104 protein-coding genes and 1 pseudogene (2 of these 105 only partly in view) are annotated in these 115,343 nt (G+C 64.8%); 64 read left to right on the plus strand and 41 right to left on the minus strand.

Features of this window, described 5'->3' with window-relative positions; translation table 11 throughout:
- From ATJ78_RS05855 to ATJ78_RS05885, 7 genes are all read right to left on the minus strand, one after another.
- Positions 1-580, minus strand: partial view of an ABC transporter ATP-binding protein gene (locus ATJ78_RS05855; RefSeq protein WP_098406741.1) — the 5' portion only. 272 nt of this gene lie to the left of the window's left edge; 580 of the gene's 852 nt are visible here — the first part of the coding sequence; it begins with the start codon at positions 578-580; its stop codon lies beyond the left edge, outside the window.
- A 182-nt stretch (positions 581-762) separates the two neighbouring features.
- The gene (locus ATJ78_RS05860; RefSeq protein ID WP_098406742.1) at positions 763-2,214 is read right to left on the minus strand and encodes a phytoene desaturase family protein; all 1,452 of its coding nucleotides are present in this window, start codon (positions 2,212-2,214) and stop codon (positions 763-765) included.
- A gap of 90 nt (positions 2,215-2,304) precedes the next feature.
- Positions 2,305-3,126, minus strand: coding sequence for a serine protein kinase RIO (locus ATJ78_RS05865; protein WP_169923397.1), 822 nt, complete (start codon positions 3,124-3,126; stop codon positions 2,305-2,307).
- A gap of 160 nt (positions 3,127-3,286) precedes the next feature.
- Entirely contained in the window at positions 3,287-4,717 is a 1,431-nt protein-coding gene (locus ATJ78_RS05870) for an MFS transporter (protein WP_098406744.1), read from the minus strand.
- Between the two features lie 85 nt (positions 4,718-4,802).
- Positions 4,803-5,420 carry a TM2 domain-containing protein gene (locus ATJ78_RS05875; RefSeq protein ID WP_169923398.1) on the minus strand — a complete coding sequence of 206 codons (618 nt, stop codon included), beginning with the start codon at positions 5,418-5,420 and terminating at the stop codon, positions 4,803-4,805.
- A 57-nt stretch (positions 5,421-5,477) separates the two neighbouring features.
- A complete protein-coding gene (locus ATJ78_RS05880) occupies positions 5,478-6,143 on the minus strand; it encodes a LuxR C-terminal-related transcriptional regulator (protein ID WP_098406746.1) in 666 nt (221 codons plus the stop codon).
- Entirely contained in the window at positions 6,140-7,351 is a 1,212-nt protein-coding gene (locus ATJ78_RS05885) for an ATP-binding protein (RefSeq protein ID WP_098406747.1), read from the minus strand. Before ATJ78_RS05885 ends, ATJ78_RS05880 begins: the two co-directional genes overlap by 4 nt.
- A gap of 113 nt (positions 7,352-7,464) precedes the next feature.
- Here ATJ78_RS05885 and ATJ78_RS05890 point away from each other — a divergent pair, with 113 nt between their 5' ends.
- Together ATJ78_RS05890 and ATJ78_RS05895 are read left to right on the plus strand one after the other, a co-directional pair.
- A complete protein-coding gene (locus tag ATJ78_RS05890) occupies positions 7,465-8,988 on the plus strand; it encodes a PspC domain-containing protein (protein WP_169923399.1) in 1,524 nt (507 codons plus the stop codon).
- A complete protein-coding gene (locus tag ATJ78_RS05895) occupies positions 8,985-9,353 on the plus strand; it encodes a hypothetical protein (RefSeq protein WP_098406749.1) in 369 nt (122 codons plus the stop codon). The genes ATJ78_RS05890 and ATJ78_RS05895 overlap by 4 nt, the downstream gene beginning before the upstream one ends.
- Here the strand turns inward: ATJ78_RS05895 and ATJ78_RS05900 are convergent, their stop codons facing one another.
- The 3 genes from ATJ78_RS05900 to ATJ78_RS05910 all read right to left on the minus strand — a co-directional run bounded on the left by ATJ78_RS05900 (position 9,354) and on the right by ATJ78_RS05910 (position 12,643).
- The gene (locus ATJ78_RS05900; RefSeq protein WP_245836222.1) at positions 9,354-10,799 is read right to left on the minus strand and encodes a sodium:proton antiporter; all 1,446 of its coding nucleotides are present in this window, start codon (positions 10,797-10,799) and stop codon (positions 9,354-9,356) included.
- Positions 10,800-10,895: 96 nt separating this feature from the next.
- The gene (locus ATJ78_RS05905; protein WP_098406751.1) at positions 10,896-12,068 is read right to left on the minus strand and encodes an FAD-dependent monooxygenase; all 1,173 of its coding nucleotides are present in this window, start codon (positions 12,066-12,068) and stop codon (positions 10,896-10,898) included.
- Positions 12,065-12,643 (minus strand): TetR/AcrR family transcriptional regulator, encoded by a 579-nt coding sequence (locus ATJ78_RS05910; RefSeq protein WP_169923400.1) that lies wholly within the window; start codon positions 12,641-12,643, stop codon positions 12,065-12,067. Before ATJ78_RS05910 ends, ATJ78_RS05905 begins: the two co-directional genes overlap by 4 nt.
- Positions 12,644-12,911: 268 nt before the next feature.
- Here ATJ78_RS05910 and dnaK point away from each other — a divergent pair, with 268 nt between their 5' ends.
- The 9 genes from dnaK to ATJ78_RS05955 all read left to right on the plus strand — a co-directional run bounded on the left by dnaK (position 12,912) and on the right by ATJ78_RS05955 (position 20,969).
- The gene (gene dnaK / locus ATJ78_RS05915; RefSeq protein WP_098406753.1) at positions 12,912-14,771 is read left to right on the plus strand and encodes a molecular chaperone DnaK; all 1,860 of its coding nucleotides are present in this window, start codon (positions 12,912-12,914) and stop codon (positions 14,769-14,771) included.
- 2 nt (positions 14,772-14,773) lie between these two features.
- Positions 14,774-15,436, plus strand: coding sequence for a nucleotide exchange factor GrpE (locus ATJ78_RS05920; protein WP_098406754.1), 663 nt, complete (start codon positions 14,774-14,776; stop codon positions 15,434-15,436).
- 5 nt (positions 15,437-15,441) lie between these two features.
- Entirely contained in the window at positions 15,442-16,416 is a 975-nt protein-coding gene (locus ATJ78_RS05925; RefSeq protein ID WP_098406755.1) for a DnaJ C-terminal domain-containing protein, read from the plus strand.
- A gap of 2 nt (positions 16,417-16,418) precedes the next feature.
- Entirely contained in the window at positions 16,419-16,841 is a 423-nt protein-coding gene (locus tag ATJ78_RS05930) for a heat shock protein transcriptional repressor HspR (RefSeq protein ID WP_098406756.1), read from the plus strand.
- 128 nt (positions 16,842-16,969) lie between these two features.
- Positions 16,970-17,683: a hypothetical protein gene (locus ATJ78_RS05935; RefSeq protein ID WP_141898289.1), complete on the plus strand. Its 714-nt coding sequence runs from the start codon at positions 16,970-16,972 to the stop codon at positions 17,681-17,683.
- 160 nt (positions 17,684-17,843) lie between these two features.
- Entirely contained in the window at positions 17,844-18,521 is a 678-nt protein-coding gene (locus ATJ78_RS05940; RefSeq protein ID WP_143741377.1) for a hypothetical protein, read from the plus strand.
- A 3-nt stretch (positions 18,522-18,524) separates the two neighbouring features.
- Positions 18,525-19,658 (plus strand): class I SAM-dependent methyltransferase, encoded by a 1,134-nt coding sequence (locus ATJ78_RS05945; protein ID WP_098406759.1) that lies wholly within the window; start codon positions 18,525-18,527, stop codon positions 19,656-19,658.
- 52 nt (positions 19,659-19,710) lie between these two features.
- Complete coding sequence (locus ATJ78_RS05950) at positions 19,711-20,505, plus strand: thymidylate synthase (RefSeq protein ID WP_098406760.1); 795 nt, start codon at positions 19,711-19,713, stop codon at positions 20,503-20,505.
- Positions 20,502-20,969, plus strand: coding sequence for a dihydrofolate reductase (locus tag ATJ78_RS05955; protein ID WP_098406761.1), 468 nt, complete (start codon positions 20,502-20,504; stop codon positions 20,967-20,969). The genes ATJ78_RS05950 and ATJ78_RS05955 overlap by 4 nt, the downstream gene beginning before the upstream one ends.
- Before the next feature lie 50 nt (positions 20,970-21,019).
- On the opposite strand, the pseudogene ATJ78_RS05960 reads toward ATJ78_RS05955, so the two are convergent.
- Positions 21,020-21,436 (minus strand): annotated as a pseudogene (locus ATJ78_RS05960) (DUF1016 N-terminal domain-containing protein); the annotation flags it as partial.
- A gap of 15 nt (positions 21,437-21,451) precedes the next feature.
- A complete protein-coding gene (locus ATJ78_RS16005; protein ID WP_211288435.1) occupies positions 21,452-21,601 on the minus strand; it encodes a DUF1016 N-terminal domain-containing protein in 150 nt (49 codons plus the stop codon).
- Positions 21,602-21,687: 86 nt separating this feature from the next.
- On the opposite strand from ATJ78_RS16005, the gene ATJ78_RS05965 reads away from it, so the two are divergent.
- The 4 genes from ATJ78_RS05965 to ATJ78_RS05980 all read left to right on the plus strand — a co-directional run bounded on the left by ATJ78_RS05965 (position 21,688) and on the right by ATJ78_RS05980 (position 24,547).
- Entirely contained in the window at positions 21,688-22,632 is a 945-nt protein-coding gene (locus ATJ78_RS05965; protein WP_281253368.1) for a Gfo/Idh/MocA family protein, read from the plus strand.
- Positions 22,633-22,696: 64 nt separating this feature from the next.
- Positions 22,697-22,981: an ATP-dependent Clp protease adapter ClpS gene (gene clpS / locus ATJ78_RS05970; RefSeq protein ID WP_098406763.1), complete on the plus strand. Its 285-nt coding sequence runs from the start codon at positions 22,697-22,699 to the stop codon at positions 22,979-22,981.
- Positions 22,981-23,502, plus strand: coding sequence for a DUF2017 family protein (locus ATJ78_RS05975; protein WP_098406764.1), 522 nt, complete (start codon positions 22,981-22,983; stop codon positions 23,500-23,502). The genes clpS and ATJ78_RS05975 overlap by 1 nt, the downstream gene beginning before the upstream one ends.
- A gap of 19 nt (positions 23,503-23,521) precedes the next feature.
- Positions 23,522-24,547, plus strand: a complete 1,026-nt coding sequence (locus ATJ78_RS05980; protein WP_098406765.1) for a glutathione S-transferase family protein — start codon at positions 23,522-23,524, stop codon at positions 24,545-24,547.
- A gap of 33 nt (positions 24,548-24,580) precedes the next feature.
- On the opposite strand, the gene ATJ78_RS05985 is transcribed toward ATJ78_RS05980, so the two are convergent.
- Positions 24,581-25,141: a DUF6434 domain-containing protein gene (locus tag ATJ78_RS05985; RefSeq protein ID WP_098406766.1), complete on the minus strand. Its 561-nt coding sequence runs from the start codon at positions 25,139-25,141 to the stop codon at positions 24,581-24,583.
- 83 nt (positions 25,142-25,224) lie between these two features.
- Between ATJ78_RS05985 and ATJ78_RS05990 the strand changes: the two genes are divergently transcribed.
- The 7 genes from ATJ78_RS05990 (at position 25,225) to ATJ78_RS06020 (ending at position 33,668) form a co-directional block, all read left to right on the plus strand.
- On the plus strand, positions 25,225-26,397 hold the full coding sequence (locus tag ATJ78_RS05990) for a glycosyltransferase (RefSeq protein ID WP_342744780.1): 1,173 nt from the start codon (positions 25,225-25,227) through the stop codon (positions 26,395-26,397).
- A gap of 118 nt (positions 26,398-26,515) precedes the next feature.
- A complete protein-coding gene (locus ATJ78_RS05995) occupies positions 26,516-27,904 on the plus strand; it encodes an LLM class flavin-dependent oxidoreductase (protein ID WP_098406768.1) in 1,389 nt (462 codons plus the stop codon).
- Positions 27,905-28,025: 121 nt separating this feature from the next.
- Positions 28,026-29,672, plus strand: coding sequence for a DHA2 family efflux MFS transporter permease subunit (locus tag ATJ78_RS06000; RefSeq protein WP_211288436.1), 1,647 nt, complete (start codon positions 28,026-28,028; stop codon positions 29,670-29,672).
- A gap of 162 nt (positions 29,673-29,834) precedes the next feature.
- Positions 29,835-31,190 (plus strand): DUF222 domain-containing protein, encoded by a 1,356-nt coding sequence (locus ATJ78_RS06005; RefSeq protein ID WP_169923401.1) that lies wholly within the window; start codon positions 29,835-29,837, stop codon positions 31,188-31,190.
- Positions 31,191-31,445: 255 nt separating this feature from the next.
- Entirely contained in the window at positions 31,446-31,901 is a 456-nt protein-coding gene (locus ATJ78_RS06010; RefSeq protein ID WP_211288437.1) for a DUF6069 family protein, read from the plus strand.
- Between the two features lie 22 nt (positions 31,902-31,923).
- Positions 31,924-33,066 (plus strand): sensor histidine kinase, encoded by a 1,143-nt coding sequence (locus ATJ78_RS06015; RefSeq protein WP_169923402.1) that lies wholly within the window; start codon positions 31,924-31,926, stop codon positions 33,064-33,066.
- Entirely contained in the window at positions 33,063-33,668 is a 606-nt protein-coding gene (locus tag ATJ78_RS06020; protein ID WP_098406772.1) for a response regulator transcription factor, read from the plus strand. Before ATJ78_RS06015 ends, ATJ78_RS06020 begins: the two co-directional genes overlap by 4 nt.
- Before the next feature lie 3 nt (positions 33,669-33,671).
- Here ATJ78_RS06020 and ATJ78_RS06025 read toward each other — a convergent pair whose 3' ends face one another.
- Complete coding sequence (locus tag ATJ78_RS06025) at positions 33,672-34,169, minus strand: mycothiol transferase (RefSeq protein WP_098406773.1); 498 nt, start codon at positions 34,167-34,169, stop codon at positions 33,672-33,674.
- A 152-nt stretch (positions 34,170-34,321) separates the two neighbouring features.
- Here ATJ78_RS06025 and ATJ78_RS06030 point away from each other — a divergent pair, with 152 nt between their 5' ends.
- The 4 genes from ATJ78_RS06030 to ATJ78_RS06045 all read left to right on the plus strand — a co-directional run bounded on the left by ATJ78_RS06030 (position 34,322) and on the right by ATJ78_RS06045 (position 39,507).
- A complete protein-coding gene (locus ATJ78_RS06030) occupies positions 34,322-36,472 on the plus strand; it encodes an ATP-dependent Clp protease ATP-binding subunit (protein ID WP_211288438.1) in 2,151 nt (716 codons plus the stop codon).
- A gap of 68 nt (positions 36,473-36,540) precedes the next feature.
- Complete coding sequence (locus ATJ78_RS06035) at positions 36,541-37,788, plus strand: sensor histidine kinase (protein WP_169923403.1); 1,248 nt, start codon at positions 36,541-36,543, stop codon at positions 37,786-37,788.
- The gene (locus tag ATJ78_RS06040; RefSeq protein ID WP_098406775.1) at positions 37,785-38,444 is read left to right on the plus strand and encodes a response regulator; all 660 of its coding nucleotides are present in this window, start codon (positions 37,785-37,787) and stop codon (positions 38,442-38,444) included. The genes ATJ78_RS06035 and ATJ78_RS06040 overlap by 4 nt, the downstream gene beginning before the upstream one ends.
- Positions 38,445-38,517: 73 nt before the next feature.
- Positions 38,518-39,507 (plus strand): hypothetical protein, encoded by a 990-nt coding sequence (locus ATJ78_RS06045; RefSeq protein WP_143741378.1) that lies wholly within the window; start codon positions 38,518-38,520, stop codon positions 39,505-39,507.
- A gap of 167 nt (positions 39,508-39,674) precedes the next feature.
- Here the strand turns inward: ATJ78_RS06045 and ATJ78_RS06050 are convergent, their stop codons facing one another.
- The 7 genes from ATJ78_RS06050 to ATJ78_RS06080 all read right to left on the minus strand — a co-directional run bounded on the left by ATJ78_RS06050 (position 39,675) and on the right by ATJ78_RS06080 (position 46,645).
- Entirely contained in the window at positions 39,675-40,259 is a 585-nt protein-coding gene (locus ATJ78_RS06050; RefSeq protein ID WP_098406777.1) for a nitroreductase family protein, read from the minus strand.
- A gap of 67 nt (positions 40,260-40,326) precedes the next feature.
- The gene (acs, locus tag ATJ78_RS06055; RefSeq protein ID WP_098406778.1) at positions 40,327-42,330 is read right to left on the minus strand and encodes an acetate--CoA ligase; all 2,004 of its coding nucleotides are present in this window, start codon (positions 42,328-42,330) and stop codon (positions 40,327-40,329) included.
- A gap of 77 nt (positions 42,331-42,407) precedes the next feature.
- The gene (locus ATJ78_RS06060) at positions 42,408-42,779 is read right to left on the minus strand and encodes a hypothetical protein (protein ID WP_143741379.1); all 372 of its coding nucleotides are present in this window, start codon (positions 42,777-42,779) and stop codon (positions 42,408-42,410) included.
- A gap of 124 nt (positions 42,780-42,903) precedes the next feature.
- Positions 42,904-43,971, minus strand: coding sequence for a threonine aldolase family protein (locus ATJ78_RS06065; protein ID WP_245836223.1), 1,068 nt, complete (start codon positions 43,969-43,971; stop codon positions 42,904-42,906).
- 77 nt (positions 43,972-44,048) lie between these two features.
- Entirely contained in the window at positions 44,049-44,579 is a 531-nt protein-coding gene (locus ATJ78_RS06070) for an SRPBCC domain-containing protein (protein WP_098406781.1), read from the minus strand.
- Between the two features lie 93 nt (positions 44,580-44,672).
- Complete coding sequence (locus ATJ78_RS06075) at positions 44,673-45,764, minus strand: ABC transporter permease (protein ID WP_098406782.1); 1,092 nt, start codon at positions 45,762-45,764, stop codon at positions 44,673-44,675.
- Entirely contained in the window at positions 45,761-46,645 is an 885-nt protein-coding gene (locus ATJ78_RS06080) for an ABC transporter ATP-binding protein (protein ID WP_098406783.1), read from the minus strand. Before ATJ78_RS06080 ends, ATJ78_RS06075 begins: the two co-directional genes overlap by 4 nt.
- A 173-nt stretch (positions 46,646-46,818) precedes the next feature.
- Here ATJ78_RS06080 and ATJ78_RS06085 point away from each other — a divergent pair, with 173 nt between their 5' ends.
- From ATJ78_RS06085 to ATJ78_RS06095, 3 genes are read left to right on the plus strand one after another with little or no spacing between them, the layout of a single operon-like run.
- Positions 46,819-47,589 carry an SDR family NAD(P)-dependent oxidoreductase gene (locus ATJ78_RS06085; protein WP_098406784.1) on the plus strand — a complete coding sequence of 257 codons (771 nt, stop codon included), beginning with the start codon at positions 46,819-46,821 and terminating at the stop codon, positions 47,587-47,589.
- 23 nt (positions 47,590-47,612) lie between these two features.
- Entirely contained in the window at positions 47,613-48,455 is an 843-nt protein-coding gene (locus tag ATJ78_RS06090) for a helix-turn-helix transcriptional regulator (protein WP_098406785.1), read from the plus strand.
- 29 nt (positions 48,456-48,484) lie between these two features.
- Positions 48,485-48,838: a hypothetical protein gene (locus tag ATJ78_RS06095; RefSeq protein WP_098406786.1), complete on the plus strand. Its 354-nt coding sequence runs from the start codon at positions 48,485-48,487 to the stop codon at positions 48,836-48,838.
- On the opposite strand, the gene ATJ78_RS06100 is transcribed toward ATJ78_RS06095, so the two are convergent.
- The 5 genes from ATJ78_RS06100 to ATJ78_RS06120 all read right to left on the minus strand — a co-directional run bounded on the left by ATJ78_RS06100 (position 48,805) and on the right by ATJ78_RS06120 (position 54,481).
- A complete protein-coding gene (locus ATJ78_RS06100) occupies positions 48,805-49,470 on the minus strand; it encodes a response regulator (RefSeq protein WP_098406787.1) in 666 nt (221 codons plus the stop codon). The genes ATJ78_RS06095 and ATJ78_RS06100 overlap by 34 nt on opposite strands.
- Positions 49,467-50,774, minus strand: coding sequence for a sensor histidine kinase (locus ATJ78_RS06105; protein ID WP_098406788.1), 1,308 nt, complete (start codon positions 50,772-50,774; stop codon positions 49,467-49,469). Before ATJ78_RS06105 ends, ATJ78_RS06100 begins: the two co-directional genes overlap by 4 nt.
- Positions 50,775-50,838: 64 nt before the next feature.
- Positions 50,839-52,254 carry a DUF6421 family protein gene (locus ATJ78_RS06110; RefSeq protein ID WP_098409236.1) on the minus strand — a complete coding sequence of 472 codons (1,416 nt, stop codon included), beginning with the start codon at positions 52,252-52,254 and terminating at the stop codon, positions 50,839-50,841.
- A 198-nt stretch (positions 52,255-52,452) separates the two neighbouring features.
- Positions 52,453-53,559 carry a Glu/Leu/Phe/Val dehydrogenase family protein gene (locus ATJ78_RS06115; protein ID WP_098406789.1) on the minus strand — a complete coding sequence of 369 codons (1,107 nt, stop codon included), beginning with the start codon at positions 53,557-53,559 and terminating at the stop codon, positions 52,453-52,455.
- Positions 53,560-53,674: 115 nt separating this feature from the next.
- On the minus strand, positions 53,675-54,481 hold the full coding sequence (locus ATJ78_RS06120; RefSeq protein WP_169923404.1) for an alpha/beta fold hydrolase: 807 nt from the start codon (positions 54,479-54,481) through the stop codon (positions 53,675-53,677).
- A gap of 111 nt (positions 54,482-54,592) precedes the next feature.
- Between ATJ78_RS06120 and ATJ78_RS06125 the strand changes: the two genes are divergently transcribed.
- Positions 54,593-55,513, plus strand: coding sequence for an AEC family transporter (locus ATJ78_RS06125; RefSeq protein ID WP_098406791.1), 921 nt, complete (start codon positions 54,593-54,595; stop codon positions 55,511-55,513).
- Here ATJ78_RS06125 and ATJ78_RS06130 read toward each other — a convergent pair whose 3' ends face one another.
- Complete coding sequence (locus ATJ78_RS06130; RefSeq protein ID WP_098406792.1) at positions 55,514-55,876, minus strand: hypothetical protein; 363 nt, start codon at positions 55,874-55,876, stop codon at positions 55,514-55,516. It lies immediately after the preceding gene.
- Positions 55,877-55,888: 12 nt separating this feature from the next.
- Positions 55,889-56,743, minus strand: a complete 855-nt coding sequence (locus tag ATJ78_RS06135) for an exodeoxyribonuclease III (RefSeq protein ID WP_098406793.1) — start codon at positions 56,741-56,743, stop codon at positions 55,889-55,891.
- A gap of 109 nt (positions 56,744-56,852) precedes the next feature.
- Here ATJ78_RS06135 and ATJ78_RS06140 point away from each other — a divergent pair, with 109 nt between their 5' ends.
- The 3 genes from ATJ78_RS06140 to ATJ78_RS06150 are packed head-to-tail and all read left to right on the plus strand — an operon-like array spanning position 56,853 to position 61,407.
- Positions 56,853-59,036 carry an MMPL family transporter gene (locus ATJ78_RS06140; RefSeq protein ID WP_245836224.1) on the plus strand — a complete coding sequence of 728 codons (2,184 nt, stop codon included), beginning with the start codon at positions 56,853-56,855 and terminating at the stop codon, positions 59,034-59,036.
- A gap of 5 nt (positions 59,037-59,041) precedes the next feature.
- The gene (pyrE, locus tag ATJ78_RS06145) at positions 59,042-59,590 is read left to right on the plus strand and encodes an orotate phosphoribosyltransferase (RefSeq protein WP_098406795.1); all 549 of its coding nucleotides are present in this window, start codon (positions 59,042-59,044) and stop codon (positions 59,588-59,590) included.
- Complete coding sequence (locus ATJ78_RS06150) at positions 59,590-61,407, plus strand: septum formation family protein (RefSeq protein ID WP_098406796.1); 1,818 nt, start codon at positions 59,590-59,592, stop codon at positions 61,405-61,407. The genes pyrE and ATJ78_RS06150 overlap by 1 nt, the downstream gene beginning before the upstream one ends.
- A 15-nt stretch (positions 61,408-61,422) precedes the next feature.
- On the opposite strand, the gene ATJ78_RS06155 is transcribed toward ATJ78_RS06150, so the two are convergent.
- On the minus strand, positions 61,423-62,223 hold the full coding sequence (locus ATJ78_RS06155; RefSeq protein WP_098406797.1) for an HAD-IIA family hydrolase: 801 nt from the start codon (positions 62,221-62,223) through the stop codon (positions 61,423-61,425).
- A 95-nt stretch (positions 62,224-62,318) separates the two neighbouring features.
- Between ATJ78_RS06155 and fdhD the strand changes: the two genes are divergently transcribed.
- Entirely contained in the window at positions 62,319-63,185 is an 867-nt protein-coding gene (gene fdhD / locus ATJ78_RS06160; protein WP_098406798.1) for a formate dehydrogenase accessory sulfurtransferase FdhD, read from the plus strand.
- Complete coding sequence (locus ATJ78_RS06165) at positions 63,182-65,443, plus strand: FdhF/YdeP family oxidoreductase (protein WP_245836225.1); 2,262 nt, start codon at positions 63,182-63,184, stop codon at positions 65,441-65,443. The genes fdhD and ATJ78_RS06165 overlap by 4 nt, the downstream gene beginning before the upstream one ends.
- A 185-nt stretch (positions 65,444-65,628) precedes the next feature.
- Here ATJ78_RS06165 and ATJ78_RS06170 read toward each other — a convergent pair whose 3' ends face one another.
- Together ATJ78_RS06170 and ATJ78_RS06175 are read right to left on the minus strand one after the other, a co-directional pair.
- Positions 65,629-66,276, minus strand: coding sequence for a metal-dependent transcriptional regulator (locus tag ATJ78_RS06170; protein WP_098406799.1), 648 nt, complete (start codon positions 66,274-66,276; stop codon positions 65,629-65,631).
- A 22-nt stretch (positions 66,277-66,298) separates the two neighbouring features.
- Positions 66,299-67,561 (minus strand): Nramp family divalent metal transporter, encoded by a 1,263-nt coding sequence (locus ATJ78_RS06175; protein WP_098406800.1) that lies wholly within the window; start codon positions 67,559-67,561, stop codon positions 66,299-66,301.
- 84 nt (positions 67,562-67,645) lie between these two features.
- Between ATJ78_RS06175 and ATJ78_RS06180 the strand changes: the two genes are divergently transcribed.
- The 5 genes from ATJ78_RS06180 to ATJ78_RS06200 all read left to right on the plus strand — a co-directional run bounded on the left by ATJ78_RS06180 (position 67,646) and on the right by ATJ78_RS06200 (position 71,554).
- Positions 67,646-68,284 (plus strand): TrmH family RNA methyltransferase, encoded by a 639-nt coding sequence (locus ATJ78_RS06180; RefSeq protein ID WP_098406801.1) that lies wholly within the window; start codon positions 67,646-67,648, stop codon positions 68,282-68,284.
- A 78-nt stretch (positions 68,285-68,362) separates the two neighbouring features.
- Complete coding sequence (locus ATJ78_RS06185; RefSeq protein ID WP_098406802.1) at positions 68,363-69,193, plus strand: ABC transporter ATP-binding protein; 831 nt, start codon at positions 68,363-68,365, stop codon at positions 69,191-69,193.
- The gene (locus tag ATJ78_RS06190; RefSeq protein WP_098406803.1) at positions 69,190-69,873 is read left to right on the plus strand and encodes an ABC transporter permease; all 684 of its coding nucleotides are present in this window, start codon (positions 69,190-69,192) and stop codon (positions 69,871-69,873) included. The genes ATJ78_RS06185 and ATJ78_RS06190 overlap by 4 nt, the downstream gene beginning before the upstream one ends.
- A complete protein-coding gene (locus ATJ78_RS06195; RefSeq protein WP_098406804.1) occupies positions 69,870-70,595 on the plus strand; it encodes an ABC transporter permease in 726 nt (241 codons plus the stop codon). Before ATJ78_RS06190 ends, ATJ78_RS06195 begins: the two co-directional genes overlap by 4 nt.
- A gap of 23 nt (positions 70,596-70,618) precedes the next feature.
- Positions 70,619-71,554, plus strand: a complete 936-nt coding sequence (locus tag ATJ78_RS06200) for an ABC transporter substrate-binding protein (RefSeq protein WP_098409238.1) — start codon at positions 70,619-70,621, stop codon at positions 71,552-71,554.
- A 91-nt stretch (positions 71,555-71,645) separates the two neighbouring features.
- Here ATJ78_RS06200 and ATJ78_RS06205 read toward each other — a convergent pair whose 3' ends face one another.
- Entirely contained in the window at positions 71,646-71,936 is a 291-nt protein-coding gene (locus tag ATJ78_RS06205) for a DUF4287 domain-containing protein (protein WP_098406805.1), read from the minus strand.
- A gap of 116 nt (positions 71,937-72,052) precedes the next feature.
- On the opposite strand from ATJ78_RS06205, the gene ATJ78_RS06210 reads away from it, so the two are divergent.
- The gene (locus tag ATJ78_RS06210) at positions 72,053-72,670 is read left to right on the plus strand and encodes a TetR/AcrR family transcriptional regulator (RefSeq protein ID WP_098406806.1); all 618 of its coding nucleotides are present in this window, start codon (positions 72,053-72,055) and stop codon (positions 72,668-72,670) included.
- Positions 72,671-72,730: 60 nt separating this feature from the next.
- Here the strand turns inward: ATJ78_RS06210 and argG are convergent, their stop codons facing one another.
- Positions 72,731-74,146 (minus strand): argininosuccinate synthase, encoded by a 1,416-nt coding sequence (gene argG, locus ATJ78_RS06215; RefSeq protein WP_098406807.1) that lies wholly within the window; start codon positions 74,144-74,146, stop codon positions 72,731-72,733.
- Positions 74,147-74,257: 111 nt separating this feature from the next.
- Between argG and ATJ78_RS06220 the strand changes: the two genes are divergently transcribed.
- A complete protein-coding gene (locus ATJ78_RS06220; RefSeq protein ID WP_098406808.1) occupies positions 74,258-74,737 on the plus strand; it encodes a DUF3151 domain-containing protein in 480 nt (159 codons plus the stop codon).
- Between the two features lie 45 nt (positions 74,738-74,782).
- Positions 74,783-76,069 carry an adenylosuccinate synthase gene (locus tag ATJ78_RS06225; RefSeq protein WP_098406809.1) on the plus strand — a complete coding sequence of 429 codons (1,287 nt, stop codon included), beginning with the start codon at positions 74,783-74,785 and terminating at the stop codon, positions 76,067-76,069.
- A 6-nt stretch (positions 76,070-76,075) separates the two neighbouring features.
- Here the strand turns inward: ATJ78_RS06225 and ATJ78_RS06230 are convergent, their stop codons facing one another.
- On the minus strand, positions 76,076-76,915 hold the full coding sequence (locus ATJ78_RS06230) for a TrmH family RNA methyltransferase (protein WP_098406810.1): 840 nt from the start codon (positions 76,913-76,915) through the stop codon (positions 76,076-76,078).
- 148 nt (positions 76,916-77,063) lie between these two features.
- Between ATJ78_RS06230 and ATJ78_RS06235 the strand changes: the two genes are divergently transcribed.
- Positions 77,064-79,091: a glycoside hydrolase family 15 protein gene (locus ATJ78_RS06235; protein WP_098409239.1), complete on the plus strand. Its 2,028-nt coding sequence runs from the start codon at positions 77,064-77,066 to the stop codon at positions 79,089-79,091.
- Here ATJ78_RS06235 and ATJ78_RS06240 read toward each other — a convergent pair.
- Positions 79,071-79,679: a maleylpyruvate isomerase N-terminal domain-containing protein gene (locus ATJ78_RS06240; RefSeq protein ID WP_098406811.1), complete on the minus strand. Its 609-nt coding sequence runs from the start codon at positions 79,677-79,679 to the stop codon at positions 79,071-79,073. The genes ATJ78_RS06235 and ATJ78_RS06240 overlap by 21 nt on opposite strands.
- 38 nt (positions 79,680-79,717) lie before the next feature.
- Here ATJ78_RS06240 and ATJ78_RS06245 point away from each other — a divergent pair, with 38 nt between their 5' ends.
- The 16 genes from ATJ78_RS06245 to ATJ78_RS06320 all read left to right on the plus strand — a co-directional run bounded on the left by ATJ78_RS06245 (position 79,718) and on the right by ATJ78_RS06320 (position 95,962).
- The gene (locus tag ATJ78_RS06245) at positions 79,718-80,752 is read left to right on the plus strand and encodes a lactonase family protein (RefSeq protein WP_098406812.1); all 1,035 of its coding nucleotides are present in this window, start codon (positions 79,718-79,720) and stop codon (positions 80,750-80,752) included.
- A gap of 8 nt (positions 80,753-80,760) precedes the next feature.
- Entirely contained in the window at positions 80,761-81,381 is a 621-nt protein-coding gene (locus ATJ78_RS06250; RefSeq protein ID WP_342744781.1) for a GNAT family N-acetyltransferase, read from the plus strand.
- Positions 81,382-81,459: 78 nt separating this feature from the next.
- Complete coding sequence (locus tag ATJ78_RS06255; protein WP_098409241.1) at positions 81,460-82,230, plus strand: ABC transporter ATP-binding protein; 771 nt, start codon at positions 81,460-81,462, stop codon at positions 82,228-82,230.
- Positions 82,227-83,612, plus strand: coding sequence for an FtsX-like permease family protein (locus ATJ78_RS06260; protein WP_245836226.1), 1,386 nt, complete (start codon positions 82,227-82,229; stop codon positions 83,610-83,612). Before ATJ78_RS06255 ends, ATJ78_RS06260 begins: the two co-directional genes overlap by 4 nt.
- A 16-nt stretch (positions 83,613-83,628) precedes the next feature.
- Entirely contained in the window at positions 83,629-83,925 is a 297-nt protein-coding gene (locus ATJ78_RS06265; RefSeq protein ID WP_098406813.1) for a chorismate mutase, read from the plus strand.
- A 5-nt stretch (positions 83,926-83,930) separates the two neighbouring features.
- Positions 83,931-84,836: an SDR family NAD(P)-dependent oxidoreductase gene (locus tag ATJ78_RS06270; protein ID WP_211288440.1), complete on the plus strand. Its 906-nt coding sequence runs from the start codon at positions 83,931-83,933 to the stop codon at positions 84,834-84,836.
- A gap of 103 nt (positions 84,837-84,939) precedes the next feature.
- Positions 84,940-86,247, plus strand: a complete 1,308-nt coding sequence (locus tag ATJ78_RS06275) for an RDD family protein (RefSeq protein WP_098406815.1) — start codon at positions 84,940-84,942, stop codon at positions 86,245-86,247.
- Entirely contained in the window at positions 86,244-90,734 is a 4,491-nt protein-coding gene (locus ATJ78_RS06280; RefSeq protein ID WP_098406816.1) for a type VII secretion EssC family protein, read from the plus strand. The genes ATJ78_RS06275 and ATJ78_RS06280 overlap by 4 nt, the downstream gene beginning before the upstream one ends.
- Before the next feature lie 65 nt (positions 90,735-90,799).
- Positions 90,800-91,120, plus strand: a complete 321-nt coding sequence (locus ATJ78_RS06285) for a WXG100 family type VII secretion target (protein WP_143741380.1) — start codon at positions 90,800-90,802, stop codon at positions 91,118-91,120.
- Positions 91,121-91,127: 7 nt separating this feature from the next.
- Positions 91,128-91,472 carry a hypothetical protein gene (locus ATJ78_RS06290; protein ID WP_098406818.1) on the plus strand — a complete coding sequence of 115 codons (345 nt, stop codon included), beginning with the start codon at positions 91,128-91,130 and terminating at the stop codon, positions 91,470-91,472.
- Between the two features lie 28 nt (positions 91,473-91,500).
- A complete protein-coding gene (locus ATJ78_RS06295) occupies positions 91,501-92,724 on the plus strand; it encodes a hypothetical protein (RefSeq protein WP_098406819.1) in 1,224 nt (407 codons plus the stop codon).
- Between the two features lie 30 nt (positions 92,725-92,754).
- The gene (locus tag ATJ78_RS06300; protein ID WP_098406820.1) at positions 92,755-93,381 is read left to right on the plus strand and encodes a hypothetical protein; all 627 of its coding nucleotides are present in this window, start codon (positions 92,755-92,757) and stop codon (positions 93,379-93,381) included.
- Positions 93,378-93,950: a hypothetical protein gene (locus ATJ78_RS06305; RefSeq protein WP_098406821.1), complete on the plus strand. Its 573-nt coding sequence runs from the start codon at positions 93,378-93,380 to the stop codon at positions 93,948-93,950. Before ATJ78_RS06300 ends, ATJ78_RS06305 begins: the two co-directional genes overlap by 4 nt.
- 9 nt (positions 93,951-93,959) lie before the next feature.
- Entirely contained in the window at positions 93,960-94,814 is an 855-nt protein-coding gene (locus ATJ78_RS06310; RefSeq protein WP_098406822.1) for a hypothetical protein, read from the plus strand.
- 92 nt (positions 94,815-94,906) lie between these two features.
- The gene (locus ATJ78_RS06315; RefSeq protein WP_098406823.1) at positions 94,907-95,185 is read left to right on the plus strand and encodes a WXG100 family type VII secretion target; all 279 of its coding nucleotides are present in this window, start codon (positions 94,907-94,909) and stop codon (positions 95,183-95,185) included.
- Positions 95,186-95,428: 243 nt separating this feature from the next.
- Positions 95,429-95,962, plus strand: a complete 534-nt coding sequence (locus ATJ78_RS06320; protein WP_245836227.1) for a mycothiol transferase — start codon at positions 95,429-95,431, stop codon at positions 95,960-95,962.
- A gap of 94 nt (positions 95,963-96,056) precedes the next feature.
- Here ATJ78_RS06320 and ATJ78_RS06325 read toward each other — a convergent pair whose 3' ends face one another.
- Both ATJ78_RS06325 and ATJ78_RS06330 read right to left on the minus strand, forming a co-directional pair.
- Positions 96,057-98,171 (minus strand): YhgE/Pip domain-containing protein, encoded by a 2,115-nt coding sequence (locus ATJ78_RS06325; RefSeq protein ID WP_098406824.1) that lies wholly within the window; start codon positions 98,169-98,171, stop codon positions 96,057-96,059.
- A complete protein-coding gene (locus ATJ78_RS06330; RefSeq protein ID WP_098406825.1) occupies positions 98,168-100,885 on the minus strand; it encodes an MMPL family transporter in 2,718 nt (905 codons plus the stop codon). Before ATJ78_RS06330 ends, ATJ78_RS06325 begins: the two co-directional genes overlap by 4 nt.
- A gap of 93 nt (positions 100,886-100,978) precedes the next feature.
- On the opposite strand from ATJ78_RS06330, the gene ATJ78_RS06335 reads away from it, so the two are divergent.
- Positions 100,979-101,647, plus strand: a complete 669-nt coding sequence (locus ATJ78_RS06335) for a TetR/AcrR family transcriptional regulator (RefSeq protein WP_141898359.1) — start codon at positions 100,979-100,981, stop codon at positions 101,645-101,647.
- 9 nt (positions 101,648-101,656) lie between these two features.
- Here the strand turns inward: ATJ78_RS06335 and ATJ78_RS06340 are convergent, their stop codons facing one another.
- Positions 101,657-103,126: a sugar porter family MFS transporter gene (locus tag ATJ78_RS06340; protein ID WP_098406827.1), complete on the minus strand. Its 1,470-nt coding sequence runs from the start codon at positions 103,124-103,126 to the stop codon at positions 101,657-101,659.
- 134 nt (positions 103,127-103,260) lie between these two features.
- On the opposite strand from ATJ78_RS06340, the gene ATJ78_RS06345 reads away from it, so the two are divergent.
- On the plus strand, positions 103,261-103,824 hold the full coding sequence (locus ATJ78_RS06345) for a dihydrofolate reductase family protein (protein WP_098406828.1): 564 nt from the start codon (positions 103,261-103,263) through the stop codon (positions 103,822-103,824).
- 12 nt (positions 103,825-103,836) lie between these two features.
- Here the strand turns inward: ATJ78_RS06345 and purL are convergent, their stop codons facing one another.
- Both purL and ATJ78_RS06355 read right to left on the minus strand, forming a co-directional pair.
- Entirely contained in the window at positions 103,837-106,137 is a 2,301-nt protein-coding gene (gene purL / locus ATJ78_RS06350; RefSeq protein ID WP_098406829.1) for a phosphoribosylformylglycinamidine synthase subunit PurL, read from the minus strand.
- Between the two features lie 86 nt (positions 106,138-106,223).
- Positions 106,224-108,857 carry a LuxR C-terminal-related transcriptional regulator gene (locus tag ATJ78_RS06355; protein ID WP_098406830.1) on the minus strand — a complete coding sequence of 878 codons (2,634 nt, stop codon included), beginning with the start codon at positions 108,855-108,857 and terminating at the stop codon, positions 106,224-106,226.
- Between the two features lie 456 nt (positions 108,858-109,313).
- Here ATJ78_RS06355 and ATJ78_RS06360 point away from each other — a divergent pair, with 456 nt between their 5' ends.
- A complete protein-coding gene (locus ATJ78_RS06360; RefSeq protein ID WP_211288441.1) occupies positions 109,314-113,336 on the plus strand; it encodes a DUF7927 domain-containing protein in 4,023 nt (1,340 codons plus the stop codon).
- A gap of 55 nt (positions 113,337-113,391) precedes the next feature.
- Here ATJ78_RS06360 and ATJ78_RS06365 read toward each other — a convergent pair whose 3' ends face one another.
- Positions 113,392-113,955, minus strand: coding sequence for a hypothetical protein (locus ATJ78_RS06365; protein WP_143741381.1), 564 nt, complete (start codon positions 113,953-113,955; stop codon positions 113,392-113,394).
- Between the two features lie 154 nt (positions 113,956-114,109).
- Between ATJ78_RS06365 and ATJ78_RS06370 the strand changes: the two genes are divergently transcribed.
- Positions 114,110-115,343, plus strand: the 5' portion of a protein-coding gene (locus ATJ78_RS06370; protein ID WP_098406833.1) for an amidohydrolase. The gene runs 20 nt beyond the window's last position; the window shows 1,234 of its 1,254 coding nt (coding positions 1-1,234); its start codon is at positions 114,110-114,112; its stop codon lies off the right edge, out of view.

Below are 115,343 nucleotides of genomic sequence, written 5' to 3' on the forward strand. Positions count from 1 at the left end.
GCTCGTCGAGAACGAGCAGACGCGGCGCGTGAACCAGGGCGCACGCGAGGACGATCTTCTTGGTCATTCCAGCCGAGTAGTCGACGACGAGCGTGCCACCGGCATCCTGCAGGTCGAGCATCGTGAGAAGGTCGCGCGTGCGCTCGAGTGCGCTGTTGCGGTCGAGTCCGCACAGCATCCCCGCATACGTGACGAGTTGCTCGCCCGTGAGCCGGTCGAACAGGGCGACACCGTCAGAGAGCACACCGACGAGCCGCTTGGCCTCGACGAGATTCTGCCACACGTCAACACCATGGATGCTGATGGAGCCGGCGTCTGGCCGCAGAAGACCCGTCGCCATCGACAGCGTCGTCGTCTTGCCCGCGCCATTCGGGCCGACAAGACCGTAGAACGAACCGGCCGGAACATCGAGGTCGATGCCGGCGACGGCAGCCTTCGCCCCGAAGGTCTTGACCAGTCCGCGAATCGAGAGCGCGGCTACCGCGGACGGCGCGCTGGGCTGCGCCGGGTCGGCGTTGTGCCCGTCATCTGCTCCCGGCGGTGTCGCACCGTGTGCTGGGCTGCTGTCGTATGGCTGCACGGTTCCCCTTTCGTTACCGTCGTTCACATTACGCAACGGACGGTCCCGAGCGCGTCATCCGCGCGACGGATTTTGCTCGGGCGTTCACGTAGTCAGAGAACTCGATCGCTGCACGGCGTGTTCGAGCGCGGAAGACGGTGTGGCGGCGCGCTTCTCCGACTGTCTGATCGGGGGAGTCGGACTCAGCACCGTGAGGGCGAGAGATCCGGCTCGCGGCGAATGCCGAACTCGTTTCGCAGCGCAGAGAGAGCCGCGCGCCAGCCGCCGAGCCCGTGGACTCCGGGACCGGGCGGTGTTGCTGCCGAGCAGAGGTAGATGCCCCGCGCGGCGGTGCGCCACGGGTCTGGTGAGAGGACGGGGCGGGCGATGAGCTGCCGAAGCGAGACATCGCCGGTCGCGATATCACCGCCGATGTAGTTGGGGTTGTAATTGTTCAGATCGGCAGCCGTGTGCGATGACGACGAGATGATGAGATCGCGAAAGCCGGGAGCAAAGCGTTCGATCTGGCGAGTGACTGCTTCGGTTTGGTCGATGGTCGAGCCGCGGGGAACGTGCGTGTATGTCCACACGGCATGCTTTCCCGCGGGCGCGCGCGTGGGGTCGAACAGGCTTGGCTGCGAGAGCAACACATAGGGTGAGTCGGCGTGGTTGCCGCGCGCCACCTGGTTTTCGGCGCGCGCCATGTCGGCGCGCGTTCCGCAGACATGAAGCGTCGGCGTGCGCGCCAGCTCGGGGTTCGTCCAGGGGATCGGCCCGGAGAGCGCGAAGTCCACCTTCGCCGCTGCGTTGCCCGGACGATACCGCTCGAGAGCACGTGCGTAGCCTCGCGGCATCCGATCGCCGGCGATCTTTCGCAGCCCGGCGACGCTCGTGTCGAAGATCACGGCGCGCGCAGAGGGCAGGTTGTCCATTGAGTCGACCTGGTGCTCGGTGACGAACTCGACGCCGTGGGAGACGGCATCGGCCACCAGCGCGTCGGTGATCATCTGACTGCCGCCGACCGGAATGGGCCAACCGCCGGCGTGCGCGTAGACAGCCAGAACGAGTCCGGCTGCCGTCGGGGCAATGCTTGGCAGCGGACGGATCGAGTGCGAGATCACGCCGGTGAGCAGCGCGGGAGCCTCGTCGCCTTGCCACGCAAGATTCCACAGCGGGCTGCCTTGTTCGAGTGCGCGGGCCGCGAAGCGCGCGAGCGGAATGGGCTGGCGCGGAACGCGAAGCAGCGAGTGCGACACCGCGTCTGACACGGCATCGAGGTTGTTCAGCAGCGGGCGCATGAGGGCGCGCCATGAACCCGCGTCGCGCCCGAGACCTTCTGCTGTTCGCTCAAGGTCTCGCCACGCCAGCGCTGCGTGGCTCGGGGAGAGCGGATTGGCGTAAGAAACCTCTGGGGTGATGAACTCGAGACGCTCGGTAAGGCCGAAACGCTGAAAGAACTCCGACGCGTAGGCCATGGGGTGAACGGCCGAGCAGATGTCGTGATGAAAGCCGGGCTCGGTGAGCTCGGCAGTGCGAGACCCTCCGCCGAGGTGTTCTGAGCGTTCGTATACGCGGACACTCAGACCAGCGCGGGCAAGAGTGACGGCCGCAGCGAGACCGTTCGGCCCCGAGCCTACGACGATCGCGTCAAGCATGACCGCACCCCCTCGTTGCACTTCGCGCCTCTCCTCACGTTATCGTGCATCGGCGTCGCATGACCATCAGGGCTGGATCGGGTCGTGTGGTCAATAGACCTCCGCGATCAGCTCGGCGAACAGCGATTCCGCATCAACAGCGAGGCCACGCCGCGTGAACCACGTCGCGACGTTGACGCAGTCTCGGTGCAGCAGATCGAGGCCGCTCGGGTTTGCCGCGAGGTCGACGATCTGCGGCACATCGATCACCACGATGCGCCCGTCATGAACGAGGATGTTGTACGGCGAGAGGTCGCCGTGGGCGAAGCCAGACCGCACGAAGACCCGCATTGCGTCGGTGACTTGGTCGTACAACGGAGCAAGGTCGTTGGCGCGGGCACGTGACTGGGCAAGCCGCGGAGCGGCGGTGATGCCATCTCCGATGAACTGCATGAGGATCTCATCATCGTGGATCTGCACGGGATAGGGCACGGGCGCTCCGGCTTCGGTGAGCCGACGCAGCGCCTCGAACTCGGCAAAAGCCCAGTTCGTCGCCGCGAGCTCTCGGCCGTACAACGACTTCTTTCCGAGAGCACGCTCATCGCGCTGACTCCTCGTGCGCCGGCCCTCGACGTACAACGTGCTGCGCGTGAAATCCCGGTGGGCTGAGGCGCGATAGCGCTTCGCCGCGAGCAGACAGGATCGTGTCGGGTTGCCGGGGACGGCTCGCTCGATGAGGTGAAGCTCTGCTTCTTTGCCGGTCTTGACGACGCCGAGCTCGGTGTCAAGTGCAGCCGCCTCGGTGACGAGCCAGTCAGGATGCGGCAGCGGACCGCGTTCGGTCGGCGAAGTATCGGGCCAGGTTGACCAGCGTTGGTCTTCGCCCGGTTCGACGAGGTCAGAAGAAGGTACAGAAAAAGCGTCGAATGTCACGGTGGAAACTCCAGAACAGGAGGCCACACGCGAGACTCAGATGTGGGCGGTGACCTCGGGGAAAACGTGCATTGAAGGCATACTGATGGCAGTCATGGCATTTCCCCCTTTCATCTGGAACGTACAAACAGTAGCACTCGCCGTGCGAAAGCACAGCGTTCTAGGCAATCGTTGCCTGCTTCGCCTTCACCGGGAGCATTAGCACGAGCCCCGCGAGAAGCACGATGACAATACCGAGGATGCCGAAGCGAGTGTCACCCGTGAGACCGACGAACATCGTGAACAGGCCCGGTGCGAGAAAGCTCACGGCACGCCCCGTCGTGGCGTAGAGGCCGAAGATCTCGCCCTCACGGCCGGGCGGTGTGATGCGCGAGAGGAAGCTGCGGCTCGCCGACTGCACGGGGCCGACGAACAGACACAGGAACAAACCGCAGATCCAGAAGCCGAGCTGTGCGTCGCCGACGAAGAGCACGGCGGCTCCGAAGATCACGAGGCCGACGAGCGACGACATGATGATCTTCTTGGGGCCGATGCGATCGTCGAGCCAGCCGCCCGCGAACGTGCCCATACCCGCGACGAGGTTCGCGGCAACAGCGAAATAGAGCACCTCGGAGCTTGAGAAGTGGAACACCTGCGCGGCGATGATGGCGCCGAACGTGAAGACGCCAGCGAGTCCGTCTCGGAAGACGGCGCTCGCGAGAAGAAAGACCAGCACTTGCGGGCTGTTCTTCGCGAGACGCCTGATGGTGCGGAAAAGCGTTGCATACGAGTGAATGAACGACACGCGGTTGCGGCGCGTGATGCGAGGGATCTCTGGAACCTTGACCATGAGAGGAACGGCGAAAATCGCGAACCAGACGGCCGAGAACAAGATCGCAAGACGAATATTGAGCCCGTTGTCCGTCGTGACGCCGAGAACCCCCGCCTCGCCGTCGGTTCCGAAATTCTGGATGAAGAGAAGAAGCAGCAGGGCAAGCAGCACGATGCCGCCGACGTAGCCCAGACCCCAGCCCATTCCCGAGACCTTGCCCACGTTGCGGCGATTAGACACCTGCACGAGCATGGCGTTGTAGTTGACGCCCGCGAACTCGAAGAAGAGGTTTCCGGCCGAGATCAGCACGACGCCGAGCACGAGGAACGCAGGAGAGCCCTCGACGAAGAACATGGCGGCCATCGCGAGCACGACGAGGAGCGTGTTGACGCCGAGCCAGAACTTGCGCTTGCCCGAACCGTCGGAGCGCTGACCCATGACGGGCGCGAGAAGCGCGACGAGGATGCCGGCGATGAGAAGTCCGGTGCTGAGTTGGGTGGCATTCTCGGCGAGTGCGAGCGTGAGCGCCGGATCGTTATCGTCGCCGCCAGCAGCGTCGACAATCGCTGGATCGACAAAGAGCGAGCTGGCAAGGTACGTGCTGAACACGAACGTCGTGACGACGGCGTTGAACGACGCCGAACCCCAGTCCCAGAGCGCCCAGGAGATGACCCGGGAGCGCGGAATCTGCGCATTGTCGGTCAACCCTGCGATCGGCCCCGTCGTGCGGTTCTCCCCGGTGGGCGGACGGCCCTCCGTCTCCGACGCATCTTTGCTCATGCGGACAGGGTATCGGGAACTCGTTAACTTCTGACGCCCCGTCACCGGCGAGCCGATGGCGGGGCGTCACAAGCAGGAGAGAGCGCTAATCGCGCAAGGGGCGGCCTTCAGCATCCGTCTGGAACGACTGAGCGCGCGCCAGAACCATGATGCCCTCGATGAAGCCCCACAGAGCGCCGACTCCGAACGTCACCAGGGTGACAATGATCTGCGCGATTCCGATTCCCGCGTAGCCGAGGTAGAAGCGGTGGATGCCCCACCCGCCGAGGAAGATTCCGAGCAGACCGGCGGCGAGACGACTCTTTGCATACGGGTCATAAGCGCCGGGCTGTCCGGGCTGACCATACGGCTGCTGCGGGTAGGGCTGCTGGCCGTAGCCAGGCTGCGTGTATCCGGGTGCCGGCTGACCATAGCCTTGCTGTCCGTAGCCCGGTGAGGGCTGACCGTAGCCGGGCTGCGGGTATCCCTGCGCACCCGGAGCTCCGGGAGGAGCTGGAGGAGATTGCGGGGCCTGCTGCCCGGACGGAGCCTGCGGGGCCTGCTGGGGCTGACCCTGCGGGGCGTGCTCGGGCGCAGGAGGCGCTTGCTGTGGCTGTGCCTGCGGACTCTGCTGCGGCTCGGGCCGTGCGTCGTTCTGATCGTTCGCGGTCGCGGACGAATCGTCGTGAGGCTCCGGGGCCGCTGGCACGTTTTTGTCGGTCATGGTGTCAAACCTATCTTTCTTCGTCATCTTTTCGGAGGGGAGTTCTGCCCGCTGGCGCTACAGAAGCTTGCGTTCCAGCGCCCAGGCCGTGAGTTCGTGTCGTGACGACAACTGCAGCTTGCGCAGAACGCTCGACACGTGGGTTTCGACGGTCTTGATCGAGATATAGAGGTCGGCCGCGACCTCTTTGTAGGCGTAGCCGCGCGCGATGAGCCGCATGACCTCTTGCTCGCGCTTCGAGAGGCGGTCGAGCTCGTGATCGGCCTGCGCCGTCTCGCCGCTGATTGCTCCGAAGGCGTCGAGAACGAATCCGGCCAGCCGGGGCGAGAACACGGCGTCGCCGTCTGCGACGCGACGTGCGGCGTCAGACACGTCGGCACCGGACGAGCTCTTCGTGATGTAGCCTCGGGCGCCGGCTCTGATCACCCGAACGACGTCATCGGCAGCATCCGACACGCTCAACGCCAGAAACAGCGTCTCGGGCGATGCAGGAGCGGCGCGCATGACGACCTCCGCGCCGCCGCCTCCCGACCCGCCGGGAAGATGCACATCAAGCAAGACGACTCGAGGCTTCAGCTGCGTCACCAGGGTGATCGCCTCATCGACGCTCGCGGCCTCGCCGACGACCTGAATGTCGCGTGCGAGGTCGGCGCGGAGCCCCGATCGGAAGATCGAGTGATCGTCGACGATGAGCGTCGTGAGGCTTGTCGTTTCGTCGGTCACATCTCCTCCTTGGTCGGCTGCGCGTGCGACATGCTCAGCAGCACTTCGGTGCCGGTTCCGCCCGGTCCTCGCCGAATCGTCGCGTCACCGCCGATGCGCTTCATGCGCCCGACGATCGACTCACGTACGCCGAAGTGATTGTCGGGGATCGCGTCGACGTCGAAACCCGGCCCTCTGTCCGAGATCGAGATCTCGATGGTCGATGGCGACGACTCCGAGTACACGGTCACTGTACCGCCCGCGTGCTGGGCGGCATTGAGCATGGCCTCACGGGCTGCGGCGAGAAGACCCTCTGGTGCTTCGGGCACCGCGATCCCCGTCGTAATCACTTCGATGCGCGCCGAGAAGTCGTTTTCGAGAGCGGATGCTGCGCGCCGCAGCTCTGCTGAAAGATCGAGCGGCCCTCCGACGGTCTCGGCGAAGAGCCACTGCCGCAGCTCCCGCTCTTGCGCGCGTGCCAGACGCGACGCGTCAGAACCGGGATCGGCCTTCTGCTGAATGAGCGCAAGGGTCTGCAGCACGGAGTCGTGCAGGTGCGCAGCCACCTCCGCGCGCTCGACGTCACGTGCACGCGCGGCACGCTCGTCGGCGAGGTCGCGCGCGAGCCGAATGACCCACGGGGCGACGACGACGGCGACGCCGAGAAGCACGGCAGACGCGGCGAAGAAGACCGTCCAGATGTTGGGTTCATCGCCCGTGACGAAGAACAGCAGAATACCCAGAACGACCAGCACGAGGGCGCCCATCGCGCGGACGACGAGGGCCGACCGTCCCGCGACGCGTCCTCGCCGCAGTTCGTCGAACTGCCGCCACGCGAGGCCCGCGCCCGCGAGAACGACGACAGCCGGAATGATGAAGGCAAGGGGAATGTTTGCGCCGAGCCGTGAAGCGATCATGGCCCCGCCCGCGAGCAGGAGAGCAATGCCGAGAAGAATCTCGGTGATGGGAGCGCGCTCTGGCACAGCATCCGTCGTCTCTTCTGCCGTGGTGGGGCGCGTCAGCACTGACTTCACAGAGTCGCTGCCCTCGCTGACCGGTGTTGTCGCCCACAACCAGGCGTAGAGCAGCAGGCCCGCACCGCCGCACACGGTGAGAATCGCCGTGACAAGGCGCACAATGCTGACCGGAACGCCGATGTGACCGGCGACCCCCGCGCACACCCCACCGATCACGCGCAAGCGCGGGCGGACGATTGTGGCGGTGTGCATGGGACAATCCAAGCATCTCTCGACCGCAAAACGCGTGCTTCGGGGTGCGAATCAGGGTCACGTCAGGGGCAACCCCCATGGTGCGCTGGTGCGGGGACGGGCAGGCTGTAACCATGACATACGACAACGGGCAATCGCACAGCACCGGCGCGAACCCCAACGGGTGGTCTGCACCTGGCGGCTTCTTCGACTGGATTCGGGGCATCGGCATGCGGCGCACCGACGACCGCTGGGTTGCAGGAGTCTGCGGCGCCGTCGCCGAGCGCACGGGGCTCGACCCGATGCTGGTTCGCGGTATCGCGATCGTCGTGGCGCTTCTCGGCGGCCCGATCTTCTTGGCATACGCTGCAGGCTGGGCACTGCTTCCGGATACCACGGGACGAATTCACCTTCAGCGGATGCTGCAGGGAATCTTCGATCCCGCGCTCATCGCCATTGGCGTGCTGCTCGTCTTGACGTTCGTACCCTTCGCGCAGGGCCTGTGGTGGCAGGATGCGCCAGGGTGGTGGGGCATGCCCGGCTGGCTTGAAGCCATGCTGCGCACCGGGTGGATCATCGTGCTGGTCGCCGGAATCATCTGGCTGATCGTCGTGATCGCCCGGAAGACGCCTCGTCATGACCCCAACGACCCGAATGGCCCTCGCAGTCATAAGGACTACTGGACCACGCCCGGTGCATCGGAGTACCCGACGACCGCGAGCTTCGCGGCAGGTGCGGATGGGGCAACTGAACCCACCGCCACGAGCCACGCGGCTCCCGCTGCGGATGCCGAGGGGGCCACGAGCGGCGCCGCGCCATACGGCGCACCTCCGCAGTCGGATGCGTACGCTGGCAGCGCCGCTCCCTCACAGGGGTACAGCTGGCCGCCGACGCAGAACGCTCACTTTCAGACAGCGCAACAGCGTCAAGCAGAGGCAAGAGCGCAGCACGAGGCGCGCATGCGCGAGCACGCGCAGCGTCGAGCAGAGCAGGCTGCCCGGTGGCGCGAGCGCCAGCCCAGCGCAGGATACGTTGCGACCAGTCTCGGCCTCGCCGTCGTTGGCGGCGCCCTCGCCTCGCTCGGAGCTCTCGCCCTCGGATGGCCACAGAGCGTCGTCGTGTTCGGCGTCGCCGGCGCGCTCGCCGTGCTCGCCATCGCAACGATCGTCGCGGGCATTCGCGGCCGCGAGAACGGCGGCCTCGGATTCTTTTCAACGATTGCCGTGATCGCTCTCGTGTTCGTGGGGATCGTTCCTCAGGGTGCCCATTTCTCCGCCCTCGGCAACACGACATGGCGGGTCGCGGAGGTCGACACGGCGCAGACGCAGAGCTACATCGCGAGCTTCGGCACGGTAACGCTTGACTTGCGCGAACTTGAGCCGGGGGCCGAAGGCGGAGATGTCGACCTCTGGCTGGGCTTTGGGACAGCCGAGGTGGTTGTTCCCGATGACCTTCCCGTGAAGGTGCGCTTCAATGGTGCGGCGGCAACCATCGACACTCAGGGCGACGCCGAGGTCGATGGCACGGCGCGAGGACTCTTCCCCTCCGCTGTCGTGCAGAACGATGCGGCCGAAAGCGCCACCGAGTCCGAGATCACAACAGTGCACGTGCGTGCCATGTTCGGCACGGCAGACGTCACCATGAGGAGTGAACAATGAGCACCGAATCGTCATCGTTCAAAAGAAACAACGACGGAGACCCGGCAGACGCGACGTCAGAGACAGCGTCGACGGAGAGGCTTGAACCGACAGCATCCTGGTCGACGGAGGCACCGCACGAGCCGTCTGCAGCGGGCGGAAGGCCGGAAGCGAGTGCATCGGCTCACCGGCCGCGGCGGTCGCCGATCTTCGGCACCATCTTCTGGGGCGTCGTGCTGCTTGTCTTCGCCGTGGTCATGGCCGTGCTCGCGATTCCCACCATCACGGTCGACGTCGTGGCCCTGACCATTGCCGCTCTCGTCGTGCTCGGAGCGCTGTTGGTCGTCGCCGGCGTCGCCGCCTCTGTGCGCAATCGCCGCAACTGATCAGGAGGTGCTGCTGCGCGTCTGTGACGACGGTTGGCGCGCTGGCTTCACGATGAGCCAGACGGCGCGGGCGACGAGCGCGAGTGTCAGCACGGCACCGAGCAGCTTCCACCAGAGATCATCGGTCAGGAAGAGCAGGACCATCGATGCGAGCACGGGCGCCAGGTATGTGAGCGACCAGCGGATGTAACCGCCGAAGCTCGGCATTGTCACTCCCGCAGCATCCGCGACGGACTTGGTCATGAAGTTGGGCCCGTTGCCGATATACGTCATCGCCCCGCCGAGGACCGAGCCGAGAGAGATCGCGATGAGCAGCGCCTCGGGGACACCCGCCACGAGGTTCGCGCCGTCGACGTGCGAGGCCATCTCAAAGAACGTGGCGTACGTCGGAGCGTTGTCGAGCACAGATGAGAGCCCGCCCGAGAAGATGAACAGGGTGATGTTTGTCAGCGGCAGGTTCGGCGCGACCTGCCCGAGGTACTCGAGCGCCGGCATCATCGTGAGGAAGATGCCGATGAACAGCGCGGCAACCTCGAGAATGGGCGCCCAGGTGAAGCCGTTGTCGTCGAAGCGGGCCGAGCGACTGCCGACGACAAGCGAACCGGCCGCGGCAGCGATCATGACGATTTCACGCCACGGGATGCTGTCGGCAAGGCCAGCGGTTCCCGCCTCGATCGCGTGCGCATCGACCGAGGGAACGAACGCGACAGCGACGATGATCACGGCGAGGAACAGCAGCCCGCTGCCCCCGCGCAGCCCCAGTTTGGTCTGCGATGCTGTGTCACGTTGAATCGCCTCGGAGGGCTCTGCCGCGTAGGCTCGCTTGTCGATCGCATAGAACGTCAGCAGCAGCAGAGCATTGACGAAGAGCCAGTAGGGCCACAGGCCGAGCGTCCATTCGAACGGCACTCCCCGCAGCATCCCGAGGAACAGGGGAGGGTCGCCGAGCGGAGTGAGCAGGCCGCCGCAGTTGGCGACGATGAAGATCGTGAACACCACCGTGTGAACGCGGTGGGTGCGTTCTTGATTGGTGTTGAGGATCGGGCGGATGAGCAGCATCGCGGCACCCGTCGTGCCGATGAACGAAGCGAGAACGCCGCCGACGGCCAGAAAGATCGTGTTGTTGCGTGGGGTCGCACTGATGTCGCCCGAGAGAAAGATGCCGCCCGATGCGACGAACAGGGAACCGAGCAGCACGATGAATTGGGTGTACTCGATGAGGGCGCCGATGACGATTCCCTGGTGCCCGGCGATAACGAACCACAGGGTGATCGGTATACCGAGCACGAGGGCGACCACAAGCTTGACGAGATTGCGGTCCCAGGCCTTCTCTGTCGCGGGAATGAGCGGAAGAACCGCGATGCAGAGCAGCAAGGCGACGAAGGGAAGGATGCTCCACCACTCGACGTGCATAGCGGCATCCTCTCGTCGTGCAGTGCCCCTCACCGGGACACGGTCAAGAGTAGTGCGAACGGCAGGCTCCGTCGACGTCGCCCGAAGGCGCGGTGGTTGTTGCCGACTGGTGACGCTGACGCCAGCCGGTCAGACGGCCTCGCTGAGCTCTGTAACGGAGCGGTGGCCTTTCGGCAGCAGCGACCCGGTCATCAGGCGGCTGAGCCCGGGCACACGCATGGCGCGGAATCCCCAGCGCCGTAGTAGCAGCGTGCTCGTGGACCGCGGCAGGAACCACTCGATGACGCGGTCGCGAGCGGCAGCCTGCACAGCGACCGTCTCGGGTCGCCACCGCCGCTCGTATTCGGAGATAGCGTCTGGAATGGTGCGTCCCTGGGAGAGCAGCTCCCCCAGAACATAGGCTCCGGCAACGCCAAGAGAGGCGCCTTGTCCGGCGACGAGAGACACAGCGGAGGCCGCGTCGCCAATCAGTGCGACGCGCCCGCTCGTCCACTGCGGCATTTCGATCTGCGCCACCCGGTCGTCGTAGATCTCAGCCGGTGGCGGGCACTGGGCGAGAGCGCGATCGACGAGTTCGCCCATGCCTGAGAGCTGTTTGCGCAGCTCGCCTCGGGCGTCGCTGTTCCCGCCACGCTCCGTGGCGCGGTAGACGGAGAACGTGGCAATGCGCCCGTCGCCGAGGCCATAGAATCCCATCTGGCGATTCAGCGTTTCGGTGAGCACAAACTGGCCATCAACTGCGTCGTAGATTTCGCGGTCGCGAAACACGAACGCGTTCGTGTGCATGCCGAGATCACGAATGTACTTCTGCTCCGCGCCGAAGACGAGAGTGCGAATGCGTGAGTGGATGCCGTCAGCACCGACGATGAGATCCGGCTCCAGCTCGGTCCCGTCAGAGAGCGTGGCCGACGACTCGGAGATGGCATCGACGGTAACGCCGTAGCGAACTTTCACCGAATCTCTGAGGGACTCGCGGAGCACGCGTTCCAGCGCCGGTCTCATGATGCTGACGATCTCGCCCCGGAGGGCCGTGACGAACCGGCTGTACTCGACGCTCACCGTCGTGCGGCCCGTCCGGTCGACGTACCGGAACGTGCCGACACGGCTCGCCGCGTCTCGAAGCCGCTCGCCCAACCCCATCCGGTGCATAGCTTCGAACCCGGGGCCGGAAAAGTCAATCATGTACCCCTGAGGACGTGGCCCCGGCGCCTTGTCGACGACAGTGACGTCCCAGCCGTGGTGGTCAAGGCGGGCCGCAAGAGCGAGTCCGCTGATTCCTGCGCCGCAGATCAGCACCTTCATTCTTCCCTGCCTTTCTCCGCGGTCATGACGGCGGCCTCGACGAGAGCAACGGCATCGTCTATCGGAATCTCAGGATCGAGTCCCTTGTGAAGAATGAGTCCGTCGAGAACCGCAAGCACGACCACCGCTGCAGCGTCGGGGTCGCGATGGCCTGAGCGCGCGAACGACGCGGAGACTGCGCTGCGGAAACCGGTCATGAGCTGCTGCATCTGCTGTCTCAGCACTGCATCGCGAGTGGAGGCCAAGTATGCCTCGATCACGACGCGAGAAGACGGATCGGTGCCGTCGTACTCGGCCAGCTCAGCAAGCATCGCCCCAACGGGTGACGCGTTCTCGGGGTGCTCCGAAAATTCGGCCGTCGCGTGATCACGTGCAAGCTCCATCTCTCTGATGGCGGCACGGCGAAGCACGTCGTGAAGTGAATCGAAGTGGTAGTGCACGAGGCCTGACCGCACGCCGGCGCGCTGCGCGAGAAGTCTTGTGCTCACAGCGTTCCAGCCGACCTCCCCGATGAGCTCTGAAGCAGCACGTAGAAGCTTTGCTCGTGCTGACTGCCCGCGCTCTGCGCTCGTCATAGCCTGTCGCGAGTTCTGTTGGTCGTTTGCCCTGGGCATATGTCCAAATGTAACGTTCAAGATTCGCTCGCACAAGCTATTTACGGAATATCTTCGGGCGTCTTAAAGTTGAGTTAAGTGTGCTCAAGATTTGCTGGGAGAAATTGACACTGACCCCAGGCTGAGTAAACTTGAGCCGTAGGCACTCAACTCAAGCAGTGCACCAGACTTCGACCTCGCAATAGACGCGCCACGCCAGCAGACCTGGCTGGTCAGAAGGAGAAAACACATGTCACGTGCAGTAGGAATCGACCTCGGAACCACCAACTCGGTGGTGAGCGTTCTCGAGGGTGGCGACCCCACCGTCATCGCGAACGCCGAGGGCATGCGCACCACCCCGTCGGTGGTCGCCTTCACGAAAGACAACGAGGTGCTCGTCGGCGAGACCGCCAAGCGCCAGGCCGTCACGAACGTCGACCGCACGATCGCATCGGTCAAGCGCCACATGGGCACCGACTGGTCGTTCTCGGTTGACGACAAGAAGTACACGGCACAGGAGGTATCCGCTCGTATTCTGCAGAAGCTCAAGCACGACGCAGAGCAGTACCTGGGCGACTCCGTCACCGACGCCGTGATCACGGTTCCTGCGTACTTCAACGACGCCGAGCGCCAGGCCACGAAGGAAGCCGGTGAGATCTCGGGCCTCAACGTGCTGCGCATCATCAACGAGCCGACAGCCGCTGCTCTCGCCTACGGCCTCGACAAGGGCAAAGAAGACGAGCTCATTCTGGTCTTCGACCTTGGTGGCGGTACCTTCGATGTCTCGCTGCTCGAGGTGGGCAAGGACGACGACTTCTCGACCATTCAGGTGCGTGCCACCTCCGGTGACAACCGCCTCGGTGGTGACGACTGGGACCAGCGCATCGTCGACTGGCTGATCACGAAGTTCAAGGAGTCGACCGGTGTCGACGTCTCGAACGACAAGATCGCCAAGCAGCGCCTCAAGGAGGCCGCTGAGCAGGCGAAGAAGGAGCTGTCGAGCTCGACGAGCACCAGCATCCAGCTGCCGTACCTGTCGCTGACCGAGAACGGCCCGGCGAACCTTGACGAGACGCTGTCGCGCGCACAGTTCGAGAACATGACGAGCGACCTGCTCGAGCGCACGAAGAAGCCGTTCACCGACGTCATCCGCGAAGCGGGAATCAACGTTTCCGACATTGCTCACGTCGTTCTCGTCGGTGGGTCGACGCGTATGCCGGCCGTCGCCGATCTCGTGAAGAAGGAGACCGGTAAAGACGCGAACAAGGGTGTGAACCCTGACGAGGTCGTCGCTGTCGGCGCTGCGCTGCAGGCCGGTGTTCTGAAGGGCGAGCGCAAGGACGTTCTGCTCATCGACGTCACCCCGCTGAGCCTCGGAATCGAGACCAAGGGCGGCATGATGACCAAGCTCATCGAGCGCAACACCGCAATTCCGACCAAGCGCAGCGAGACGTTCACGACCGCAGACGACAACCAGCCGTCTGTCGCCATTCAGGTGTTCCAGGGTGAGCGCGAGTTCACGCGTGACAACAAGAACCTGGGAACGTTCGAACTGACGGGAATCGCCCCGGCTCCGCGAGGCGTGCCGCAGATCGAGGTCACCTTCGACATCGACGCGAACGGCATCGTGCACGTGTCCGCAAAGGACAAGGGCACGGGCAAGGAGCAGTCGATGACCATCACGGGCGGCTCGTCGCTCTCGAAGGAAGACATCGACCGCATGGTGCGCGAGGCCGAAGAGAACGCGGCTGAAGACAAGAAGCGCCGCGAGCAGGCTGAGACCCGCAACAACGCCGAGCAGCTCGCCTTCTCGATCGAGAAGCTCATCAAGGAGAACGACGACAAGCTCCCCGAAGACGTCAAGTCCGAGGTGCAGGCTGACGTCGACTCGCTGAAGTCGGCTCTCGCCGGTGAAGACGAGGATGCTGTCAAGACAGCCTTCGATAAGCTCAACGAGAGCCAGGTCAAGCTGGGAGAGGCAATCTACTCGCAGGCTCAGGCCGAGGGTGAGCAGGCGCAGGCGGCGGGCGAGCAGCCCACTGCTGAAGAGAACTCCGACGACGATGTCGTCGACGCCGAGGTTGTCGACGATGAGGACGAGAAGAAGTAGGAATGACTGACAAGAACCAGAACCCGGACGAAGAGCCGAAGGTCAACGACAAACGTCGCATCGACCCGGAGACCGGTGAGGTTCGTCAGCCTGACGCGACCGCGGGGTCGGAGGCAGACGCCTCCGGCCCTTCGGCACAGGAGGGCGCTGCCGATGAGGCAGCGGCCGACGACGAGCTCACGGTCGACGACATCCTTGCCGCCGCGGACGACGCTGCGCCGGAGGGCGAAGCGCCCGCATCGAACGTGCGTGAGGCCGAGCTGCTGAGCGACCTCAAGCGCGTCAACGCCGAATACGCGAACTACCGCCGCCGTACAGAAGAGAACCGCGAAGTCGAGAAGCAGCGCACGACAGGCGCCGTCTTGGACGCCCTGCTTCCCGTGCTTGACGATCTCGATCGCGCCGAGAAGCACGGCGACCTCGAGGGTGACACCGCGTTCGCCCAGATCTCGTCGAAGCTCCGCCAGTCGGTGGAGCGGCTCGGTCTGGTGAAGTTCGGCACCGAAGGCGAAGCCTTCGACCACAACAAGCACGAGGCGATCTTCCAACAGCCCAGCCAGGACGTCGAGACGGAGACAATCGTCGACGTCGTTCAGACCGGATACTTCGTGGGAGACACACTGTTGCGAGCGGCCAAGGTGGTCGTCGCTGTTCCTGCCGAGTAGGTGCCATGGCCAGTCAAGATTGGTTCGACAAGGACTTCTACAAAGTCCTCGGCGTCGACAAGAATGTGAGCCAGGCTGACCTCAAGAAGACCTACCGCAAGCTGGCTCGCAAGTACCACCCGGACTCGCACCCGGGAGATACTGCGGCAGAGTCAAAGTTCAAGGAGATCTCTGAGGCGTACTCGGTGCTCTCTGACGAGGCTCAGCGCAAGGAGTACGACCAGGTTCGCGCCATGGGATCCGGCGCCCGATTCACGGCACCGGGCTCCGGCGGCGGCAACGGCGGCTTCGAGGACGTCTTCGGCGGAATGTTCGGCGGCGGAGGCGGCGGCTACCAGCAGGCTGACTTCGACGATATCCTCGGAGGCATGTTCGGAGGCGGTCGCTTCGGGCAGTCGAGCGGAGGATTCCGCGGCTTCGGAGGCCCGACGCCCGGACGTGATGTGACAGCATCCACGACCCTCGACTTCACGACTGCGACCAAGGGCGACACGATCACCCTGCAGACCTCTGACGGGCGGCCGATCAAGGTGAAGATTCCGGCAGGCGTCTCGGACGGCCAGAAGATCAAGCTGCGCGGAAAGGGCCAGCCGTCGCCCGATGGCGGACCTGCGGGCGACATCGTGCTGACTGTGCACGTTCGCAAGCACCCCGTGTTCGAACGAGAAGGGCTGAATCTGCGCGTGCGCGTGCCTGTGACCTTCGTCGAAGCCGCACTCGGCGCGACGATCGAGGTGCCGACGCTCGATGGTGCACCCGTCAAGCTCAAGGTGGCTGCCGGAACTCCGAGCGGCCGCGTGCTGCGTGTCAAGGGCCGCGGCGTCGAGACGTCGAAGGGAACCGGCGACCTGCTCGCCGAGATTCAGGTGGCGGTGCCCGCGCACCTGTCAGCTGAGGCCGAGTCCGCGCTCAAGGCGTATCACGACCTCGAGCCGAACGAGAACCCGCGCGCAGAGATCCTCGCGAGAACACGAGGCTGATCATGGATGAGAACTCACCGGTCTTCGCCATCGCGGTGGCTGCCGAGCTCGCGGGCATGCACCCGCAGACGCTGCGGCAGTACGACCGCATCGGGCTCGTGCAGCCCAAACGCACGGCCGGTCGTTCTCGTCGATACTCCATGCGCGACGTCGAGCAGCTGCGCGAGGTGCAGCGGCTCAGCGGCGAGGGAGTCAGTCTCGAAGGAATCGCCCGCATTCTGAGTCTTGAAAACGAGGTGAGTCACCTCAGAGAACGCGTGCGCGAGCTCGAGAATGCTCTTGCCGACCAGGTGCTCAAGGCTCAGGGACGCCGCGTCTTCGCCGCGGGGGAGCATGGCGACGTCATTCCCCTGCGCAGCGGAACGCGAACTCAGAGGCGCACCGAGATCGTCGTCTGGCGTCCTCGCCGCGACGACGAGCAGTAAACACGCAATGCCGGTCACCGAGTTTCGGTGGCCGGCATTTGCCATGTGTGGGCACGGGGACTTCTCTCCACAGACAACACAGTGCCGTTCTGCAACAGTGATGAGACGAGCAGAACAGGAGCGACGCCGTGATGAACAATGGGCCGGCCCCTCAGCATCCTCACCCGGGGTACGGACAGCCGATGCGCTTTGCCGCTCCCGGCTACCCTGGCGGGCAGCATCCGATTCCGTATCGCCCGGTCAGCCGCTCTCGCCCAGCGCTCACCCGATCTCAGAAGACAGCCGCGCTTTGGGCGGGCGCGATCGGCTTTCCGATCATGTCTCTGGGATTAGCTATCGTGATCACGCTGCTGGGCTGGTCAGCGGTTATCGGCCTGCTCACCGCCGTCGCATCCCAGCTCGACGACACGAGCGCAGACGCCGCCCGGATGCTGACCGAGATGGACATGATCTGGAGCGATTACTGGTGGATATTCGCCCTCGTTCTGCTTGCCGGACTTGTCGTGTGGGCCATCGGTTACGGCGCGAGCATCGGCATCGCGAAGATCGGAAACGTCAACAAGGCCGCTGGCGCAACCTGGGCGGGGTTCGGCATCGCCAGCTGCGCGGGATTCGTTCTGATGTGGCTTGGGAACATCGTGTACCTTATGGGCGCGGCCGTCGTCGCGATGCTGAGTAGTGACGGGTTCGGCGGCGCCTCCCTGATCTTCAACATTGTTTTCGTTGTACTCGGCATAGTCGTCTGGGCTGGTGCTGGCGCACTGAGCTGGTGGTGGATGGCGCATTGCCTCAGGGCACGTCACCCCGCCCAGCGCTATGCGAGCGAGCCGTACTACGTCTGATTACGCCGTATGCGATTGGGGGTGAGGATGCTGCCGCCCCTCTTCGTCGTCCACAAGCTGGCCCTCGTGCGCTGTTATTCACATATCGCCAGCACGGCGTGAGCCGGAGGCATGCAGCTTGAGAAAGTGGTCCTTCCTCGTCGAACCGGAAGGACCTCGTGTGACGAACTCTCCAGAACCGCCCCCGGTGCCTCTGCCGCAACCTCCTCAACCGGTGCCGCGACGGTATGGCGCTCCGGTACAGCCCCCGAAACCACCACCGCTGACGCGTCGCCAGCGCACGAGCGCTCTCATTGCTGGCGGAGTGTCGTTCGTGCTCATCGGCGGCAGCACGACGCTGCTGATTCTCTACGCCATGTCGGCAGCAGCGGTACTGGCCTTCGCGGGCACATGGCAGCTCGTTCTCGGCGCCGGCGAAGACTTCGGTGAGACTGTGGCGGCGCTCGTCATGCAAGGTGCCCTCTACGGCGGCATCTTTCTCGTCGCGTGCGGGATGGGCTACGGCGCGAGTTTGCTCATCTTGCGTGCAGGGAGGGTGTACAAACCGAACATCACGACGCTCCTCGGATCAGGAATCGCCTTAACAGCGTGGTCGACGTTCGCCGGCGTTTTCGTCATGGTGTACCTCGCCGCAGCTCCGCCATCGCAGCCGTGGAACCGCACGACGAACGCCGCCGACCAGTTTCTCGTCGTGTTCATCGTCGCGCTGGCGCTCATCAGCGGCATCGTCGTCGGCGCGCTCGGCTGGTGGCTTGCTGCTCACCTGCTTCGTTCGCGCCGCGCTCCCCGCACGGTGCCGTGGGCGGCGCGAGGGCACGACACGCGGCCGTACCCTTGAACCGTGGAGTTCTCGTTTGATGCCCTGCGTCGGTGGCCCGACATCGAGGCCCCCAACCTCTACGCTTTCGACGCAACAGACAGGCTGGTGCTCGACACCGCGGCACAAGAGATAGCGGATGCTGGCGAGGGCGGCGTCGTCGCGATCGGCGACCGCTACGGAGCGCTCTCGCTCGGCGCCGCGACGCTGCACAGTGCATCTGGCATACGCGTGCATCAGGACGCCCTCTCGCAAGAGCGCGCGATTGTCGCAAACGCCGACCGGTTCGACCTGAGTGACCGCATCGCGCTCCACGCGCTTGACGCAGATCTCGTGCGCGACGCGCGCGTTGTGTTGCTGCAGCTGCCGCGCTCGCTCGACGCGCTCGACGAGATCGCTCGCCTGATCGCGGGGTACGCAGCGCCGGGCGTCCGGGTTTTCGCGGGCGGAAGGGTCAAGCACATGACTCCCGCGATGAACGAGGTGCTGTCAGCATCGTTCGCGTCGGTCGAAGCCGGTCTTGCGCGACAGAAGTCGCGTGTGATCACAGCATCCGCTCCTCGCCCCGCGGGGTCGCACACGGACTCCTCGTGGCCGCGCTCGCAGCGTCATGCCGATCTCGATCTCACGGTGTGGGCGCACGGCGCGGCGTTCGCCGGTACGCGCATCGACGTCGGCACGCGGTTTCTGCTCGACTACCTCGAGAGTGTCCCCGAGACCGCGCACCGCATCGTCGACCTCGGCTGCGGTAGCGGTGTGCTGGCCACCGCCTTCGCGATTCAGCGACCGGATGCTGCCGTCACCGCTACAGATCAGTCGGCTGCTGCCACAGCATCGGCCTGTCTCACGGCTGACGCGAACGGCGTCGGCGAGCGAGTCGCCGTCGTGCGCGATGACGGAATGTCAGCTGTGCCTGACAGGTCAGTCGATGCTGTGCTGCTGAATCCGCCCTTCCACATCGGGGCATCAGTGCACGCGGGCATCGCCCTCAAGCTGTTCGCCGAGGCAGCGCGGGTGCTCAAGCCCGGCGGGACGCTGCTCTCCGTATGGAATTCGCACCTGCACTACCGCGGCCACCTTGAGCGGCTCGTCGGCCGAACCCACCAGCTCGGGCGCAATTCGAAGTTCACCGTGACGATGTCGCGCCGCTCCGAGTGACGCGGCGGTCGCGCCAGGGAGGTTCGGCGCGGGTGTCGATTACTCTGGAGACATGCGCCAATACCTTGATCTGATGCAGCGTGTTCTCGACGAGGGTGTTGAGAAGTCAGACCGCACCGGAACCGGCACTCTCAGCGTGTTCGGACACCAGATGCGCTTCGATCTGCAGGCCGGGTTTCCCGTGCTCACGACGAAGAAACTGCATCTGCGCAGCATCATCGGCGAGCTGCTGTGGTTTCTGCGCGGCGATACGAATGTGGCGTGGCTGCACGAGAACAACGTCTCGATCTGGGATGAATGGGCAGACGAGAACGGCGACCTCGGTCCTGTGTACGGTCATCAGTGGCGTTCATGGCCGACGCCGAACGGCGAGCACATCGACCAGATCGCGCGAGTTATTGAGTCCCTGACGTCGAATCCCGACTCGCGCCGTCACATCGTGAACGCGTGGAACGTCGCCGAAGTCGACGACATGGCGCTGCCGCCGTGCCACACCATGTTCCAGTTCTATGTCGCGAACGGCACGCTCTCGTGCCAGCTGTACCAGCGCTCGGCCGACATCTTTCTCGGGGTACCCTTCAACATCGCGTCATACGCACTGCTGACCATGATGGTTGCCCAGGTCACGGGCTTGAAAGCCGGAGAGTTCGTACACACGCTCGGCGATGCGCACCTGTACCTCAACCACCTCGAGCAAGCGAAGCTGCAGCTGACGCGTACTCCCGGCCCGCTGCCGACCATGCGCATCAACCCCGAACGCACCTCGATCGATGAGTTCGAAATCGCGGATTTCACTCTCGAGAATTATGAGGCCGCGCCCAGCATCAAAGCCCCGATCGCGGTATGACCATCACGCTCGTCGCGGCCATGGGCCGAAACCGGGTGATCGGCGCCGACGGCGGTATGCCGTGGCATCTGCCCGAAGACCTCAAGCACTTCAAGAAGACGACGCTCGGCACCACGATGATCATGGGACGCCGCACGTTCGACTCGATCGGGCGTCCGCTGCCGGGGCGGCGCACGATCGTGGTGACTCGGGATGCTGCATGGCAGCGTGACGGCGTCGACACTGCTCTCTCGCTCGGCTCTGCCCTCGCGTTTGCGGGCGACGGGCCCATCTCGATTGTCGGTGGCGGTCAGATCTACGCTCAAGCGATGCAGCTCGCCGATCGGATGGAGCTGACGCTCATCGATGCTGAACCCGACGGCGACACCCTCTTTCCAGAGTGGAACTCGGCGGATTGGCGCGAAGTATCGCGCGAACCGCACGACGGTTTCGAATTCGTGACGTTCGAGCGCGTGCGCCGCTAACTGCGGCGATTGTCCAACAGGTCGTTGGAAAACTGCAGGGTGCGTGGCTGTCAAGCGTCCTCGAGATCGCTGTCGACGGCAAGAAAGTCCAGTGCATACGGATCGCGGGTGAGCTGTTGCGCAAGCTCCGGATCGCGGAGGTCAAGCGCTCCGCCGAAATTCGTCGGTGCACTAGCTTCTCGTTCGTGGAGTTTCGTCGCGATTTGATGATTGAGGACCGCGCGACTCCATCCGTGGTGCGCGGCCTTCGCAGCGTACCAATCGCGCGCATGTTGCTCTGTGAGCTTCTCCAGGAGCATCACGACATGCCCCCACGGCAATTGGCCAACAGGCTGTTGGCCAATTGCATCTTCAGGCCATGCGTTCGCGAAACGGCGCATCGACTTCAGATTCGCGACGGAGAAACCCTTCATCGAAGGGAACTCTGCTCGGAGGTCATCAGCTAGATGCTTGAGGACGCCAGCTCCCCATGCTGCGTGCTTTTACCGTTCGAGGATCGTTCGCCCGATGCGCCACCACAACAGCAGAAGCTGCGTATTCGCCTTTCGTTGTGCCTGGAAGCGAGCGTTGTGGACGTGACGTTTGAGTTCTTCGAGTGTGGATGCGTAGTCGTCAGGAATGAGCGCGGACATGGCGTGACCGTAAGCTGCGCGTCTGACACAGCCGGTTCGTGACGTTCGAGCGTGCTTAGCAACGCCGTCGCTCCAGCACTGCTACGTTGGCCTCAAGCGAAGGGGCCTCAATGGCACACCACACCATCGGACTTATCGGCGCTGGATTCATGGCCGCGACACACGCTGCGGCGTGGGCGCAGCTCGGAGCAGAGATTGTTGTGTGGTCACCACGTTCTGCCCAGTCGTTCGCGTCACAGCACGGCGTAGCGGCCGCCGACTCGTTTGAAGACCTGCTGCACCGAGCGACAATCGTCGACATTGCGTCTCCAACACCGCATCACGCCGAGCAGATTCGAGCGGCGATCTCCGCCGATCTGCCCATCGTGTGCGAAAAACCGGTTGCACGCACCACCGACGTCGCGCGGGACCTCGTGCTCTCGGCCGAGGCTGCCGGCATTCCGCTCCTGCCCGCGCACGTCGTGCGGTACATGGATGCCTATGCGAGGGCGCACGCGGCCGTGGCGAGCGGCGCGCTCGGCAGAGTCTCACGAGCGACGTTCACGCGCGAGGCAGCGACGCCGGCCGGCGGAACATGGTTTGACGACGACGCAGCGTCCGGCGGCATCCTCATGGATTTTCTCATTCACGACTTCGATCAGGCCCGCTGGATGTTCGGCGAGGTGCAGCGCGTCGAGGCGACGCAGCATCCGGCGACGGAGGGCGGCATCGTTCCCGCCCTCGTCGAGGCGCGCGTCGAGCTGACACACGTCGGCGGGGCGGTCACGAACGTCGTCGGGCGGTGGGGACCACCCGAGACGGAGTTCCGGACGACGTTCCGCATCGACGGCGATGCGGGAGAGTTCGACCACGACCTCTCCGTCGAACCGCACAAGGGCGACGCCTATCGTGCACAGCTCAGTGATTTCGCCGACGCCATCACTGACGGCGCGCCCGCACGCGTGACCGCCGCAGACGGCCTCGCCGCCGTGCGCATTGCCGAGGCGGCACATCGCTCGGCAGCATCCGGAACCCCTGTCGGCCTGATCTGATCGTACGGCGAAATCTGAAAGCCTGACGGATGCTTCGCCGCCCGCGAAGTGTCAGCATAGAGATATGCCGCAGACCACGCATGACCCGCGACTCGACGAGCAGCTGACGCTCGGATCGCCGTGGGTGACGATCGTGTGGGACGACCCGGTCAACCTCATGACGTACGTGGCGTTCGTGTTCCGCAGCTATTTCGGCATGAGCAGGCAGAAGGCGGAACGGCTGATGCTGAAGGTGCATAATGACGGACGGGCTGTCGTCGCGAGCGGCACGCGCGAAGAGATGGAGCGGCACGTCAGCGCAATGCACGGTTACGGGCTCATGGCGACGCTTCAGAAGGCGGACGAGTGATGCAGGCATTTCGCAGGTCGGGCGATCACGTCGAGGCCCAATTCGAAGACATCGAAGTCTCGGTGCTGACCAACCTCACTGAGCAGCTGCGCTCGCTCATCGACGGGGTGGCGGCAGGCGCAGCCGTCGACGATGCCGCGGGGGAGCGGCTCTTTCCCGCTGCCTACACCGACGACGACGAAGCAGCCGCCGAGTTTCGGCGCTTCACGGTCGACGAGCTCGCGCAGAGCAAGAAGGCTGACGCGGATGCTGTGCTGACGACGTTTCGCGAGCATGGCGCGCTTCCCGTGCAGATGGGGCGAACGGCGGTCGTGCGCATTGACCGTGAGCTGGCGCTGCAGTGGATGCGGTCGCTCACCGATCTGCGGCTGAGTCTCGACTCGCGCATCGCGGAACCGACCGAGGAGCTCGTGGCGGAGTTGAGTGATGACGACGTCGAGTCGCTGCGGGGAATGTACGACTGGCTGACCTTCGTGCAGGGAACCTTGATTGAGGCGGTCGAGGAGCTCGACGCGCTCTGACACAGCGTATGGTCGAGACATGGCTGAATCAACGGATGCTGGTGGTCGCTACGTGGAGCCGGGGAAACCCTACGACCGCGACACCAACTACATTGAAGATCGCATTACGCGCGATGGCCGCGACGGATGGCCCGTCGAGGCAGGGCGCTATCGTCTGATCGCCGCACGCGCGTGCCCGTGGGCGAACCGCACGATCATTGTGCGGCGCCTTCTGGGACTCGAAGACGCCATCTCGCTCGGCCTCCCCGGGCCGACGCATGATCAGCGCAGCTGGACGTTCGACCTCGACCCCGGCGGCGTCGATCCCGTGCTCGGCATCGAGCGCCTGCAGCAGGCATACTTCGCGCGCTTCAGCGGCTACCCGCGTGGTATCACGGTGCCCGCCATCGTCGATATTCCAAGCGGAGCAGTCGTCACGAACAACTTCCCGCAGATCACGATCGACTTTGAAACCGAGTGGACGGAGTTCCACCGCGAGGGCGCGCCCGACTTGTACCCGAAGGCGCTGCGCGAGGAGATCGACGAAGTCAACCGGTACGTTTACCACGAGGTGAACAACGGCGTCTACAAGGCCGGGTTCGCGGGGTCACAAGAGGCGTACGAACACGCCTACACCGAGCTGTTCGACCGTCTCGACTGGCTAAGCGCGCGCCTCGAGAATCAGCGGTACCTTGTCGGCGACACGATCACCGAGGCCGACATTCGGCTGTTCACCACTCTCGCGCGGTTCGACGCCGTCTACAACGGGCACTTCAAGTGCAATCGATCGAAGCTGGCCGAGATGCCCGTGCTCTGGGCTTACGCGCGCGACCTCTTTCAGACGCCGGGATTCGGCGACACGATCGACTTCGCGCAGATCAAAGCCCACTACTACCTCGTGCACCGCGATATCAATCCGAGCGGCATTGTTCCCGTCGGTCCCGACGAGACGGTCTGGCTCACGCCGCACGGGCGCGACGAGCTGGGAGGGCGCCCATTCGGTGACGGCACGCCCCCGCCTCCGCCGCGCGAAGGCGAGGGCGTTCCCGAGCTGCGCTCCGCGTGAGGGGTGCGTGCCCTACCTGCCAGAGTGACGACCTCAGATGCGCCCACGCTCGTCGATGGGCCGGCTGCGGTATGCGCGCCAGTCAGCGAGCAGCTGCTCGCGAGTGCCCTCAGGATGCTGTGAGCGCCACGCCCGCGTAAATCTGTTGTACTCGAACTGCGCACCGATCGGCTTCGCCACAACCTCGCGGGTGGCACGCCAGTGCGCGAGTGCATCGGCGAAGGTCTGGCTGCCATCGGTCTCCGCGAAAAACTGGCGCATGGGCTCGTCGAATGTGAAACGGCTTCCGACCTGCTCCACGAACCACGCCCGGACCAGCTGACTGCAGCGCTGGCCGCGCGGAATCACGGTCGAGCGGTTGAGGGGAGCGACCAGCTGCGGCCCACCCGATCGGCGCCGAGCGGGCTCATCGAAGGCTCGGTCGCTGAGGTGCGCGGCGATCCTCGCGCTCAGTACGTCTTTGCTGCCAGACGCCGAGACACCGAGCGACCGCGCGAAGCGCTGCAATTCTTCTTTCAACCAGTACCACCGCCGGAACTCCTGCTCGGAAAGCGCCGCGCTGAGAGCGGGACGAGGCCGGGATTCGTCGATCATGCGTCAATTCTGCAGCATCCTCGATCATGCCGAGAGCCGGGACAGCAGACCCTGACCGGTAGGCTTAGTTGACCATGCACATCATGATCGCGACTGACCAGCACGCGGAGTCGCTCGGTGGTGCGCAGGTATCAATCCGGCTGCAGAAGAAGTTTCTCGAGAAGGCCGGGCACCGGGTCTCGATCGTCGCGCCCGGGATGCATCGCGATCATCCGCACGACCCCTGCTACGTGGACCTTCCCTCATTCCCCATCACGGTCGACCGCGAGTACGCGCTGACACGACCGGGGCGCCGTAGCGACCGCATCCTCGACGCCGAGATGGTGCAACGCGAACCCGTGCACGTCGTGCACATTCAGGGGGACTTCTGGGGAGCGGTCATCGGCCTGCGATACGCGCGTCGTCACGGCATTCCCGTTGTTCTGACGTTCCACAACAACATGGAGTTCGGTCTGCGCAAGACCGTGCCGTTCCCCAAGCTCGTTACCAAACTGCTGCTCAGCATCGAGGGGCGTTCGCTCGGGGGACAGATGTCGCTGCTGCGCCCGGACGCCTGGCGTTATCTCAATGAGCTTGCCCTGCGAGCGGATGCTGTCACGGCGCCCAGCAATCACTTCGCCGCGCTGCTGCGACAGAAGGGCGTTGCGCAGCAAATCGACGTGGTGCGCACCGGCACCGATGACGACGTGATCGACGACGTGCTCGCGAGCGTCGACCGCGAGAAGACATCGCGCCCGACCATCGTGTGGATGGGGCGCATGAGTCATGAAAAACGCGTTCTCGAGTTTCTGCAGGCTGTCGACGCATCGGGAGCGAACGCCGAGGTGCGCCTCTATGGGCAGGGGCTGCTGCTGTCGAGAGCCCGCGAGTTCGTGGCCAAGCACCGCATGACCGATCGCGTGATCTTCTCGGGAAAGGTGCCCTACCGCAACGCCCTCGAGGCGATCGCCCGGGCCGACGCCCTCGCGCAGACCTCGATCGGTTTTGAAACGCAGGGCATGACCGTCTTCGAAGCGGCGGCGCTCGGCACGACATCGATCGTGTGCGACCCGGCGATCGCCGCAGAGCTGCCCGAGGGCGTGTACGTCGAACCGGCGGACGACTCGGTGGCGGCGCTCGCCGAGACGATCGCGCGCGTCGTCGATTCGACAGCATCCGGTGAACTGACCCGCCCCTCACCGAACGCTGCAGAGTCACTGCGGCAAAGCGCCCAGACCGCGCGCATGATCGAGATCTACGAGCGCATCACGGCGTAAGCCCAGTGGCGGTTCGCGGACGTGCTGCTCAGCAGCATCCGAGAGTCGCCATGGTGACTGTGACGAAATGTGAAACGCCGAAGATGACGGATGCTGCGTCAGCACGCATTCTTAGTGCATGACCCGTCAGATTCGCTTCAACGCCTTCGATATGAACTGTGTCGCCCACCAGTCGTCCGGGCTGTGGCGCCACCCCGACGATAAGTCCCGCAACTACAACACGCTCGACTACTGGACGCATCTCGCGAAGGTGCTCGAGCGCGGCAAGTTTGACGGGCTGTTCATCGCCGACGTGCTCGGCACCTACGATGTTTACGGCTCGAGCAACGAGGGCGCGATCAAGCACGGTGCGCAGGTGCCCGTCAACGATCCGCTCATGCTCGTCTCGGCCATGGCGGCGGTGACCGAGAATCTCGGATTCGGCGTGACGGCGGGAACGGCGTATGAGCACCCGTACCCGTTCGCGCGGCGCCTGACGACACTCGACCACCTCACGCGCGGCCGCGTGGGCTGGAACGTCGTCACGGGATACCTGCCGAGTGCCGCGCGCAACATGGGGCACGACGACCAGATGGAGCACGACGACCGCTACGACTACGCCGACGAGTACCTCGAAGTGCTGTACAAGCTGTGGGAAGGCTCGTGGGAAGACGACGCCGTGCAATTCGACCGCGAGTCGGGAGTGTTCACCGACCCGAGCAAGGTGCACGAAATCGGGCACGAGGGCAAGAACTTCACTGTTCCCGGCATCCACATCTCTGAGCCCAGCCCGCAGCGCACCCCGGTGATCTACCAGGCCGGTGCCTCGCCGCGCGGCGTCGCATTCGCTGCCGAGAACGCGGAGGCCATCTTCATCGCGAACTCGACACGCGACGGCCTGCGCGACACGGTCACGCGCATTCGCGATGGTCTCGAGGCAGCGGGGCGCGGGCGCTACGACGCTCGCATTTACGCCCTCATCACCGTCATCACCGATTCGACGCCCGAGAAGGCTCAAGCGAAGTTCGAGGACTACCTCAGTTACGCGAGCCCCGAGGGTGCCGCGGTGTTTCTCTCCGGGTGGATGGGCGTCGATCTCTCGCAGTACTCACTTGACGAGCCGGTCGGCAACGTCAAGAGCAATGCGATTCAGTCCGCCCTCGCAAACGTGCAGCGCGGCGCCGATGACGGCACCGTGTGGACGGTCGGAGACATCGCCAAGCAGAGCGCGATCGGCGGGCTCGGCCCGTACATCGTGGGAAGCGGCGAAGAGATCGCCGACCAGCTGCAAGACATCGCCGAGCACGCGGATGTCGACGGGTTCAATCTCGCATACGCGGTGACGCCCGGCACGTTCGAAGACATCGTCGAGCACGTGATTCCTGTGCTGCAGGAGCGCGGGGCATACCAAACGGAGTACACCCCGGGAACTCTGCGCAACAAGCTGCAGGAAAAGGGCGACCGCGTTGCCCCGAGCCATCGGGCTGCGCGCTACAGCTACAAGAATCGGGTGCCGCAGCAAAGCTGACTGATTTCGGCTTGTCAGCACGTCGCAGGCCTGGCAATGCATCTTTTGGTCGATGTGACGTAAAGCCGCTCGCGCGTAGTCTCGCTGTGTGCCGGGACGTTTCCGGCAGGGAGAAGTGCCGATGACGTCGGTGAAGCACGGGTCGAAGGGCAAACGGCGCTGGATCGGCCTCGGGATGCTTGCGGCATCCTTGTCGATGATCGTGCTCGATGGAACGATCGTGGGCGTCGCGCTGCCGACGCTCATCTCTGACCTCGACCTCGACGTGAGTGAGGCGCAATGGGTGAATGGCGTCTACTCCGTCGTGTTCGCCGCCCTTCTGCTGACCTCGGGGCGTCTCGGCGACCGGTTCGGCAGGCGCCGACTTCTGATCGCGGGAATCGTGGTCTTCGTCGCGGGCAGCGTGATCGCGGCATTCGCAACGTCGGCGAGCACGCTCATCGCAGCGCGTGTTGTGCAGGGCGTCGGCGGATCGCTCATTCTCCCCACAACGTTGTCGAGCGTGAATGCGACATTTCGCGGGCGTGATCGCGCCATCGCCTTCGGCGTCTGGGGAGCCGTCATCTCGGGCATGGCCGCGCTCGGTCCGCTCGCGGGCGGGTGGATCACGACGACGCTCACCTGGCAGTGGATCTTCATCGTCAATGTTCCACTCGGCGCGATTCTGATCGTCGGTGTGCTGATGACCGTCGACGAGTCGCGTGAACGAAGCGGGGCGCACGGCGTCGACGTCGTCGGACTGCTGCTGAGCGTCGCGGGCTTCGGCCTTCTGGTCTTCGGACTGATCGAAGGACAGTCTCTCGGATGGTGGGCGCCAGCGTCACCGTTGACGATTCTCGGGTGGACATGGGGGACGGATGCCGCGGTGTCGGCCGTGCCGATCGCGCTCGTGCTCGGCGCAGCATCCCTTGTCTTTTTTGCGATGTGGGAACAGCGTCGCGCTCGACGCAACGTCTCAGCGATTCTTGATCTCAGCCTGTTTCGCGTGAGCGCGTTCCGATGGGGAAATCTCGTCGCTCTCTGTGTCGCGATCGGGGAGTTCGGCTTGCTCTTCGTCCTTCCGCTATTCATCGTCAATGCCCTGGGCGTCAGCACGTTGCACGCGGGACTCGCGCTCGCTGCCATGGGGCTCGGAGCGTTCGTCGCCGGTGCTGAGGCGCGCCATATCTCTGCGCGGTTCTCAGCACCAACAACCGTGCTGATCGGGCTCGTGCTCGAGACCGTGGCCGTCTCAGCGCTTGTGTTCGTCGTGACAGCATCCATGTCTCTGTGGCTGCTTGCGGGCGTGCTCGTCGTCTATGGGCTCGGCTTGGGGCTCGCGTCAGCGCAGCTGACGGGAACGGTGCTCGCCGATATTCCGGTGGAGCAGTCGGGGCAGGGGTCGGCGACGCAGAGCACCGTGCGACAGGTGGGGTCTGCGCTCGGAACGGCCGTGATCGGAACGGTGCTCGCGGCGTCACTTGCGGGCGTGATTCCCGTGCATCTGGATGCTGTGGAGGGGTTGCCTTCTGAGCAGGCCGCGTCGATCTCTGACGCCACCGTGAGCGCGGCGGGCGGGACGATCGAGCCGCTGCGCGAGCAGGGCACGGATAGCGCGTTCGGTTCGGCTGCTCCTGATGTCGTGGAGGCGCTCTCTGAGGGCATGGCGGATGCTACGCGAATCTCAATCGCTGCTGCGGGAGGCTTTCTGGCGCTTGGCGCTATCGGTTCGACGGGCTTGCGAGCCTCGTCTCGTCGTGCGCGTCGCGTGTTTCGTGCTGCCTCGTGATCTGATCGTCGTGCGCGTCGTTCTCACTCCTGGTCTCACCGCGGCTGATAACTCTCCGTCCACAGGCAACGTGTGTTTCAACTTGTTCACAATGCAACTCTGACCGGGTCTTCTGTCGGCGGCAATGTCAGTGGGTCCTGGAAGACTGTTGGCATGGAAAACATGGCAGCAGCACCCGGATTCGGGTCTCCGGAGGGCCCGGATGCTGTCGCTGTGCGTGCCGCTGAGAATGTACTCGCCGCAGCTGCTGACCTCACCGACATCGAACCCGCCGCGCTCTCCGCAGGCGCCCTGCTGGAGTTCACGGGTCTGCTGGGCAACATTGCTCGTCTGGTCGAGGGTCGTCAGGTCGGCAACGTCGGTGACATTGCTCGCCGTTCGGACGCGGATGCCGGGTTTGATGGTCTTGCTGCTCGTCACGGGTGCTCCTCGCCGGCAGCGTTGTTTGAGAAGGTCACGGGGGCGAAGAACTCGACGGCGTACCGGTATACGAGACTCGCCGCCCATACGACACCGAGAGTTTCCGATACGGGGCTGCCGCTTGCCCCGGTGTTCCCGCAGACCGCGGCAGCGTTGAGCGATGGTGTCATCGGTTTGGATGCTGCCGAAGCCATCACCACAACACTCGCGCCAGTGCTGCCTCGTGCGGTGCCGGAGCAGATGGACAGGGCCGAAGCGACCTTGCTGGGCAACGCGACCGGCGCGAACGGGGAGGCACCCGTGTCAGCGGATAACCTGCGCCAGCAGGCGAGAGCGTTCTGCGCGGTGCTGGACCCGGACGGTGTGGAACCGTCTGCTGAGGAACTGCACCAGGCGCGGAAGTTGGTGTTTCGGCATCAAGAGGACGGGACCCTGAAGATCACGGGAACCTTGTCGCCGGAGCAGGCGGCACAGGTGACACCCGTGTTTGACGCCTACATGTCCAAGAGAACGTCACCGACGTTTATGCATGCCGACGAGCTCGCTGACAACGAGGAAGCGCCGGAGGAGCGGTCGAAACCGCAGGAACGCGCCGACGTGTTCACGGCGATCGTCGGCGGCACCGGGAAGCAGAAGACCGCACCCAAACTCCACGGCCGCGGCCCGACCGTGCTCGTCACCGTGGACGAACGCAACCTCAACACAGGGACCGGGGCAGCGTGGTCACCGGGGACACCGGCACCGTTGCCGATGAGCTACGTGAAGCAAATGCAATGCGACGGCGACACCCGGCAGGTCGCGATCAACAGTGATGGCGAAGTGCTCAATCTCGGGACCGCCGAGAGGTTTTTCAGCACGCAGCAGCGGCTAGCGTTGATCGCCAGGGACGCACCCACCTGTGTTGCACCCGACTGTCACATCCCGCCTGGCTCTGCGAAGCCCACCACATTCACGCATGGGAGACCGTCGGCAGAACAGACCTGCCCAACGGCGTCCTCGTCTGCTGGTTTCACCACAGACTGCTCGAACGCGGAGAATGGGCCATCACCCGCGACAACAACGGCCGACCACGCGTCATACCGCCAGGCTGGTACGTGAACCGGCGGTACCTCGGGCAACGACGACCACCCTACGGCGGGCGAGATACCGGGCCGCGTTCCTGACAACGCGGCGGCCCCGACACACGATACGCACGAGCAGAACAGCTCGAAGCGCTACTCGGAGTGCCCGGAGCGCCGCCAATCTCGTAGCTCGCCAGATTCTGTGACATTTGTCCCACGGATGTCAGGACGTCACCACCTGTCTGAGCCGACCTTCTGATTCCTATCGTCGAAAGCGACGAAAGGAAACATCATGACGTCAACTCAGAAAGCCACTCGGGCTACTCAGGCATCTCAACGGACTTCCACGGGAGCGCGTGCGTTCACCAGCACCCTGACTATCGCCATCGCCACACTCGCGGCTCTGCTGATCTGGGCGATCTGCGTTCCCCTCCTCGGCATCGAGCTCGACGTACCGCAAGCCGGAATGACCGTCGGACCCATCGCTATCGCCGTGTCAGCACTCGGTGGCGGCATCGCTGCTTGGGGCCTGCAAGCGACCATGGGGCGCACTCGCCGAGGGCTGAAAGCGTGGACAGTGGTCGCTCTCGTCGTGCTCGCGCTTTCACTCGCCGGCCCCGCCCTCTCGGGGGCAATCGGTGCCGCGCTGAGCATCCTCGAGATACTGCACATCGTCGTGGGCACCATTCTGATCGTTGGGCTACGTCGAGCCGGACGCGCAGCACCCGCACGACGGTCGAACGCGTAACGTGATGTGGGGAAGGACACTGATGACCGACCAGATGACGACCACAGGCCCGCGGGCCTCAGAATGCGACGACTGGGGCGCCAACTGGTTCGCCGCGCGGCGTGGACCGTGGTTCGCACTGATCTGGCTTCCCGTTCTCATAGTCGCACCACTCGTATCGAACATCGCGAGTGGCAACGTCACCGCGACGATCACCTACGTGCTCATTGCCGCCTGGTACGTGGTGACGGTCGTGGTGCCATACAGAGGCGTGCCGCAGTGGATGAGCGAGCTGTGCGTCGCCGTGCTCACGGCCCTCGTTGTCGCGCAGTTTGTGATCTCGCACGACGGTCAAGGTTTTCTGTACCCGCTTCTCGCGATTGCAGCAGCAACCGCGATCCGGCGTCGCTACGCCCTAGGCATAGTGATGGGACTTTCGATCAGCGGATCGATCGCTGAGGGCATCGCCACCTGGTCACTCGCGAATGCCCTGCTGTTCGGGTTCGCGAGCGTTGTGGCGGGTGTGAGCACCTACCTGATCGGCGCTCTCGTCGACATCGTCGCCGAGCTGCGTTCCACTCGACGCCGCCTCGCCGGACTCGCCGTCGCTGAAGAGCGCCAGCGCTTCTCGCGAGATCTGCATGACCTTCTCGGGCACACGCTGTCGGTCATTGTCGTGAAGGCTGAGGCGATCCGTCGCTTCGCAGCATCCGACCCCGACTCTGTCGTGAACCATGCACGCGGAATCGAAGACGTGGGGCGCACAGCACTCGCTGACGTACGCCAGGCGGTCGCGGGATACCGCGAATTGCGCCTGGAGCACGAGCTGTCCGGTGCGACCGAAGCGCTCGAGGACGCCGGCGTGAGCATGGAAGCGTCGCGGCCGGTTCCCGCACTGTCGCCGCAGACCGATGCCCTGTTCGCATGGGTGGTGCGCGAGGCGACGACGAACGTCATTCGGCACTCGCACGCAACACACTGCACCGTTCGCGTCATGTCAGGCTCTGAAGGCGCGAGCATGGAGATTGCCGACAACGGTCGCGGTGCTGTCGCCGCCGAATGGGGATCGGGAATTCGCGGCATGCGCGAGCGGGCGGCGAGAGCTGGCGGAACTCTTGACGTCGCGTCTGACGCACGCGGATTCACACTGACCATCGCGGTTCCGGCCGAGGGGAGCGCCTCATGATCTCGATTGTGATCGCTGAAGACCAGACTATGATGCGCTCGGCTCTGACGAGTCTGCTCGAGCTGGAAGACGACCTGACGGTCTGCGCGGGCGTCAGTCGCGGCGATGACGTGGCGGCTGCTGTGCGCGAGCACAAGCCCGACGTCGCGCTGGTCGACATCGAGATGCCCGGAAAGAGCGGGCTTGACGCGATCGCCGACATTCGACGAGAGAGCCCCGGCACCGCAGTCGTCATCGTCACGACGTTCGGCCGCGCCGGCTATCTGCGCAGAGCGATGGATGCTGGAGCCCGCGGCTTTCTGGTCAAAGACAACCCCGTCGAAGAGCTCGCCGCTTCCATTCGCCGCGTGGTCGCAGGCGAGACCGTCATCGATCAACTGCTGGCGGCGCAGGCCCTCAGCGCGGGAGAGAATCCGTTGAGTGACCGCGAGGTCGACGTTCTCGCAGCGTCTGACGGCGGCATCCCGATCTCTGAGATCGCGCAGAAGCTGCACCTCTCCACCGCGACCGTGCGCAATTATCTCTCGGCCGCCATTGGCAAGCTCGGCGCTCGCAATCGCGCCGAGGCGCTGACTCTCGCGCGGCGCAGCGGCTGGGTGTGATCGCTACTCGAACACGAGCCACTGGCGCCCGTCGATCAGTTCACGCGCAGCGTCAAGGTGTCCGGCATGGGTCGCCGTCTCGGCAAGCACGTGCAGCACGACGTCGCGTACCGTTGCCAGCCGGTACTCGCCGAACAGATCGTCGGGCCACCACACGGGTGGGGCGTCGAAGGATGCGGCGGCGAGAATGGCGTTCGAGCGGTCGATGGCCTTCACATACAGGTCGACGGCTTGCGACCCCGTGAGACTGTCGGGAACGTCCCATCCGTCACCGCCTGATCCGACCCACTCGACGACAGCCGGGTCACCTGCGACGGTGCCCGCGAACCAGAACCGCTCGTCGTCGAGCGCCAGGTGGTGCAGCATTGCGGTCAAGGACCAGCCGCTCGGCAGCATCCGCCTGGCCATCGCCTCATCGTCGAGCCCCTCAACGGTGCCGAGCACGTGCTGCCGCTGACTATCGAGTCGCGCGAGCAGTGCCGCGTCTGCTGCCGTCGTCATGCCCACACATTACGGGTCAGCTGGCAATCCACCAAAGTTGCCTTCTGAACTGGTATTGCGGTCCGAATCGCGGTAAACTTGAGTATCAACGACTCAAGTTTTGATTGCACATTCAATCCAGACAATTGACTGCGCAGGCAGGAAGGACACACGTGGCAAACATGCAAGGTGCGCCCTCCACGCAGGAGGACGCCAAGAGCGCACTCGAGCAGTTCGGCGTAAACCTCACCGAGATCGCACGAGCAGGCAAGCTCGATCCGGTGATCGGTCGCGATGCTGAGATTCGTCGCGTCAGCCAGGTGCTGACACGGCGCACCAAGAACAACCCCGTGCTGATCGGCGAGCCCGGCGTCGGCAAGACCGCCGTTGTCGAGGGACTCGCCCAGCGCATTGTCGCTGGTGACGTGCCCGAATCGCTCAAAGACAAACAGCTCGTCTCGCTCGACATCTCGGCGCTCGTTGCCGGTGCGATGTATCGCGGCCAGTTCGAAGAGCGCCTGAAGAGCGTGCTCAAAGAGGTGAACGAGGCCGAGGGGCAGATCATCACGTTCGTCGATGAGTTGCATTTGCTCATGGGAGCCGGCGGGGGAGAGGGCTCCGTTGCAGCATCCAACATGCTCAAACCCATGCTGGCACGCGGCGAGTTGCGCCTGATCGGTGCGACCACCCTCGACGAGTACCGCGAGTACATCGAGAAGGATGCTGCGCTCGAACGCCGCTTTCAGCAGGTGTACGTGGGCGAGCCCAGCGTCGAAGACAGCATCGCGATCCTTCGCGGGCTCAAGGGGCGTTACGAAGCCCACCACGGTGTCACGATCACCGATGCCGCTCTCGTCGCCGCTGCGAGCCTGAGCAATCGCTACATCACGTCGCGGCAGCTGCCCGACAAGGCGATCGACCTGATCGACGAGGCCATGAGCCGCCTCAAGATGGAGATCGACTCTTCGCCTGTTGAGATCGACGAGCTCAAACGCCAGGTCGACCGCATGAAGATCGAAGAGCTCGCCCTCAAGAAAGAGAAGGACGACGCCTCGAAGGAGCGTCTCGCGAAGCTGCGCGAGGAGCTGGCCGACAAGGAGAGTGAGCTCGAGCAGCTGCAGGCGCGCTGGGAGCGCGAACGCACCGGCCTTAACAAGGTGGGGGACCTCAAGAAGCAGCTCGATGAGGCGCAGACCGCACGCGATAAGGCCATGCGCGAGGCGAACTACACCGAAGCATCGAAGCTCGAGTACACGACGATCAAGCAGTTGACCGAGCAACTCGAACGAGCCGAGAGCGAAAGCGAGCCCGACGAGCCGCGCATGGTCAACGAGCAGGTAACCGAAGACGACATCGCCGCGGTGATCTCTGCCTGGACCGGTATTCCCGTCGGACGTCTGCTGCAAGGCGAGACCGAGAAGCTGCTGCATCTCGAGTCGGAGCTGGGCAAGCGGCTCATTGGTCAGAAGCGCGCGGTGACGGCGGTGGCGGATGCTGTGCGACGCAGCCGCGCGGGCATCTCGGACCCGAACCGGCCCACCGGATCGTTCATGTTCCTCGGGCCGACGGGCGTGGGTAAGACCGAGCTTGCGAAGGCTCTCGCCGCGTTTCTCTTCGACGACGAGCGCGCCATGGTGCGCATCGACATGTCGGAGTACGGCGAGAAGCACACGGTGTCGCGGCTCGTTGGTGCCCCTCCCGGCTATGTCGGATACGAGCAGGGCGGTCAGCTGACCGAGGCCGTGCGTCGTCGCCCGTACTCCGTGATCTTGCTCGACGAGATCGAGAAGGCCCACCCCGAAGTGTTCGACGTTCTGCTGCAGGTGCTCGACGACGGTCGGCTGACCGACGGGCAGGGGCGCACCGTCGACTTCCGCAACACGATCCTGATTCTCACATCGAACCTCGGTTCGCAGTTCCTCGTGGACCAGAGCCTGTCGTGGGACGAGAAGGAGCAGTCGGTGCAGGATCTCGTGCGCCAGGCGTTCAAGCCCGAGTTCGTCAACCGGCTCGACGACATCGTCGTGTTCTCGGCGCTGTCGCAAGACGAGCTGGGTGAGATCGTCGAGCTGTACATCGAGCGGCTGCAGTCGCGCCTTGGCGAGCGTCGGCTGGTTCTCGCCGTCACCCCGGATGCCCGGTCCTGGCTGGCCGATCGCGGATATGACCCGATTTACGGCGCGCGTCCGCTGCGGCGTCTCATGCAGAAGGAGATCGACGACCGCCTCGCGACGGCGTTGCTCGCGGGCGAGGTTCACGACGGCGATACCGTGCGCGTGGACTTCGACGCGGCGGGCGACCATCTCATCGTCGCCTCGGTCTGAACCTGACGAACGGGCGCTTCCCCCACGCGGGGGAAGCGCCCGTTTCGATTGTCGGGCACCATGGAGTCGTGGCGGAGCACACGCAGAAAACGAGAGTTGTGGCGACGGCCTGGCGTCGCGCGCTCGTGCTGCTCATCGGCGGACTCGTTGCACTGCCATACGGCGCGATCGCCGTGTGGAGCCTTGGGCTCTGGATCACGGGCGGCCCGCTCAGCGCCCGGCTCTCGAGTCTGGTCGTGCTCGCGCTGCTGGTGGTTCCTGCGGTGCTTCCGGTGACACGGGCGCTTGAGCGCACTGTCGCGAACCAGCTTCTCGATACCGCCATTCCCGAGCCGCAGAGGCGCGCCACACTCGCGGACACGGGGCGTGGAGCGCTCTTCTTCGCCGGCCACATCGCCTCTGGCGGCATCCTGATTCTCGGCATCGCCTTCGTCTTTCCGCTGTGTGCGGTGCTCATCGGCGATGCTCTCACCTCGACCGGATCCGATGAGGGTGCGGCGTTGCTGCGCGACACCTTCTCGATCACCGAGATCGACGCGACGACTGCGCTCATTGTCGGCGGGCTTGCGGCCGTGCTCATTGTCGTCGTCACGATCGCCGCGGCGTATCTGCTGCCGTGGTACGCGACGCTGCTGCTGGGGCCGTCGCGCGATGAGCAGCGCGCGAGCGAGGCCGAGGCTGCGCGCGCCGGGCAGCGCCGTGAGGCTCTTGCTCGCGATGTGCATGACTCGGTCGGCCACGCGCTCACGGTGTCGACAATGCAGGCGCTCGTCGCGCGTGGCGCCATTGAGCGAGACCCGGATGCTGCTCGCGCGGCGCTCGACCAGATCGAACGTGTATCGCGCGCCGCCGTCGCGGAGCTCGACTACGTGCTTCGCGTGTTGCGTGATGGCGACGAGCCGCGCGATGATCGGGCTCCCGATCGCCGTACTCTCGCCGATGTCGACAGTCTTGCCCGTGAGACGCGAGCGGTCGGCTTCGAAGTCGACCTCTGCGTCGATGGGCACCCAGAGAAGCTGCCCGCGAGTCTTGGGCGCGAGGCGTATCGCGTCGTGCAGGAGGGGGTCACGAACGCCCTGCGATATGCGGCAACGCCACGTGTCACCGTAAGCATCGTCATCGACGACGAGGAGCTGAGCGTTCTCGTCGAGAACGAGACCAGTGCCGTTCGCGTGATCGATGGCCGAGGGCTCGCAGGAGTGCGTGAACGCGTCGCGGTGCTCGGCGGTGAGTCGTCGGTGGATATTGTCGCCGAGCGGTGGCGTCTGTCCGCCCGGCTTCCGGTTCGCGGCCCGCAGGGTGGGAGGGGCACGTGAGCCTTCGAATCGTGCTGGTCGACGATGAGCCGCTCGTGCGGGCGGGACTGCGTGCGATCTTCGACGCCGAGCCCGGCATCAGTGTCGTCGGAGAAGCCTCAGACGGCGACGAAGTCACGCAAGCCGTCACTGAATTCGCCCCCGCTGTCGTGGTGATGGATGTGCGTATGCCGCGCATGAGCGGAATTGAGGCGACGCGGCTGCTCATGCAGCATCCATCACGCCCTCGCGTGCTTATTCTGACGACATTCGACAGCGACGATCACGTCTATGACGCACTCAAGGCCGGTGCCGATGGCTTTGTCGTGAAGCGTGCCGAACCCGCGGAGCTCGTGCGCGCGGTGCAGATCGTCGCAGATGGTGAGTCTCTTCTCTATCCGGCGCACATCAGGCGCCTCGCGGCGAGGCACGGAACGCAGGGTGACAAGCTCGGCTCTGCGCACCTCAGCGATCGTGAGCAAGACGTGCTGCGCTGGGTCGCTCGGGGTCTGTCGAACGCGCAGATCGCGCACGAGCTCTTCGTGGGAGCGGAGACGGTCAAATCTCACGTCGCCAGCATTCTCATGAAGCTCGGCGTGCGCGACCGCACGCAGGCGGTGATCGCGGCGTACGAATCTGGGTTCATCGAGCCGGGAGCTGAACTCGGCCCCCGGTGAACTCCCCCGTGCCGGGATGACATTCCCCCGCACGGGTGGAGACGACGCCAACGTCGATCGCGACGCTGGAATCATGAATACATCACCTCACCTCACAGCGCGTGCCGCCGGGAGTCAGCAGCGGCGCAGCCGAATCACAATGTTCGCGGCCCTCGTCTGGTCAATCAGCCTTGTGGCAGCATCCGTCCTCTGGCTCACCGGGCTCGTCGATGCCCCATTCGCCGACTTCTCACCGGGCGATTTCAGTGCGCTCATCGACGCCCTTCCTGGGCCTTTCGCAGCCGTGCTTCTCGGCATTGTCGGCGTCATCGTGACCGCGGTCGCGGCGTGGGCGCTGTCGCGAGCGGAGCCTCCCATCGCAGTGCTCGCGGTCGTCGCCGGGGCGCTGACGGTCTTCTCGACAGTCATCGTCGCCGACGCGAAGGTCATGGCGGTGATCGGGTACGCTCTGAGCTTTCGGCTCGTGCCGCTCGATGGCGCCACGACGCTGCAGTTCGGGATGCTGCTTGGCTCCGCCGTCTGGATCGCCGCGGCTGTCTGCGCGCCAGCCGGCCGCCTTGTGCCGATCGAAGGCAGGCGGGCGTCGATGCTCGAATGGGCGGCGGTCGCTGTCGCGGTTGTCGTGCCGCTGCTCTACGCAGCCGTGCGATTCGCGTGGGCCGCGGGGATTCCCCTCGGTATCTCGGACGAGATGCTCGCCGACGGTCAGGAATCAGGACTCTGGACGGTCGGATTGGGTCTCGCCAGCGTCGCTACCGCTGTTGCGCTGCTGACTCTCGGGCTTGTTCAGCGCTGGGGTGAGCGGGTCCCTCACTGGGTTCCCGCACTCGGTGGCCGTCGCATTCCTGTCGCGCTCGCCGCTGTGCCCGTCACGATCGGAGGGCTGGCGATCTTCGCAGGCGGCGTGATGTTCGTGAGAGTCGCGATGTCGGGTTCGCTTCCGCTGAGCGAGAACTGGTCGACGATCGGCCCAGAGCTTCTCTGGCCGCTGTGGGCGATCGCGCTCGCCGTCGCGCTCGCCGGCTATGTGCGCCGCCGCATCCGCGTCGACAACCCGGCTTGATCGCCGATTGAAATGGCCGGTTCGAGGGGCCACCTGCCGCCAGGAGAATAAAGTGCCGAGACGAGGACTGGGAATCGAGTTCTGGTCCTCGTCTCGGCGAAACGTCCTTCTGCCGGCACGGTGAGAAGATTGCCGACTCCGCTGCCGCACCGGCATAGCGAGGTTGCTTACGCGTTGACGAGCACGATCTCCTCGAGCGACTTGCGCTCACGCGGGGCGATCTCACGCGCGCGCAGCTTTTCGTCTGGCAGCGCCTCCGGGGCCGCGAGCACGCCGAGAGCCGTCACCGAAACCACGCGCTGACGTGCCGGCAGGCCAAACGCCCCGTGCAGTCCCTCGGGGTTGAAGCCGCCCATCTGGTGCACGTGAAGACCGTCTTTGTGCGCCTGCAGCGCGAGCGTCGCAGCCGCCTGGCCGAGGTCGTACTCAGCCCAGCGCAGCTCGGTGCCGTCGTCGGTCTGCGTCTCCGCGACGTTGACGATCAGAGCCGCGGCCGTCACGGCCCACAGCTGGTTGAATCCCAGCAGGTTCTCGACAATCGCCTCGTGTTCCGGCGTTCCGCGGCGCGCGACAATGAAGCGCCACGGCTGTGTGTTCGCCGCGGATGCTGCCCAGCGCGCCGCTTCGAGAGCAGCGGTGAGCTTCGCTTCGGGCACCTCGATCGCGACGTCGAAGGAGCGCGGGCTCCACCGGCCAGCGATCACCTCCGAGATCGGTGCACTTGTCACGGCCAGTCGGTCCTGCGGTGTCATAGGTCTCCTCATTGTCGTTGCCGGGGCGCCGCGCCCCGAAACATGCAAACGCATAAGTAGCTCGTGCTTATTCCCCGATCACGGCTTCCCTCTGCCGTCGCACAGCGTTCGCGAGCTCGTCTGGCACGGTCTCGTCGTGCAGGCTCGTCGTGTCGCCGAGGGGCCTGCCCTCGACGATGCTGGTGAGAAGGCGCCGCAGAATCTTGCCCGACCGCGTCTTGGGCAGGTCGCGAACGATAAAGACGTGAGCCGGCTTGGCGATCGGCCCGATCTGGTGTGCAACGTGACCGCGAAGCGTCGCGGCCAGCTCGTCGTGGTTGACGTGTGCGTTCGCCACGACGAAAGCCGCGACAGCACTGCCCGTGACAGCATCCTGAACCCCGGCCACCCCGGCCTCGACGACGTCGGGGTGCGACACGAGCGCCGACTCGATCTCGAGCGCCGAGAGCCGGTGCCCTGATACGTTGATCACATCGTCGATGCGCCCGAGCACCCACGTATCGCCCTCGGCGTCGATGGCTGCGCCATCGCCGGACAAGAACCAGCCCTGCCGCCAGTACGCCGACCAATACGAGTCGCGGTACCGCTCCGCGTCGCCCCACACTGTGCGGGCGAGTGCAGGCCCCGGGCGATCGACGACGAGACGTCCGCCGACGCCCGCAGCAACGTCGCTTCCGTCAGCATCCACCACCCGCGTCGATACACCGGGCAGCGCGCGCGTCGCCGACCCGGGCTTGAGCGTCGATACGCCCGGCAGCGGAGCGATCGTCGCCGCGCCGGTCTCGGACTGCCACCAGGTGTCGACGATGGGGCACTCGCCGCGGCCGAGCCGCTCGTGAAACCAGTGCCAGGCCGACGGGTTGATGCCCTCTCCCACGGTGCCGAGCAGACGCAGGCTCGAGAGATCGTACGTCTCGGGCGGACCCTCGGGAAACCGCCCCATGAGCGTGCGAATGAGAGTCGGCGCCGTGTAGTACGTGGTCACTCCGTAGCGCTCGATGATCTCGAAGTGGCGCGCAGCATGCGGCGTCTCCGGCGTTCCCTCGTACATCACCTGCGTCACGCCGTTCGACAGCGGCCCGTAGAGGGAATACGTGTGCGCCGTGACCCACGCGAGGTCGGCCGTGCACCAGTGAACGTCGCCCGGCTTCGCGTCGAAGATCGCCCAGTGCGTGTAGTTTGCCTGCACGAGGTACCCGCCCGAGGTATGCACGAGGCCCTTCGGCTTTCCCGTCGTGCCCGAGGTGTACATGATGAACAGCGGCGTCTCGGCGTCGAAGTATTCGGGAATGTGAATGTCGGATGCTGTCGCCACAGCGTCGTGCCACCAGATGTCTCTGCCCGGGGTCCACGGAACAGCCGGCGTCTGATCGCCCGTGCGACGTACGACGAGCACGTGCTCGATGCTCGGCGAGTCTGCAACCGCAGCATCCGCCTGATGTTTGACGGGGACAGCCGCTCCACGACGAAACTGGCCGTCGCTGGTGATGAGTACTTTCGCACGCGTGTCGTCGACCCGAAACCGTACGGATTCGGCGCTGAATCCGCCGAAGACGAGCGAATGGATCGCACCGATTCGTGCGACGGCGAGCGTTGCGATGAGGGTCTCGGGAATGACGGGCAAGTAGATGACGACGCGGTCGCCCGCGCGCACGCCCAGCTCGGCTAGCGCGTTCGCCGCTCGCGCGACCTCGCGCTGCAGGTCGCGGTAGGTGATGGTTCGGCGATCGCCTTGCTCGCCCTCAAAGTGAACCGCGACGGTGTCGCCCCGGCCTGCGGCGACGTGCCTGTCGACGCAGTTCACGGCGACGTTGAGCGTTCCACCCGCGAACCACTCGACGCGCGGCACGGTGAGCGAACCGTCGTCGAGCTGCCGCACGGGCTCCCATGTGTGCGCCGTGTGCCACGGCGTCTGCCACTCGAGGCGCTCCGCAGCGCGCTCCCAGAACGCGACGGGATCAGCGGCAGCGCGAGCAACGTCCCGGGCGGTGACGTTCGCCGAGCGCGCGAGGGTCTGAGGAGCCGGGTAGCGGCTCGTGCTGCGTGGACGAACGTCAATCACCGAGGTCATGCTCAGACCGTAACCCGCGCAGCGCCCCGGGCGTCGTCGGCGATGAAACTCTCTGTAACGAAAGCAGCGTCTCCGGCTCAGCGAATGAACAGAGGCAGCGGCATGCCGATCGAGACGAGTGCCGATCCGAGTCCGTAGCCGACGGCGCACACGAGCAGGCCAATGATGGGCACCCAGTACGCCATGCGCCCCGTCATGATGCGACGAATAGTCCATACCGTGAAGACGATCACGGCGGCCAGCGGAACCCAGAGGGCGATGTTCGTTCCCATGCCGATCAGACCGAAATTGCAGTAGCGCCCGATCTCGATGCACGGGATCGTCGAGAGCCCCAGAAAACTGCCGACCAGAAGAGTGAGACCAACGGTCATCACCAGAAGGACCTGCAGAATCACCGACACCACGAGATCCCATTCAGGGCGTGAGGAGGCGGGCGTCCGGCCAGGCATGCGGCCAGTATGTCACTGCAAACTGGGCGCTTTCGCAGGAAATCCGGCAGGGTAACGAGCACGAAGGCTCAGAGATCGAGGGCGGATGCTGGTCAGCATCCGCCCGTCGAATTCACCGCGTCTGTCAGGCGGCGAATGCCTGGCGAATCTCAGCGACGAACGCGTCGACGTCGGCCTCTGTCGTGTCGAACGCGCACATCCACCGCACCTCGTTCTGGTCGGCATCCCAGTCGTAGAAGCGGAACTTCTCACGCACCCGGTCGGCGACGCCGTCGGGCAGCTTCGCAAAGATCGCGTTCGACTGTGTCGCCTGCGAGAAGCTGAGACCGGGAAGCTCGCCGTTCTCGATGAGCTCGTCGAGCCGACCGCGCAGCAGCGCGGCCATCGCGTTCGAATGCTGCGCCGAGCGCAGCCAGAGGTCGCCCTCGAGCAAGGCGATGAGCTGCGCCGAGATGAAGCGCAGCTTCGACGCGAGTTGCATGTTCATCTTGCGCAGGTACACGAGCCCGTCCGAGGCCTGCTGGTTGAACACCACGATCGCCTCGCCGAAGAGCAGGCCGTTCTTCGTTCCTCCGAAGCTCAGCACGTCGACGCCCGCGTCTCGCGTGATCGCCCGCAGCGGCACGTCGAGTGCGGCAGCGGCGTTCGCGATGCGCGCGCCGTCCATGTGCAGAGTCATGCCGCGCTCGTGCGCATGGTCGGCGATCGCACGCACTTCGTCCGGCGTGTAGACGGTGCCGACCTCCGTGGACTGCGTGATCGACACGACGAGCGGCTGCGCACGGTGCTCGTCGCCCCAGCCCCACGCCTCGGCGTCGATGAGCTCTGGGGTGAGCTTGCCGTCCGGCGTGTCGACGGTCAGCAGCTTCATGCCGCCGACGCGTTCGGGAGCGCCGTTCTCGTCGACATTGATATGCGCGGTGGATGCTGCAATGACGGCGCCCCAGCGGGGGAGCATCGACTGCAGGCCGATGACGTTGGCCCCCGTTCCGTTGAAGACGGGGAACACCTCAATGCCGTCGCCGAAGTGCTGTTCGAACACCTCAGACAGTCGCGCCGTGTAGACGTCCTCGCCGTACGCGATCTGGTGGCCGCCGTTGGCCGCCGCGATCGCGTCGAGAATCTCGGGATGCGCACCGGCGTAGTTGTCGGAGGCGAATTGTTTGCGTGTGGGATCGTGCAGAGAGTTCACCCCTCCATCCTCACGCATTCTCGCTCGTCGTTGCTTGTGCGGGGCGCACGAATCCTGCGCTCTGCGCGCATTCTCGCTCAGTCCTCGAATCCCAGAAGCCGAGCGTACTCGTCGTAGAGGGCGTCCCAGCCGGCAGCGTGAGCGGCGTCGCCCACCACGAGCGGAATCCGAGCACCCCCGGCCACGGCGTCGAGCGCCTGAAGGCAGATGTGCCAGCCCGCCGCAAGGCTCGGCGCCAGCGACTCGTCGGTGAAGATGTGGTTGAGCTGCACGATCGTCTCATCGGCGGTCGGTGCCAGCTCGACCTCGATGCGATCCCCGGCCCATTCAATCGCCAGCATCCGCTGCACCGCGGCCGTTAACACCTTGCCCAGATTGGCGTTCGCCTCGAGATCGTCGGACTGCCGCAGCGACACGGCGCCCTTGCTGTCGAGATCCCGGTCGGGCGAGAAAGGCGCCCATCGTCCAACGGCATCCCGCTCGGTCAGCGTTGCCCACAAGTCGGCGGCGGAGTGCGTCATGGCACGCTCGAGCGTGAGCATGCAGTGTGGCCCCGTATCTACGAGCGTTGCGTTGACGGGATGCTCGGGCAAGTCCAGTTCGGCCATGCTTCCAGTGTGCTTTGCGGCGCGTCGTGAGTCCAGCGCGCGAACGATGGCCGCCCACGGACTCGCGGGCTGCCACCGTTCAGCGTGTCGCGTTCAGCGCCTGAGAGCCTCTCCCAGCTTGACGCGCGAGCCGGTCTTGAGAAGCGAGTTCTCGTAGATGCGCGACCCGATCATCACCACGAGAACAGCGGATGCTGCGAGCACGACGAGCGACAACAGCGGCTCCCACCATGCGGCGGTGCCGAGGAAGAGCCGCATCGGCATGCCGACCGGCGCTGAGAACGGCACGTACGACATGATGCCGAGCACGAGCGGGTTGTCGTGAAAGATGATGACGAGAAAGTACGGCAGCATTACGAGCATCGTCACGGGAGTCGTCGTGGAGCCGATGTCTTCTTGGCGCGACACCATCGATCCTGTAGCGGCGAACAAAGCCGCAAGCAGCACGAATCCGATCACGAAGAACGCGACGAACCAGACGATGGGCGCGCCGAGTCCGAGCAGGAGCTCGCTCTGCCCGATCACTGAGAGCCCGATGATCGACAGCACGGCAAGGGCGGCGATCTGCCCGAACGCGAGAATCGAGTTTCCGAGCACCTTGCCCGCCAGCAGCGAGCGCACGGGGATCGCCGACATGAGAATCTCGACAACGCGCGTCTGCTTCTCTTCGACGACGCTCTGCGCGATGACGCTGCCGAAGGTCATTGCCGACATGAAGAAGACGAGACCGAAGCCCAATGCGACGAAGTAGGCGACGAGCGGATTCTCGGCGGTCGTGTCGAGCAGTGTCACCTTCGGCGTGATGCTCAGCTGCATCATGAGCGTCGTCGGCGCCTCCGTATCGGCGATGAGCGCGATGCCGACGGGGGAGTCGTCGGGAACGAGCGCCGCGTCGACCTCACCGTCGGCGACAAGCTCCTTCGCCTCGTCGACGGATCCCACTTTTGTGATGTCGTATCCGTCGTCACCCTCAATGCTCGCGGCGGCGTTTCCGACAGCGGCGACGGGTGTTGCCGATTGGTTCTGAGCGAAGATCCCGCCGATGATCACGCCAGCGATGGCGAGCACGAACAGAATGATCGTCGAGATGACGAATGCCTTGCTGCGAAGCCGCGCCATGATCTCGCGTTCGGCGACGAGCCAGGTGCTCGAGCTGAAGCTCGGTGCGTGCGTCGGGGTTGTCATGCGATGACCTCCTTGAAGATCTCAGCAAGCGATGGATGCTGCGGGGCGAAGGTCGTGACGGCGCCTTCGTCGATCGCGCGGCGAAGCACCCGCTGCGCTGTCGCCTCGTCGTCGACGTCGAAGAGCGCGTAGCCGCCGTCGAAGTCGAGCACTGTGACGCCGGCGGTCTCGCGAAGCCAGCCGGCGTCTCCGCTGAAGAGCAGCTCGAAACGGTTTGCCGAGTGCTCGGCTCGAAGTTGCTCACGCGAACCGTTCGCTCGCACCTCTCCGCCGGCGATGATCACAAGGTCGTCGCAGAGGCGCTCGACGATGTCGAGCTGGTGGCTCGAGAACAGCACGGGAACCCCGCGGGCGGCGTATTCGCTGAGCACGGCGACGACGGAATCGACGGCGAGGGGATCGAGCCCTGAGAACGGCTCGTCGAGAATGAGCGTCGTCGGCTCGTGAACGAGGGCGGCTGCGATCTGCGCGCGCTGCTGGTTTCCGAGCGAGAGGTTCTCGATCGGATCGTTCGCGCGTTCGGTGAGGTCGAGGTTCTCCAGGAGCTGTTCGGCGTTGCGCTTAGCGTGCGCCTGACTGAATCCATGCAGGCGAGCGAGATACACGAGCTGCTCGGTCACCTTCATCTTCGGGTAGAGCCCGCGTTCCTCGGGCATGTAGCCAAAGGCACGGCGGTCAGCGGCCGTGAGCGGGCTGCCGTCGAACGTGACGCTTCCGGAGTCGGACGTCAGCAGTCCGAGAATGATCCTCATCGTCGTCGTCTTGCCTGCTCCGTTACCGCCCACAAATCCCGTGAGTCGTCCGGGAGCGACGGTAAAGCTCACGTCGTTGAGCACGCGGCGTGTGCCGTAGCTCATCGTGATGCCAGAGATCTCGAGCACTGTCGGTCCTTTCCTCAGGTCTGTTTCAACGGTATGGCGCTGCTGAGCGCGTCAGCATCCGCCTCGAGGCGGGTCTTTCCTCTCATCCGCATGGGGGAGTGCGAGGGGAGGACGACCGATCCCCGGATAAACACGGCGTTCCACGACGACTCGCCCGGCGCAATGGTGGAGTCATGAACGAAACACAGAACCGCATAGCACTCATCACCGGATCAAGCCGAGGCATCGGCAGAAGCGAGGCCATCGCGCTTGCTCGCAGCGGGTGCGATGTGATCATCACGTATCGCACGGGCGAACAGGAAGCGAAAGCCGTCATCGACGAGATCACGGCGATGGGGCGGCGCGCCAAAGCCCTGCAGCTCGACGTCGGCGACGCGAGGTCGTTCGACGGCTTCGTCTCGCATCTGCGCACCGTCCTGGCTGACGAGTGGGGTCGCGCCGACATCGACATTCTCGTCAACAACGCCGGCGCGGCTGTATGGACACCCCTCGGAGAGATCAACGTCGACGAGGTGCGTGCAGCGCTCGACGTGCACGTCGTCGGAGTCGTGATGCTGACGCAGGCCCTTGCGCGGCACATCGCCGACGGCGGTCGCATCATCAACACGTCGAGCGGGCTCGCCCGGTTCGTGGGCGAGAACGGATACTCCGTCTACGCTGCCGCGAAGGGCGCCATCGAGGTCTGGACTCGCTACCTCGCGCAGGAGCTGGCTCCGCGAGGCATCACCGTGAACGCCATCGCGCCCGGCGCGACGGGCACCGATTTCGGTGGCGGTTCGCTGCGAGACAACGATGACATCCGTTCTGCTCTCGGTGCCGTGACGGCTATGGGGCACGTCGGTCGCCCGGAGGACGTCGGCGCGGCCGTCGCCGTGATCGCGAGCGAGGGCATGAGCTGGGTGACCGGGCAGCGCATTGAGGCGTCCGGAGGCATGCGGCTCTGAGTCGCGTCGGGCAGAATGACCTCATGGTGAGCGAACAGAGGGCCCAGCTCGCGGACTTCCTGCGAACACGGCGAGCGGCTCTCCAGCCGGAAGACGTCGGGATGCCGCGGGGCGCCCGGCGCCGCACGGACGGACTGCGACGTGAAGAGGTCGCGGCGCTCGCCGGACTGAGTGCCGACTATTACACGCGCATGGAGCAGCAGCGCGGGCCGAATCCGAGCGAGCAGATGCTTGCCGCACTCGCGCGCGGGCTTCGGCTCTCGCTCGACGAGCGCGACCATCTGCTGCGCTTGGGTGGTTATCCCGTTCCGCGGCGCGTCGTGAGCAGTGACCACGTGGACGCCGGCATCATGCGCATTCTCGATCGTCTCGCCGACACTCCGGCGATGGTCGTCGGCAGCGCGGGCGAGATTCTCATTCAGACGGGACCGGCGACTGCGCTCTTCGGCGACGAATCGCGCTTCGAGGGACTCGAGCGCAGCGTCGTCTACCGCTGGTTCACCGATCCGGACTCTCGCTCGGTGTACCCGGAGGAGGATCACGACGAGCGGGCACGCGACTTCGTGGCCGACCTGCGGACGGCGTATGCGCGTGACTCGCGACCGTCGCCCGTGGCCGAGATCGTTGACGCTCTCACGGCGTCAAGCGCTGAGTTCCGGGCCCTCTGGGCCGAACACCGGGTGGGACGCAAGCACAGCCAGTACAAGCGGCTCGTGCACGCAGAGGTCGGTCTCATCGAGGTCTACTGCCAGTCGCTGTACGACCTCGATCAGAGCCAGGGCCTCCTCGTGTTCACGGCCGTTCCGGGGAGCGAGAGCGCCGAGAAGCTGCGCCTGCTGAGCGTCTTGGACGGCCGCGCTGTATGACGAAGGCTGGCCTCTGAGACACTTGTCATGTGAGATTTCGACGATGGGCGCGCCCCACTCTTCAGCAGACATCGGATGCCGAGGGCACGCGTTTCGGCATCGGTGTGCCCGTGCACGTCGTCGACGGGCTCACGGGCGACAGCTTCGCAGACGAGCCGACGGGGCTGATCGTCGGCACGGGTGCGGTTCTGCCGCACCGTGGCGTCACGAATCAGAGCGTGCAGGCGCGCGTCTGGATCGTGCAGTTCGACGAGCCGCAGCGCCTGCGCGACGGCCGAGGGCCGTTCTCCCGCGCGGAGATCTCAGAGGAGAGCCTTGTCGCCGCTCCGCCCCTCGACCATGAGCCCGATCAGGCGCGTGGCACGACGACGCCGTTCTCGTAGGCGAACACGACGGCCTGAATGCGGTCTCGCAGCGCGAGTTTCTGCAGGATCTTCGAGACGTGCGATTTGACCGTCGCATCGCCGACGAAAAGCGTTGCGGCGATCTCGGAGTTCGACATGCCCTGGGCGACGAGCTGCAACACTTCACTCTCGCGCTCCGTCAGCAGATCGAGCTGCGGTGCGGCGATCGGCCGCGCTTCTGCTGCAGGTGCGGGTGCAGAAAAGCGCTGAATCACGCGGCGCGTGACCTCGGGCGAGAGCAGAGCGTCTCCCGCCGCGATCGTTCGCACGGCCTCCACGAGTTTCTCAGGACTCGAGTTCTTGAGTAGAAAGCCGCTCGCTCCGGCCTCGAGCGCGGCGAAGAGGTAATCCTCTCGGTCGAATGTCGTGAGCATGATCACGGCGGCATCTGTCGAACTCGTCACCTGGCGAGTCGCCTCAAGTCCGTCGAGCACGGGCATCTGCACGTCCATGCAGACGACGTCCGGCGTCAGCTCCCGAGCACGCTGCGCTGCTATGGCGCCGTTCTCGGCCTCGCCGACGACGTCGATGTCGGACTGTGCATCGAGAATGATGCGAAAGCCGGCTCGCACCAGCTCGTGGTCGTCGGCGAGCAGAACGCGAATGGTCATGCAGTGGCTCCTGAGGATGCTGACGTGGCAACGGGTGTGCTGAGCGGAATTCTGGCGCGAACGAGGTACCCGCCGCGCGAGCGAGGCCCGATCTCGATCTCTCCGCCGACCGCGGCGATGCGCTCCCGCATTCCAAGGTGACCGAGCCCTCCGGGGCGTGGCTTGACGGGAACGATGCCCGTGTTCGTGACCTCAAGTTCGACGACGGAATCGAGGTAGCGGAGTCGCACATCGGCTGTCGCATCGGGTCCCGCGTACTTTCGGGCGTTGGTGAGCGCTTCCTGCGCGATGCGGAAGAGCGTGAGCGACACCGTTCCTGCAAGCTGACGTTGCTCGCCCAGCACGTCGAAGCTCGTGGGAAGGCCTGCCACCGACGACGCCGCGATGAGCTCGTCAAGCTGCGAGATATCGACCGTGCTCGCGCTCGCCGATGCCTCCTCCTCGGCGTCACCCTCGCGGAGCGTTCCCACGAGGTGGTGCAGCTCGTCGATCGCGGTTCGGGCGTTCTGCTCGATGTTCGCAAGAGAGTCGCGTGTGGCTTGCGGGTTCATGTCCATGACGGTGCGCGCTGCTCCCGCCTGCACGCCCATCACCGAGACGTGGTGAGCGACGACATCGTGGAGTTCGCGGGCGATGCGCACGCGCTCGAGAGCGACGGCCTGCGCGGCAGAGCGCTCGCGTTCCTGCTCGAGCTCGTGCGTGCGGTACTCGAGCTCAGCGCGCTGGCGAGCAGACTTGAACGCGTGCGCGCCGAAGTACGCCGCGCCGCCGAAGTACAGCAGATTCGTGATCAGCTGAATGCCCATGAACGCCAGCATGGCCGTCTGCGTGCCGAAACCGCCGAAGTCGTCACGCACCTCGGAGTCGGTGGCCACAACCACCATCGAGATCGCGAGCCAGATCAGCATGGCTCCGATGACCGCGCCGAGCACGAATCGCACAACGCGCCGGTCCGTGACCCACGCACCGACGGTGTACATGGAGATGAACAGCACGATCTGGCTGAAGAGCAGCTCTTGCGCGCCTACCTCGAGGCCAACAATGTACGTCGCGGCGACGACGAGCGCCGTGATCGACGGCCACCGTCGCCGGAACGCGAGCGCGCCACACATGACGACGGCCCACACGATCGTCACCCACATGGGGCTGGGCTCTCCGGTCGTGCCCGACAACTGGTAGAGCACCGTGCTCGGCATCATGCACGCGAACAGAACCAGAGCGCCGAGGGCGTCTCGGCGTCGCTGCAGCGGTGTCGCCGGCAGGCGCGCCCACTCGCGTTCGCTCGGGGCAGTTGTCTCGCTCATGCTTCAACGCTAGCGAGGCCTGGCTCCTCCAGCATCCGCCACGGGACGGATTCGCACGACGCCGTCAGTCGCTTCCCGTGATTCCCGCCGTTGACTCGATGACGTCGCCCATCTTCTTGTTGAGGGCCTCGTAGAACATCGAGAGCGGAAACTCGTCGTCGAGAACAGCATCCGTCATTCCCCGTGGAGGGCCCGTAAGCGTCTCGTCGTCGAGACCGCGGGCCCAGGCCGATGCAGGGTGCGGCTCGACCACCGAGCGCACGAGGTCATACGCGGCGAGCCAGTGGGACTTCTTCGGTCGGTCGATCGAGCGCCAGTACAGCTCGTTGATGGCGTCGCCGAGTGCGACGACGACGTCGGGAACCTCAGCCCAGTCGATCGTGAGCTTCGTGTCCGTCCAGTGCAGCACGTCGCGCTGGTGCAGCCAGGCGAAGAGCAATTGCCCGCCGAGGCCGTCGTAATTGCGGCTGCGGCTGCCCGTGAGAGCGAAGCGGAAGATGCGGTCGAAGATGACGGCGTACTGCACCAGTTTCGCGTGGCGCAGCACCTCGCTCTCGGCGTGCGTGAGCGGTTCGCCATCGCCATGCGCTCGGGCGGTGAGCTCGCGCTCGAGCCGCACAGATTCGCGGAAGGCGGTCATGTCGCAGCGCATCTCCTCGAGCGAGTACATGAAGTACGGAGAGCGCTGCTTGATCATGAACGGGTCGAATGGCAGGTCTCCGCGCATATGCGTGCGGTCGTGAATGAGGTCCCACATGACGAATGTCTCTTCGGCGAGCGTTTGATTCTCGAGGAGCTCGCGGGCGTCGTCGGGAAGGTCGAGTTTGGTGATGTCGGATGCTGCCGCCACGACGCGCCGGAACCGCGCGGCCTCGCGGTCTTGAAAGATCGCGCCCCACGTGAACGCGGGGATCTCTCGCATTGCCACCGTCTCAGGAAAGAGCACAGCGGCGTTGGTGTCGTATCCCGAGGTGAAGTCGATGAAGCGGATCGGCACGAAGAGCTTGTTCGAGAAATCGGCAGCCTCGAGTTCTGCGATGAAGTCGGGCCACAGCACTTCGACGAGCACGGCTTCGACGTGGCGGTTGCGCGATCCGTTCTGCGTGTGCATAGGAAACACGACGAGGTGCTTCAGGCCGTCGACGCGGTTCTGCTCGGGGTGAAACGCGACGAGGGCATCGTAGAAGTCCGGTACTCCGAACCCGTCGTCGACCCAGCGTGTGAAGTCGGCTTGCACGGCGTCGAGGTACGTCTCGTCCCACGGGAAGTACGGGGCAAGGTCACGCACGCCTTCGATGATGTCGGTCACGTGCCGTCGAGCCGAAGCATGGTCGTCGGCGTTCTCGACCGACCCGTCTTTCGACTGCAGCGGGTGAAGTGCCTCGGCTGCCGTCTTGATCATCAGCCACGACGGGTGGCTCGCGAGGTTCGAGTCATGTGCCGCGGGTGGTGCGACGGTGTCGACAGCTGATTGTTCCATGGAGCCTCCTCGCTCGATCGATCTCGTGGATTCGTGTTCGACGATACGCGGGAATCCGCCGTGAAAAGCGGATGATCTGACGAGAATCGTGCGCATCCTGAGCAAAAGCGCAATTGTTCTGCGCGATGCGACGCGCAGGACGAACAAAACGAGTGCGGCGCCCAGTGAATCAGGCGCCGCACTCGGTGAGGTGCTGCGTTATACGTTGACGGGTACGGCGTCGAGCCGTGACCGGGCGAGGCGCTCCGCCGCCTCGAGGGTCGTGATGTTCTCGGCCTGAGCCTGGGCGAAGATCGAGCGGAGCGTGTCGCCGATGTGCTCGACGCGCTCCTCGATCGCCTGGCGATCCGCGCCCGGCTTCGACGCCATGTCGATGTAGATGACGCCCCCGGCGTTCACGACGAAGTCGGGCGCCCAGAGGATTCCGCGCGCTGCGAGCTGCTCGGCCCCGTCGTGGCGCTCCAGCTGATTGTTCGCAGCGCCGACAACGGCGCGACAGCGCAGTGCGTCGATGACGTCGGGGGACAGCGCTCCGCCCACGCCACACGGAATGAAGAGGTCGGTCTCGAACTGGTGCTCGTCTCCTGGCTCGATCCAGCTCGCGCCGATCTCCTCGGCAAACGCGCGTCGTGCGGGATTGACGTCTGTGACGATCAAGCGGGCTCCTTCAGAGGCGAGCCTGCGGGCAAGGCGGCCGCCGACCTGCCCGAGACCAGAGATCACGGCCCTTCGTTCAGCGACCAGCGGGCTGCCGAAGACGGAGTCGAGAGTGGCTGCCACGGCGGAGTACACGCCGGCGGCCGTCGCATCGCTCGGTTCACCGACGCCGCCACGATCGGCAGGCAGTCCCTCGACATAGGCGGTTCGCTCTGAGACGGTCGCCATGTCTTCTGCCGAGGTTCCGACGTCTTCAGCGGTGTAATACGAACCGCCGAGCGTCTCGACGGCGTCGCCGACATCGAGCATCGCGTCGCGCTTGCGCTCGGCGTCGAGGACCGTTCCCTCGGGAACGAATACGACAGATTTGCCACCCCCTCGCGCGAGGCCCGCGGCTGCGTTCTTGAGGGTCATGCCTTCGGCCAGACGCAGCGAGTCGGCGACAGCGTCGCGCCAGCGTCGATATGTCCAGACCCGCGCTCCGCCGAGTGCGGGTCCGAGCACCGTCGAGTGTACGGCGACGCTGAGCGTCAGGCCGGAGCGAGCTCCTCGCGTGATGAGCACGCGTTCATGCTCAAGCTCCGGTGTGTCGAGAGCGTCTGATGTCTGCGGGGCAGACCCGCGCGATTGAGAATTGGGTGACAGCATTGTCGATCTCCTCGTGGGCGATTGCTTCAAGGCCTCGAGTGGAGGCCTGCACGCGAGCAGGGTTGGCGCCGCGTGCACCTCCAGTCTCACTCACGAGCGAACGAAAGGCCACCCGTCAGAGGTTGTGGCGCACGAGCCAGGGCTCGAGCACCGTCAGGAACGCGCCGGGGCGCTCGACACTCGGCAGATGTGCAGTGTCGTCCATGCGCACCGAGTCGGCCTCGGGAAGCTGCTCGGCGAGGTACTCGAACTGCATGAGCGCCGGAGTGATGTCGTACTCGCCCACGACAACGAGTGCGGGCACATCGATGTCGACGACCCGGTCGAACGCCGGAGGCTCGATCGGACGGGGAGCAGGATTGTCGTCGACCCTCGCGATGTTGAAGCGATTGAGCGTACGCGCCGTCTCGAGAAAATCGGGATCGACGTCGCCGGGATCGCGGAGCGGCCCGACCGCCCACAGCCGCACCTCAGCATCCATGCTCGCTGGCCAGTCGCGGGCCTCCCACGTGGCGTCGATCGTGTCCATGAGCTCGTCTTCGGCGTCGGTGAGCTCGATCTCGGGAAATCCACTCGGGCCAGAGCCGATCGTCACGATCCCCGCGACGCGGTCACTGTGCTCGACGGCGAGGTCGATCGCGATCTGTCCTCCGCGCGACGAACCGATGATCGTCGCGCGTTCGACGCCGAGCTCGTCAAGCAAGCGCAGGGCATCGTCGCCGTTCGAGAAATCGACATCGTCAGAGACGGTCTCGCCGAAGCCGCGCGTGTCGAAGCGGATGACATGGTGATGCTCGGCGAGGGCGGGAACGATCGGATCCCACATGCGCAGCGTCGCGATGCCGGCATGGATCAGCAGAAGCGCAGGATTGTCCTTCTGTCCCTCGACTTCGTAGTACAGCCGGCCCCCCGGCACATCCATGTGCGGCATAGTCCCGAGCCTACGTCAGCGAGGCCTGCGCGGGAAGACCGGCCGACCACCGGCATGCGCGCCAGGCGGGATCGTTCGCGGGCGCTCCAGTAGTCTCGAGTGGTGACGGGAGTACTGACGGGATTCGCCATCATCGGCGTCGTGATCGCCGTCGGCTTCGTCGCCGGACGCCTGCAGATCGGCGGAGCGTCTGCGGGCCGCAGCATCCAGCATCTGTCCTTCTTCATCGCGAGCCCCGCCCTGCTCTTCGACGTGCTCGCCCACGCTGACATCGGCGTCGTCTTCTCGTCGTTCATCTGGGTCGCGCTCATTTCGGCCGTGGCGATGGCGGGACTCTTTGTCGTGATCACGGTCTTCGCGTGGCGGCTGTCTGTCGGCGAGACCACGATCGGCGCGCTCGCCTCCGGCTACGTCAACGCGAACAACATCGGGCTGCCCGTCGCGGTCTACGTGCTCGGCGATGCCCAGTACGTCGCGCCTCTGCTGCTGCTTCAGCTCATCGTCTTCGCGCCGCTGAGCCTCGCGATCCTCGATCTCGCGCGCACGGGACGCGTCTCTGTGTGCGCGATCGTGACGCAGCCGTTCCGCAACCCCATGATCATCGCCTCACTCGTCGGCGTGCTCGTGGCCGCGACGGGTGTGCAGCTTCCGGATGCTGTCTATGCGCCGTTCGAGCTCATCGGCGGCGCCGCGGTGCCGATGATGCTTCTCGCGTTCGGCATGTCGCTCAGCGGTCAGCGGCCCCTGCGGGCCGGCACCGGCCGGGCTCGCGTGTTCGTCGCGTCAGCGCTGAAGTCTGTCGGGATGCCGCTTGTCGCGTTCGTCGTCGCGCACGTCGCTTTCGGGCTCACCGGCCACGAGCTGTTCGCCGCAACAGCGCTCGCCGCTCTGCCGACAGCGCAGAACATCTTCACGTACGCGACGCGCTACGAGACAGGCGAGGTCATGGCACGCGACGCGATCCTCGTCTCGACGGTCGCCGCGATACCGGTGCTGATCGTGATCTCGGCGCTGCTGGCATAGCTACCAGGTGAAACCGGGTATCGCACCGATCATCATCGAGATTCCTCCCGCCCAGACCGCGAGGGCGACGACGATCGTAGCGATCGCGATGACAAGCGCTCGCCTGGCGCGCACCATGAACACGATCGCCCAGATCGTGCCGGCGATCAGCAGCGCGAACGGGAGGATCATGGCAATGAGCCATCCGCCCACGAACAGCCCTGCGCTGCACTCGCTCGAGCACGCGCTCACCATCATGATTCCGAAGAGCGCGACGAGAAACGTGATGACGAGCACAACGGCGCCGAGGGCCAGCACAGTGACCGAGATGCCGATGTCCCAGCCGCGCGCCGAGCCGGTCAGGCGCTTGCGGTCGTCGTCCATGGTGCGCACCTCTCAACCGAAGATCATCGGCATATCGTCGTCGACCTCGGACTCGATGTCGACGACGACGGGAACATGATCGCTCGGAGAATCGCCCTTGCGCTCGTTGCGGTGGATGGCAGCATCCGTCACCCTGTCGGCGAAAGCATGCGAGCCGAGAATGAAGTCGATGCGCATACCCTCGTTGCGGGGAAAGCGCAGCCGCTTGTAGTCCCAGAACGTGAAGCCCTCCGGGACGAGAGGGCGCACAACGTCGCTGAGCCCCACCGCCTCCAAGGCACGGAAGGCGCTCCGCTCGGGCTCGGAGATGTGGGTCGAGACTCCGGGAACGAAGCCCGGGTCTCCCATGTCGTCATCGAACGGCGCGATGTTGAAATCGCCCATGAGCGCGAGGGGCAGATCCGGCTCGGCCTCGAGCGCCGCCTGCACGTGAGCGCGCAGCGTGTCGAGCCACGCGAGCTTGTAGACGTAGTGGGGATCGTCGAGGGAGCGGCCGTTGGGAACGTAGAGGCTGTAGAGGCGAACCCCATCGATCGTCACACCCAGCGCGCGCGCCTCGATCGGCACTCCGGCGCCGTCGAGCTCGTGCTCCACCTTCGGCGGCTTGCCGAAGCCGGGAATGCCGACGAAGCCGCGCTCGACATCGGTCATCGGCAGCCGGCTCGCGAACGCGACGCCGTTCCACTGGTTGAGTCCGTGAATCTGCAGATCGTAGCCGGCCGCTTCGAACTGCTCTGCGGGAAACTGGTCGGGCCGGCACTTGATCTCTTGCATGCCGAGCACGTCAATGTCTTCTCGCACGAGCCAGTCGACGACGCGTCCGACTCGGGTGCGAATGGAGTTGACGTTCCACGTGGCGATGCGCATGAGACAACGCTATCGAAACGGATTCAAACTTTTGGGCGACGTGCACGTTCCCGCGCCAGACGTACCGTGAGATGTACTCCACGTCCGTGACCGCAGAAGGATGCTCCCCATGGCTCATGCCCCGCACACCGGAACCGCACGCCGATCGGCCCCCACCTGGCTGCGCGTGCTGATTCCCGTCGCGCTCATTCTGGCGTGGCTTGCCGTCGGCGGCGCCGGTGGCCAGGCCTTCGGCGAGGTTAACGATGTCGCCGAGAACGACCAGGAACAGTTTCTCCCGGCCAGCGCCGACGCCACGAAGGTCAGCGACCTGCAGACCGAGTTTCGGGGCGACGACGTCATTCCGGCGATTCTCGTGTTCGAGCGCGACGGAGGGGTGACGGATGCTGATCACGAGGCGATCAGCGACATCGTCGACGCCGTCACAGACATCGACGGGGTCGACGAAGACGGGGTCTCGCCGGCGATCGACTCCAAGGACGGCGAGGCGGTGCAGGTGATCGCCTCGCTCGACACCGAAATCAAGCCCGCCGACACCGTCGAGAAGATCCGGGGGTATCTCGACGACAACACGCCCGAAGGTCTGTATGTTGCGGTCACCGGTCCTGCGGGGCAGTCGGCAGACATCGTCGACGCGTTCAGCGGGCTCGACGGGCTGCTGCTCATCGTGGCGCTCGCCGTCGTGCTGGTCATTCTCATCGTCGTGTACCGGTCACCGATGCTGCCGCTCATCGTGCTCGGCACGAGCATGATGGCGCTGACCGCGGCTATGTTCACGGTCGTGGAGCTGGCGAAGGCCGACGTGCTCGTGCTGTCGGGGCAGACGCAGGGCATTCTGATGATCCTCGTGATTGGTGCCGCGACCGACTACTCGCTTCTCTACGTGTCTCGATATCGCGAGGCCCTTCGCGAGCTCGAGGGCAAGTGGGATGCCACGTGGGCGGCGCTCCGCGGGTCCACGCCCGCAATCCTCGCCTCGGGCGGCACCGTGATCGCCGGTCTGCTCTGCCTTCTCGTCAGCGACCTCAACTCGAACAAGGCCCTCGGGCCCGTCGCCGCGATCGGCATCGTCTTCGCTCTCATCGCGGCGCTCACGTTGCTGCCCGCACTGCTCTACTGGGCCGGTCGGGCCGCATTCTGGCCGCTTCGCCCCGCGCACGGAAGCACTCACAAGCACGCGGTCAACGCGTCGTCGAAGGGGCTCTGGCCCGCCGTCGCACGCCTCGTCTCGCGTCGGCCCCGCATAATCTGGATCGCGAGCGTCGTCGTGCTCGCAGCGGCATCCTTCGGCCTTATCGGCTTGAAGGCCGACGGCGTCTCGCAGAGCGAATTCGTCACGGGACACTCGGAGGCTCGTGAGGGCCAGGGCGTTCTCGACGAGCACTTTCCGGGCGGGTCAGGGACCCCCGCGGTCATCGTCGGCCCCGAAGACGAACTGCAGTCGATGGCCGACACGATCCTGGCAACGGACGGCGTCGACTCTCTCGCCGTGCTGACCGACGACTCTGCAAGCGGCACCGCGGAGGTCACGACGGACGGCATCGAGCCGGCGTTCGGGCCGAACGGTCCCGTGAAGGCCGACCCGACGGTCATCGACGGGCAGATCATGCTCGAGGCGACGCTCGAGGGCCCCGGCGACTCGGCGGAGGCCGAAGAAACCGTGTCCGCGCTGCGCGAGGCGCTGCCCGACACGGGCGAGAACGCGGTGCTCGTCGGAGGAGTGGCGGCGACGGCAATCGATACGAACGCGGCGGCCGTTCATGATCGCAACCTCGTGATCCCGCTCGTGCTCATCGTCATTCTGATCATCCTCATGATTCTGCTGCGCTCGATCCTGGCTCCCGTGCTGCTCGTGATGACCGTGGTGCTCTCGTTCGCCGCCGCGCTGGGCATCTCGTCACTCGTGTTCAACCACATCTTCGAGTTCCCCGGCGCAGACCCGAGCGTTCCGCTGTTCGGCTTCGTGTTTCTCGTCGCCTTGGGGATCGACTACAACATCTTCCTCATGACGCGCGTTCGCGAGGAGTCCGTCGCCCATGGCACGCGCGAGGGCATCGCGCGCGGTCTTGTCGCGACGGGAGGAGTGATCACGTCGGCGGGCATCGTGCTGGCGGCGACCTTCGCGGCGCTCGGCGTGCTGCCGATTCTGTTCCTCGCGCAGATCTCGTTCATCGTGGCGTTCGGCGTGCTTCTCGACACGATCCTTGTGCGGTCGCTGCTCGTGCCAGCGCTCAGCATCGACATCGGCAAAGCGATCTGGTGGCCCAGCAAGCTCTCGCGCACTCTAAACTAAGGGGCGTGACTGACGCGCGCACTCAACTCATCGACCACATCAAGGCCGAGGCTGTGTTCCACGGGGACTTCACTCTGACGAGTGGAAAGAAGGCGACGTTCTACGTCGACCTGCGCAAGGTGAGCCTCGACCACCGGGTCGCCCCGCTGATCGGGCAGGTCATGCTCGATCTCGTCGCAGACGTTCCCGACGTCTTCGCCGTCGGCGGACTCACGATGGGAGCAGACCCCATCGCGGCCGCCGTCCTGCACCAGGGTGCTGCTCGCGGCTCCGACATCGACGCGTTCGTCGTGCGCAAAGAGCCCAAGGACCACGGTCGAGGCAAGCAGGTAGAGGGCCCCGATCTCGCGGGCAAGCGCGTCATCGTCGTCGAAGACACGTCAACGACCGGCGGGTCTCCTCTCACCGCGATCGAGGCGCTCACGAAGGTTGGCGCGGAGATCGCCGGAGTGGCCGTCGTGGTTGACCGCGACACCGGAGCACGCGAAGCTATCGAAGAAGCGGGGTATGACTATTACGCCGCTCTGAGCCTGAACGACTTGGGATTGGCATAGTGACTCCACGCGACGACGACGAGAAGCGCGCAGACAAACACCGCGGCCGGAGCGACCGGCCTGGCGAGAACGGCGCGGGTCAGAACGGCTCGGGCGACCAGGGTGCGGACTGGCTGTTGTCGCAGCTTGACGACACGGGCGCGTACAGCACGATCGACGATGAGCCTGCGCCTCGTCCCGAGAACGAGACGCGGTGGTCGCGGCGTCGCTTTCGGCGCAGGCAGGAGCGCGCACAGGCGGACGGATCGGCGGATGCTGGTGAGCCGACGAGCCCTTCTGTGACACCGTCCCCCGAGGCTGCACCTCGTGAGGAGCAGCCTCTTGATGACGACGCCCCCACGCGCGCTTTCGACGCGATCGCCGATCGCCCGGTTGAGAAGCCCGTTGTTCCTCCTCGGCGCACTGACGGCGTTTTCGCCTGGGGGCTGACCCCCAACGACGCCGTCGACCCTCTCGTCGCCGCCCAGCGCGAGACAGACGAGCAGAAGCCCGATGCGAACGAGCCCGCCGCAGCCGATGCTGAGACGACGGGGGTCGACGCCGGAGAGCCGACTCAGGCGTTCGACCCGTTCGCCGACCACGAGTTCGAGCCGGTGTCGCCGGAGCAGGCCGCTGTCGACGAAGCGCTCGCGAAGCCCGGAGCGTATGAGCGACTCTATGGCGAGGCGACGCTGTCGGCACTGGATGCCGCCGATGACGACGATGCCGTTGACGAGCCGAATGCAGAGGAGGTTCCCGCTCCCAAATCGGCGGTCGCCGCGGAGCCCGCCGATGATGAGCCGGCTCTCGCTCCGGAGCCCGTTGACGATGCGGGCGTGATCGACGACGAGCCGTTGCCCGCCGATGAGACCTCAGACCAGGATGCTGTCGACGAGGACGCACCCGCAGCCCCTGGCCGGGGCGAAGACGCTGAGCAGCCCGAAGACTCTGAGCAGAACGATGCTCCTGACCTCGGCATCCTCGACCTCTTCGGCGGGCGCACGGGCGAAAGCCCCGGCAAGGCCGCTGGCACGCCGGAGACTCCTCCCGCGACGCCTGAACCGGCGTGGGTGTCGGGCTCGCGCTCCGCTGATGCGCCGAGTTCGGCTGCCGACTCCGACACGAGCGCGCGTCTGCGCGCCCTGTTCGAAAGCACCGCGACGGCCCCCGCGCCAACGCAGGCACCTGCCGCTGACACACGAGCGGAGCCAAGCGCACCGCGTGCGTCATCTGCTGCCACGACGACGGGGGCGAGCTCCGCAGGCGGAGGCTCCGGCGGAGGCTCACGCGGCACTCGTCCTCTCGTTCTTGTCGGACTCGCTGTCGCGGCCATCGTGGTGCTCGGAGGACTCTTCTGGGTCGGAACGCTGATTCCCGGCATGGTGTCTGCCTCGCAGCCTGAAGCGACAGAGTCGAGCACCCCGACGCCGACGCAGTCCCTTCCGGCTGAGGGGACGCTGCCCGCGGGAACGTACGCGTGGGATCAGCTTCGCGGAGGCGAATGCCTCGGTGAGTACCAGTCTCCGTGGGCAGAGGAGTTCACAGTCGTCGACTGCGAGGCCGAGCACGATGCGCAGCTCGTCGCCGTCGGCACCATGTCAGACGACGAGGGAGCAGCCTTCCCCGGCGAAGACGAACTCGCGAGCCAGATCTACCTTCTGTGCAGCGACCCGGGCGTCATCGATCTCGCGAAAGCGGGCGAGTACGGAGACGTTCAGGTGCAGGGCAGCTATCCCGTCACCGAAGAGCAGTGGAACGACGGGCAGCGCAACTACTACTGCTTTGTCGATCGTGCGTCAGGCGAACCGCTGACCGGAAGCCTCGTACCGGCCGAGTAGGGCGAACGGCGCCGCTCAGTAGGTCTCGGTCTCAATCGGCTCGTCGTTGAGCAGCTCGGCGACGCTTCCGAGCACCTCGTTCGGGCGGAACGGATACTTCTCGATCTCTGCCTGGTCGCTGATCCCCGTGAGCACCAGCACGGTGTGCAGTCCCGCTTCGATGCCGGCGACGACGTCGGTGTCCATGCGGTCGCCGATCATTCCCGTGTTCTCGGAGTGTGCGCCGATGCGGTTGAGCGCCGAACGGAACATCATGGGGTTCGGCTTGCCCACGACGTAAGGGTCCCTGCCCGTCGCCTTGGTGATGAGTGCAGAGATCGCCCCGGTGGCGGGCAGCACGCCCTCGGCACTGGGTCCCGTGGCATCCGGATTTGTCGCGATGAATCGCGCGCCCTTATTGATGCAGCGGATCGCCTTGGTGATCGCCTCGAACGAGTAGTTGCGCGTCTCGCCGACGACGACGAAGTCGGGGTTGACCTCCGTCATGATGAAACCCGCTTCGTGGAGCGCCGTTGTGAGACCCGCCTCGCCGATGACGAACGCGGATCCGCCGGGGGCCTGCTCCTTGAGGAACGCCGCCGTCGCGAGCGCTGACGTCCAGATCGACTCCTCGGGCACATCGAGTCCGGAGGCTCTGAGGCGGGCGCTGAGATCGCGCGGCGTGAAGATGGAGTTGTTCGTGAGTACGAGGAACGGCTTGTTCTCGAATCGCCACTGCTGCAGCAGGTCGGATGCTCCGGGCACAGCCTGGTTCTCATGAACGAGAACGCCGTCCATGTCGGTGAGCCAGCATTCGATCTCGTCACGGGTGCGCACGGGTTCTCTCCTCTGGGTGTGGGGACGCCTCCAGTGTATGCGGCAGAGGTGTCGCGCAGCTTGCCGGTGCCAGTGCGCGATGCTAGACCTGAGGTGTGGGCAGAATCACCGCTCGACGACGAGTCGCACGCTATACCGTTGGTGAGCGCATTTCGGTGCGTGACGATCACCTCGCCGTCGAGGAGCCACTCGAGATTCGCATCGGTGGCTCGCCTCTCACCATGACCATGCGCACGCCGGGCGACGACGTCGAGCTCGCCACGGGATTTCTGCTGTCTGAGGGCATCGTGACCTCTGCCGAGCAGGTGCGCGCGGCAATGCACTGCGCACCAGACGGCGAAGAGAACACCTACAACGTGCTCGACGTGACGCTCGACCCTGTGCGGGCCGCCGTGGCCGCTGACCTCACGCGGGCGTTCACGACGACGAGTGCGTGCGGGCTGTGCGGCAAGAGCAGCATCGACGCCATTCGCGCGACGTCGGCATTCGACCTGAGCAACGACGACACGGTCGTCGACGCGGAGTTCATTGCCACACTGCCTGTGCGGCTGCGCGGCGGCCAGTCTGCGTTCGAGAAGACGGGCGGGCTGCACGCGGCGGCGCTCTTCGATGCGGCGACGGGCGAGCTGCTCGTTCTGCGCGAAGACGTCGGTCGGCACAACGCCGTGGACAAGGTGATCGGCTGGGCGCTGTCCGCCGGCAGGGTCGCGCGCAGTGGGCTCGTGCTCATGGTGTCGGGTCGAGCGAGCTTCGAGCTGGCGCAGAAGGCGTTCATGGCCGGCATCCCCCTTCTCGCCGCTGTGTCGGCGCCGTCGTCGCTGGCCGTGGAGATGGCGGAGGATGTGGGGCTCGGGCTCGTCGGATTCGTGCGCGACAACCGCATGGTCGTGTACGCGGGCGCAGAGCGCGTGACGAACGAGAGCGCAGCGCAGCAGCGCGCGGTGAAAGCGAGGACGGCGTGACCGACGAGACTCGGGTGTCGAAGCCGAAGGACTGGGCGGCGGGCGTTCCGGGCGTTGCCCACGCCATGGTGCCCGCGCTGAAGGACGTCGGCGTCGGCCGGTCGCTCAAAGGACTTCTGACCATGAATCAGAAGGACGGCTTCGACTGCATGAGCTGCGCGTGGGAAGATCCGCCCGAGCGCAAGACGTTCGAGTTCTGCGAGAACGGTGCGAAGGCCTTCGTGTGGGAGGCGACGCCGATTCTCGTCGAGAGCGACTTCTGGGCGCAGCATCCGGTGTCTGAACTTGCCGGCAAAACGGACTACTGGCTCGGACAGCAGGGGCGCCTCACCGAGCCCGTGTACAAGGCCGAGGGCGATGACCATTACCGCCCCGTGTCGTGGGAGCGCGCGTTCGAGATTCTGGCAGACGAGCTGAACAGCCTCGATTCGCCCGACGAGGCGGCGTTCTACACGAGCGGCCGCACCGCGAACGAGACCGCCTTTCTCTACCAGCTGTTCGTGCGCGCCTTCGGCACGAACAACCTGCCCGACTGCTCGAACATGTGCCACGAGTCGACCGGCACGGCGATGAGCAACACCGTCGGCGTGGGTAAGGCGACCGTGCGGTACGACGACTTCGAGAAGGCCGACCTCATCATCGTGATGGGGCAGAACCCCGGAACCAACCATCCGCGCATGCTGACCGCGCTCGAAGACGCGAAGCGGAATGGCGCGAGCATCGTCGCGGTGAATCCGCTGCCCGAGGCCGGGATGAAGCGCTACAAAAACCCGCAGACCGCGCGGGGAATCATCGGAAGAGGCACCGATCTCGCCGACCAGTACCTTCAGGTCAAGCTCGCCGGCGACATGGCGCTGCTTCAGTCACTGTCGAAGCGCGTGCTGGATGCTGAGGCGCAACGCGGCGGGATCATCGACCGGGAGTTCATCGACCGACACTGCGTTCGCTTTGACCAGTTCGCGGCGAACCTGGAGTCGCTCGATGAGGAGCGTGTGCTCGAGGCGACGGGGATCACGTCTGCCGAGATCGACGAGCTTGCCGAGCGATACATGTCGAGCGAGCGGGTGATCATCACGTGGGCGATGGGGCTCACGCAGCACGAGTTCGCGGTGCCGGCGATCACAGAGATCATCAATCTGCTGATGCTGCGCGGAAACATCGGCAAGCCGGGCGCTGGAGCGTCGCCGATCCGCGGGCACAGCAACGTGCAGGGCGATCGCACGATGGGCATCTGGGAGAAGATGCCCGACGCGTTTCTCGATGCGCTCGACCGAGAGTTCGGCGTTACGGTGCCTCGCGAGCACGGGTGGGATGCTGTCGGCACGGTGCGCGCCATGCGCGACGGCGCCGTCACGGTGCTTGTCGCGCTCGGAGGCAACTTCGCCAAGGCGATCTCAGACACCGACGTCTCAGAGGCAGCGCTGCGCAACACGCGGCTGACCGCGCAGATCTCGACGAAGCTCAACAGGTCGCACGCCGTCGTCGGCGAGACAGCGCTGATTCTTCCCGTGCTCGGGCGCAGCGAGATCGACAGACAGCGGTCGGGGGAGCAGTTCGTGACCGTCGAAGACACGGTCGCGGCGATTCACGCGTCGAAGGGCACGCTCGAGCCGGTCGCGCCGGGTCTGCTCTCTGAGGTTTCCGTGGTCACGCGCATGGCGCGCGCTGTACTGGGGGAGGGCGGCCCGATCGACTGGGCGCATTTCGAGCATGATTACGACAGCATCCGCGACCGCATTGCGCACGTTGTTCCGGGATGCGAAGACTTCAATGCCAAGGTGCGAACCCCTGGCGGGTTCGACCTGCCGCACGGCCCGCGCGACAGCCGCACGTTCCCGACCGAGACCGGCAAGGCGCAGTTCGCGGTGAACGAGTTGCGCACGATCGATGTTCCGCCTGGGCGCCTGCTGCTGCAGTCGCTGCGCAGTCACGACCAGTTCAACACGACCATCTACAGCAACAACGACCGGTACCGCGGCGTGAAGAACGGCAGGCACGTCATCTTCGTGAACGCCGATGATCTCGCCGAACTCGGCATTGCAGACGGTGCGATCGTCGACATCCACGGCGAATGGAGCGACGGCATCGATCGCGTCGCGAAAGGGTTCAGGGTGATCGCGTATCCCACGGCCAAGGGCTGCGTTGCCACGTACTTTCCCGAGGCGAACGTGCTCGTTCCGCTCGACTTCACGGCGCACGGCAGCAATACTCCGGTGTCGAAGTCGATCGTCGTGCGCCTCGAGCAGGTCGCGGGCTAGACCCTCTGTGGAGCGCGCCGTTACCCACGCACGGGTATGGGCGTGATGTCGACGGCAGGGCTGTGCACAGTTTCGGAAATGTGCTGTGACGTCTCGGGGAGATCCATGCAATCTCGGGCCGCGCGCCGATGTCGAGCGTCTAAACGACTGAGATTTCCGAAATACGTGCTTTGCCGAGCGTCGGATCAGGCGGTGAGCCAGATCGACGCCGCGGCGTCGTCGGGAAGCTCGAGGCCACTGCCGGCGACGTCGACAGTGAGAGGATGCTGTGCGTCGACGCGCAGCCGAGTGCCCACGTCGACCCCGCTGTTCTCCAAGTGCCGCAGCAGTTCCGGGTCGCGGTCGCTGATGCGCAGCACAGTGCCCTCGTGGCCGGCGGCAGCGTCGGCCAGCAAAACGAATGCCGCACGTGCGGAGCGTCCCGCAGCATCCGGAATCGGGTCACCGTGCGGGTCACGCGACGGATGGCCGAGCCGCTCGTCGATCGCGTCGAGCAGGCGGTCGCTGATCGCGTGCTCGAGAACTTCGGCCTCGTCGTGCACGGCGTCCCACGTGTAGCCCATCTCGGTGACAAGCCACGTCTCGATCAGGCGGTGCCGTCTCACAACGGCGATCGCCTGGGCGCGCCCCTCGTCGGTGAGCGAGATCGATCCGTAGCGCTTGTGCGCGACGAGACCGGCCGCAGCGAGCTTCTTCACCATCTCGGTGACTGTGGACGGGGCGAGCGCGAGACGGGTGGCGAGCTGGGACGGCGTGATGTCGTCTGGCTGCCACTCGGTGTGTGAGTAGATGGTCTTGAGGTAGTCCTCGACCACGGCTGCAGGGGGTCTCATGGCACCTGCAAGCCTAACGGGGTCACGCGCCCACGGCCGTGAGCACCAGCAGCGCGATGTTGAGGGCGATCAGCAGGGCAGACGCGATGACGCCGGCAATCGTCGTGACGCGGCGATTCGCGTAGCACCCGAGGAGCTCGCGCCGCGCGGTCACGGCGACGAGCGGCACAAGCGCGAACGGAATGCCGAAGCTGAGCACCACCTGGCTGAGCACGAGTGCCCACGTGGGGTCGACCCCCAGCATGACGATCACCACGGCGGGCACGAGCGAGATGAGCCGTCGCACCAGCAGGGGAATGCGCCGATGCAGCAGCCCGTGCATGATCTCCGCACCCGCGTACGCGCCGACAGATGTCGAGGCGAGCCCGGAGGCGAGCAGCCCGACAGCGAAGAGCGTCGCGATGACGGGGCCGACGCCCGCGGCGATCGCAGCATGGGCGCCTTCAAGAGACTCGGTACCTTCCACGCCAGGCAGAACGGATGCTGCCAGCAGCAGAATCGCGAGATTCACGGTTCCCGCGATCGCCATCGCCGTCGTCACGTCCCATCGCGTGGCCCGCAGGAGAGTGCTCGTCGACGGCCGGTCTTCTGAGAGACGAAACCGGTCGCGCGCGAGGGCGGAATGCGCGTAGATGGCGTGCGGCATGATCGTCGCTCCCAGAATCGACGCCGCGAGCAGCACGGAACCCGAGCCCTCGAAGCGCGGAAGCAGGCCGAGAGCCGCCTGCCCAGGGTCGGGTGGGGCGATCACGACACCGGCTCCAAATCCGATCGCGATGATGGCGAGAAGCCCGATGATCACGAATTCAAAGGGCCGTGCACCGCGCCGCGACTGCACAGCGAGAAGCACCATCGACACCGCGCCCGTGATGAGCGCGCCCACAATGAGCGGAACATCGAAGAGAAGGTTCAGGGCGACAGCGCCGCCGATCACCTCCGCGAGATCGGTCGCGATGGCCACGAGCTCGGCCTGCACCCAGTAGGCGATGCGTGCGCGGCGACGCGTGATGCGACGACCGAGCACTTCGGGGAGGCTCTCGCCCGTGACGACGCCGAGCTTCGCCGACAGGTACTGAATGAGCCAGGCCATGAGGTTGCCGAGCACGACGACCCACACCAGCAGGTACCCGTACTGCGCTCCCGCTGTCATGTTGCTCGCGACGTTTCCCGGGTCGAGGTAGGCGACACCGGCGACGAGCGCGGGGCCGAGTAGCCAGACGCCGCGTGCTGCTCGTCGTCGTGTGCTCTGTGACGCCGTCGCCGTAGCATCCAAAATTTTAGGCATACCGAAAACATAGCAAAGTTTTGGTGCACCGAAAAGGTTTGGACCGCGTCCGCTGCGACGGTCGAGCACAGCTACGGTTGAGGTATGACGGATGCTGCATTGCCACCGAGCCACGAGCTGTCGACGAACGGTGTCGGTCCGTGGCCCGGGGAATGGCCCGAGGGCGAGCAGTACGATCCAGAGCTGCTCGAGAAAGGCGATACGCGCAACGTCATTGACCGGTACCGGTACTGGACGATGGAGGCGATCGTCGCCGACCTCGACACCGTGCGGCATCCGTTCCACGTCGCGATCGAGAACTGGCAGCACGACATGAACATCGGCTCGATCGTGCGCAGCGCCAACGCGTTCGCCGCCGATACCGTGCACATCGTGGGGCGACGGCGCTGGAACAAGCGCGGAGCCATGGTCACCGACCGCTACCAGCACGTCATGCATCACGCTACGATCGACGATCTCGTCGCGGCTGCCGCTGAAGCCTCGCTGCCGATCATCGGCATCGACAACGTTCCCGGCTCGGTCATCATCGAGACGTTCGCGTTTCCCGCCAAGTGCATTCTGCTGTTCGGGCAGGAGGGGCCGGGACTTTCCGCCGAAGCGCTCGCCGCATGCGAAGCGGTCGTCGAGATCAGCCAGTTCGGGTCGACGCGCTCGATCAACGCCTCCGCAGCCGCAGCTGTCGCTATGCACACGTGGGTGACGCAGCACGTGACCTTCGAGTAACCCGCACGCGTGGTTCTGGAGAATGTCGGCCGTGTTGTCTAGTGTGGTAAACCACTGACGGGAGGATCGCCGACCACCATGATCCAGTTCGACCACGTCTCAAAGACGTTCCCCGATGGCACGCGAGCAGTCGACGATTTCAGCCTCACCATTCCGTCGCGCACGACGACCGTCTTCGTCGGTTCATCCGGATGCGGCAAAACCACGATCTTGCGCATGATCAACCGCATGGTCGACCCGACAGCTGGCACCATCCACATTGATGACGACAACATCTCCACGCTCAACCCTGTGACTCTGCGCCGCCGCATCGGCTACGTCATGCAGAACTCTGGTCTGCTGCCGCACCGTACCGTCATCGATAACGTGGCGACCGTTCCCATGCTTACGGGCGTCAAGAAGCGTGAGGCTCACGCGGCCGCCCTCGACCTTCTCGACACTGTCGGGCTCGACCGCTCCCTGGCAGACCGGTATCCCGCGCAGCTCTCGGGGGGACAACAGCAGCGCGTCGGAGTCGCCCGCGGACTCGCCATCGACCCCAATATCCTGCTCATGGACGAGCCGTTCGGGGCGGTCGATCCGATCGTGCGGCGTGAGCTGCAGCAGGAGCTCGTGCGCATCCAGAGCAAGCTTGCCAAGACCATCGTCTTCGTCACGCACGACATCGACGAGGCTTTCCTGCTCGGAGACATGATCGTGATCCTTCGTCCGGGAGGGCACATCGTTCAAGCGGGAACAGCAGAGGAGATCATCTCGGCTCCCGCCGACGATTTCGTTGCCGACTTCGTGGGGGCGTACGACGGCAAGCGCGACCTCACCGTGCGCGAACGAAACGGCCAGCGTATCGCGGTCGACCCGACCGGCCGCATCGCGGGCGTTCTCCGGCCGGAGGACGCGACACCCGCATGAGCTGGGTCGCCGCGAACTTCGCGCACATCTGGGAGCTCACCCTGACGCATGTGGGGCTGAGCGTACCGCCGATCATTCTGGGGTTCGTGCTCTCGGTTCCCCTCGGCTGGATCGCTCATCGCTATGCGGCCTCGCGCAGTGTCCTGCTCACGGTGAGCGGCCTGCTGTACACGATCCCGTCGCTCTCGCTCTTTCTCGTGTTGCCCGCCGTTCTGGGCACAACGCAGCTCGACCCGGCAAACGTCGTTGTCGCGATGACCATCTACGCTGTTGCGCTCATGGTGCGCTCGGCTGCCGACGGGTTCGGATCGGTGGAGCCGAACGTGCGCCAATCCGCCGTAGCTGTCGGATACTCGGGGTGGGGGCGGTTCTGGGCCGTCGAGCTTCCGCTCGCGGGGCCTGTTCTCGTCGCCGGCATGCGCGTGGTGTCTGCGAGTACCGTGAGCCTCATCAGCGTCGGGTCCCTCATCGGGGTCTCAAGTCTCGGCTATCTGTTCATCGACGGTCTGAACCGGCAGTTCCCCACAGAGATCATCACGGGCATCGTCGCGACGATCGTGATCGCCGTCGTCTTCGATCTTGCCCTCGTCGGTCTTGGCCGTCTGCTCATGCCGTGGACGCGCTCCGGGGCGAAAGCGCCCCGCCGTCGCGCGTTCGCCCGCACGGAGGCCGCCGCATGAGTCTTTTCGCCGCCGCCTTCGCCTGGCTGTTCGACCCCGCCAACTGGGCGGGAGCGAGCGGCATTCCCGTGCGCACCCTCGAGCACCTCCTCTACACCCTCATCACGCTTGCGGCAGCAGGCATCGTCGGAATCACGATGGGCATGTACATCGGGCACACCGGCAAGTTGCGCTCAGCCGCTGTCGCCGTCACGGGCTCGTTGCGAGCGCTGCCGACGCTCGGCCTGCTGTTCTTGTTCGCGCTGTGGCTGGGCATCGGCCTGGTACCCGTGATCATCGTCTTGGCGATCCTCGCCGTGCCGCCGCTTCTCGCGGGGACCTATTCCGGAATCGAGTCGATTGAGCGCTCGACGATAGATTCGGCGCGGGCAATGGGCATGACGGAGTGGCAGATCCTCGCGAGAGTGGAGATCCCCCTCGCCATGCCGCTGATTGTCAGTGGGCTGCGCTCTGCCGCTCTTCAGGTGATCGCGACGGCGACGATCGCCGCGTACCTGCCGCTCGGCGGGCTCGGCCGTTTTGTCTTCGACAACCTCTCATTGCGTCAGTGGGATGCTGTCATCGGCGGAGCCATCATCGTGACGCTCCTCGCGCTCATCGTCGACGGCTTGTTCGCACTGCTAGAGCGCGGCGTCGTCTCGAGGGGCGTGCGTGCGGCGCGTGGCCACGGTCGTGGCGAATCTCGTTCATCACGAAAGCCTGTTGCGGCAGAAGCCGCGTGAACCACCACACGAAGGGAACCACCATGCTCACAGCACGACGGACCGTCGGACTCGCAGCTGCCCTCACGGCGGCACTCGCCTTGAGCGCGTGCGGAAGCGCCGACACGATCTCCGGTTCAGGTGACGAATCGGGCGGTGCGGAATCCACGACGATCACCGTGGGCTCCGCGGGGTTCGCCGAGTCAGAGATCATCGCCGAGATCTACGCCCAGGCGCTTGAGGCGCAGGGAGTCACGGTCGAGCGCACCATGCAGATCGGGCAGCGAGACGTCTACATCTCGGCTCTCGAAGATGGCTCGATCGACCTCATTCCCGATTACTCGGGAAACCTGCTGCAGTACTACAACTCTGAGGCAGATGCGTCGTCGAGTGACGAGGTGTACGAGGCACTGACGGAGGCCGTGCCTGATGGCTTCGAGGTTCTCGACCAGTCCTCGGCCGAAGACAAAGACAGCTACAACGTCACGAAGGAGTTCAGTGAGAAGCATGGCGTGACGAGCCTTGCTGATCTGGCGGACGTCGACGAGAAGCTCGTCATCGGCGGAAACCCCGAGCTCAAGGAGCGCCCGTACGGACCGACAGGGCTCACGGACGTGTACGGAGTGCCGGCAGCCAACATGTCGTTCAAGCCCATCAATGATTCGGGCGGACCGCTCACGGTCGAGGCGCTGCGTGACGGCACAGTCAACGTCGCCGACCTCTTCACGACATCCCCGGCTATCGCCGAGAACGGCTTCGTCACACTCGACGATCCCGAAAACCTCATCCTCCCGCAGAACGTGCTGCCGTTGATCAACTCGGATGCTGCCACAGACGAGGTCGCCGAAACGCTCAACGCGGTCTCGGCGGAACTCACGACCGAGGCGCTCATCGAGATGAACGCACGCAACCAAGGCGAAGAGAAGGCATCACCCGCAACGATTGCGAAGGACTGGCTCGCCGAAACCGGGCTCGTCTGATTCTTCTGGCACGTAGGGTGACTCGGCTGGCGGGCGATCGTCGCACGCCAGCCGAGGTACCTCACAACCCGCGGTCGATGAACTGCGAAGGCTAGGCGGGCTTTGAGGCTCTGCCGTCGAGCCAGAGGGTGTCCGAGGCATCCCGATGCGCGCCGTTGCTGCCGACGTGCGTGCTGTCGATCTGCGGGCCCTTCTTGATGACGTGCACCATTGCCATGCCATGGCCGCGCCCCAGGCCGTAGTCATCTTTGAGCCACTCGAGAATGACCCCGGCCTTCACCTCGGGTTTGTCATAACCGCGGTTCTGCGCAATCTGAAGCAGTTCTCGAGGAGTGAGACCCGTCTTCGTGTCGACAGCGTCGAGATACGCCTGAAATGACATGAGAAACCTTTCGTCGGACGGTCGTGTGCTAGTACGGTACTGTTCAGTACTAGCGGTGTCAAGAGAGCGGCAGCGTCTGGTTGGATGAATGAGGCGCACATGAGAGGGAGGATCGCGTGTCGGTGTCACGAGAGAGCGAGAAGGCGAAGAGGATCCTTGAATGCGCGCGCGACGTCTTCATTGCGAACGGATTTGTCGGAACCTCGACAGATCAACTTGCCGCTGCCGCCTCGGTCTCGAAACAGACGATCTACAAAGAGTTTGGCGACAAAGAAGGCGTATTCTCTGCGCTGATCCGCTACGCGTGCGACCGCGTCGACGACCCGTTCGAGCCAATGACAGCGGCCATGCGCCGAGTCGCCACGGCCGACGAAGGTATCGAACGGCTCGCCGAGCAGTTCACGGTCTCGATCATGTCGCCGCACGTGCAGCAGCTACGCCGACTCGTCATCGCCGAAGCGAGCAGGTTTCCCCACCTTGGTCAGCTGTACTGGGAGAACGGCTTCCTGCGCGTTCTCGCGTCGATTTCGCGATGCTTGAGCGTGCTTGACGAGCGCGGACTTCTCAGCGTCCCCGACCCGAGCCTCGCTGCACAGCATTTCTCGGGGATGCTGCTGTGGATCCCCAGCAATCGGGAAATGTTCGCAGCGGGCACGGCCGTGGTCGACGACGACGAAGTCGCTCGAGGTATCGCGGCGGGCTGCGAAACGTTCTTGCGGGCCTACCGTCGGTAGGCGTTAACGCAGAAACGCCCCGAGGCGAGACGAACTCGCGCCGGGGCGTACCTGTGACGCTTAGTCGACGCCGAACTCCATCGCGGCCGAGTCGAGCGCGCTCTCAGCATCCGTGGTGCTGGCGCCGGCAGAGATCGCTTCGGCTTCGCCCTCTTCGAGCTTGCCCATGAACTTGGCGGTTTCGCCAGAGACGATGCCCTGGGCGGTGTATTGCTCGAGGCGTGAGCGCGAATCGGCGATGTCGAGGTTGCGCATCGTGAGCTGGCCGATGCGGTCGGTCGGGTCGAATGCGGCGTTCTCGACGCGCTCCATGGAGAGCTTGTCGGGGTGGTAGCTCAAGCGCGGCCCTTGCGTATCGACGATCGTGTAGTCGTCGCCGCGACGCAGACGCAGTGTCACGGAGCCTGTGACGGCAGAGCCGACCCAGCGCACGATCGACTCGCGCAACATGAACGACTGCGGATCGAGCCAGCGGCCTTCGTACATGAGGCGACCCAGGCGACGGCCCTCTTGGTGGTAGTTCGCGATCGTGTCCTCATTGTGAATCGCGTTGAGCAGGCGCTCGTACGTGATGTGCAGAAGCGCCATGCCCGGGGCCTCGTAGATGCCGCGGCTCTTTGCCTCGATGATGCGGTTCTCGATCTGGTCTGAGACACCGAGGCCGTGGCGTCCGCCAATCGTATTCGCTTCGTGCACGAGGGCAACGGCGTCGTCGAATTCAACGCCGTTGATCGCGACAGGGCGGCCCTGATCGAAGGTGACGGTGACCTCTTCGCTTTTCACCTCGACGTCGTCGCGCCAGGCGGCGACGCCCATGATCGGCTCGACGATGTCGACGCCGGCGTCGAGGTGCTCGAGGGTCTTGGCCTCGTGCGTCGCGCCCCAGATGTTGGCGTCGGTCGAGTATGCCTTCTCGGCCGAATCGCGGTAGGGGAAGCCGTGCTCGACGAGCCACTCGCTCATCTCCTGGCGCCCCCCGAGCTCCGAGACGAACTGCGCGTCGAGCCACGGCTTGTAGACGCGCAGACGCGGGTTGGCGAGCAGCCCGTAGCGGTAGAACCGCTCAATGTCGTTGCCCTTATAGGTGGAGCCATCGCCCCAGATGTCGACGCCGTCGTCCTTCATGGCGCGCACGAGCATTGTGCCGGTCACCGCGCGGCCGAGCGGTGTCGTGTTGAAGTACGTCTTTCCGCCGCTGCGAATGTGAAATGCTCCGCACTGCAGAGCGACAAGTCCCTCTTCGACGAGTGCCGACTTGGCATCGACCAGCCGGGAAATCTCAGCCCCGTACTCCGTCGCGCGCTCGGGAACCGAGGCGATGTCTGGCTCGTCGTACTGGCCGATGTCTGCGGTGTACGTGCAGGGGATCGCGCCGTTATGGCGCATCCAGGCGACGGCGCACGAGGTGTCGAGGCCGCCCGAGAAGGCGATGCCGACGCGTTCGCCGACGGGAAGGCTGGTGAGGACTTTGGACATGCCCTCAATCTTAAGGTCGTGAGGCGAAAAGACCGAAACGCGTCCGCGCCGAACTCCCACGACCCGCGTGCTGTCGCGGGCCGTTCTCACCCCGGTTGCTACCATGAGATCGTGACCGATAACAATCTGCTTGGGGTTCCAGAGACTCATCTGCCCGCAGAGCCAGAGGTTGAGGCGGCTCTCGACGGCGCAGAGACCGTCGACGACATCGCCGCGGTCGTGCGACAGCATCCGTCGTCTGCCTTGGCGTGGGCGGTCTACGCCGAGCACATTCTTCACCCCGCGCACCCTCTTGAGGGGTACGCGGCAGCGCGAGTGGCCTACCACCGCGGACTCGACGCCCTGCGCAAGGCCGGGTGGCGCGGCCAGGGCCCGATCCCGTGGTCGCACGAGCCCAACCGCGGTGTGCTGCGGGCGCTGTATGTTCTGCGCAAAGCGGCCCATCTCATCGACGAGACGGCCGAGGTCACGCGACTCGACGAGTTTCTGCGCGGCGCCGACGACACCGCGGCAGCGCGCATTGAACTTCTGGGAACGAAGCGGGAGCCCGCGCCGTCGACAGAAGCGTTCGTGATCCGCGGCGAAGACTGACCGCGACCACGCGACGCACCACCACCCGAAAGAGAGGCATCCGCTATGCCAGGAATCGCGATCGTCGGCGCCCAATGGGGCGATGAGGGCAAGGGCAAGGCCACCGACCTGCTCGGTTCGCGCATCGACTACGTCGTCAAGTTCAACGGCGGGAACAACGCCGGTCACACCGTCGTCGTCGGCAACGAGAAGTATGCACTTCACCTGCTGCCAAGCGGCATTCTGACCGAGGGCGTGACGCCCGTGATCGGAAACGGCGTCGTCGTCGACCTCGAGGTGCTGTTCCACGAGCTTGAGGCGCTCTCGGCGCGCGGCGTCGACGTCTCGAAGCTTCGGGTGAGCGCGAACGCGCACGTGATCACGCACTACCACCGCACGCTCGACAAGGTGACCGAGCGGTTCCTCGGCAAGCGCCAGATCGGCACAACGGGGCGTGGCATCGGCCCCGCATATGCCGACAAGATCAATCGCGTCGGCATCCGAATTCAAGACCTGTACGACGAGAACATTTTGCGGCAGAAGGTCGAGGGCGCGCTCGACGTCAAGAACCACATGCTCGTCAAGATCTACAATCGCCGCGCCATCGCGGCAGACGAGATCGTCGACGATCTGCTTGCGTACGCCGAGCGTCTTCGCCCGATGGTCGCTGACACCGCGCTCGAGCTTCACCGGGCGCTCGACGACGACAAGATCGTGCTGTTCGAGGGCGGGCAGGCGACAATGCTCGACGTCGACCACGGGACGTACCCGTTCGTCACCTCATCGAACGCCACGTCGGGTGGAGCAGCAACCGGGTCGGGAGTTGCGCCGAATCGCATCGACCGGGTCATTGCGATCGTCAAGGCGTACACGACGCGTGTGGGTGCGGGGCCGTTCCCGACAGAGCTCTTCGACGAGTGGGGCGAGTACCTGCGCAAGACCGGTTTCGAGTACGGCACGACGACGGGCAGACAGCGTCGCGTCGGCTGGTACGACGCACCGGTCGCGCGCTACGCCGCTCGCATCAACGGCGTCACCGACTTCGTTCTCACCAAGCTCGATGTGCTCGACGGCCTCGACACGATTCCGGTGTGCGTCGCGTACGACGTCGACGGTGTGCGCTTCGACGAGATGCCCGTCAACCAGTCGGACTTTCACCACGCGAAGCCCATCTACGAGGAGTTCCCGGGCTGGAACCAGGACATCACCGGATGCCGCTCGTTCGACGAGCTGCCGAAGAACGCGCAGGATTACGTGCTGGCCCTCGAGAAGATGTCGGGGTCGCGCATCTCGGCGATCGGTGTTGGCCCGGGCCGCGATGCGATCGTGGTGCGGCACGACCTGGTGGACTGAGCCGCGTCAGCGGGCGCGCTGTCTCGCTGCTTCGTACAGCAGCACCGATGTGGCGTTCGCCGCGTTGAGCGATGAGGCGTGGCCGCCGATCGGTATGCGGGCGAGCACATCGCAGGAGTCGCGCCACGCCGTGGACATGCCCGAATGCTCGTTTCCCGTCACGATGAGTGTCGGTCGGGTGAGGTCAATGTCCCAGACGTCGCGTGTGCCCTTTTCGTCGGTGCCGACGACCTGCAGCTCGGCGCCCGCAGCGCGCGACTGCTCGACCCACGAGAGCACGGCACTCGCGCTCGGCACACGCACGATCGGGGTCACGAGCGTTGAGCCTGTCGACGCCCGCAGCGCCTTCGGGTCGTAGGGGTCCGCGGCGTGTCCCGTGACGATCACGCCGTGCCCGCCGAACGCGTCGACCGAGCGCACGCTCGACCCGATGTTTCCCGGTGACGACGGGCGATCCAGAGCGACGAGCAGCGCATCGCCAGGCGCAGGCAAGCGCGCGAGATCATCGAGGGGGATGCCGATGACGAGAAGCAGCTCAGGCGGGTCATCCTGCTTCTCGCCGAGTTCTCGCATGAGTTCCGGAGCGACATCGAAGGTGTGCGCTCCGGCGTTCTCAGCACGGGTGATCGCGTTGCGCGCCCAACCGGATCGCTCTGACGTGCGCGTGACCAGTACGGCTCGGACGTCCACAGCCGACTCGAGGGCGAGAGTGATCGGACGCACGCCCTGCACCAGCATCTCGCCTGCGCGATTGCGCTTCGTGCGGTTGCCGAGCAGCGTCTGCCAGTACTGGAACGTCGCGTTGCGGGTCGTGACGGTCTGCGGTCGCTGACGTTTCTGATTCATAGGGGGAGACCTGCCTCGGTGCTCGATGGAGTGCGCCGTCAGACGGCCACCACACGAGCATAACGATCGTCGGTCCGTCAGGATCATGGCCGTCGCGGCGTCGCGCAACCCCTCGAAAAACGACGACAACTGCGACAGACTGGGGCACATGCCGCAGAACATCGAAGATTATGCCCTGATCAGCGACTGCCACACGGCTGCTCTCGTCGGTGCTGATGGAAGCATCGACTGGCTCTGTCTTCCGAGGTACGACTCAGCTTCGGTCTTCGGAGCCCTGCTCGGAGACGAGGACCATGGACGCTGGAAGCTCGCTCCGACTGAGGAAGGCGCCGTCTCAACGCGTCGGTACGACGGCGAGACGTTCATTCTCGTGACGCGGTGGCGCACTCACAGCGGTGAGGTCGAAGTTACGGAGTTCATGCCGTTCGGCGACGGACGAGCCGACCTCGTCCGTCGTATTCGCGGCATCAGCGGAACCGTGATGATGGATCTCGATCTGCGATTCCGCTTCGGCTACGCAACGGCGACGCCATGGATTCGTCAGCTGCACAACGACGCCCCCGGAATCATCGCCGTCGCCGGCCCCGATGCCGTTGTGATGCGGGGCATCGGACTCTCAGCATCCGACCACTCTCACAGTGGCTCGTTCACGGTGAACGAGGGCGAGGTCGTCGACATCACAATGACGTGGTTCCCGTCGCACCGGCCGATTCCCGACCTGCCCGACGTGGACTCGGGACTCGCGAAGACGCGCGACTGGTGGACCGAGTGGGCGTCGCGCGTTGAGCACGAAGGGCCGTACTACGACGAGGTGATCCGTTCGCTGCTCGTACTGCGAGCGCTGACGCACGAGCAGACGGGCGGAATCGTGGCCGCCGCAACGACCTCGCTTCCCGAGCAGTTCGGGGGCGAGCGCAACTGGGATTACCGATACGTGTGGCTTCGAGACGCAGCGCTGACGCTCGAATCGCTGCTGCTGCACAGCTACACGAGTGAGGCTTCGAACTGGCGAGCATGGCTGCTGCGAGCCATCGCAGGTGATCCCGCCGACGTTCAGATCATGTACGGGCTCGCGGGCGAGCGTGATCTCTCGGAGCGCGAAGTCGCTTCTCTGCCCGGCTACCGCGACGCAAGCCCCGTGCGCATCGGAAACGGCGCCGTCGACCAATTTCAGGCAGACGTCATCGGTGAGGTCATGGTCGCGCTCGACAAAGCGCGCAAGGCAGGGCTCGACGAGACGGACTTCTCGTGGCCGCTGCAGCGCGCGCTCGTGACCTACGTGTGCGACACGCGCGACAAACCGGACCAGGGGATCTGGGAGGTCAGGGGACCGGCGCGTTATTTCACGCAGGGCCGGGTGATGATCTGGGCCGCACTCGATCGTGCGATCAGCGCCGTGCGCGACGACGGGCTCGAGGGACCCGCCGACGACTGGGAGAAGGTGCGCGACGAGATTCGCGACGAGATCGAAGAGAACGGCTTCGACACGGAGCTCAACTCGTACACGCAGTATTACGGATCGGGCACGGTCGACGCGTCGCTGCTCGTTCTGGCGCAGGTCGGGTATTGCGACTACGACGACCCGCGCATGCTCGGGACCGTCGCCGCAATTGAGCGCGAGCTCATGGCCGACGGACTGCTGCTCCGCTACCGAACAGAGCACAACGTTGACGGGCTGCCGCCGGGCGAGAACCCGTTTCTCGCATGCTCGTTCTGGCTCGTCGAGCAGTACGCGTTCAGCGGGCGGCTTGACGAGGCGATCAAGCTCATGGACCGGCTCGTCGGGTACTGCAACGATGTCGGGATGCTGAGCGAAGAGATCGATCCCCGCACCGGGCACCACGTCGGCAACACGCCGCAGGCCTTCTCTCACCTCACACTGCTGCGCGCGGCAGATGCGATCACGCGAGAGCAGAAGAACCGCAAGGGCGAGCAGCCGCCCGAGGCCGAGGACACGGGTCGTCGCCGCAAGCCCGAAGAGAACGTCAACCCGCTCGAAGAGAAGCGAGAAGAGTACGGCGACTCGGGCGGGCCTCAGTCGGACTCCGACCTCGGCGATCGCCCGAGCGGTCGGAAGCACGATGAGTCAGATGCCACAGAGACGCCGAGTGAGCAGGGCAAGACTCCCGGGCGTCGTGGTGAAGAGGGAACGCGGTCAGACAACGCTGAATCCTGACGGGAGCGGCTCGCGCCCCGTCAGGGCCATGAGCACCTGCTCGCCCGCTCCCTTGCGCGCGGCGATGCCTGCGGCCATGGATGCTGCAGCCTCAATCAGCTGCGGAGCGAAGTCGGCCGTCTGGCCCGTCGCACGGGCGATGTCCATCGTGTGCACGACGAGTTCGAAGATGCGCGTCTTGAGGTACTCATCGAGGGGGATGCCCATGCCTCCGAGCGAGACGAGCCGGTCGCTCGGCTGGGTCTCGAGCAGAGCCATCGCGCGCTCCACGAGCCGCTCGATCGCGGTCGAGGGGTCGTCGCCGAGCGCGATCCCCGCGTCGACGCCTCTTTTGGCGATCGCCTCGGGATTGGTGTAGGCGAGGTAGATCTGCCCGTAGTAGTCACCCGCTGTGGGCATATCGATCTGCCCGGCCGGATCGAGTTCGAGGTAGTCGATCACGGTGATCACGGCTCTCGCCGTGTGCCCGACGAGCGAGCGCACATTCCACACGCCGAGTGCTGCAGCATCCCACTGATCGTCTCGGATGCCGGAGACGACGTCGATGAACGTGCGGCAGGCCATCGCGTATCGTTCTGTTCGCGCCATGCTTCATCGTGGCACGATCTGCTGGCAGACTGAAGAGCATGGCCAACACTGATCCCGCATTCTGGCTCGGTACGTACACGGCATCGGGTGATGGCACAGCGAAGGGAATCGTCGCGCTGTCCCGCCAGGAGCAGGCGACGCTGAGACCGTCGTTTGCCGCGCCAGCGGACTCGCCCTCGTGGCTGACCGTGAGCGGACAGCATCCGCTCGTCTATGCCGCAGAGGAGTTCACGGGCCGTGTCGTCGCTTTTCGCCCCGATGGAACCGCACTTTCCGAGGTGGCGAGCATTCAGCTGGATGCCGGTGCATGCCACCTGTCGGTGTCGCCGCGGGGACGCGTGCTTATCGCGGCGTGCTACGGCACGGGCCAGGTGGTCTGGATTCCGCTCGATGACGATGCCGGTTTCGGTGCGGCGCAACCGGTGGTCGCCGAGCCGTCGACCGATCCGTATCGCCTGCCGGGCGAACGTGAGCCGCACGCCCACCAGTCGCGCTGGCTGCCGAACGGTCTCGTCGTCACGACAGACCTTGGCTACGACCTCGTGCGTGTGTGGCGTCCGACCGAAGCGGGACTGTCGCACGTGCAGGACGTGGCGCTGCCTCAAGGCGTCGGTCCGCGACACGGCGTGTGGCACGAGAGCGGACACCTGCACGTCGTGACCGAGTACTCGGGCGAGATCTTCACGTTGCGCTTCGACGACTCAGGTGCGCTGCGCGTCGTCGCGGGCGTGCGCGCCACCGCTGACCCCCTCGAAGACGGCGACACGGGTGCCGAGATTGCGATCGGCGACCGTCGCGACCGGCTCTACGCGGGCATTCGCGGCAGCAATCGCATCAGCACGATCGAGATCCTCGGCGACGGCAGTGAGCTGCGCCCGATCTCCGATGTCGAATCAGGCGGCAACTGGCCGAGACATCACATTGTCGATGGACCACTTCTGCACGTGGCGCATCAGTATTCGGGAGATGTCGCGACGCACCGCCTTGACGACCGCACCGGCATTCCGCATCTCGTGGGCACCGTCGAGACCGGCACGGCAACGTGCCTCGCGCCGACCGGCGCCGGCGCATGAGCGCCGTCGTGCCCGAGCCCCGCGCGCTGACTGGGCACGTTGTGCGGCTTGATCCGCTCACGGCCGCCGACGCGAGTGACCTCTACGCGGCGATCGTGCGCCCCGAGGTCTACGAGTTCGGGTACGGGGGCGGCGCAGCCGGTATGCCGCGGGATGCTGCAGAGTTCGCGGAGACGCTGACCGAGCACTACCCCTTCGCCAGCGGCATCCCGTTTGTCGTACGTCTTGTCGACGGTCCGGCTGCCGGTCGCGTCGTCGGGACGACGTCGCTCGGCGACCTCGACGTCGCGCATCGCGGGGCGCACATCGGCTGGACGGCGTACCGGCCCGACGTGTGGGGCACCGCCGTCAATCCCGAGTGCAAGCTGCTGCTGATGTCGCTGGCGTTCGGCTGCGGTTTCGAACGCGTGAAGATCCAGACGGATGCTGTCAACGCGCGGTCGCGCGCGGCGATCACGAAGCTCGGGGCGACGTTCGAAGGCGTGCTCAGGCACCACAGACTCCGCGCCGACGGAACGTGGCGCGACACGGCGGTGTACTCGATCCTCGCGGAGGAGTGGCCTGAGATTCGCGAGAGCCTCGAACTCCGACTCGAGCGTGAGACGCGAAAGGTCACCCTCGAGACGTGACGTGAATGCGACTGGAGGATGACGAGGTTCACTCTCCGGCGCGATGTCTTCGTTCTCCCGAGTGACGAGCATGGAGACATGACACTTCACAACGTCGCCCCCACGCACACCCCGCCGGTGCTCGCCGCGCAGGCCGTCATGAAGAGCTACGGCCCGACGCAGGCGCTCGCCGGAGTGAGCCTCGCCGTCGCGCCGGGGGAGTCCGTCGCCATCATGGGTGCATCGGGCTCAGGCAAGACGACTCTGCTTCACGTGCTCGCCGGCATCATCACGCCCGACGCAGGCAGCGTCACGTTTCAGTCCATCGCGGGACCGCTGCGGGTCAACGAGATGTCAGAGAAGGAGCGCTCGCGTCTTCGCCGCGAATCGTTCGGCTTCGTCTTTCAGCAGGGACTTCTTCTGCCCGAGCTGACGGTCGTCGAGAACGTCGCGCTCCCGCTCATGATCGCGGGATACCCGCGTCGCGAGGCTGAAGGGCGCGCGCTGCACTGGTTGCACGCGCTCGGGCTCGCAGGACTCGAAGCCCGCCGCATCGGCGAGGTCTCCGGTGGTCAGGCGCAGCGCGTCGCGATCGCCCGCGCTCAAGTGACCGGAGCCACGGTGATCTTCGCCGACGAACCGACCGGAGCGCTCGATTCCAGCACGGGTGAAGAGGTCATGTCGGCTCTTCTCGATTCCACGGTCAGTCAGGGCCACACGCTCGTCGTCGTTACGCACGACGAGACCGTCGCCGCACGGTGCTCGCGCACCATCCGCATGAGAGACGGCCTACTCGAAGCGGATGCTGCTCGCGCGCAGCATCCTGCCGGTGCGCAGTTTCTCGGCGCGGGGTGGGAGCAGCAGCGATGAGCACGGCACTCGCCCCACAGCGCCCGGCCGCCGCGTCGGCACGACGGCGCATGCCCATTGTCAGGCTCACGTGGATGCTCTCGCGACCCGGTGCTCAAAGCGCCGCGGCGCTCGTGCTTCCTGCCATCGCCTTCGCCGTCACAACGGCCCTTCTGCTGATCGTCACGGGCGGCACTCTCATGTTCTGGAGCTGGCGCAACGAGGCCGCTGGTCTCTACCAGATGCTCAGCGTTCTCGCCCTCGCGCTGCTTGTTGTGCCGCTCATCTCGCTCGGCGGCGCTGCCGCCCGCCTCTCGGCGCGGCGTCGTGACGACCGCCTCGCGACGCTGCGACTGCTCGGCGCGACTCCGTGGAGCGTGCAGCGCATGACCGTTCTCGAGTCGACGGCCGTCGCCGTGGTCGGAGCACTCGCGGGCGTTGCGCTCTACGTCATGACCATGCCGCTCGTCGGTCTGATCCCGTTCGGCCCAGGCCCCATCGGCGCTGCGGCGATCTGGGTGGGAGCTCCCGTGATTCTCGCTGTCGTCGCCGGCGTCGCACTTGTCGCCGCGCTCAGCAGCGTGATCGGTCTGCGGCAGGTCACGATCTCGCCGCTCGGCGTGCGCACGAGGCAGCAGCCGCAATCCGTGCACTGGGTGCGCGTGCTCGTCGGTCTCGCCGCTGTCGTCGTCGCGTTCACCGTTCTGCAGAACCTCGGCGTGCTCGGCTCGTGGGCACTCATCGTCATCGTGCTCGGCGGAGCGTTCGCCGCAGGCGTCGCCGTCATCAATCTGATCGGACCGTGGGCGCTCAGCGTCTTCGCGAAGGTGCAGCTGCGCTCGGCCACGTCCGCCCAGAAGCTCATCGCCGCCCGCGGCATCCTCGATAACCCCAAGGCTGCGTGGCGGCAGGTTTCGGGCGTCGCCATGACAAGCTTCGTCGCCGTGGTCGGCGGCTCGGGAACGGCGCTGGCCAACGTCGCGTCGTCGGGGGCGCGCCCCGAAGACGTGACGCTGCTCATGGATATCCGCACCGGCATCCTCATCACCCTGATCGCGTCGTTTCTCATGGTCGCGTGCTCGGTTGGGGTCAATCAGGCGGCGGAGATTCTCGACCGGCGAGAGACGTGGGTCAACCTCGATCGCGTGGGCATGCCGCGCTCGGTCATGGAGCGCACGCGCTCGCGCCAGGTCATGGCGCCGCTCACATTCGTCGCGCTGCTTTCCGCGCTTCTCGGCGGAGTGATGGTGTTCCCGCTCATCGGCATCTCGATGATCCTCGCGCCGGTCTCACTGCTTGTGATCGTGCTCTGCTTCGTCGGCGGGTTCGCCCTGGTCGTAGCGGCACTTGTCGCAACGCGCGCCGTCATGACGCGAGTGCTGGCGCAGCCAGAGCGCGTGTGACAGCTAGGCTTGGGGCATGTCCGACTCCGACGCCACAGCCGAACTGAACCGACTTCGCAAGAGCATCGACAATATCGACGCGGCGCTCGTGCACTTGCTGGCGGAGCGTTTCAAGTGCACGCAGGAGGTCGGCTCACTCAAGGCGACACACGGGCTGCCGCCGTCCGATCCGTCTCGCGAGGCACGGCAGATCGCCCGTCTGCGGGAGCTCGCTGCCGAGTCGGAGCTTGATCCGGAGTTCGCCGAGAAGTGGTTCACGTTTGTGGTGTCAGAGGTCATTCACCATCACGAGCGCATCGCTCGAGGAGAGTGACTCCCGTGCACCGGCCAGGCGCCCGTCGAACCGTCGTCGTGACGGGTGCAAACGCGGGTCTCGGCTTCTGGACGACGCTCGCCCTGGCCGATTCCGGTGACCACGTGGTCATGGCCTGCCGAAACAGAGACCGAGCGGATGCTGCCGCTGCCATGATCCGCGCACGAGTTCCCGCGGCCGAACTCGAGTTCGTCGAGCTCGACACAGCCGACCTCAGCTCGGTGACGAGAGCCGCCGACCAGTTGAGACAGCTCGAGAGAATCGACGTGCTGATCGAGAACGCGGGAATCGTGCATGTTCCCGCCCGCCGTGAGCAGACGGTCGACGGCCTTGAACTCGTCGCCGCGACCAACTTCTTCGGGCACTTCGCGCTCACAGCGGCGCTGCTGCCTGTTCTCGAGAGAACGCCAGGGTCGCGCGTCGTCACGCTGGGCAGCCTCGCAACGCTCCTCATCGCCCCGAAACTCCACGACCTTCAGCTGCAGACGGGTTACCTCGGCCCGCGTGCATACGCGCAATCGAAGGTGCTGCTGCAGTCGTTCGGCTTCGAGCTCGATCGTCGGCTTGCAGCATCCGGTGCTCTTGTGCGCTCACTTGTGGCGCACCCGGGATACTCGATCTCGGGGCGGACTCCTCGAGTTCCCACCGTGAACGAACCGAGCCGGGCGAAGCGCTTTCGCGACAACCTGCAAGCGCCGTTCACGCAGGGAAAACACCGCGGCGCGCTGCCGATCATTCGCGCGGCGTCTGATCCGTCACCACCACGAGGCATTGCGTTCTATGGTCCGAAATGGATGCTGAAGGGCGACGCGGTGCTCAGCGTGCCCGCGAGCATCACGACCAATCGCGACGTCGCCGCGGCGGTCTGGGCCGAGGCTGAGCGCTTCACGGGCACGACTTTCACGCTCTGACCGGCACATGGGTACTCCTCCACCGCGCCTCGCGCGCGCAGCGCCGTTAGGCTGTCTGCGGGCACCGCATGCTGAGCCCGAGTGCGGTGCCGGGGAGGAATGAGTGACGGTTGCGGATGGTCGTCGTGCTCGGCGAGAGGCCGAGCAGCGAGCGCAGACGACGCAGACGATGAGGGACCCAGCTGCGGAGAAGGCGGCACAGCGCGCCCATGATCGTGAAGCGCGTGCCGAAGCGCTGCTCATAGCCGACGAACTCGGCGTCATCACCGCCTCGTGGGGGCGACGCTCCCTGGCGTACTTCGTCGATATCGTCTGCTACCTGATCGTCGCCTCGCCCGGCCTGATCGCAGCATGGTTCCTGATCGCGGGAGCGAACTGGGCCCGCCCCGGCCTCGACGTCTTCACTAAGCAGCCGAATTTTCTGCTGCTGCTCATCATCATGCTCAGCGGCCTGCTCTTGGGCTGGATCTTCATCATCGTCGAGGTCGCTCTGCACGGTCTGAAGGGGCTGACGATCGGCAAGGCGCTCGCCGGCATTCGTTCTGTGAGCGTCGTGTTGATGCGCAAGCCCGGCTTTTGGCGCATCGTGCTGCGCACCGTCATTCTTCAAGCGTCCAACGTCGTTCTACCGCTGATCGGTCCGGCGGTGATTCTCTGCTCGTCGTTGTGGAGCGAACGGGGCATCGGTTGGCTTGATCGCGTGTCGAAGAGCCGCGTCATTGACGTTCGCCTCGGGCTCAACCCGCTGGACCTCAAGGCGCTGCGTCGGGCCGAACGACGGATCGCTCGGCCCGAGAGGATCGTCGAGACCGACCTGCCGTCGCTCGCGACACACGGTTCGCCCGACGCCCACTTCGCCCCGAGCGCGCGTTCTCGACTAGGCGTCGTGGGCGAGAACCCCATTCTTCCTCCGGGTGAGCGCCGCGAAGACTGGGCTGGCGACGCACCGCAGACGTCCCCCTCGTCCGGCGGAGCTCCACAGCCGCAGGAACCACAGCGGTCGCAGGTGTCCGCGCCCCACGAGCGGCAGGCGCCGACGGCTCGAGAGCCGCAAGCGCCGGCTCCTGCCGCGCAGGCGAGTTACGTCGTCGAGGGCGCAGGAGTCTCTGCCGACATCACGTCCGTTCCCGCCCTGCTGGGGCGCAACCCTCAGGCCCGAGAAGGGGAGAACGTGAACCTCGTTCCCGTCAACGATCCTTCGCACTCGATGTCGAAGACGCACGCGCTTCTCGGCACCGAACCTCGAGGTGTCTGGATCGAAGATCGTGGGTCGGCGAACGGCACTGTCATCGTTCTTCCCGACGGTAGTGAGCAGAAAGTCGAGCCCTTCGCTCCCGTGATGCTCGGCGGCTCCGTTGTACGGTGCGGCGACTGCGAATTCCGCGTCATGACGAAGGGGGCACGACAGTGAAGCTCAAAGTCGTACTTCGGCACGAGAGCGGAGGAACGTCAGACGTCGTCGTTACGGCGGATTCCACGGCGACGGTGGGCGATGTCGCCCGCACGTTCTTGCACGACGACCCGCATCTCTCGCTCGCGCCCTGGGCGACAGACGACGTCACGCTCTCGGTGGCATCGCCCGACGGCAGGCAGCACGTCGTTCTCGATCCCGACAGTCCCATCGGCGAGGCGGCGCTCGGCTCCGGGTTCGACGTGTCGATCGTCGACGCCGCCACGAGAAGCGACGAGACGGCGGCAGCTGTTCTCACGATTCTGAATGGGCCAGATGCCGGTCGAAGCGTCATGCTCCCCGAGGGCAGCGGAACCATCGGCCGCGACTCCAGCGCCACGGTCACGCTCAACGACCCGATGGTGTCGAAGAAGCACGCGCGCATCGAGATCTCCCCGGCCGGAATCGAGATCGTCGACCTCAACTCGGCGAACGGGATTCTTGTCGATGGCGGAGTTGTGCCCCGCCTGCGCATGATGGAAGGGCGTCGCGCCACGCTGGGTGACACCGTCATCTCCGTGACGCCTCTCAATGATTCGGCTGCGGGCGAGCGAACCATCATCGAGCGAGGCGGATTCCTCGCGTACAACCGTTCCCCGCGCGTCGAACTGCGCTATGTGGGCACGGAGATGCCTCCCCCCGAGGTGCCGTCTGAGAAGGAAGAGCGCCCGTTCCCGTGGATCATGATGATCGCCCCCGTGCTGATGGGCGGGTTCATGTACGCGATGACGCGCAACCCTTTGAGCCTCGGGTTCATTGCCATGGCACCGATGATGATGATCGGGAACTTCTTGATGCAGAGTTCCCGCACGTCAAAGAAGCAGAAGAAGGAGATCTTCAACTTTGAGCTGCAGCTTGAGGCGCTCGAAGACCATTTCATCGCGGAAGAGCCAGAGGAGCGTCAGACGCGCTTGCGCGAGAGCCCATCAGTCGCCGAGATCTTCGATGAGGCCCAGCAGCTCGGCCCCATGCTCTGGACGCGCAGACCCGAGCACTGGAACTTCCTTGACGTGCGCCTCGGTATCGGGGAGATGCCTCGTCGTCTCACGATCGGTGAACTCGAGAAAGTCGGCGGCATCGAAGATTACCGGGTGCGCTTGGACGCGCTGAACGCGCGGTACGAGAAGATCGCCCACGTTCCGGTCGTCGAGAATCCTCACGTTGCGGGCGCGCTTGGCGTGTGCGGAGAGACAGGAGCCGTCTGCGACACGGTACGCGCTCTCGGCGTGCAGTTCGCTGGGTTGCACTCGCCTTCAGAAGTCACGTTCGCAGCGTTGACGAGCACGGGAATAGCGAGCGAGTTCGAATGGCTCAAATGGATGCCGCATACGACATCCCCGCACAACCCGCTCGGCGATTTTCCACTCGCCGACAACCCGGCGACGGGCACCGAGCTGCTCAATGCCCTGGAGGGCCTCGTCGCGGCGCGGCTGGCCAAGATGCGGAACGACGATAACGCGCGTGGGGCTCACAGTGATGAGGCGTCCGCCGCGCACCGTGGAACCCGCGTAGGGGACGACAATCTCACCTCGGACTTCGAGCCGGAAACGCCCGTCCTCATCATCTACATCGATAATGATGTCGACGTCGACCGGGCTCGGCTTGTCCAGTTGATCGAGCGGGCGGCCGACGCGAGGATCTACGCGGTCTGGATGGCACCGACCATTGAGGCGCTGCCCGCAGCGTGCCGAACGGTCGTCGATGTCTCGGGCGGCCTCGACCACGCACAGGTGAGCTTCGTCCGTCAGGGAATCACCGTCGACGATGTCGATGTCGAAGGGGTATCGCAGCACTACGCCACGATGCTGGCCCGGCGTCTCGCCCCGGTCGTCGATGCGGGCGCCGTGATCGCCGACTCCAGCGATCTTCCGCGAAGCGTCTCTCTGCTGAGCCTGACGGGCACAGAACTCGCCGACGACCCGAAGGCGGCGCTTGAGCGCTGGAGCCAGAACGCGTCAATCATCGACCGCAGCGGCGGCGCACCGGTGCGACGCAAGCGCGCCGGGACACTGCGAGCGCTCATCGGGCAGGGGTCTCCAGACGCCATGCACCTTGATCTGCGTGTCCAGGGCCCTCACGCTCTCGTGGGCGGAACGACGGGGTCGGGTAAGTCAGAGTTTCTGCAGGCGTGGGTGCTCGGAATGGCCGCCGAGTACAGTCCTGACCGCGTCACCTTCCTCTTCGTTGACTACAAGGGCGGCTCCGCGTTCGCCGAGTGCGTCAACCTGCCGCACTGCGTCGGATTGGTGACGGACCTCAGCCCGCACCTGGTGCGCCGAGCGCTGACGAGCCTGCGCGCGGAGCTGCACTACCGCGAGCACGTGCTGAATCGCAAGAAGGCGAAAGATCTTCTTGAGCTTGAGAAGCGCGGCGATCCCGAGTGCCCGCCCGCCCTCGTGCTGGTGATCGACGAGTTCGCCGCACTGGCGGGGGAAGTCCCCGAATTCGTGGACGGAGTCGTCGACATCGCACAGCGTGGCCGCTCCCTCGGCATCCATCTGATCATGGCTACTCAGCGTCCGGCCGGTGTCATCAAAGACAACCTCCGGGCCAATACGAACCTGCGTGTGGCCTTGCGCATGGCAGACGAAAGCGATTCCAAAGACGTGGTGGGCGACCCGATCGCGGGCACATTCGACCCCACGATCCCCGGTCGAGGCATCGCCAAGACGGGTCCGGGGCGGCTCATTCCATTTCAGTCCGGGTATGCCGGCGGCTGGACGACCGACGAGCCAGAGCAGAGCGCCGTCGATGTCGCCGAGTTCCACTTCGGAAGCCTCATTCCGTGGGAATCCGATGTCGAAAACGACGTGCACGAAGAAGAGGAAGATCTCGGTCCGAACGATCAGGCGCGCATGGTCGCCTCGTTCGTCGCAGCAGCGAAAGATGCGCAGATACCGGAGCCTCGGCGGCCGTGGCTCGACGATCTGCCCGATACGTATGACCTCACGAAGCTTCCGCATCGCTCTGACGATGCCATCGTGATGGGCGTCAGTGACAAGCCTGAAAACCAGGCGCAGGAACCGAGCTACTTCTATCCGGACCGTGACGGCCACATGGCGGTCTACGGAACCGGCGGTACAGGAAAGACGGCGTTGCTGCGCACGCTGGCCATCAGTTGCGTTCTCGGCGACAAGGGCGGCCCGGTCCACGTGTACGGCATGGACTTCGGAACCGGAGCACTGCGCTCGATCGAGGCGTTGCCGCACGTCGGGTCCGTCGTTCCCGGCGATGACTACGAGCGTGTCTCACGCCTTCTGAAGACTCTGCGTGGCGAGCTCAACCGGCGATCAGAAGAGTTCTCAAACGTTAACGCCGGCAGCATCGCCGAGTACCGAGAGCTCGCCGGAGTTCCCGACGAGCCTCGGATTCTGCTGCTGCTGGACGGCTTCGGCGCCTTCCGTTCCGAATACGAGACCACGCTGGCGCGCGCACCCCTCTATAACGCCTTCATCCGGCTGCTCGGTGAAGGACGGCCGCTCGGCATGCACGTCGTGCTGACGGCTGACCGCAGCGGAAGCGTTCCGAGCGCCGTCACAGCGGCGATTCAGCGCCGTACAATTCTGCGTCTGCCCGATCCGGCGTCGTACCAGCTTCTCGGTGCCCCGAAGGACGTGCTCGACGAGAGCTCGCCTCCGGGTCGTGCCGTCATCGACGGCTACGAGACGCAGCTTGCCGTGATTGGCGGAACCGCGAACGTCTCAGAACAGACGCGCGCGACCGAAGCGCTTGCTGCGGAGCTGGTCGCCAGGGGCGTGAGTGTTGCTCCCGAAATTGGCGCACTGCCGAAGGAAGCGGCGATCGAAGACATGCCAGAGGCAGCGAACGATCTGCCGGTCGTGGGCATCTCGGAGGAGACGCTCGATCCGTGCGGGTTCGAGCCGATTGGAACGTTCCTGATCGGCGGACCGCCGCGGAGCGGAAAGACAAATACTCTGCGAGCGCTCTCCCGCACGATCACGGCGTGGGATCCCAGCGCAAAGCTCTTCCATATTGCGGGTCGTCGTGCGAAGCTCGCCGACGATATGGCGTGGACGCGGAGCGCTGTTCGCGTGGACGACGTCGTCGAGCTCGTGAAGGAACTCTCGGAGATCGTCAGCGACGAAGACATTGCGGACAAGCTGGTGATCGTCGTGGAGAACGTCACGCAGTTCAGCGGATCAGCGGCAGACAAACCACTCGCAGAACTCGCGAAGAAGGTCAACCGCAGCGATCATATCCTCATCACAGAGGCAGACGTCGCCAATCTGTCATCGGGGATTGGTCTGGTCGGGGAGATGAAAGCGGGGCGCGCCGGGATCATCCTGAAACCGGATACGCATGACGGTGACACGATCTTCAAGACGCCGTTCCCGCGCGTGGCCCGTCATGAGTCGCCCGAGGGCCGCGGGTTCATGGTGCAGAACGGGCAAGTTCTGCGTGTGCAGGTGCCGCTTGTCTCACCGTGACGGGGAGCGTTTCGGGGAGTAGTCCCCATCGCTACGAAACATGAACTTCGTTAGCGTATAGACAGTTGGCTGATGAGCGAAAGGGGAGCGTTGTGGGCTTGCGAGTCTTTCACATGGACTTCGGCGACATGGACGCCACCGCCAAGGTGCTCGAAGACGGGGGCGAGTCGATGGTGACAACAGTCGACGATCTGCTGCGCGAGGTCGAAGAGCTCCTCGGCGTGGGATTTGTCACGGAGGTCGCGTCTGAACGGTTCGGAGATGGCTACAGGCAGCTGTCGTCTGGTCTCGTTCAAGCATTAGGCGGTCTTGCCGACATGGCCTCCGGTCTGCGCACGATTGCCGAGAAGTCCGGCGAATTCGACCACAAGCTGGCGGAAGGGTGATGCAGTAATGCCTGGGAAGATTTGGCTGAACATGCAGGATCTCAGGGACGTCCAGTCCGGGCTGAAAACTGCGGTCGACGAATTCGCCGCGGTCGCCGACCGCAACGAGGACGTTGCTGCATCGGTGGGGGTGCCGTTCGACAATCACGACCTGAAGAACAAGGTCGAAGATTTTGAGAAGGACTGGAACGACAACCGTGCCGAGCTCTCCGACGGGCTGGGAAAGCTGCGAGAGCATCTGCACGACATCATTACTGCCTACGACGACTATGACGCGAACCTGGCTAGCCAACTAGAAACCAGCGAGCACGAGGCTCTTTCGCAAGGCGGCAGAGACAACACACCCGTCTGATTCTTAATCAAGGAAGTGGATACACCTCATGGATTACCTCGGTACCTATTCTCCTCAGGGCCACCACCTCATGGTTCTCGATGGAAGTGCCGATGACATCGACCGGCGCGGTGACTACCTCAAAACTGTCGGCGAGACGATGGATGACACGGCTACGTCACTGAAGATGATCGGTGAGGGAACCCAACAGATCAGTGAAGCCGTCGACAAGGTGCGTGAAGCGGCAAGCAAGATTCACGGTGACCTCAGTAAAGCGGCAACGCGCTACACGGGCACGGGCAAGTCTCTCGTCGCCTACGCCGAGGTCCTGCGCGCGGCGACACGCAACATCGACCCGCTCGTCGAAGAGATCGCGACGGCACAGACCAGCGTCTCAACGGCGATTGAGACCCACGACGATGCCCAGGGAGTCGTCTCTGACAACAACAGGACGTGGATCTGGGAAGAGGAGGCTACTGACGCCGAAAAGGCAGCGGCGCAGAGCGACCTCGAAGACGCTGAGTCAGCCCTCAGCATTGCGCGGTCAACGCTTGAGGGACTGTGGGCGGAGTTCGATGCCCACTATGTGACGTGGGAAGAAGGCTACGACGAAGCGGTCAACGGGATCGAATCGGCCATCACTGAGGCAGATAACAACGATGGCTGGTTCGCCGATCTGATGAAGATCTTGAACAAGATCTGCTTCGTCCTCGCTGTCGTCGCGCTGTTCGTTTCAGGGCCGATCGCTGGTGTCATCCTGGTTGTCACGACGGTTGTCGCCGTGGTTCAGCTGAGTCGAGACATATACGCCCTGAGCCAGGGAGAAGGCTCGTGGGGGGACGTCATTGTCGGCGCCGTCGGCTTGATTCCGTTCGGCGGCGGGGTCGCGCGGGTCGTCGGGCGTGGTGGTCGAGGGCTTGTGAATTCCGTGAGGTACGGCGACGACGTCCTCGGTGGCCTACGTGCTGCGGGTAGAGGATCTGGCAGGCAAACAGTTCAGGAACTGAGCGGCATGTGGCGCAATGCAACGGCCGGCCCGAGAAGCATCCCCGTGCGCAACGAGTTCGGCTTGATGACGCCTCGGACTCCGGTACCGGCAACGCCGATGAATAACCTGACCCACAACGTATATGGGCTGACTCATCCGCAGTCGTACATGGACGTGATCAACAACTCTTCGTCGTTGAACGGGCTTTACACAGGCACCAGGGACAACGTGGTGTCACCATTCATCACGAATCCCCCATACAACGAGGCCAATGCCAGCTACTAACATGAGCCGCTCAGCGGGGTTGGGGTCGGTATGGATCTGAAATCGGAGTTGACAGGTGCGCCACCCGAGGCGACTCGGCCGTCTGTCACCTATTCGCTCCTCTTCCCACCGGGGTGGAAACGGTTTTCGGTCGACGATGAGGCAGAGAAAGCATTCGTCGACAGTCTGAAGAAGGTATTTCAGCCTCGGGGGCAGGCCAAAGACTACATGTACTACCGGGCGCTGACGCACCGGTTGTTCATGGACATGAAGAAGCGGCGCGCATCGTCAATCTACCTGCCGGTCAAGGCAATCGATGGGGCTCTTCTTCCAGCATCCATTGTGGTTCTGCCGGCACCGATCGGCGGTGCGCATCAGCTCGACGACTTTCGAAATCGCTTGACGAAGCGACACGAGTTCGAGGAAAGCACGATGAACGGGCTCGCCGTCTGGCGCTGGGAGGAACGACAGTCGACGTTTCCCGAAGGCGACGTGGGAGTTGGAGCGCTGACCGTTCACCACCTCTTTGAGGCACCGAAGTCAACCGGTCGAGCGCCACTGATGCTCAGCGCGACGTTAATCGTGCCTCCGGGGGAGGAGAAGAGCGAACTCATTGGAATCGTCAGTGATCTTTTCGATGCCATCGCGGGAACCTTCAACTGGGTGAAGACATCATGACGTCTCATCCCACGTCAGACGTCGACTTCGACCCCGAGGCATGGATCGAAGTTCCTCTTCAATTTCCGGCGGGTCCGTTCCAATCTGCGGAGCAGTGGGCCAAGGCTGCTTCTTTCCAGGCGGCCGACGGGCTACCGGGTGAAGCTGAACTGCGCGAACGTACTGAGAAGGCGGCGCGCGTTATCACTGACATTCATCACGACGTAGCCTCGCGCAAGTTCTGGTATTTCCCTCGTGAGTTCGGTACTGAAACTGTGGCCCATAGCTACATCATGGAGTACGACGGAGTGACCCCGGTTGCAGAGCTGCTCACCGGCGACGCTGCCAGCTACTCGTTCCCACAGGTCGTCGAGCACGAGTCCGTCAAAGGTAAGCGCATAATCAGCGTGGCTCATACGATCCCGGTTCACATCGACGGTGAAGAGGCGCTCGTCGCGGGGAGTCTGCGACTCGCGCGAGTGGAAGACAACATGCTCGTGATCGTCGACATCGTCGATATGCATGCTCATATGATCGGTGTGATTTTGGACGATGCTGTGGCGTTGGCTGGTAGTCTGAACGTCGATTAGAAGGAGCCTATGACCGACGCGCGTTCGAACTGGCAGGAAGTCCTTCGGCAGGTTCCGGGGCTCGAGAACGTCACTCCCCCCTCGGGAGATGATCGAATCTCGCTCACGCGGGCGCAGGCGCTGCCGGCCTGGTCATCGCCGGCGCAACGTCTCACGGCGCTTCGTGCATCCGCAGCAGGGCGATCTGAGAAGAAGATCGCCAACGTACTTCAGTCTGATCTCGATCGTCGGATATCGATTGTTCGCAAGGATGCGAACAAGCCGAAGAAAATCGCTGTGGTTACGGTGATCATCCTGCTCACCGTGACGGTGGGCGTCTTGTTCCTGCCGAATTCCGTGACCGATTTCGACGACTACTTCCTTGAAATCGGAGTGCCAACCGTGATTATCGGGCTCCTCGGCGTCGCGTCGCTGGTCGCCTCTGTATTGATCGAGAAGCGAAGCTCGCCTCGATCGCTCCCGTACTCACCACCGCTGTTTATCGTCTACGGGGTCTTGTTTGCGCTCGGCACTGTCATGATCAGCATGCATATTTCGAACTACGGCTACTGGGTTGTACCCGGAGCAACCATCGGAGTCGTCTGCGCAGCCGTCACCGCGGTCGGTTACATCGCTCTCTTCTTCTGGACGCGGAAACGTCAAACGATGGTCCAGGCTCTGCACGGAGACACCCCGCAAGGGCGAGAGTTCGACGCGGCGTTGAGTGAGCATATTGCGAAGATTCTGCGAAAACGGGATGATCTCGACGAAGTCGACCTGCGTCGGCGTACCACCGACGGCGTGAGGCGTCTGTGCGAGAGTGGGCACATCTCGACGGATGCCGCGGTGTCGATGATGCGCGAGATCGCGAGGTCGCTCAACTAGCGGCAGGTGGGGACTCCTCCCCATTGGCAACGTTCTGCGATGACGGTTAACTAACGTGTAGACGTTGAAAATTACGAGAAGGGGTTGCCAGAATGGCTTTTCACTTTAGTCACGAACAGGTTGAGGCTACGGCCGGAGCGCTTGACACCGGCGCGGAGAACCTCCGCACCGAGCTGACCACGCTTCTGGGTAAGGTCGAGGACCTTCTCGGTGAGGGCTTCGTTACCGAGGTCGCGTCGGAGCGCTTCGGTGAGGGCTACCGCGAGCTGAACTCCGGTATCGACCAGGCGATCAACGGCATCAACGAGATGGGCACGTCGCTTCGACAGAAGTCCAGCAGCGTGTCGGACTTCGACGCCACGGGCATCTGATCTAATCAGGATCGGCGGCTCAGACCGCCAAATCCGGACTACAAGGGCCTGGACCCCGGTACTGAACCGGAGTTCGGGCCCTTCGCCTTTGCCTGGCAGCGGCATTGATGGTGCAATGCCTCGCCCGGAGTGCGTCCGCTTTGCTGAAAGTGCAAGAGACCTTGCGTGCGATGCCGCACTCCGACACGCTGAACTCAGCACCGCGCGCGTCGTGCGCCGCGCGCAGACAAGGAGGCGCCAGCGATGCAAGAAGATGCACTCCGAGAGCGCGGCACGAATGCCGAAGACTCGGTGAGCGGTTCAAGCGAGGAGATCGTCGATGCGATGCGGAGCCGTGTCACGGAACTGATCGATCATTATCGCGCAGCGTTGCAGTCCTCTCTTGATGGGCTAACGGAAGATGAGGCGAAGACACGCCTCGTGCCGTCGAAGACGACACTTCTGGGACTGGTCAAGCACGCGACCTATCTAGAGGGCTTCTACTTCAATCGTGCTCTCACGAACCGCTCGTTCGCGGACATCGGAATCGCGAGCACGCCGGACCGGTCGTTCACGGTGACGAAGGCTGACACGATCGCATCAGTCCAGCAGGCTTACGAGCGGCGCTGCCAAGAATCGCGCGAGCGGATCGCAGAATTGACCTTCGACGCGTCCGTGCACGGAGATAAGCCACGCGCGGTCTGGGCCATTCACCTCCAGATGCTACGCGAACTTGCTCAGCACACCGGGCACGCCGACATCCTCCGCGAGCAAGTGCTCGATCGCAGGCCGCGGTGAGCACCATTCTGCCGAAGGAGTAACGCAGCAGCGCTGGGCCTCACTGATCCCACGTAGGCTGCCCCGATCGCAACGAGAACGAACGGCAGCGATCCTAGTACGCGGGCGCGGCTGCCAGCTTTCGGGCGGAGACCGTTCGTCGCAGGGCGACGCAGAGCGTCGTTACGGCGAGGGATCCGACGAGCCATACCGCGAGAGCGACAATTGCTCCGCCGACGCCTGGTGTGCCGAGGAGCACGGCGCTCAATGCATCTCGCGCGGGGCTGACCGGCAGCATCCCGAATGCTTGATCGAGCACGCCTGGCACGGTCGAGATCACGCCCGTTGCGAGGGCGAGGATTCCGACGATCATCGAGATGAACCGCCCGGCGCCGCCGAGCGCGGCGACAAGCGCTTGATTGACGGCAGCGAACGATGCTCCGATGAGCGCTGCGATTCCGGCGAAGCCAAGGCCCTCAGCGAAGGTGAGCCCCTGTGCGATGCTCACGATGATCGAGACGAGAACGCCCTGCACGACACCGAGTACGAGACCGGGCAGCGCTGAGCGAAGCATCAGCATGAACGCCGAACGCGTGGACCCGAGTGCGCCGCGCGGTGTGGCTCGCATCAAGAAGAACGTTGCGAGTGCGCCGATCCATAGGGCGATGACGGCGTAAAGCGGAATGCCGCTGGCCCCGAACGAGAAGGCTGCGCTGTCGTCCTCATCGGTCGAGACGGGGTCGGCGACGACTTCAGAGAGCGAGCTGCGCTCTGACTCGCTGTAGTTGGGAATCTGCTCGACAGCCTGGTCCAGGCCGTCCGCGAGCGAACTCGCGCCGTCATCGAGCTTCGCCGTGCCTTCTCCGAGCTTGGTCATTGCCTCGCTCAGCGAGACGACGCCGCCCGTGTACTTTTCGATTCCTGCGGCGTACTGCGTGGCACCCGCCGACAGCTGTTCCGCACCGGAGCCCAGCTGTCCAGCGCCGCCGGCGAGTTGCGATGCGCCGCCCGAGAGTGCTGTGAGTCCTTCGGAGAGACTGGTTGCTCCAGAGGAAAGACCGTTTGCGGCAGTCTGGACCCCAGCGACACCGGATGCTGCCTGGGCGATGCCATCCGCAAGGGGCTGCATGCCTTCGCTGAACTGTTTAACTCCTGCCCCCAGTTCAGTTACGTCTGCTGTCCCGGTTCCATCTTTATCTGCTGTTGTGGTTGCAGTGACGGCCTGAGCGAGGCCCTGGCAAGCGTCGTCTTCTCCAGCTGAGCATCGCTCCGCCAACGGCGCCATGTCCTCAGTCAGACTGCCCGTAAGGCTGTTCACCCCGTCGGAGAGCTTCTTCGCTTGCGCAGGGAGGCCAGCCGTCTGATTCTTCAGTTCGTTGAGCCCATCGACGAGCCCTTGCAGACCGGCGCCAAGCTTGCTCGCACCGCCCGCAATACCGGCGGCGCCTTCTGCGGACTGCGCGGCGCCGTCAGAGAGATCGCTCGCACCGGAGGACAGATCGCTCGCGCCATCGGCGATTCCCGAGGCACCGTCCGCGAGACCCTGCGCACCCGTCACGAGATCGTCGGAGTTCTCAGCGAGCTCACCCGCCCCGTCGGCCGCCTGGCTCATTCCGTCGGAGAGCTCTGACGTGCCGTTCGCGAGCTCGCCTGCACCGTCGGCAGCATCCCCGAGCTGATCATGCAGGGTGTTGAACCCGAGAAACACATTGTCGAGATAGTTCGTCGTCAGATTCGTGCCGAGCACATTGGCCGCCGTCGTCGTGACCGCCTGGCTGATCGCGTCATCGATGAGCCGTGACTTCTCGCTTGTCGTGACGTCGATCACTGCCTGCTCGGCCTCATCGGCATCGCCCGCGGTCGACGTCGCCGCCGCCGAGAAGTTCTCGGGGATCGTGACCACTGCCGCATACGTGCCGTCCTTCAGGCCCTCGCTCGCGCCGTCAGAATCGGTCACCTCCCACGAATAGTTGGTCTCCTCATCGTCGCTGCCCACGAGACCTGCCCCGAGTTGCCGCCCGAGGGGCACGGTCTGACCGTTGACCTCGACCGGCTCGTCGTTGTTGACGATCGCAGCTTTCACTGAGTCCAGGCGGTCGGTCGGGTTCCACAGAGCCCACACGAGCAGTCCGGCGATCATGAAGGGCACGAGCAGCAGCCCGACGAGAGTGAGCGGCCGCATGCGCTTGGTGCTGTCGGTGCGTTCGATGGATGCAAAGGGGTTGCTCATGCGGATGCCTCCGAAACGAGTGAGCGTGAGTTGAGGTCGTCGACGCGCGTTTCGTCGTCGGCGATATCGAGGTCGGATGCTGCGCCGCAGCCCAGCACGATGGTCGGCGCATTGTGAGCGGAGTGCGCCTTCGAGAGTGTCGCGATCAAGCGTTCGCGTTGCGCGGGCTCCGTGACGTGGTCCATGCCGTCGATGGCGAGCAGACGCGGCTTCTCTGCGAGCGCGGCCCTGACGTCTGTGATCGGCTGGCCGGACGAGGCGAGCGAGATGTAGCCGGCCGAGCGGCGTACCGCCGATGCGCGGGAGGGGAGTACGAGTCCATTGACCTTGAGAATGCCCGTCGCGTTGGGCAGATGGCCGGTGATCGCGAGAAGCAGCGCAGTGACGGCGCGTGCACTGTCTCCTCGCACGGCGTGCACCGTTCCAGGAGCGATGCGCACGTGCGTCGGAGCCAGGATCTCTTCGCCCTTGACGCGGAGCGACAAGTCGTCTGCGGCAACGGCGAGTCGGGCGTCCGGAGCAGGCCACTCGGCGAGCTCGAGTTCGCGGGCAAGCCCCTCGCCTTCGACGTCAAACGACGGCAGTACACGGTCGAGCCATTTCGGCATCCACCACGCTTTGTCGCCGAGCAGCGCGAGCACGGCAGGCACGAGCGTCATGCGCACGATGAACGCATCGACGAACACGCCGACGGCGAGCCCGAGCGCGATCGGTTTGATATTGACGTCTTCGCTGGGAACGAAGGCGGCGAACACTGCGATCATGATCACGCCGGCCGCCGTCACGACCTTCGCCGACGACGTGAAGCCGGTTTCGATGGCGCGGCGCGCGCTCTTGCCGTGCACGTAGTCTTCGCGAATGCGCGAGACGAGGAACACCTCGTAGTCCATGGCGAGCCCGAACAGCACGCCCATGAGAATGATCGGGAGGAAGCTGATCACGGGGCCCGTTCGCGCGACGCCGAGCGCCTCCGCGAAGACGCCGTCACCGAAGACGAGCGTCACGGCGCCGAACGACGCTCCAACGGACAGCAGGTATCCGAGCGTTGCCTTGATCGGCACGGCGATCGAGCGGAACACCATGGTGAGCAGCACGAGTGAGAGCCCGACGACGAGCAGGCCGAATGGCAGGAGCGCTTGACCGAGCTTTGCCGAGACATCGATGCCGACGGCTGTGAATCCGGTGACGGCGAGATCGACGTCGTACTCGTCGAGGAAGTAGTCGTGCATCGAACGGATCTCGTGCACGAGTGCTTTCGTCTCGTCAGAATCGGGGCCGTGCTCGGGAACAACCTGCACGATGCCCGTGTCGGCGGTCTCATTGGGCGTGGCGAGCGGAACGGACTCGACGCCGTCGAGCTCGGCGATCTCGTCGCCAAGGTCTTCCATGAGGCCAAGTGGGTCGGTGCTCGTGATGATGGGACCGGTGACGATGAGCATGCCGTTGTAGCCTTCGCCGAAGTGCTCAGACACCAGATCGTAGGTCTGCCGAGCGGAGTTGTCTTCGGGCAGGCCACCGGCATCGGGCAGAGCGAGCTTGAGCCCGAGTGCCGGAACCGAGGCGGCGCCGAGCACCGCGACGACGCCGATGATCGTGACAAGGGGCCGCTTCGTGACCGCGCGCACCCAGCCGAGGAAGAACCGGTTGGGGCGAGCCGTCGCTGTGCCGTCGTCGAGAGTACGCTTCTTCTGCTTCGGTCGCAGGCGCTCGCCCGAGACGGCGAGCAGCGCTGGCAGCAGCGTCAGCGAGACGATCACGGCGATGCCGACGCCGAGAGCTGCGGCCACGCCCATGACCGTGAGGAACGGAATGCCCGCGACGCCGAGCCCGAGCAGAGCGATGATCACCGTGAGACCGGCGAAGACGACGGCTGATCCTGCTGTGGCGACAGAGCGAGCGATGGACTCCCTGACGTCGAGTCCATCGCGCAGCTGATCGCGGTGGCGCGAGATAATGAAGAGGGCGTAGTCGATTCCGACCGCGAGACCGAGCATGAGCGCGAGCATTGGCGTCGTAGACGTAATCGACGTGAACGCCGTCGCGCCGAGAATGAGCGACATGGATGCTCCGACGGCGACGATGGCGGTGATCAGTGGCATTCCGGCCGCGAGGAACGAGCCGAACGTGAGAATGAGCACGACGAGTGCAACGATCAAGCCGAGTCCTTCGACGATGCTGATCGTTGGCATCTCTTGGCTGAACAGCTCACCGCCGAGGGATGCCTGAGCGCCGTCGGGGAGCTCGGTCTTCAGATCAGCGACTGCGTCCTGTAAGGCCGTCTTTGTGGACTCCGGAATCTCGAACGTGCTTCCGTCGAGCTGTACCTGAATCAGCGCAGCATCCTCGTCATCGTTGATGCTGCCCGAGACTGTGTCGTCGAAGGGAGAGGTTGCTGAATCGACATGGTCGATGTCAGAGAGGGTGTCGACGGCGGCCTCGACGGGTTCTTGGATGTCAGCATCCGTCACCGTCTCGCCCTCTGGTGCAACGACGATGATCTGCGCGCTCGAGCCGCTGACCTGAGGGAAGGTGGCGCTGAGCGAGTCGAGTGCCTGCTGCGATTCGGTGCCGGGAATCGAGATGCTGTTGTCCATGTCTTGGCTGAACAGCAGGGCTCCAGCTCCGAGCATCGCCAGTAGGAGGATCCAGAGGCCGATCACCGTTTTGCGGGTGCGGTGCATGGCACGGCCGAGGGAGTAGAGGAAGGAAGACACGGTTCTCCAGAAGATCGATACAGGAATGTATCCAATACACGAATGTATTCGATACAATCGTGTATTGCAAAACGAATTCAGGAAGGTGTCAGGATGACAAACCCGCCGGTTGAGACAGCATCCGCGCGTCGGCAGAAGACGCGGGATCGCCTGCTCGACGCCGCCTACGATGTCTTTGCGGAGGTCGGCGTCGACGCCGCTCCCGTCGAGCTCATCGCCGAGCGCGCGGGGTTCACGCGCGGCGCGTTCTATTCGAATTTCGAGAGCAAGGCCGAACTCTTCATGGCGCTCGCCGAACGCGAGAACGCGGAGCGGATCGAAAAGGTGCAGCTGGGCATCGAAGCCGAAATTCCCAAGCTCTCGGGGCTCATGTCAGGCACGCACGAAGAGAAGCTGGAAGCGGTCACGGCCGCCGTGGGGGAGTTTCTTCGACTGCAGGGTGACGACCGTCACTGGTGCCTCATCGAGGGAGAGTTTCGCATTCATGCACTGCGCAACCCCGAGTTCGGCGCGTATTTCGCGCAGTATTCCGACATGCTGCTCGCCCGTCTCGGCGACATGCTCGTCGAGACGCTCAAGCCTCTCGGGGTGCGATTCGCAATCGAGCCGGCCGCCGCGGCGCGCATCATCGTCGCGACCTATCACAGTGCCGCCGAGCGCAGCCTCATGGTCGGAAACGGTTCGTCGCCCTCTGACGACACCGAACTGCAGCGCACGATCGCCGCGATCGTCACGATGATGACGGTGCCGCTTGACGCGTGACCGTCGGCGTCACTTCGTGAACAGCGTCTCGGTCTGCTCAAGCTCCATGCCCTTGGTCTCGGGCACCTTGGCGAACACGAAGATGAACGAGAGCAGCGCAAACACGGCGTACATGCCGTAGGTGATCGGAAGCGACCAGCCCGACATGGCCGGGAACGTCACGGTGATGGCGAAGTTGGCCAGCCACTGAGCGGATGCTGCGACACCGAGTGCCTTGCCGCGGATGCGCGGCGGGAAGATCTCGCCGAGCAGCACCCACACCAGCGGGCCCCACGAAGCGGCGAAGCCCACAACGAACACGTTCGCCGCGATGAGAGCGATCGGGCCCCACGCACCGGGAAGACTGACGTCTTCGCCGCTCTTCGTCGCGAAGCTGAACGCGAGGGCCATAGTGCCGAGGGCGATGGTCATGAGCACAGAGCCGGTGAGCAGAATCGGGCGACGGCCCACGCGGTCGACGAGGAATATCGCTACGAACGTGAGCACGACATTCGTCACCGCGGTGATGACGCTCACGAGCAGCGAGTACTCCTCAGTGAAGCCGACGGCCTTCCAGAGACTGGTTGAGTAGTAGAAGATGACGTTGATGCCGACGAACTGCTGAAAGATCGACAGGAGGATGCCGATCCAGACGACGCCTTGAAGCCCGAACTTGGGTCCGCGCAACGACGCGCTGGCGTTCTTCTCGTCCGCCTCGATCGCCTTGTTGATGTCATTGATGTTGCGGTCGACCTCGGACTCAATCACGAGCGTTTTGAAGATGTCACGAGCCTCGTCTTCGCGATGCTTCGCGAGCAGATAACGCGGCGATTCGGGGAGCGTGAATGCGAGCACAATGTAGACGACCGCCGGAACGGCACCGACGAGGAACATCCATCGCCACGCCTCCATGCCGATCCAGAGCTGCTCGCTCGCTCCGCCCGCGGTATTCGCGAGCAGGGCATCGCTGAGCAGGGCGGCGAAAATACCGAGTGTGATCGCGAGCTGCTGAAACGACGCGAGCGTTCCGCGGACCTGACGTGGAGAGATCTCAGCGATATACGCGGGAGTGACGACAGATGCAATGCCGATGCCGAGACCGCCCAACACGCGCCACAGAAGCAGATCCCACGGGCCGATAGTGAGGCCGGCTCCGATCGAACTCACGAGAAAGAGGATGCCGCCGATGAAGATCACCCGCAGGCGACCGTAACGGTCTGCGAGACCCCCGCCGACCCACGCGCCGACCGCGCAGCCGAGCAGGGCGATCGCGACGACGAACCCCGTGAGGGCCGGTCCGAGCGAGAAGGCTTTGTCGATCGAGTCGACGGCACCGTTGATGACGGACGAATCGAAGCCGAAGAGAAAGCCACCGACCGCGGCCGCGATGGACAGGCCGTAGGCCTTCTTCGTATACGGCGTCGATTGTGCCATGATCTCGCTCTCCTTTCGGGAGCGATCTTGTGAACCGCTCCCCTGATTGCGGCTCAGCGGCTCCATCGAAGCCGCCGTGACCGCGAGCCTACATCCGCGTGAGGGGAGCGGCGCAAGGGGTGGCGTTCTCGCGAGAACGACGTTATGGATTGAACGCGTGTCTCCGCCCGGAAGCTCCATGCTGCAATACCGTGAGGAGCATGACACGTATCGTCTACAACACGGCGACGTCGTTGAACGGGTTCATCGCCGACGAAGAGAATTCCCTCGACTGGCTGTTCGCGGTCGAATCCGGTGAGGCGCCCGATCACGACGCTTTCATGCGCGAGGTCGGCGTGATCGTCGAAGGCGCCACGACGTACGAATGGGTGCTCGACTCGACGAAGCTTCTCGAGCATCCCGATAAGTGGTCGTCGTTTTTCGGCGATCACCCCACGTTCGTCTTCACGAGCCGTGATCTTCCGATCCCGGAAGGGGCTGACGTGAGGCTCGTCAGCGGCGATGTCGAGCAGCATCTCGACGACATCGTGCGCGCAGCATCCGGTCTCGATGTCTGGCTCGTCGGAGGGGGCGAACTCGTCGGCCAGTTCTACGATATCGGCGCGCTCGACGAGATTCAGGTCTCGATTGCGCCGACAGCGCTCACTGGGGGAGCGCCGTTGTTTCCGCGCGACACCGACCCCGGAGATCTTGAGCTGACTGAGGTCAAGCGATACGGCGGCTTCGCGCACCTCTGCTACACGGTGCACCCGGCCTCCGACTGAGAAGACTCCGGATCAGGCGAAGCGCGAGCGCAGCGTGTTCTCGTGCGTCTGGCGCAGCTCGTCCGTCGCGACGGTGAAGTAGTCCTGCACTTCGAGCGAGGCGCTCTCTCCCGTGCCGTCCGTGACGCCGATGCGCAGCACCGGGTAGCCGCGCCCCTCGCAGAGCCCGCGAAACTTCACGTCGTCTTCGCGCGGAACTGACACGATCACGCGCCCTGTCGATTCCGAGAAGAGGGCGGATGCTGCGTCCACACCGTCGCGCTCCATAATCTCGCCGAGCCACACGCGTGCTCCTACGCCGAAGCGCAGAACCGATTCGGCCAGGGCCTGCGCGAGACCGCCGTCAGAGAGATCGTGAGCGGAGCCGAGGAGCCCCTGCTGAGATGCCGCGTGCAGCAGCGCCGCGAGATCCTTCTCGCGCTGCAGGTCGACCTTCGGGGGGCGCCCGCCGAGGTGCCCGTGCACCGTGCCCGCCCAGGCAGAACCCGACAGTTCGGTGCGCGTGGTTCCGAGCAGGTAGATATTGTCGCCCTCGTCTTGCCAGCCCGAAGGAACGCGGCGGGCCACGTCGTCGATCACGCCGAGCACGCCGACGACGGGCGTCGGGAATATCGGGGTGTCGCCCGTCTGGTTGTAGAACGATACGTTTCCACCCGTTACCGGAATGCCGAGCTCAAGGCAAGCATCAGAGAGTCCCTCAACCGCTTCGGAGAACTGCCACATGACCTCGGGGTTCTCGGGAGAGCCGAAGTTGAGGCAGTCGGTCACGGCGGCGGGAATCGCGCCCGTCACGGCGACATTGCGGTAGGCCTCGGCGATGGCGAGCTGTGCGCCCTCGCGAGGGTCAAGCTGACAGTACCGGCCGTTCGCGTCGGTGGCGATCGCGAAGCCGAGCCCCGATTCCTCGTCGACGCGGATCATGCCGCTGTCGTCGGGGAAGGCAAGTGCCGTGTTGCCCAGCACGTAGTAGTCGTACTGGTCCGTGATCCAGCTCTTGTCGGCGAGATTCGCCGATCCAAGCAGCTTCAGGGCCTGCTCGCGAAGCACAGACGGATCATTGCTGCGCTCGAGCGCGCTCGCCGTGTCAGCTTGCAGCGCGTCGATCCAGGCGGGGTAGGCGACGGGCCGATCGTACACCGGGCCGTCGACCGCGACCGTCGACGGGTCAACGTTGACGATCTCCTCGCCGTGCCAGTTGATGACGAGGCGGCCCGAGTCGGTGACCTCACCGAGCACGCTCGTCTCGACGTCCCACTTCGCGGCGACCTCGAGGAACGCCTCGAGCTTCTCGGGCGCCACGACGGCCATCATGCGCTCCTGCGACTCGGACATGAGGATCTCCTCGGCCGTGAGCGAGGGATCGCGCAGCAGCACGCCGTCGAGTTCGATGAACATTCCGCCATCGCCGTTGGCTGCCAGTTCGCTCGTGGCACACGAGATGCCGGCGGCGCCGAGATCTTGAATGCCCTCGACCAGTTCGCTGCGGTACATCTCAAGGCAGCACTCGATGAGTACCTTCTCGGCGAACGGATCGCCGACCTGAACGGCCGGGCGCTTCGTGGGCCCGCCGTCGTCGAAGGAGTCTGAAGCCAGAATGGATGCTCCGCCGATGCCGTCGCCTCCCGTGCGCGCGCCGAACAGCACGACCTTGTTGCCGACACCAGACGCGTTGGCAAGATGCAGGTCATCGTGGCGGAGCACACCGACCGAGAGAGCATTGACGAGAGGGTTGCCCTGATACACGGGGTCGAAGTACGTCTCGCCGCCGATGTTCGGCAGACCGAGACAGTTGCCGTAGAACGAGATGCCACTCGTGACGCCGTGAACGACCCGTGCGGTGTCGGGGTCGTCGATCGCGCCGAAACGCAGCTGGTCCATCACCGCGACGGGTCGAGCGCCCATCGAGATGATGTCGCGGACGATGCCGCCGACACCGGTCGCCGCTCCCTGAAACGGTTCGACGTAGCTGGGGTGGTTGTGGCTCTCGACCTTGAAGGTCACCGCCCAGCCTTCGCCGATATCCACCACGCCTGCGTTCTCGCCCATGCCAACCATGAGGTTCTTCGTCATCTCGGGCGTGACCTTCTTGCCGAATTGACGCAGGTACTTCTTGGAGCTCTTGTACGAGCAGTGTTCGCTCCACATCACCGAGTACATGGCGAGTTCGCCCGAGGTTGGGCGCCGGTCCAGAATCTCGCGGATCTTCGCATACTCGTCTGGCTTCAGCCCGAGAGCGGCATAGGGCTGCTCTTTATCGGGTGTCTCGATCGCGTGTGCGACGGTATCGGCGCCAGTCGATTCAGGGATGCTCACAGGTACCTTGCTCCAGTGGTGGGGTCGTTTCCGTCAGACGAACGGACCAGAACCATCCTATCCGGCGAGGTATGCGCGAGTCGTCGTCAGAGGATGCCGCGTCTGTGCGCTTCGCTGACCGCAGCCGCGCGGCCGGATGCGCCGAGTTTTCGGTAGACCGAGCGCGCTTGCGACTTGACGGTGTTGATCGAGACGCTGAGCGACGCCGCGATCTCGGCAAGTGTCACTGCGGAGTCGAGTCGCTCGAGAATCACACGTTCGCGTTCCGTGAGGATCGCGGGTGAGTCCGGCGAAGGGAACAGCTCCGGCAGGGTTGCGAGAACGTTGCGGACATCATCAGCTCGTGGGTACTCGCGGAGGAGGGCTTCGAGGTCGGATCGCGGCATGACCGCGAACACCATTCGCAGACCGGCCTCGAGAGCAAGGCGCGTCATCTCGGCGAACTGACGGGAGGCCTGCTCCTCATCACCATGGCGCAAGTGGGCTGACGCTGACAGCAGGCCAAGTTCAACGCGCTTCGCAAGCGTCAATCCCTCTGAATCGACGACGCTTTGGGCAACCGTGAGCGCGCGATCAGGTTGCCCGCCTAAGAGGAACGCGAGAGCCCGGGGAACAGCGAGTTGAGGGTGCGCTCGGTAGCGACGCGCGGGTGCCAGTGCATGGGCGGCACCGAGATCTCCTCGCGCGACGTGCAGTTTGCCTCGCAGCTCGTCGATGAGGGCCGTCATCTGAGGACTGATTGGCGGGTTCTTCACCTTCTCTGCAAGTCGCTCCTCGAGGAGCGTGAGGGCTGCTTCGGGCCCGTACTTCTGCCATGTGATGCGTACGTCGACGTCGAGGAGCAGTGGCCACATCTCGATCGTCTTCCAATGGATCATGCAGTGATTGAGGAAGAGCGCAGCATCGTCGAATCGGTGGTGCTCAAGGTGAACGAGCGCGCGGGCGAGGTGCAGGGGAACCGCGTAGAAGCTGGGATTAAACTGACGCGGCAGACCGGTGCGTTCGAGTTCATGAATATGAGATTCAGCGCGTGACACGAGTCCATCCGCTGCATCCACATACAGGGCGAGAGCCACGGGATAGTAATGATGTCTCGACGTCTTTCCGCTCGGCGGCTCGGTCTCATAGCGCAGGAGATCGCGTGCCTCTTTGAGTTTCCCGAGATAGATCAGCGTGATTGCGCCCTCGGCTGCAAAGAGCACCTCTGCACTCTCGAGAACCCCGTGCGGATCGTGTACCCGTCTCAGCATCCGCCGAAATCTCCGATAGGCGGGTTCGACAAGTTCGTAGCGACCGATCAATCGCAGGCCCGCGGTCAGAGCAGCCTGCACCCACACCTGATCGGGACCCGGCTCTTTGTAACGACCGATCAATTGAGCTTCGCTGACCGCGATCGTCGCCATGAAACGCTGCACGGCCCGGCGCGTATTGCCTACCCTGTAGTGAGCGATCCCGTTGAGAAGTCCCAGCAATGGCTCACTCGAGAAGAACGAGCGCCTCTGTGTCATGAGTGCGTCTGGATTACGCTGAAGCGCGACGGTGATCGGCACGAACGCTCGCTGTGCGAGCGAGACGGCATGAGCCGCATCTTCACCGTCCAACGCGCTGAAGAAGGCGCGAGCGAGATGCCCATTCTTTTCATGCCAGCGAGCGAGACGGCGAAACCCGTGACGTGCAGAGTCGGGGCCAAGCCGAGCGAAAAGACCCTCGCGAAGTACCGGCTGAAGCCGAAATGTCGGAGCGGTGCTTGCCTCCCATGCACCGAGGCCACGGCTTTCGACGATGTCGAGAATGTGGCGGTCACTCGGGTCTGCTCCGAGCCATTCTGCAAGCTCCGTGCTGAATGAATCGACGATGGAGGTCGCGAGAAGATAGCCGGCCCCGGGCATTCGACAAATCTCGTCGGCAAGACTTTCACGCAGTGCGGCGAGGGTCTCGCCGCCTGTCAGCTCGGTGTGAAGATGATCTCGGCTCTGCTCGAGAAGTATGCGAAGTGCGAACGGCCATCCCGCGGTTTCTGCGACAGCGCTTCGGACTTCTCGCTGCTCGAGTGGCACGTCGGCATGCCGGGCCATCGCAGAGTAGTCCTGTGTCGTGAACTCGAGGTCTTCGCGTCTCAAAAATGAGAGGCCGTACGGCGACGCCGCTCGAAGCCATTCTGGTTCGATGCTCCGGGTCGCCGCGACGAGCGAGATCGACGTCGAGTCGCGAGCGGCCCGAAGCAGATCCTCCGAAATCGACGGGTCGGCGATGTTCTCCCAGGCATCGATCACCAGGGTGACCTTCGATCCGAGCTGCTCGAGATTCTGTTCCACGATTTGAAGCAGCGAGCTGGAGATGTCACCCCCAGGCTCGACGGGAGCAACTTCCACCTCTGCCGCGGACGCTGCTGCCTCAATCAGCGTGGAGACATGCCGCCAGAAAGGCATGCGAGTGTTGCAGCTGCTGTCGATCGTCACCCAGAGAAGCACAGGCGCGTCGGCCGTGGCCATCTGTCGCTGTGCCCACTGGGCGAGAAGGGTCGTCTTTCCGTACCCCGCGGGGGCATGGACGATGCAGATGGGGTCGGCCGCGGCGGCACTGAGGCGCCTGAGCGGTTCTTCTCGTTCGATCGCGAGACGAGAAAGTCGTGGAATGCCAACTGCAGGGCGCGCAGGGGAGAGCCCGAACTGACGTTCACGCGAAGCCAGATCATCGCCCTGGGAAGCCACCGTTGCCATCACCCCTCTGAGGCACACCGCTCATTACCCTAGCCCCATCTCGAGGACTCTGGGAAGAAGAGGTGAAAAGGAGGGGTGAATTCTGTGAAGCTCATTTTCACCCGCTTGGCGCGCTGCTTGAATTCCGCTGGGCACACTCGTGCTCGAAACGCTGTGGAGCACGATCGCAGGAGGGGAAACGTGCAGGGATCTCGCGCGGAATCGACAACGAGAGCCCGGGTCAGACCCGGGGGACCAGCAACGCTGAGAGCGCCACGAGGCGTGGCAATGGGAGTCGTGGTCGCACTATTTGCGGCGCTTCTCTCGTTTATCGCTCTCGTTGCCCCCGCATCATCTGCTCACGCGGCAAGCACCCCGCTTCCAAGCACCATCACCGACGGCAACAGGTTCTTCGCGTATCTGAAGAGCGGTGAAACTCTTTCCGTGAGCGTCGCCCCAGCGTCGCCTGGGGTGAGCATGACGGTCACTGTGACAGATCCCGATGGTGCTGTCGCCGGAGGAAACGGAACCTATACGGCGACATCAGAGGGCATCTACACCGTCGAGACGGACGTGACATACCCAGACGGGCTGCACTGGGACATCACGGTTCGTGACGGTTCGACGGAGAAGACAGGACGCGTCTGGGTCGAGAGGTACAACATGGCCCAGACCGTGAACCAGACAGTCTCGGAACTCCCGCTCTGGATGGTGAACAACTCCGGATACGTCTATTCGGTCGTCCTTCGCGATTTCAACGGAATCAAATCGTCAATCACCGCTGACTCGGTCGGCAACGCCGTGTCCGGTGAAGACTGCGCGACACCCCGCTACGCGTCGACAGAGTATGAGAACGCAGCCCTGGGATGCGGTGAGCAGTACCGCCTCTTCTTCGAGGAGCCGTCAGATGAGCTTCCGCCATCAGCGCAGTCAGCTGCAGGGGCGCGACCGATCCTGCCGGAGACCCTCACCAAGGAAGACCTTGAGGTGACCGATCTTACTTATGCTGCGGCAAGCCCGAACTCGTCAACAGCGGGCACGCTGACGTGGACGCCCCCTCAGCGTTACTCGGGCGGCTACACGATTGATATCGATGCGGACGGCAACGGCTCGTACGATGACGACGTCGACCGTTCCATCCCAATGGGAGCTGACGGCACTGGAGACACGACGTCATTCGAGTTCGACGGCTTGGATGCCCAAGGCAATCCGATCGCCACATGTGTTCCGGTGAAGGCTCGTGTGCACTTCGACCGACTCGGAGAGATCCATCTGCAGCAGAACGACGTCGAGCAGCGCACGCTGTCGATGACGCGGCTGAATGGGCCGGGAGCACCCGACTCGACGATGTACTGGAATGACCAAACGGCGCTCAGCGAAAGCCGTGTGAACTCGACGCCGATCACCGACGGTCGCGCTGGCATCGACAGCACAGGAGGCGCGCACGGCTGGGCCTACGACGTCAATTCGTGGGGTAACGAGCGGTGGATCGATGACTGGACATACTTGCCCATCGACAAGACTGCCGCCACTGTGTCTATCGCAGGAAGCTGTCTCGACATCGAGAAGACCTCGGACATGACCGTCGATTCGCGGCCAGGGGACACCATCACCTTCGAGGTAACTGCGACAAACAACGGTGAGCTCCCGTACACCGAAGACACCCCCGCCGTCGTCACCGACGATCTGTCGGCTGTGCTCGATGACGCGGAATACGACGACAACGCCGCGGCGTCAGCATCCGATGGGAGTACCACCAGCGACCCGTCGTACGCCGAACCGCTCATCGGATGGTCTGGGCCGCTTGCCGTTGGCGAGTCGGTGACGATCAGCTACTCCGTGACCCTCACGGGCGGCGGAGACGGCTCGGTGCGCAACGTGGCGTTCGCAGGCGGCGGTGAGACGCCCGTGTGCGACCCGCCGACGGAGGATGGCACCGACCCTGACACCGGCATTCCCTGTGCCGAGGTCGACAAGCCCATGCCGAAGCTCAGCATCGCGAAGGTCGCCGACCGCACAGATCTGCCGGGCATCGGAGAGACGGTGACCTACACCGTGACCATTGCGAACGAGGGTCCGGGCGACTACACGGATGCTGCTCCCGCAACGTTCACGGACGACTTCACCGATGTTCTCGACGACGCGACGTTCGACGAGTCGACGATCGATGCATCGGCTGGCGAGGCGACGTATGACGGACCGACACTCTCGTGGTCTGGAGCGCTTGCAGCCGGTGCCGAAGCGACGGTGAGCTACACGTTCACGTACACAGGCGGCGGCGACAACGTGCTGCGAAACGCCGCCTGTGTGCCTGAGGACGAGGTGGCGCAAGGTGCTGCCGCCTGCTCGACGCGCACAGTTCCCACGGGAGCGTTGACGCAGTCGAAGGCCGTCAACCCGGACTCGGGCTCGGAAGTGCGCGCCGGCCAGGAGGTCACCTACACGCTGACATTCAACAGCGTCGGTGAGGCAACCGTCGACGTCAGCACCTACGACGACCTGTCAGATCTGCTCGACGACGCCGCGCTCACGGGTGATCCCGTCGTGGACGGCGCGGGACTTACCGCCGTCGTCGATGGCGAGCGCATCGTCATTGAGGGGTCGATCGCGGCTGGCGACACCGTCACGGTGACCTACACGGTCGTCGTGAACGCCTACGAGGAGCAGGGCGACCACAGCCTCGGTAACGTGCTTGCTGACCCAGACGGCACCGCGTGTGCCGAAGGCGCGTGCGAGACGGAGAACCCGGTTCAGCACCTGTCTGTCGAGAAGACTTCTGACGCTCAGGACGATGTGAACACCGGTGACACCGTGACGTACGAGGTGACGGTCACGAACGACGGCGAATCTGACTTCACAGAAGATGCGACGGCGACTGCTCACGACGACCTCGCGGGTGTTCTCGACGATGCTCAGTGGAACGATGACGCTTCGGCGGAGTCGGGCGCGCTGTCGTACGACGAGCCGACGCTCACCTGGACCGGTTCCCTCGCAGCGGGAGCGTCGGTGACGATCACCTACACGGTGACCATCACGAACCAGGGTGACCACGAGCTCGCGAACGTGGCATCACTTCCGGATGACCTGTGTGATGACGCTGACGCACCGTGCGAATCGACCGTGACGACGCCGCTTCCGCACGTCACACCGGCAAAGTCGTCTGATCCCGCAACCGGAGAGGACGTCGCGGCAGGTCAGGACGTCACGTACACCCTGTCGTTCACGAACGATGGCCAGGCGGCTGGTCCTGTCGACTCGACCGATGACCTGTCGGGTGTTCTGGACGATGCCGAGCTGACCGGCGATCCCGTGTCGAGCTCGAGTGCCGTGCAGGCGATTCTCGACGGCGACGCACTGCGCGTCACCGGGTCGATCGAGCCCGGCGAGACGGTCACCGTGACCTACGTCGTGACGATCGGGCCCGACGGCGAGCGCGGCGACAACGTCGCGGACAATGTGCTGACCCCGGACACTCCGCCGTACGTGTGCGCCGAGGACGACCCCGAGTGCGACCCGTTCGTGCCGCCGACCACGTCGCACAACATGGGCGAGCTGGATGACTGGAAGACTGTCGACCCTGCGTCTGGTTCGACGGTTCGGCCAGGGCAAGCCGTGACATACACGCTGCACTTCGAGAACACCGGCACTGCTGATATCGACGTCGCCCGCGACGACGTACTGACGCAGGTTCTCGATGACGCGCAGGTCAGCACAGCGCCGACCGCCTCGGATGAGTCGCTCACGGTCTCAGACATCGAGGATGGCCGGTTTACGGTCGCCGGGACGCTCGAAGCCGGTCAGCTGGTCACCGTCACGTACACGGTCACCGTGAACGCCGACGGCGAGCGCGGTGACGACCGCCTGGGCAACTTCCTTGTCGATGAGGGAGCGGAGCCGCCTGCGACGTGTGAGCCTGCTGATGGGGAGCGTGCAGACTGCACGGTGAACCACGTCTCGAACGTCGTCGTCACGAAGTCGGCCGACCCGGCATCGGGTGCCCAGGTTGGTGAAGGCCAGGAGGTTACGTACACGATCACGTTCGTGAACGTGTCGACAAATGCGGATGCGGAGGCAGTCGCTGTCGACTACACCGACCACATGTCGGACGTGCTCGATGACGCTACCCTGACGGGGAACCCCGCTGCGTCGAGTGACGACGTCAGCACGACCGTGTCGGCGGACACGATCGTGATGGCGGGCGCCGTCGCGACGGGTGAGACCATCAGGGTGACGTACACCGTCACCGTGAAGGACTACGACGAGCAGGGCAACCACGTGCTCGGAAACGTCATCGCGGTTACGGGCGAAGAGCCGGTGTGCGCGCCGGACTCGCCGCTCTGCACCTCGCATGAGACGACGAAGCCCGCACCGTCTGCGCTTCCATGGACCGGTGTCGACGGAGCCGTGCCTGCTCTGATCGCGGCTCTGCTGCTCCTGATCTCGGGTGGAACGGCGCTCATCATGGTGCGTCGCCGCCGTGAGGCAGGTGACATCGAGTAGCCCCCGCGCTCGATGACAGAGCCTCGTTCCCCCACCGGAACGAGGCTCTGTGCTGTCATCGGCGCACACGAACTCCCGCGCGGGCCAGGCTTGCGACGATGAGGTGAGCGATGACGACGGCGAGCCCGGTCGAGACCAGGCGCGCGGCGAGAACCGAGACGAGCAGCGCGGTTGAGAAGAGATCGGGGCGGATCGCGACGAGCGAGATCGCGAAGATCACGACAGCGCCGACGGCGGCGACGATCGCCCAGCGCGCGGGCGACTGCCAGCGGCATCCTGTCATCTTGACGGCGAGGCCAGCGGCAAGAGTCGGAAGTCCGAGCGCGGGAAAGAGCAGCAGGCCGAGTGTCGAGAACGGGAACGCGAGCGCGGCTGTGAACAGTGCCGTGAGGGGAATCGCTCGCCACGACTGGAGCATGATGCCTGCGGTGAAGGGCAGCACGAAATGGATGCCGGCGACGAGCGCGTAAGCGACCGGTGAAACCAGCGCGACTGCCGCGGTCGCCGGAGATGCGGTCGCGGTGACGACAGCGCCGAGAGCGCCGAATGCTCCGATGATGAGGAGCTCTCTGCTATTCCATGTGCGTGAGGGCCGCGTGCCCTCAGTATCCACTGTCACGGTCTCATTCTTCACCATGCGATCGCGACGGCGAGCGGCGTGACCGGCTCGCTACTCCCAGCCTCGGCACAAGCCCCTGTTTCGGCGATGCACGGCGGTGCTACGGTAACCGCACACGTCGTCAGGCAGCACATCAGCAGGCAGGGGGAACGCCATGAGCGTGACAGCAGCCGTTCTCGCGGGACTCGACGAAATTCGTGCGCGACAAGAGCAGCTGTATCGGGATCTGCACAAGCACCCGGAGCTCTCGCATCACGAGAAGGAGACGGCGGCGAAGGCCACGGCATGGCTGAGCGAGCTCGGCATCGAGATGCATGACGGCATCGGCGGATTCGGCGCCGTGGGCATTCTGCGCAACGGCGACGGCCCCGTCGTGCTGATGCGCGCTGACATGGACGCACTTCCCGTGAAAGAGCAGAGCCGGGTCGAGTACGAGAGCGAGGCGACAGCCGTCGATGACGAGGGGACGACGGTCCCCATCGCACACGCATGCGGGCACGACGTGCACGTCGCGTGTCTCATGGGAGCCGTCGAACTGCTCATCATGGGGAGAGATCAGTGGAGCGGCACGGTCATCGCGCTGCTCCAGCCCGCAGAAGAGACCGCTGACGGGGCGAGAAGGATGCTGGATGACGGCCTTGCCCAGCTGATTCCTGCCCCCGACGTCGCGTTCGCCCAACATGTTCTGCCGTTCGCCGCGGGAACCGTGGGCGTGCGGGGAGGTCCCTTTCTCACCGCAGCTGACAGTATCCGCGTCACCGTGTACGGCAGAGGAGCACACGGATCGATGCCGCAAGCGAGTGTTGACCCTGTCGTGCTTGCCGCCAACATCGTCGTGCGGTTGCAGACCGTGGTGTCGCGCGAGATCGACCCGTCAGAAACCGCGGTGCTCACGGTGGGGAGCATCCAGTCGGGCTCGAAGAGCAACGTGATTCCCGACAGCGCGGTGCTGCAGCTGAACATCCGAACGTACAGCGACGAGACCCGCACGGCGATCCTCGACGCCATTCACCGCATCGTCGACGCCGAGTGCATGGCATCGCGCTCTCCGAAACCCGCGGAGTTCGAGATCTTCGACAGCTTTCCGCTCACGAACAACGATCGGGGCGTGAGCACGCGTGTCTCGGGAGCATTCGCGGCGCACTTCGGGGACCGCAGCGTGCCGCTCGGGCGGCAAGCCGCGAGCGAGGACTTCAGCGACGTGCCCGACGCATTCGGTGCGCCGTACACGTACTGGGGGATCGGCGGAATCGACGCCGACGTGTACAACAAGGCCGCGGCTGAAGGGCGCGTTTCTCGCGACATCCCCGTGAACCACTCACCCGCGTTCGCGCCGGTCATTCAGCCGACGCTCGACACGGGAACCGAGGCGCTCGTGGTCGCGGCGC

Origin of the sequence: Paramicrobacterium agarici (assembly GCF_002563955.1) — a bacterium.
GTDB classification, from domain to species: Bacteria; Actinomycetota; Actinomycetes; order Actinomycetales; family Microbacteriaceae; genus Paramicrobacterium; species Paramicrobacterium agarici.

What these genes read in the sequence shown, in the direction of transcription:
- ATJ78_RS05860 (WP_098406742.1), bottom strand. Translation starts at nt 2,214, where the DNA reads ATGCTTGACGCGATCGTCGTAGGCTCGGGGCCGAACGGTCTCGCTGCG.
- ATJ78_RS05870 (WP_098406744.1), bottom strand. Translation starts at nt 4,717, where the DNA reads ATGAGCAAAGATGCGTCGGAGACGGAGGGCCGTCCGCCCACCGGGGAG.
- ATJ78_RS05875 (WP_169923398.1), bottom strand. Translation starts at nt 5,420, where the DNA reads ATGACCGACAAAAACGTGCCAGCGGCCCCGGAGCCTCACGACGATTCG.
- ATJ78_RS05885 (WP_098406747.1), bottom strand. Translation starts at nt 7,351, where the DNA reads ATGCACACCGCCACAATCGTCCGCCCGCGCTTGCGCGTGATCGGTGGG.
- ATJ78_RS05890 (WP_169923399.1), top strand. Translation starts at nt 7,465, where the DNA reads ATGACATACGACAACGGGCAATCGCACAGCACCGGCGCGAACCCCAAC.
- ATJ78_RS05895 (WP_098406749.1), top strand. Translation starts at nt 8,985, where the DNA reads ATGAGCACCGAATCGTCATCGTTCAAAAGAAACAACGACGGAGACCCG.
- ATJ78_RS05905 (WP_098406751.1), bottom strand. Translation starts at nt 12,068, where the DNA reads ATGAAGGTGCTGATCTGCGGCGCAGGAATCAGCGGACTCGCTCTTGCG.
- ATJ78_RS05910 (WP_169923400.1), bottom strand. Translation starts at nt 12,643, where the DNA reads ATGACGAGCGCAGAGCGCGGGCAGTCAGCACGAGCAAAGCTTCTACGT.
- dnaK (WP_098406753.1), top strand. Translation starts at nt 12,912, where the DNA reads ATGTCACGTGCAGTAGGAATCGACCTCGGAACCACCAACTCGGTGGTG.
- ATJ78_RS05920 (WP_098406754.1), top strand. Translation starts at nt 14,774, where the DNA reads ATGACTGACAAGAACCAGAACCCGGACGAAGAGCCGAAGGTCAACGAC.
- ATJ78_RS05925 (WP_098406755.1), top strand. Translation starts at nt 15,442, where the DNA reads ATGGCCAGTCAAGATTGGTTCGACAAGGACTTCTACAAAGTCCTCGGC.
- ATJ78_RS05930 (WP_098406756.1), top strand. Translation starts at nt 16,419, where the DNA reads ATGGATGAGAACTCACCGGTCTTCGCCATCGCGGTGGCTGCCGAGCTC.
- ATJ78_RS05950 (WP_098406760.1), top strand. Translation starts at nt 19,711, where the DNA reads ATGCGCCAATACCTTGATCTGATGCAGCGTGTTCTCGACGAGGGTGTT.
- ATJ78_RS05955 (WP_098406761.1), top strand. Translation starts at nt 20,502, where the DNA reads ATGACCATCACGCTCGTCGCGGCCATGGGCCGAAACCGGGTGATCGGC.
- ATJ78_RS16005 (WP_211288435.1), bottom strand. Translation starts at nt 21,601, where the DNA reads ATGTCCGCGCTCATTCCTGACGACTACGCATCCACACTCGAAGAACTC.
- clpS (WP_098406763.1), top strand. Translation starts at nt 22,697, where the DNA reads ATGCCGCAGACCACGCATGACCCGCGACTCGACGAGCAGCTGACGCTC.
- ATJ78_RS05975 (WP_098406764.1), top strand. Translation starts at nt 22,981, where the DNA reads ATGCAGGCATTTCGCAGGTCGGGCGATCACGTCGAGGCCCAATTCGAA.
- ATJ78_RS05980 (WP_098406765.1), top strand. Translation starts at nt 23,522, where the DNA reads ATGGCTGAATCAACGGATGCTGGTGGTCGCTACGTGGAGCCGGGGAAA.
- ATJ78_RS05985 (WP_098406766.1), bottom strand. Translation starts at nt 25,141, where the DNA reads ATGATCGACGAATCCCGGCCTCGTCCCGCTCTCAGCGCGGCGCTTTCC.
- ATJ78_RS05990 (WP_342744780.1), top strand. Translation starts at nt 25,225, where the DNA reads ATGATCGCGACTGACCAGCACGCGGAGTCGCTCGGTGGTGCGCAGGTA.
- ATJ78_RS05995 (WP_098406768.1), top strand. Translation starts at nt 26,516, where the DNA reads ATGACCCGTCAGATTCGCTTCAACGCCTTCGATATGAACTGTGTCGCC.
- ATJ78_RS06000 (WP_211288436.1), top strand. Translation starts at nt 28,026, where the DNA reads ATGACGTCGGTGAAGCACGGGTCGAAGGGCAAACGGCGCTGGATCGGC.
- ATJ78_RS06005 (WP_169923401.1), top strand. Translation starts at nt 29,835, where the DNA reads ATGGCAGCAGCACCCGGATTCGGGTCTCCGGAGGGCCCGGATGCTGTC.
- ATJ78_RS06010 (WP_211288437.1), top strand. Translation starts at nt 31,446, where the DNA reads ATGACGTCAACTCAGAAAGCCACTCGGGCTACTCAGGCATCTCAACGG.
- ATJ78_RS06015 (WP_169923402.1), top strand. Translation starts at nt 31,924, where the DNA reads ATGACCGACCAGATGACGACCACAGGCCCGCGGGCCTCAGAATGCGAC.
- ATJ78_RS06020 (WP_098406772.1), top strand. Translation starts at nt 33,063, where the DNA reads ATGATCTCGATTGTGATCGCTGAAGACCAGACTATGATGCGCTCGGCT.
- ATJ78_RS06025 (WP_098406773.1), bottom strand. Translation starts at nt 34,169, where the DNA reads ATGACGACGGCAGCAGACGCGGCACTGCTCGCGCGACTCGATAGTCAG.
- ATJ78_RS06045 (WP_143741378.1), top strand. Translation starts at nt 38,518, where the DNA reads ATGAATACATCACCTCACCTCACAGCGCGTGCCGCCGGGAGTCAGCAG.
- ATJ78_RS06050 (WP_098406777.1), bottom strand. Translation starts at nt 40,259, where the DNA reads ATGACACCGCAGGACCGACTGGCCGTGACAAGTGCACCGATCTCGGAG.
- acs (WP_098406778.1), bottom strand. Translation starts at nt 42,330, where the DNA reads ATGACCTCGGTGATTGACGTTCGTCCACGCAGCACGAGCCGCTACCCG.
- ATJ78_RS06060 (WP_143741379.1), bottom strand. Translation starts at nt 42,779, where the DNA reads ATGCCTGGCCGGACGCCCGCCTCCTCACGCCCTGAATGGGATCTCGTG.
- ATJ78_RS06070 (WP_098406781.1), bottom strand. Translation starts at nt 44,579, where the DNA reads ATGGCCGAACTGGACTTGCCCGAGCATCCCGTCAACGCAACGCTCGTA.
- ATJ78_RS06075 (WP_098406782.1), bottom strand. Translation starts at nt 45,764, where the DNA reads ATGACAACCCCGACGCACGCACCGAGCTTCAGCTCGAGCACCTGGCTC.
- ATJ78_RS06085 (WP_098406784.1), top strand. Translation starts at nt 46,819, where the DNA reads ATGAACGAAACACAGAACCGCATAGCACTCATCACCGGATCAAGCCGA.
- ATJ78_RS06090 (WP_098406785.1), top strand. Translation starts at nt 47,613, where the DNA reads ATGGTGAGCGAACAGAGGGCCCAGCTCGCGGACTTCCTGCGAACACGG.
- ATJ78_RS06100 (WP_098406787.1), bottom strand. Translation starts at nt 49,470, where the DNA reads ATGACCATTCGCGTTCTGCTCGCCGACGACCACGAGCTGGTGCGAGCC.
- ATJ78_RS06105 (WP_098406788.1), bottom strand. Translation starts at nt 50,774, where the DNA reads ATGAGCGAGACAACTGCCCCGAGCGAACGCGAGTGGGCGCGCCTGCCG.
- ATJ78_RS06110 (WP_098409236.1), bottom strand. Translation starts at nt 52,254, where the DNA reads ATGGAACAATCAGCTGTCGACACCGTCGCACCACCCGCGGCACATGAC.
- ATJ78_RS06115 (WP_098406789.1), bottom strand. Translation starts at nt 53,559, where the DNA reads ATGCTGTCACCCAATTCTCAATCGCGCGGGTCTGCCCCGCAGACATCA.
- ATJ78_RS06120 (WP_169923404.1), bottom strand. Translation starts at nt 54,481, where the DNA reads ATGGATGTGCCGGGGGGCCGGCTGTACTACGAAGTCGAGGGACAGAAG.
- ATJ78_RS06130 (WP_098406792.1), bottom strand. Translation starts at nt 55,876, where the DNA reads ATGGACGACGACCGCAAGCGCCTGACCGGCTCGGCGCGCGGCTGGGAC.
- ATJ78_RS06135 (WP_098406793.1), bottom strand. Translation starts at nt 56,743, where the DNA reads ATGCGCATCGCCACGTGGAACGTCAACTCCATTCGCACCCGAGTCGGA.
- ATJ78_RS06140 (WP_245836224.1), top strand. Translation starts at nt 56,853, where the DNA reads ATGGCTCATGCCCCGCACACCGGAACCGCACGCCGATCGGCCCCCACC.
- ATJ78_RS06170 (WP_098406799.1), bottom strand. Translation starts at nt 66,276, where the DNA reads ATGAGACCCCCTGCAGCCGTGGTCGAGGACTACCTCAAGACCATCTAC.
- ATJ78_RS06175 (WP_098406800.1), bottom strand. Translation starts at nt 67,561, where the DNA reads ATGCCTAAAATTTTGGATGCTACGGCGACGGCGTCACAGAGCACACGA.
- ATJ78_RS06180 (WP_098406801.1), top strand. Translation starts at nt 67,646, where the DNA reads ATGACGGATGCTGCATTGCCACCGAGCCACGAGCTGTCGACGAACGGT.
- ATJ78_RS06185 (WP_098406802.1), top strand. Translation starts at nt 68,363, where the DNA reads ATGATCCAGTTCGACCACGTCTCAAAGACGTTCCCCGATGGCACGCGA.
- ATJ78_RS06190 (WP_098406803.1), top strand. Translation starts at nt 69,190, where the DNA reads ATGAGCTGGGTCGCCGCGAACTTCGCGCACATCTGGGAGCTCACCCTG.
- ATJ78_RS06195 (WP_098406804.1), top strand. Translation starts at nt 69,870, where the DNA reads ATGAGTCTTTTCGCCGCCGCCTTCGCCTGGCTGTTCGACCCCGCCAAC.
- ATJ78_RS06200 (WP_098409238.1), top strand. Translation starts at nt 70,619, where the DNA reads ATGCTCACAGCACGACGGACCGTCGGACTCGCAGCTGCCCTCACGGCG.
- ATJ78_RS06205 (WP_098406805.1), bottom strand. Translation starts at nt 71,936, where the DNA reads ATGTCATTTCAGGCGTATCTCGACGCTGTCGACACGAAGACGGGTCTC.
- argG (WP_098406807.1), bottom strand. Translation starts at nt 74,146, where the DNA reads ATGTCCAAAGTCCTCACCAGCCTTCCCGTCGGCGAACGCGTCGGCATC.
- ATJ78_RS06225 (WP_098406809.1), top strand. Translation starts at nt 74,783, where the DNA reads ATGCCAGGAATCGCGATCGTCGGCGCCCAATGGGGCGATGAGGGCAAG.
- ATJ78_RS06230 (WP_098406810.1), bottom strand. Translation starts at nt 76,915, where the DNA reads ATGAATCAGAAACGTCAGCGACCGCAGACCGTCACGACCCGCAACGCG.
- ATJ78_RS06235 (WP_098409239.1), top strand. Translation starts at nt 77,064, where the DNA reads ATGCCGCAGAACATCGAAGATTATGCCCTGATCAGCGACTGCCACACG.
- ATJ78_RS06240 (WP_098406811.1), bottom strand. Translation starts at nt 79,679, where the DNA reads ATGGCGCGAACAGAACGATACGCGATGGCCTGCCGCACGTTCATCGAC.
- ATJ78_RS06245 (WP_098406812.1), top strand. Translation starts at nt 79,718, where the DNA reads ATGGCCAACACTGATCCCGCATTCTGGCTCGGTACGTACACGGCATCG.
- ATJ78_RS06255 (WP_098409241.1), top strand. Translation starts at nt 81,460, where the DNA reads ATGACACTTCACAACGTCGCCCCCACGCACACCCCGCCGGTGCTCGCC.
- ATJ78_RS06260 (WP_245836226.1), top strand. Translation starts at nt 82,227, where the DNA reads ATGAGCACGGCACTCGCCCCACAGCGCCCGGCCGCCGCGTCGGCACGA.
- ATJ78_RS06265 (WP_098406813.1), top strand. Translation starts at nt 83,629, where the DNA reads ATGTCCGACTCCGACGCCACAGCCGAACTGAACCGACTTCGCAAGAGC.
- ATJ78_RS06290 (WP_098406818.1), top strand. Translation starts at nt 91,128, where the DNA reads ATGCCTGGGAAGATTTGGCTGAACATGCAGGATCTCAGGGACGTCCAG.
- ATJ78_RS06295 (WP_098406819.1), top strand. Translation starts at nt 91,501, where the DNA reads ATGGATTACCTCGGTACCTATTCTCCTCAGGGCCACCACCTCATGGTT.
- ATJ78_RS06300 (WP_098406820.1), top strand. Translation starts at nt 92,755, where the DNA reads ATGGATCTGAAATCGGAGTTGACAGGTGCGCCACCCGAGGCGACTCGG.
- ATJ78_RS06305 (WP_098406821.1), top strand. Translation starts at nt 93,378, where the DNA reads ATGACGTCTCATCCCACGTCAGACGTCGACTTCGACCCCGAGGCATGG.
- ATJ78_RS06310 (WP_098406822.1), top strand. Translation starts at nt 93,960, where the DNA reads ATGACCGACGCGCGTTCGAACTGGCAGGAAGTCCTTCGGCAGGTTCCG.
- ATJ78_RS06315 (WP_098406823.1), top strand. Translation starts at nt 94,907, where the DNA reads ATGGCTTTTCACTTTAGTCACGAACAGGTTGAGGCTACGGCCGGAGCG.
- ATJ78_RS06320 (WP_245836227.1), top strand. Translation starts at nt 95,429, where the DNA reads ATGCAAGAAGATGCACTCCGAGAGCGCGGCACGAATGCCGAAGACTCG.
- ATJ78_RS06325 (WP_098406824.1), bottom strand. Translation starts at nt 98,171, where the DNA reads ATGAGCAACCCCTTTGCATCCATCGAACGCACCGACAGCACCAAGCGC.
- ATJ78_RS06335 (WP_141898359.1), top strand. Translation starts at nt 100,979, where the DNA reads ATGACAAACCCGCCGGTTGAGACAGCATCCGCGCGTCGGCAGAAGACG.
- ATJ78_RS06340 (WP_098406827.1), bottom strand. Translation starts at nt 103,126, where the DNA reads ATGGAGCCGCTGAGCCGCAATCAGGGGAGCGGTTCACAAGATCGCTCC.
- ATJ78_RS06345 (WP_098406828.1), top strand. Translation starts at nt 103,261, where the DNA reads ATGACACGTATCGTCTACAACACGGCGACGTCGTTGAACGGGTTCATC.
- ATJ78_RS06355 (WP_098406830.1), bottom strand. Translation starts at nt 108,857, where the DNA reads ATGGCAACGGTGGCTTCCCAGGGCGATGATCTGGCTTCGCGTGAACGT.
- ATJ78_RS06360 (WP_211288441.1), top strand. Translation starts at nt 109,314, where the DNA reads ATGACGGTCACTGTGACAGATCCCGATGGTGCTGTCGCCGGAGGAAAC.